We start from the raw sequence: 111,638 nt of genomic DNA on the forward strand, positions 1-111,638 counted from the left end.
TGGCAGGCGTCTTCATAGTCTGAGGGATCGATGCCGGGTGTGCGCTGCATGGTGCTTAATATCAGCGGCTTAAAGGTCATGAGCAGCAGCTCACAGGCGGCTTTGCCCTCTGCCCGCTCTGGGCTGTTTCTGGGGCTTTTCTGCCCTGTCTGGTAGCACTGTACGTATGCATCAATGGCTTTGTAATCGCTCAAATAAACCTCCTACGCGTCCTCATAGACGTCTGTAATCTCAAGCACAATGCCGGGAAACTGATCTTCCACCACGGCGCTGAATTCGTTAAATTCATCTTCGGCTTCTTCGGCGCTGCGGGCGTAAAAGCCCACCTGCGCCCGGCACTCGGCCTCGACCAGGTAGGCTCTGGAGCGGCACACAATGCCGGGTCCCTTTCCGTATCGGTTCATAATGTCTCTCCTTTCTGCTTTTTCTCTCTGGCGGCCCACATGGCCTCGAAGGCGGCCACCTCGTCATCTGGGTACAGGGCCTGAATGGCGGCTTTCTCGGTATCGGTGAGGGGCGGCAGCAGGTTGAAGCCGTGGATATTGGGCGGCGACTCCTGATTACAATACAATAGAGAAGCTTGTTTATGATTTAGATTATTTATTAACGGTGCGGCCATGTGTGCGGCCGGCGTGCCGGACTGCGTCCATACCTGCGTGCGGTATCCGGTTTCGGCCTGGGTTATCCACAGGGTGCAAAGGCCGGTATCATAGGGGATGAGCTCGTACTCGCCGGCCCGGTTTCCACCGTGCGGATGATAGTGCAGGCGTCCGTGACGCACCAGGTGCGCCCTTGCGCGCGCCACCTGGAACCGGTTTTCAAGCTCCAGGGCCACACACACGCGGCTGTTGGCGATCTTAAAGCGGATGGGCCAGTACCACCGGCCGTCGTCGGCCAGAACGGCGGCCTTGTTGTTGGTGTACATAAGCAGCTGCCAGTAGGCCTGAAGCACCGGGCTGAGGGGGTTGGCCTCCAGCCATTTGTAAAAGGCCAGCAGCTCGGTCAGGTAGTTCATCGGGCCAGATCGGCCAGACTTTTACCACCGCGGCTCATAGGCGCGCCGCTTTGGGGGGCCGTGCCCTTTTCCTGAAGGAGCATTTTACTGAGCTGAAGCTGGCCGCAGAGCGTGATGCTAATGTGATCCTCCTCAACCATGAGCTTTTCTTCCAGCGCTTTCCTTGTGGGCACCTGGGCGTACTTCCGGTTATTCTGGTAGCGGATATATCCCCTCTCCCGCAGCCAGGCGTACAGCCGGTGCAGGCCAATGTCCAGCCCCTGAGCCCGGAGCATTTGAGCCAGCTGCTCCACAGTGCATTCTGGATTGCCGCCCTCTGGCTTCTCCTCTGGCTGGCGCGGCGGCTCGGTCTTTTTCAGATAGCAGAAAGCCGCCGCCTCATACTTCTGCCACAGGGTCTCCAGCTGCTTTTCCAGAAAGCACAGCTCAATGCGCTGATCGATGTCGGGCAGGGTCTCGAAGCCGCCTAAAATACGATCCTCCTGTTTCAGGGCGCACGAACCACACCATGGGTTAAATGCTTTTGGGGCCGTTTGGGTTTTTGGGGTTGTCTGTTTACGATTCATTGTAAACCTCCTGTAAAATTTAGTATGATTTTGTCTTACAGGTAACAGGATACAATAATATTTCCGCTTTTACCAATCGAAAAAGTTTCGGTTAATGGTTATTTTTTTAATAATTTTACTTTTCGCTATTCCCGGCGTATTTTTTCTTCAAACCAATCCCTGAAGCGCCTGCGCCAGCGATAGACGGTGTTGTTCTCGCCGTAAAAGCCCAGCGTGTGCCATGGCCGGTTCTGCTTTCGGCGCAGCCGGCCTGTGCGCAGAAGCTCATCGTTTTCAAACAAATGCGTGAGCACATGCACCACAACGGTCAAGGCGTACCGCACCCAGCCCAGCACACTGGGCGGAAACACCCGCTGGTTCTTTTCGCAGGCTTCACACTGGCGGCTGCACAGCCACAGCAGGATCAGCCTTCCGCCCTCCACCTCCACGGGCTTGGGGCGGCCGTTGACCACGTGCAGCCGGCCCCCGCGGCGCACAACGCTGAGCTTTTTGGGCTTGAGCGCGCCGCCGCAGTGCCTGCAGGTATTGCGGGCTGCCTGTCCGTGAAAAATATATTCGCCGATGAGCTCCCGCCCCTCCTTATCCTCATAGCCGGTGTCCACAGGCTCATAATCTTCGGGGTGGTTCTGTATGCTTATGAGCAGTGAAAGGTACTCAAGCCCGTCTTTTGGTATTTTCATTTTCGCGCCTCTTTCTTAAACAAAAAACCCTGAAGGCCGTATACGCGTGCACGTATACGGCCTTCAGGGTTTTGATGGGTGACAGCCAGTGTCCCATTTTATATTTTTAATAGAATAATTTTTGCTTAATTTTAGTATTTATTTCTATTATAGACTATGTCAAACTAAAGCACAAGGTGTAATATGAAACAATTGACAGACATAAAAACCCCCGGTTCCGATAACCGGGGGCGCTTGAAAGGAAAAGTATTGGGGGAGATTAGGTATTTTGCTTAATCTAAGTAAGAGGTATGTGTGTTCAGAAGTATTTATACCCGCGACGGGGTACTTTAATCATCCTGCTTTATTTTTTTCGCTGCCAGTTTTTTCGTACTTTAAATTGAGTTCAAAAGGCGGTACGCCTCATATAGTGGCCGCAGTATGGACAATAGCGTTCGTCCTTCAAGAGGCGCTCACCACATTCGATACAAATCCGGTCGTCAAAATGATCGTTATGCATTTTTTCTGGCAGCGTATAGCCTGAAATATGCTTTACACTTTTGCCAATCTCATAATAGGAGCGTAAATCCAGACTGGAATATCCGACAAACACATATTTTTTTCTGAAAAGTCCCCATTGAATCGTAAAAAAATGATAGGCTCTCTTTTTACCATACTTGTCCATAAAAACTTCTCTTTTTAATTCTAAAAGTTTACCCTTAAAGCTAAAATCATGTGGAATATATTTTTTTCTGTTGATGTACTTCATCGGATTTATTGTTCCTTTTGTTTGAAAATTCTTTTTTGCTAAGCGGCCACGACTCATGGAGCAGGGGCCTGTTTCATAAAAGAAGAGTACCAGTCTTCCAGCATTATAATCCAAGGAGGACAAATGTGCCGGAAGGGCTGGTACCCTGTGTATATTTAGAGAGAAAGTGTCTTAATATCTTTATTTTCGACTAAAATTCGATTGCTTTAAGGCTTAATACCGTTGCCTCTGTCTCCAGAGCTTCACTTGTCTGAGAACATGTCAGCGGGGGCCTGTGCATCGTCTGGCTGTTTTTCTTCATAAGCGGCTACGGTATCATAGCTGTACTTATTCTGATCCAGTGTTTCTCCTTTCTTAACCAAAATGATCTGGATGGCTTTAATGCCGCGTCCGAGATCCTTACTGCCTGCTTTTTCGCCGTTTTTAGCCCAGCTCATCCAACCGGTATTTTCGCTGTTGACACGATAATACAGGTCGTACGCATCTGCCTTATGGCCTGCCAGGTTCATTGCAACGGCTTCTGTTTTTTCGATTCCTTCTTTTTCAAGGGTAACTTCTAAATCAGCCTTTGCCGGGTCTGTACTGACGGTAACATCGCCCAGAAGCGCATCACTGTCGGGATCGCCCAGGACTTCGCCGTCCTTTGCTGCTGTGCCGTCTGCACTGTAATTAACCTGTCCATAGCCTGGCGCTACCAGGTATGCGTCTTGGGCTTCACTGCCGTCGGCCGGTGCGCTTTCATAATTTCCAACCAGCGCTGTCTGCACGGCGGTAATGGCCTTGCCATAGCCGTGGCTTCCGGCGAGTTCGCCGTTTCTTGCCCAATTGGTCCACCCTTCGCCCTGCACATAAGCGCGGTAGCAGATGTCACTCTGATCATCTTCGCCCTTAAGATTATGCAGCGCAAACGCTTCAATGGCTTCCTGTCTGTTTTCATCGCCTGCGACTTCTCCGGACGCGGTGGTCATCATTTCCTGTCCGCTGGTCATTTCGGTGGTACAGGCAATATCCACCAGATCTGGATTTTGGGAATTAATCTGAATCGCATTGATGGCGGGCGCGCCTTCTTCGGTTGACCCGAGGATTACGCCGTCTTTTGCTGTTTCACTCCAGGGGGTGGCGGCTTCTGCCATCGGTTCTGCGGTTTGGGTTAAAGCCTTCAGATCATAGAGTGTGGCGCTGGCCTTCCGGCTGCTATTGACTTTTATCCGGTAGGATGCCGTGGACTCCAGTTCGCTGTTTTTGGCAAATTTCATATGATCTTCGGCACTGTTATAGCAATCCTCGTCGATCACATATTTAATTTCTGCGGTGCCTTCCTTGAGCCCGGTCAAAATCTGATTTTTCTGGCTGTCGGTCTCAATTTTCACCCGATCACCGCCACTGACGATTTCCCAGTGGCCCTGTCTCGCGTTAAATGTAGCATATTTTGCAGTGCCGCCCTTGCCGTCTGAGTACTGCTTATTCAGATATCCGGCAAGCTCAATATCTCTCAGATAAATCTGGCTGCCCTTTTTAATTTCTGTTTCATGGCTGTTTTTTACGGTATCCACACTCTTTAAGGGATGAAGCGGGATAAAGCCGCAGGTTTCCATAATGGTATCCTTGATGGATCCATTGCTTTCTGTTTCTTCTGCTGTAAAATAGGGCACAAACCGAGCCACACGGTTAACGGTGTCTTCTGCATTATACGCGTACTGGTTTTTACCAGCTTTATCTGTTAAATAGCGTAAGCCCTGGTTTTCTTTGCCATTATAAACACGCTGGAACAGATCTGACTGAGCGTCTGTGCTGCCGCGGTATCGATTTCCCTCATAGGTTGCCAAAACTTTGGGGACGCTTGTTCCTGTTTTATCGTTTCCGTAGTAAACCAGCTTGACATCATAGGAAAGTGCCAGAGGCGTATCCATACCGATTTTATAGGTGCCGTCAGTGTTGCTCTGTTTCATTGTGACGCCGGTATAGCCGGGCAGCGTTACGGACTGTGTGGTATTTTTGGCTTCTGAATAGGTTGTACTATTACTTTCACTCCATCCGCTTGAGAATGCCTGCGTCGCAGTGAATCCCAATTCTGACGTTATTTTTAACCAATCATCAAACCCTGCTTCAACACTAACCTTTGTGCTCTCTGTATATGAATGGGAAAAGCTTCCATTGTCCTCTTTTGTGTGGCTTTGAGCCTTCTGGATTTGTACCCATTGGTCATTTCGGACCTCAATGGGGGTATGGTTTACAGCGCCAGTGGACGTTTTCTGGTCCTCCTTGATATTATTGGTAAATACCGCTTTATCATGGTCTCTGGCCCATCCAATATAGTCATCATTAAGGACTGGTGTCACTCTGAAATTATACAGATAGACACCTAAAACACTGCGTCTTTTTTCAGGCCCATCAATTGGCTCATAATTGTAAATTGCGCCAATTGAGTGCTGTCTTTTTGTCTCATTTTCCAGCGCTTTCTTTTCAACCTTAAGTACGGGATGGCCGTTTATGCATTCTACTGCTTTATTTTCTAAATCTCTTAAACTTTCTCCTGAAAGACCTTCGGCATAAATGATGCCATATCCTTTTGAAGGTTCTACATCCTTATGGTCGATTCCTGAATTTTCCATAGCAGCAATGCCAACATCCGCCCATTGAGAAATCACTGAAGGACTTCCCCGTCCCATAGCCTCTCCGTCATAACCCTTAAAACATGACAAGGTTTTTATCAATTCGTTATAGATCCCTTTTGCATCACTAATATTTTTTTTAATGAGATTCGCATCATAATAGTAAACGCCATCCTTATACTCGAACAGGTGCACATTCGATTTATACCTGTCACCATGTATTTCAATTGACGTTGGCATCCTGAAACTAGCTTCTAGTCCGGCTTCACCTGCTTCCTCTGCCATGACTGGCATCATCGTTCCGGCCATCAAGGCAATGGCCATCACCAAACTGATTAACCGATTCGTCTTTTTCATCTCGACTGCCTCCTTTTCTTCTGTGGTTTGTTCAGTCTATCCTTCAGCCTATCACACAAAAACTTATGAAAAATTTCACCTCCCTTCGTTTTTTTTGGTGTAATGCCTATAGATTCCTTGATACGGTTATTATAACGCCCTCCTCGTGACTAAGACGTTACCGCCAAGCGTGTCTTAAGGCACCGCGCTGAAAAATTAAAATACAGTCTTTGGCAGGCTTTCCATCACAGTGACAAAGCCTCTTTATCTCAACCGCTCCGCTGCTTTTTTATCCTGGATTTTTTCAATAAAATTTTGAATGCTGACATTGGTATTTTCAGCCCACTCATATTCTTCCATATAGATTCCGCTGTATTTTTGTATTTTATCTTCTGCCCCTTTCATAAGCTCGTAATAATCACATTGAAAGGCGTCGGCATCGACCGCCTTTAATGCGGGGTCTTCCTGCAGAATAAAACGAATTTTCTTTTCCGCCAAAAAATCATACAGCCGCTTGAGCGTGGTCCGAAACAGATTTTTGGTTTTCTGGTCCTCTGGCCGGTCCTCCCAAAGCGCTGCGATGGCGTCGCCGGCCGTGAGGGTAGCGCCCTTGCGGTCGACCAGAACGGCCAGGAGCTCTTTTACTTTTTTTCGTGTGAATTTGAGTGGTATTCCGTCTATAAACACCTCGAATCTGGGCATCGTCTGAATATAAACACTGTTTTCCCGAATATTCTGCATACGTGACGCCTTCCCGATTTCTTTTTTCAGCTCTTCATAGCCATAAGGCTTTACCAGATAGCCGATCGCGTCGATTTCAAAGGCCTCCAGGGCATAGTCGCCATAGCCGGTTGTATAAATAAGCCGTATGTTTTGATCCATTTTCTTTAATTGCCGTCCAAGCTCTATCCCGCCAATTTCAGGCATTTCAATGTCCAATACCGCCAGATCCACCTTATGCCGCCGGGCGTACTGAAGCGCTTCCGCTGAATCATAAAAAAGCGCCGCCTGATTGTAAATGCCCGCTCTTTTGGCATAGCTCTTAAATTTAACATGCGCCATTGTTTCATCATCGACAAAGATTACCTTCATTTTTTTCTCCTTCCTCTTCTGCTTTTCCAATGGGTATCCACACGGTTACACAGGTGCCTGCTCCCGGTGCGCTCTCAACCGTCACCCGGGCCTTGCTGGAAATATGAAGCCGGGCTTCAATGTTCCGCAGCCCTACAGAGCCCTGCTTTTGGCCCGTTTTGTTCACATCATAGCCGACACCGTCATCTTTAATGGTAATGACGGCAAAGCCGTTTTCTCTTTTGCTTTTTAATGTCACCTCTCCCCCTTCTCTTTTTTTAGAGAGTCCATGCTTAATCGCATTTTCAACAATTGGCTGAATGGAAAGCATCGGAACCTGAAAATCTGTGAATTCAAGCGCGTATTTTATTGAAATTTTTCCCTGAAAACGCATCTGCTCAATGGAAACATAATTTTTAATCAGCTCGACTTCTTTCTCAAAGCAGATTCGCTTCTGCTTTTCCAGAACGGCAATGTTTGCTCTCAAATATTTTGAAAACGTCACGATGGCCTCATCTGCTTTCTGTGGGTCTTCCAGACACAGGGCTGAAATGGCGTTCAGGGTATTAAAAACAAAATGGGGCCGGATCTGTGAGATCATCATCTGCACCTTTGCTTCGGACAGCTCAAGACGTACGGCCTCTGTCTGTTCGGCCTCTTTAAATTTCTGCCGGATGTAGCTTACAATGAAAAGCATCTGCATCAACGCAAAAATCCCAATTCCAATGTCACACCATTTATCATTCTGCTGCATCGCCAATAAAAATTCTGAGATACCAATCAGGAAATAGAGCGCCAGTATAGCGCCCGATGACAGCATGTACATTAAGCTCAGCCGCTTATAACGCATGCACTCAATCAAAAGGCATATAAAGGCGGTCAGCACCATCATAAACAGAAACAGAAAGATTTTTATTTGAAATGTGTATCCGTCCATAATGCCTGCTATCTGAAAAAACATATAGAGTACCAGTATCAGCAGGGCGGTATACTCCAAAAGCCGTATGACAAGCTTCAGGCGGCTTTCAATCATCGTGCCCATATACCGGAAAATCAAGGCGCTCATCAGAAACAACAGAATACAATCCGCAGACAGTATGACGCCGTTATAAGCCGTCAGCACTGATAAATAACGCCCTCCGACCAGCATCCATAACCCCATCACCACAAAAAGATAAGCGCCATTGAAAATGATCTGCTTGACATTCACCTTTGTGCATTTTAAAATCATGGCGCCGATCCAGAGCGCAATGCCGTTTGCAATAAGAAAAAACGACAGCAGCAGATGGGGCCAGTTATCTGTAATGACCGCACGGATCATCTGACCCAGGCTGCCGCTGTAGATATTGTCTAAAAAGTAATTATAATCCTCTGCCGCCCGGTATTTTTCCAGGCCGGCCGGGTGCGTAAGCTTAAGCTCAATGGTGTCCTCCGGTGATATGCTTTGACGCAGGGCATAGTCATCCCATAAATCGCCTAAGGCGTCATATACCTCCGGGTATTTTCCTTCTTTTCCGTGGGAATAAACCTCTGTGCCGTTTTGAAGCATTTTTACACGAATGTGATAAATTCGAAAAAAAAGGATGGTATCCGCTTCAATTTTCTGCTTAAAGTGCCCCCGGAGCGTTACCTCGTTTCCGATATGCTCTGCGTCTATCTGCCCGTCCTTTATTTGCCCGGCCTGTCCTTCGGTTTGGTAAACCCCCTCAAATTCAATTTTCTGAGGCCGGATCTCGATGGCATTCACCGCATAAGGCTGATATTGTAAAACACTCACCAAAAGAAACACACTGCACAGAGCCGCAAGAATACCATAAATTATTTTGTTGTAAAAATTGATATTCCTGTTCATTCTTTCCTCCTGTTCTCTTGATATAAGGTGCCGTCCCCCTATTTTACAGATTTTTTGAATTCAATCGTATCCGCCTTTGTTTTTATTCCTGTTCATCCCGGTCTTTATAAATCTGTGCACACAGCGCGCAGCCGGTTGGCGTTGCGGCCATCCCTCCAAGGGCTGTCTCCCGCAGCTCTGGCGGCGCTCAGGCACATCTGGGGGGTGCCGCCAAAGAGCTCGGTCAATGCCCTGCTTCTCTGGCATATTTGAAGGAATCCCGGATACGGTAGTCCTCGGTGCCAAAGCCCAGAATTCCGGCTACCAGGGCTTTGTCTGTGCCGTGGCCGCGGTAGGTCTGGGCAAAGGAGCCGTAGAGCTCAAACACCACCTTCTGGATGGTTCCCCTGACCATTTTCCGGGCCAGCAGCGCGATTCTTAAGGCGCCTGCGGTATGTGAACTGGAGGGCCCAATCATGTTTGGACCGATAATGTCAAATACGGATAGTTCTTTCAATTCCTTCCCCCTGTATCCATTTTTTTATTTTTTCTTTTGATACTTAGACCATACCGAGGTGGTATCCTCAAGCTTCAGCAACGCCGGGTCGAAAACGGGTTCTTCAATGCCATTTCTCTTTTGAAGCTCGTAATCCTTCATGATTTTAGCCACCTGCTTGGAGAGCAGTAAAATCACAACAATATTGATCCAGGCCATGCAGGCCACACCGATGTCCATCACATTCCACAGCATGGAGGAATCCGCGATCCCGCCAATGAAGATCGCTGCCAGAAAGGCCACGCGCAGGACTGCGCGTCCCAGTGTGCCTACGTTTCTGAACAGGTAGCGAACATTGCTTTCAATCTGGTAGTAATACCCCAGCAGGGTTGTCAGGGCAAACAGCGCGATGATGACGCTCAGGATTTTACCTTCCCACAGGAGTGTGTCCGGTGTTAAATTGTTGAGCGCGGTTTGTACCCAGAGGGCTCCCTGCTCAATATTTTGGGCATTGTTAACCAGCATCGCGCCGGTTCTTTCATTCATCACATTGTAGATTCCAGACAAAAGGATGACAAAGCCGGAGATGGTGCAGACGATAAAAATACTCAGGTAAATCGACAGCGCCTGAATCAGGCCCTGCTTTGCAGGATGTGTCGCTTCCGCTGCCGCGGCCATGATTCCTCCGGAGCCGTAGCCCGCGTCCGTCGAAAAAATCCCGCGGCGCACCCCCCAGGATACCGCCGATCCCAGAATACCGCCAAAAATAGCGTTTATGCCAAAGGCAGAGCTGAAGATCATCCCAAGGACATCCGGAACCTTTGTGATATTCTGAATAATGACCGCGATGCCGAACAACAAGTAAATGGCACACATAAACGGCGCCAGCCCCTCCGCCACACGGCCGATCCGTTTAATGCCGCCCCAGATAACAATTCCAATAAGCCCTGTTCCGATAACAGCTGTCACGAGTGTATTGACTGCATAAGCGTTCTCTAAGGTCGATACAATGGCATTCATCTGGATTCCAGGCATTAAAATACCGATCCCAAGGATCAGGATCACCGCAAATATCTGAGCCAGCGGCTTACACCTCAGTCCGCGTTCAATATAAAAGGCTGGTCCGCCCAAATATTCATTGCCGGCCTTTATTTTATAGGCCTGCCCGAGCGTGGCCTCCGCCAGTGCCGTGCAGGTTGCAAAAAAGCCAAAGGCCCATATCCAGAACAGCGCGCCGGGCCCTCCGAAAAAGATCGCCGTTGCGACTCCCGCGATATTGCCAACCCCCACGCGCGCGCCGAGGGCTGTGGCAAAGGCCTGGAACGGCGTGATCCCATCATCCGTACCGCCTTTACTTTTTAACACTCTGAACATCTCCTTGAAAAAACGCAGCTGCGGAAATTTGAGCCGGATTGAAAAATAAATGCCTGCCCCCATTAACAGCGCGACAAGCACATTGCTCCATACCAGGTTCTTCACAGCTTCGGTTATTGTCATAAAAGCTTCCATACATTCTCCTCCTGATTAAAATATTCGTATCAGGAGTAATCATGCCACACCAAGTACACCAATAGTACACCAAACGAACCGCTGGCCCTGCGCCATCGTCACTGCCGCACATACAAAAAGAAAAAAGCATCAGATATTTACCTTCTGATGCTTTTGAGCCTTTGTTTTAAAAAACGCTTCTTTCTTTAAACACATTCACGCTTTTTAAATCGATCAACCATAAAAAAACACTGTCAGAAATAGAATTCTGACAGTGTTTGAAATGACTGTATATGGCGTGCCACGAGGGATTCGAACCCCCGACCTTTCGGTTCGTAGCCGAACGCTCTATCCAGCTGAGCTAGTGGCACGCATTGTGAGCACCTGTCGTGCTTACCTTTCATATTATAACAGCTTTCCAAAAGATTGCAAGTCTTTTTTTCAAAAAGTTTTAAAAAATTTCATGCGGCGGGCCTTTTGCCGCCAAAGTTCCCTATGGCCGTCTTTCGTCCTTCTCCTCCTGCATTTTCAGCTTGAGGGTGGTGGCCTTGGCCACAGCCTTTACGCGGGTCTCGATGTAACGCTGCCGCCAGCCGATTTTTTCCACGATGTCGTCGCAGAACACCTGGACGCTGATATCCGGCGCACCCTGTGCCCTTGCGGCGGCTGCTGCCCGTTCCCCGGCTTCCTTTTTTACAAAGGCCACGGCCTCGTCTTTATCCTGGAAGCTTCTGCACTGGCCGGCCACATGGGCCACGTAGCCGTCGTTTTCCTCATCGGGGCGCACCAAGGCGGTGACGCGCTCCTCCACGGCGGCCATGGCCGCGCCCACAGCATTGGCGACCTCGTAATGCTCTGGAACAATTACGGTGCAGCCGGTCTCCTCCTGAATTTTCTCGTACCAGGTTTTGGCCGGCGCGCCAATGGCGATGACGGGAACCTCGTGCGCCGCATACTGGCTGAGCACGCCGGTTTTGATGGTCTCAAGAACCAGCTGTCCGGCCTCGTCTGCGTAGGCCTCGGCGCTGCCGTCTGTCTGGGCGGCCACAGCCTGCCGGGCCAGCTCCCGGTCCCAGCCTTCAAAATCGCCGGTATAGTGCAGCAGGTCGGTGGGGGTCAGGCCCTCGCGGCCGCCGCGGCAGGCGGGCAGAATCCGGTGCCCTGTCAGGCTTGGACGGCCGTCCACCGGGAGGATCTGGGTGTCGCCGCCCAGGCCGCAGGTATTGATCTGGGCGGAGTCGATCTGGGTCTGCCAGTCGCCAACTCTTGCGCCGATGGGCGCCAGGGTCAGGGTATTGTCCAAAACGATGCCGCTGTCGGTGGTGGTGCCGCCCATGTCCACGACCACGCCATCGCCGCAGCCGGCCAGGCTCAGCGCGCCGATAACGCTGGCTGCCGGGCCGGACAGGATGGACTCGATGGGCTTTTCCCGAATAAAGGAGAGGCTGGCCAGATTGCCGTCACCCTTTACCATATATACGGACGCGTCAATGCCCTGGTCGGCCAGCGTCACCTCCACGGCGCGGATAAAATCCTCGAGGATGGGGATCAGGCTGGCGTTGAGGACGGTGGTGACCGTCCGGTCATGGAAGCCCAGCTGGCTGCTGAGCTCGTGGCCGCAGACCACGGGCAGGGCGCACTGCCTTTTAATGATATCCCGGACGGCCAGCTCCTGGCTGGCGTTGCGCACGCTCATCATACCGGACACGGCAAAGGCCTGTACCTGGGGCGCGATGGCCTTGCAGGCCTCGATCACCTGCGCCTCGTCCAGCGGGATAACCTCTTTCCCCTTGATGTTGACCTTTCCCTGAACCTGGGCCCGGTGCGCGTCGGGCAGCTCGCCCTTTGGCAGCTCGCCGATGATGATGAGCCCGGTGGGGCGGCCCTCGCCCTCGACGATGGCGTTGGTGGCCAGCGTAGTGGACAGAACCACCTTTTCAATGGTGTCTGCCGGGTCCAGGCCAAGGCCCCGGATGCTCTTTCCAATGCCGGCGGCCAGCTGGTCTCTGGTGGTCGGTGATTTGGCTTTTTTCAGCACTTTTTTTGTTTTCTGTTCCAGTAAAACGGCGTCAGTATACGTTCCGCCGGTATCAATTCCTAATACTGTCTGCATCAAAAATCCCTTCCTGTCTTTAAAAACTGTCTGTAATGTCCCCATTATAACAAATATTTGCCTGAAAGTCTCTCCTGTTTCGCGTTCTTTCCACACGGCTGCCTCTGGTTTTACCAGTGGTCTCCATTTCCTTTCTGTGTTAAAATAATCTAAAACCAAACGAAAATCAAGGAGCGCTTATGTATCCCACCATTCAAAATATTTTTCTGCTGCAAACCGGCGGCACCATCGGCAGCGCCATCCACGACGGCTGTATTGACGTGGACCCGGAAAAGGGCGATGTCCTGATCCAGACTTACCTGAAAACAGCGTCCCGGCGGGTCGATTTTGAGGTCTGCCGCCCCTTTACCATTCTGAGTGAAAATCTGGTGCCTGCCCACTGGTCCCAGATCATCGATGCCCTGAAAACCGTCGATTTTGACCGTTACAGGGGCATTATCGTGACGCACGGCTCCGATACCCTGCCCTACACAGCGGCGGCCTTAAGCTACTTTTTTGACACCACGCCCATTCCCATTGTACTGGTGTGCTCGAACCATCCGCTGGGTCACCCTGACAGCAACGCCCTGCCCAATTTCAGCGGCGCGGTGGATTTCATCTTAACCACTGGCCTGCCGGGCGTTTTTACCGTCTACGAAAACAAGGACGGCAAAACCCAGATTCATCTGGGCACACGGCTGCTGGAGGCCGACTGGATCAATGACAATTTCCTGAGCTTTGGCGGACGCCCCTTTGCCGTCAATGACCACCACTGCCTTTCCCACGGAAACGCAAGGCTGAGCCCGTCCATTGACGCCCTGAAAAACCGCGGACACCACACCGGCTGGGCCGAAACGCCGGCGTTCACCGAAAAGGTGCTGGCGCTGCGGGCCTATCCGGGCATGGATTACCGCTATATCGACCTGGGCGCCACGCCGCCGGCCGCAGTGCTGCACACCCTCTACCACTCCGCCACCGGCAACGCACAAGGCCCTGACGGGGCATCGCTGGCGGATTTCATCGCCGGCCACCCGGAGACCGACCATTACCTGATCTCCTTTAAAAACGCACAGGGCGACCTCTACGCCACCGGCCACGACCTCATCGGTCAGGGCGGTATCCCGCTGGAGAACATCTCCTTTGAGGCCGCGGTCACCAAGCTCTATTTTGCCTATAACCAGAAAAAAACCGATCCGGCTGACTACATGCGCGCTGAGCGGTTCTTTGAATTTGTGTAAATTAAAATAATTCGTATTTAGCAAAAATTTGCATTTATCTTTTCTGTTTTTCGTTATAAAATAAGGATATATATTAAGGTAACGAATCTAGGAGGTAATATCAATGTACGATGTTGTAATAATTGGCGCTGGGATCATCGGCACGAGCATTGCCCGTGAGCTCTCCCGTTATGATCTTAAAATCGCCCTGCTTGAAAAGGATAACGATGTTTCCATGGGCTCCACAAAGGCAAACTCTGCCATTGTTCACGGCGGCTACGCCGAAGCCCACGCCAAGCTCAAGGGCCGCGTGTGCTACCAGGGCCGCAGGCAGTTTGAAAAGCTGAACGAAGAGCTGAATTTTGGCTTTGCGCCCATTGGCTCGCTGGTGCTGGCCTTTGAAGAGGAACAGAAAAAGGGTCTGGAGGACCTGCTGGAAAACGGACGCCTCAACGGCCTGCCGGACCTCGAGATTCTGGACCACGACGCCATTATGGAAATCGAGCCCAATGTGAACCCTGAGGTCAAGTACGCGCTGTACTGCAAGGGCGCTGGCGTCTGCTCACCCTATGAAATGGCCATTGCTCTGGCCGAAAACGCCGTAACCAACGGTGTCGAACTCTATCTTGAAACCGCGGTGAAGGCCATCGAACGGACCGAAACCGGCTTTGACGTCATCGCCGGCGACGATCAGATTTTTTCCACCCGCTACGTGGTCAACGCGGCCGGACTGTACTCAGACAAAATCTCGGCCATGGTGGGCGTGGAGGATTTCCAGATCCTGCCCCGCTCCGGCGAATACCTGCTCATGGTACGCGGCTCCGGCTCTGCCATCAACCAGGTGCTGTTCCAGATGCCCACCAAGATGGGCAAGGGCATACTCGTCACGCCGACCTATCACAACAACCTGCTCATCGGCCCGGACGCAGTCAACGAGGAAAGCGTCGACCGTGACACCCACGCCGAACGCCTTTTAAAGATTTTCAAGGAAGCGACCCTGACCACCGACAAGCTGAACATCAAACAGTTTATCCGCAGCTTTACCGGCGTGCGGTCCGTCAGCACCACCGACGACTTTATCGTCGAGGAAAGCCGTGTGCCGCATTTCATCAACGTTGCCGGTATCCAGTCACCGGGTATTACCTCCTCACCGGCCATCGCCCAGATGGTCGCCGGGATTCTGAAGGACGCGGGCCTTGACCTCCGTGAGGACCCTGACTTCAACCCGCACCGCGATCCCATCATCACCAAGAAGGACTTAAAACCCATGAAGGAAATCCTGCCGCTCTTAGACCTGCCGCTGGGCGATCCTGAGCGCATGGTCTGCCGCTGCGAGCAGGTCTCCGAGGCCACCATTCTGGACGCCATGCGCCGCGGCATTCCCGTTACCACCATCGATGGGATCAAGCGCCGCACCCGCGCCGGCATGGGCTGGTGCCAGGGCACCTTCTGCCGCCCACGCGTGGCAGAGGTCATGTCCAAAGAGCTGGGCTACGAGATCGACCCTGGCTTTGACATTGAGCACAGCGGCGTCAACCGCATCGGCAAAAATGAAATTGTCGCCTACATCGAGGAACATATGAAGGATGAATAAGCCTGCGCTCAGATACAAACCCTGCGGATAAGTCTTTTCCTGCATGGTCTGTATCCTAAAGCGCAGAAAAAGCGGCAGTGCCTGAAGCAGACGCTGCCGTTTTAAATGTCAACAAATCCGAGAGACGAAGCCTTTTACCTAAGAAAGAAAAAAATGTCCTGCAGGCACCACTCTCTAGCCTGTATCGTCCTCACTAAAGCTGCTGCTTTATCTCGCCTGTGTCCGGCTGTTCTGCTGAAGCAGCACAATTCCTGGCCGTTTACCACAATGCCTGGACTTTTTTTCTTATCTGGATAAAAGGCGCAGTCTCGGACTGCGACGCCTCTTTGATCATATGAACGGCAGTGCCTGAAGCAGGTACTGCCGTTTTATTTTTCCTATACCATCAGGCTCATGACAAACTGAAAAACAGAATCCTCGTTTTCATCCCAGAAGGACTGCATGATTTCGGTATTTTCTTCTTTTTCAATGCCCTTTTGAACCTGGCCTTCCCAGGATTTGATTGCTTCTGATTTGATTTCCATGATTTTCCTCCTATTTATAAATGCCGTATTCGTGCACAAACTCGTTGACCGCGCGGAAATTCTCCGGCTTCACATCCTTAACGGTGAGCAGGGATTTATCCGTAGTAAACAGGTAGCCGCCGTCCGGGGCTGCCTTGTCGATGATTTCCTTAGCCGTGTCGATACACTGCTGCACGGTGCCGGTTCTCAGGATGCTGAGGGGCATGTTGCCCATGATACACATCTTTTTACCCAGCTTTTCCTTGACCACGCCCAGATCGTCCTCCTCAAAATAGCCGATAACGCCCTTTGGCAGCTCCTGAAGGAACTCATAATAGCGGGTCCAGTTCTTCTCAAAGAACACCTGAATGGTGTAGCCCTCGCCGGTCAGCTCGTCCACCAGCGCCTTAAAGCTTGGCCAGTAGAGCTTCTCAAAGTCCTTGGTGCGCATGTAGGAGGGCATGTGCAGCGGCATGAAGATGGATGCGCTGCCGCCCGGTGTGGGGTTGCTCAGACGGGCCAGCTTGGCCATGAGCGGCGTAGAGACCTCTGCCGCCTGACGGATCTGTTCGGAGTGGCGGCGGATATCCATGGACGCGCCGCTAAAGCCGCGCAGCTGGTCTGCCACAAAGTCAAAGGGGGCTTCGGTGATGCCGCGGCGCAGGTTGGGCACCCCGTACTTTTCTGCCACCAGGTTATTGCCGGCCGCGATTTTGCCCATGATGCGGTTGTTGGCGTTGATGGCCCGCGCCCAGTTCAGGCCGCCCTCCATGCCCTCTGCCGCCAGCGCCGGGTATAGTCTCGGCACTACCTTGTTGACAATGGTTTTGTAAGGGTCTGCGATGTACTCATCGTATTCGTCGGCGTTTAAGCCGGACACCTCCGGATGCTGTACGTAGCCGTTGCTGTCGTTGGGCACAAAGGATTTGGACTGCATGACCTTGTAGAATAGCGGGAAACGGCCCATGTAGCCGCCGCCGTCAAAATAGAAGTCCTCGTAAACCTTAGAGTAGGCCTCCGCGATGCGGTCCACATTCCAGAGGGCTTCCTTCATGTCAAAACCCGCGTATTCGATGGCAAAGGTCGGATCGACCTTACAGATAACCGGAATGCGGTCCGGTTGTTCAAGATTGACTGCCTTCTGGCATCTTTCCAAGCTTTCCTGATATTTACTCATTTTACACCTCGTAATGTTTAAAATTATGATTGATTTTTTCCAAAATTGTACGCTTATTTAAATTAATCCACATCCATAATGCTTGTCCTTTTCCCGGAAATGTGATATTCTAATGAAATATCTAATGAAAAGGAGCCGCTTTATGTACGAAAAAGGGGTTCAGACCCGCAACATGATCTATCAAACCGCCAAGCAGCTGTTTTACGATAAGGGCTACGAAAAGACCAAGATCAAGGAGATCGCCGACACGGCCGATGTCCCCATCGGTCTTTTTACCTACTATTTCAAGACCAAGGACAAGATCGTCCAGCACATTTACTCCGAGTTTTTCACCCAGATCAGCCTTCGTATTACCGACCAGACAAGGGAGGGGCTGGATAACTCCATCCTGCGCCACGCCATCCTGTCCTGGATTTACTATGAGATTATCTTCAGCGACGCGAACAACCGCCGGTTTTACTATGAAAACCTCAAGAAAACCTCAAATTACCGGATCATGAACAAGACCGCGACCCAGACCTACCGCCGCTACGTGGAGGACTTTAACGTCGTGATCTCCGACCATGACTTTGAGAACATCCTCTATCTCGACTTTGGCGCCCGACGGGAATATTTTCTGAATTTCTTCGAGAAGCCCCTCAACGACTCCACCGACGATGTGATCTTCCTGATCAACGGCATTCTTCCCAGACTGCTGGGCATTGACCAGAACACCATCACCACCATGCTTTACAAGGGCATCAACACTGCCAAAACCATCCGCTGCGATGATATTCACTTCCTTGTATAAAGGAGAGCGGTCAACGTCGCAAAGCTTTAAAAGGCGCAGTCTCGCGCTATGCCACTTCTTTGATCGTCCGCAGCCCGCTTCCAGAAAAGCAGGGCTGTTTTTTTATTCCTCCGCTTTTTTGGCGTTTTTAGCTGCCAGCAGAACCAGAATCCCCAGAAGCGGACCTGCCGCCATGGCGGTCCAGACCGAGGAAAAGCTGCCGGTGCTGTCAGACATAAAGCCAAATACCAGCGGCCCGATGAGCGACGCCAGCTGGAACATGACATTGGTAAAGCCTGTGGCCGTGGCCGAAAAGGCCGCTCCGGAATAATCAATGACAATGGCGTTGAGATGCGGGTTGGCCGTGTAGGAGAAGAAGCCAAACAGGAAGCCTGTCACCATCAGCGCGCCCACGCTGGTCTGCAGGCCAAAGACAACCGTGATCACCACCAGAACCAGGTAACAGCCCATGATGAACTTACGGCGGTCCAGATGGAATTTGTCAACGATAAAGCCGGATATCACCGAAGCGATGATGCCGCCGGCGCTGTAAAGCATCATGACCTGTCCGGCCACAGCGCTCTCAATCCCGAGAGAGCCCATATAGGCGTTGGCCCAGGTCGCGGTGCCCAGAGACACCCACATCAGGCCAAAGCCGGCCAGCCCTACGAGCACCACGCCCTTGTTTTTCAGGACATCACCCAGGCTTGAGAAAAAGCCAACCCTGGCGATCTGGCTTTTATCCACCTTTTCGCCCTTAACCAGTATAAAAACTAGAACCGCGATGACCATGGCGATGATGCCGATCACTCTGAAAGCGCCCTGCCAGCCCATGCTGTTCAGCAGAACCGGTCCCATGTAATTGCTTAAGAGCAGCCCGGCTGTGGGGCCGACAAGCAGAATCCCAAAGGCCATGCTTCTCTCGTTCGGCTTGAAGTATTTACTGATCATCTTTCCGCAGCAGGCCATGATACAGCCTGCGCCCAGACCGGTGGCCACTCTCAGGGCAAAGCCCATCTCGTAGCTTGTCATCATGGACAAGAAGAAGGTGGCCACGCCGCCGATCAGCAGCGAGATAGACATAACAAACTTGACGCCGAAGCGGTCGGCCAGCATGCCGCCCGGAATCTGAGTGATCAGATAGCCGGTGTAAAAGGCCGACATATAAGCCCCCGCCTCGGTGGCAGACAGGCCGAATTCCTTACTCATGGTAGGAATGAGCGGCGACCAGATAAACCGTGTCATAAAGGTGACGGTAAAGCTGGCCAACAGAATAAATAACATAAACCAACGGAAACCAGAGCTTTCTTTTGCTGCTTTTTCCATTTTCCCCTCCAAATTTTCTCACAATCAATTTTTATAAACCTCATGAAATTTACAATATTATTGTATGCGTTATCCGCCAATTTGTCAACTAAAATTTTGTATTTTTTAATTATTTTATAATTTTTATCGATTAAGTTTCAATGTTGTTTTCGATTTTTTGGCTTTTTTAGGTTGTTTTAAAGTTATCTCACACAAAATCTCAATCGGATAATCCTTTCAAATTTTATAATTTACTTTATTTTTATAATATTATATTTTCTATTCAAAACATAAAAAAAGAAGCCGAAATCAAAAGATTTCAGCTTCCATCCATTACAGCCGCCACCCTACCAGCCCATGAAACCGCCGGCAATGGGCACCCACACAGCCACCAGGCCTGCCAGAGCCAGCTGGATAAAGGCCGTCGATTTCGGCATGTCCATCATGGTGTAGTATTTGGTGGAATAGGTGATGAGCGGCACCGTATCCAGCGGGAACAGGTAGCAGTTGCTGGCGCAGATGCCCATCGCCACCAGCAGGATAATCGCGCTGACACCGGTGGTGCCCGCAAAGCTGACCATGGCCGGTGCCAGAACCGCGATGAGCGCCGGCGCCACCGGTATGACCAGCAGCATCAGAAAGACCAGGATGCTCACCGTAAACACCACGCCGGCGGTTGGCAGGCTCAGGGTAGCGGGCAGCACCGTGTCGATGAACCAGGCACTTACACCGTTGGCCACAATGCAGTTGGCAATGCAGAGCACTGTCCCCACCAGGAAAAAGGCTTCCCAGCTCACGCTTTTCACAAAGCCCTTCCAGGTCAATACCTCCACACCCGGCAGAAAATAGCAGACAAAGCCAAACAGGGCAATGACCGTCACATCCAGAAACGGCAGCCAGGAGCTGGCGATCCAGAAGGCCAGCATGCCCAGCGTGATGATGATAACCATCGCCTCCTTTTTCTCGATTTTATCCGGCACAGCGATGGTCTCCAGATAGGCCTGGATTTTATCGTGCCCGACCTCCGCGGGCTTGTAGGCCTTGATGATGGCAAACCAGGCGATGGGCAGGAGCACCACGGCGATGGGGATGCCCACAAACATCCACTGGACAAAGGTGATGTTCATATCGGTCAGCTGGTTCAGTAAATCCATGGTCAGCAGGTTCAGCGAGGTGCCCGCAGGCGTCATGATGCCGCCGATCATGCTGGACACCGGAATGGCGATCATGATGGCCTTGCCGGTGCGCTTCCGGTCGGCCTCCGACTCAAAGATTTCCAGAAAGCCCAGACCGATGCCCATAAAAATAGCCGTGGTGGGCACATTGGACACCAGCGACGAGATGGCCGCCGCGCAGATCATAATGGCCAGCAGGATGGTCTTGACATTTTTTCCAAAGACCCACATGAGGCCGATCAAAATCCGGCGGGACAACGGTACTCTGGCCACCGCCTCCGAAATACCGAAGGACACCAGCACAAAGTACAGGATCGGGGTGGTGTAACCGCTGAGCGCGGTTTTCAGGCTGTCCGCGGCGTCCAGCGTGGGCAGCAGCGCGATACAAAGAATGCAGATAACACCGATGGGAAGGGCCTCTGTTACCAGAAGCATCAGAAACGCCAGCAGAATACCAATGGTCGTAAAACCTTCACTGGTAAGCCCCTGAGGGGCCGGCAAAACGAAAACGGCCGCTAAAAGAACAACACTCACGATCAAGCCCAAAAGCTGTCTTTTTTTCATCTTATTCCTCATTCTTATTTAATTCGTGGTATAAAAAAGGAGCTCCCGAAAAAAGAGAGCTCCTATGTACTTTTCTATGAAGGTTTTATACGGCGGTCTGGTCATCCGCTTCAGCCTTTTCGATGGCAGCTTTTTTGCGCAGGGCAATCTCGCCGTCCATTTCCATGACTTCCTTGTCACTGAGCTTGTAGAACAGCAGCGGAATGATGGCAACCGCGATAAAGATCGCCGGAATGATAAAGCACATGACGGTCGCGCCGCTGACTAAGCTGTCGGTAATGGCCGCTTCGGCAGAATAACCGATGATGCCAAGGCCAGTGGTGATAACCAGACCTCTGAGCACGATGGACATCTTGATGGAGAAGGAACACAGCCCCATGATAAAGCCCTTGGTGTTCTTGCCGGTTTTGTATTCGCTGTAGGTGGCGCAGTTGGTGTAAAGGCTGGTGGTGAGCCCGTAAGCCACACCAAAGAATACCTGGCTCACAAAGATGAGCACAATAACCGCAATCTGGCTGCCCGCAAAGAAGTAGGCAATGGCCGTAAAGACCACACAGCCTGCCATGCCGATGATGGTGGACATTTTTGTCCCGAATTTGGCGACCGCGTGCTTGGAGAGCAGCGAGCCGACCAGTGTGCCGAGGTTAAACGCTAAGAGCACATTTCCGGTTACAGCCGCTGAGCTTTCCGGGAACATTACCTTTGAGTAGTAAGCGACAAAGGCCATAAGGGCATAGTAGCCGATCAGGCGGATAAAGTCGCAGAAGACCGTGGCGACCAGCGGCGGGTTGGCGAACACGCCCTTGAGCATATCCAGAACCGATACCTTTTCCACAGTAGCGAGCTCTGTTCCCTTTTCAGCCTTTGGCTCTGGCAGGTCGTAGCCCTTTGTAATAAAGTAGTGCACATAATAACCAACCAGCATCAGTGCCGCGCCGACAAGGGCTGTGCAGGTATAGCCCCAGACAGCGCCGCCGCCGCCAAACAGGCCGGCAAAGGCAACCGCCATGAGCGGAACAAGCTTCGATGCAAACAGTTTACCAATGCTGGAGCCTGCTGAGATACGGCCGGATAAGTGGGCGCGCTCGGTGGGCTCGTCGGTCAGAGCGCCGACCAGTGAGCGGTTGGCGGTCCATGCGATATTCCAGATAAAATGACTGATGATAAATCCTAAACAAATGACAATCGCAGCGGTGAGGTCTGTGCCCACCTTGGTAAACTGGAGTGCGAAAAAGACAATGACAAAGGGCGGTCCGTAGAGCAGCCAGGAACGGTACTTGCCGTGCTTCAGGTTGCATTTGTCCACGATGGCGCCGGCCACAATGGCGGAAACCGTATCGCAGACACCGGTTAAGGTTGAAATAATGGCCGCCCAGGCCAGTGGCAGGTGCGCAACGTCTGTTAAAAAGATGAGGAAGAATGACGTTTCGACCGTGGTCATGAAAGAAAATCCGGCGTCCCCCAGGCCAAAGAAATTCTTGATCTTACTGTTAATACGCTTCATAATTTTATTCCTCTTTCCCCTGTTTTGAAGCTGGAGCCGGTCTTACCCGGCCCCGTAACATCTCCATGCGTGAATTTTATAAAAACAACTGGAACACAAAGCGGTAAATGGCTTCCTCGTAGGACTGCACCACTTCCGCGTCCGCGATTTCCTCTAACTGAGGGCGTTCCTTAACGTATTCTTCCCAGGTTGTGTAATATTCGCTGTTCATGATTTTTTCTCCTTTAAATTCTTAGTAGACGCCGTAAGTTCTAACGGTTTCAATCACGGCCTTCAGGTTGTCAGCAATCGGTCCTGCCAGTGAGTACAGGCTCTTGTCCGTGTTGAAGATGAAGCCGCCGCCCGGCGCCAGAATGTCGATCAGCTCTTTGGCCTTGTCCACACATTCTTTCTCGGTCGCGGTCTGGAGCATGGTGATCGGGAAGAAACCGGAAATAATATGGTCCTTGCCCACCTTTTCCTTGGCAAGCTTTGGATCGCCGAATTCAAACTGCATTTCGACACGGTCCTTCAGCGATGCCAGATAATCAATCTTCTTCATCCAGTCCTGCTCTACAAACAGCTTGACGCCTGCGCCGTGGTCGGACAGGTACTGCATGAGCGCTTCAAAGGTCGGCCACCAGAATTTGGCAAAGTCCTTTTCCTTCATGAAGGGCGCCATGTGCAGCGGGATAAAGGTTCTCGCATAGCGTGAGGAGCCTGGTACAATCCCGATTTTTTCCATGTGCGGCAGAATGGCCTCAACCGCTGCGACCACCTGTTCCTTGTTCCGCCGCATATCCTTGATGATGCCGGTGAAAGAGCGGATAAAGTCGGCCATGAAGTCCAACGGCGCTTCGGTCATGCCGCCCTTTGGCAGTGCTGCAAAGCCGTATTTGTTCGTCATCGCAACGGCAACGCCGCCCATGGCCGCGTCGATGTCGCATTTTGCCTTGTAGCCCTTGGCAAAGTTAAGGGCCGCCCGCATGGGCTCAGTGTCCAGTGCGGCGAACAGGCGCGGCATCAGCTTTTCAACCATACATTTGTAAGGGTCGGCGATGAATTCGTCGTATTCCTCCACCTCCAGGCAATGGACCTCAGGGTGCTGCATGGTGCCGGTGTTGCTCATGATAATGCCCTTGGCGCCTAAGATTTCGTAAAATCCCGGCGGCCGCAGGGTGGGCGCGATGGGCGCTTTATCGGTTGGAAACTCAGAACAGACCTTGTCAAAGAAAGTCTCAAAGGTTTCAGGATTCCACTGGGCTGTTTTCATGTCCATGCCCGCGTACGGAATGGCTGCATCCCATGTGATCGACAGCTCAATGGGTACGCGCTTTGGCTGTACGCCATCATAAACATCCTTGAACAGCTGGGTTCTTTCCGCTTGCAGTTGTTTTACATCACTCATTTTAATTCCCTCTCTTAAAAACCAACGCATTGCTCCGGATCAGTGCGTTTTTAGTATAATCTTTTTGCTTACTGTTTTTTCAGTAAATTTCTTTTTGTTTACTGAAATGATAAACCTTTTCAGGATTTTTGTCAAGGATTTTTTTATTAAACTTTTTATTTTTTACTGTTTTAACAGTAAAAAATAACACTTTTTCTGGAATCTAGGCCCTTTGAAGCCTTTTCCAAAAAAAGTGTCTTTTTGATTATATTAAGCTATTGCAGCAGTCCGATGACAAAATTCATGAACGCCGCCTCATCACCCTCCCAGATTTCGCGCACCAGTGCTTCCCGTTCCGGGTCCAGCGCCATGGTTTCTTTGACATCCTCAAAGGGGAACAATCCTGTTTTTACGTTTGTATCCATGCTCAGCCTCCTAATATTTTCCATGCTCGCGGACATAGGCGTTGACCGCGGTGATGTTTTCCATGTTGATATCCCGCACCGATGTGGTGATCTTGTCAAAGCCAAAGGCGTAGCCGCCGCCCGGCGCCAGAATATCCATCAGCTCCTTGGTCTTGTCAAGGCAGGCCTCCTTTGTTCCCTGAGCGATGGTCGTCACAGGGAAAAAGCCCGTCACGCTCATGACCTTTCCGAGACGGTCCTTGATGATCCTGGGGTCTGCGTACTCAAAGCGGCCCAGAATCCGGCCGGCCGGCAGCTCTTCCAGATAATCGTAATAGCGGGTCCAGTCGCCCTCAAAGAAAATATAAAGGTAATGGCCCTTTTCCACCAGCGCTTCTACCATCTGCTTAAAAGTCGGCCACCACAGCTCGCCAAAGACCTTTTCGCTGAGGTAGGGCGGCATGTGCAGCGGCATAAAGACCATCTGGTGGGCGGCCGGCGGCGCCACGCAGGCTTTCTGGATCATCAGCGGCAGCAAGGCTTCACAGGCCTCCTTTACCTGGCTCTTATGGCGGCGGATGTCCTTTGAAATGCCTGTAAAGCTTCGGAGCAGGTCGGCCAGAAAGTCAAAGGGCGCTTCCGCCGAAGCCGTCGTGACAAGCGGCAGGCTGTTATCCTCAAGAACCTGGCCTACCGCCGCGTTAAAAGGCCCAAAGGTCCGGTTAAAGGTCATCATGCCTCTGGCCAATGCCATGGACCGGCAGGGTTCGGGCTTATCAAAAACCCCGTAGAGCCGCGGCAGGCAGGTGCCCGCCAGAAAAGCGGCCGGATCGTCGATGAGCGCGGCGTATTCAGTGTCCTCCATGGCGTGCACCTCCGGATGCTGAACGTAGCCGTCCCTGCTCTGCACAAAGGATCTGGCCTCCAGAGTGCTGTAATACCGCGGTGAACGGTAAAAGGTGCTCCGGATAAAATCGCCGTCATAGGCCGGCATGGCCTTTCCCATGGCGTCGATGATGAGACGGGTGTCCCAAAGCCCCTCAAACATGGGATACCCCGCGTACTCGATGGCCAGTTCCGGCGTGACCACATGCTCGATGGGCACATAGTCCGGCGCCTCCAGCGCCACAACTCTGCGGATATTCTCAATCCGCTCCTGTTTTTGATTCATTTGATTACCCCTTTCCCAATACATAATTTACATAACCGTAGAATCCTCACATTATTTTCGGCTTTTTTAAAAATAGCCGATTTATAACTTGCATTATAGGGCCTATTTCAGGCTTTGTCAAACATTTTTATTAAAATCTTTTATTTTTACTGTTATTTTTTCACTGAAAACCCTGTTAAATCCACGTCTTTCAGGTTTTTTAATTTTTTTCAGAACAAAGTTATGCTATACTGTTAAAAACAACAGCAGGGAGCGCACCATGGCAAAAGCAGTATCCGACAAGGGATTGAAAACTAAAAACCGAATTCTTGAGATCGCCCGGGCCGATTTTCACAGCAAAGGCTTCGCAAAAGCGTCGGTCAAGGAGATCTGCGCCCAGGCCGGAATCCGCACCGGCACCTTTGCCTATTATTTTAAGACAAAGGAAGACCTGATCAAGGCCATCTACTCCGAGCTCCACCTCCAGACCTACGCCTTTGTGGAAAACCACCGCCCGGAGCAGGGCCTCAACAGCATCGAGAAGAACACCTACACGGCCTTTCTGTACTACGCCGCTGTCTTTAAGGATGACGCCACTACCCGCTTCCACGCCGACACCCTCCGGCGGGAATCCATCCAGACCTTTCTGGGTCAGAATTTCCGCCACGTTTACCGTCAGTTCATCAACGACTGCGGCTATACCCTGAGCGACGCCGAGCTCTACACCCTCAGTCTGGCCGACCTCGGCATGCGGCGTGAGATCGTCCTTGATTTCATCGAAAATCCAAGGCCTGGACACACCGTCCGGGGTCTCATCGCCCACCTTTACCTTTACCGGAGCCGGCTTTTTAAAATTGATGAGGAGCAAATGCAGGCTTACCTGCTGCGGGGCGAAGAATTTGAACAAAAATATGACCATTCAAAAATAAAGCTTCTGGTCTGAAGCCATCGCTAATATTTACATTGACACGTCAAAATTCTGCCCGGTTCAGGCGCTTTATGCCTTGTCCTCCCCAAAAATTCATGTTAAAATTTGGTGTAGTATTTCTAAAAAGGAGCCCATCTATGCATAAAATGACAAAAGGCGAAATGACGAAGGAGCGAATCCTCGCGAGCGCCAAGGAACTGTTTTACGAACAGGGCTATGACGCAACCACCATTCAACAGATCGCTGACCGTTCGGGGACAACGCTTGGCTCTATGACCTACCATTTTGCGACCAAAGCCACCTTTGTCAGCCGTCTTTTTGACGACTACTTTACCAATCTTGACACGGCCATCCGCCAAAAGCAGTACGAGCCGTGGAATTCCTTTGAAAGCCATTTCCGGCTCACCATGATCTATTACCACAACCTGCTGTCCGACCCACACACCCGTAATTTCTATTATGAGGTCTTTAAAAACGATACGCTGTTCAGCTCTCTCCACGGGAACATCAGCCAGATTTACCATGATTTTATAAGAGACTACAGCCTGCGGATCCGGCCCATTGAGTTTGACGCCATCGTCACCGCCGACTTCGGCGCAAGGCGTGAATGTCTGCTCTCCTACTGCGAGGAACGCCTGAAGATGCCCATCGAGGATTTCGGCATTTTCCTTTTGACCAATACCGCCCGCTGCATCGGCATTCCCGAGGCCGCCATCTACAAGACCAGCTACCAGTCTCTGGTTTTTTACCGGAGCCATGATTTTTCAAACGTCCAGCTCTTAAAATGACCGCGCTGGCCTGAATAAGGGTACAAAAAATGCGAAAAAGTCCAAAACCACGGCGATTTTAGACTTTTCCGCATTTTTTGTACCCTATTTTCGTGTAATACTGCTTAAAAATTCCCTGGTCCGTTCGTTTTTCGGATGCTCGAAAATGTCCTCAGGCGTGCCCTCCTCCAGAATAATACCATCGTTCATAAAGAGGATTTTGTTGGCGACCTCACGGGCAAAGCCCATCTCATGGGTAACGACAATCATGGTCATGTGGGCCTCGGCCAGCTGCTGCATAACGCCCAGCACCTCGCCGGTGAGCTCCGGGTCCAAGGCGGAGGTGGGCTCATCAAAGAGCAGAATGTCCGGGTTCATCATGAGCGCCCTCGCGATGGCCACCCGCTGCTTCTCGCCGCCGGACAGGGTGGAGGGCATGGCGTCGATTTTGTCGAGCAGGCCGACCTGGGCCAGGTGCTTCTCGCACCGCAGGTCCATAGCTTCGCCCTTTTCCTTTTTAACCACCTTTGGGGCAAGCTCCAGATTCTGGCGGACCGTGAGGTGCGGAAAGAGATTGAAATGCTGGAACACCATGCCCATTTTCATGATAATGGCCCGGATTTCGTTCTGGGAGGCGTAGAGACCGTCCTTCATCAGGTCTCTGCCCTCCATGGTGACCGTGCCGCTGTCGGCCTTTTCAAGGTCGATCAAACAGCGCAAAAGTGTCGATTTTCCAGAGCCGGAGGAGCCGATCACGGCCACGACATCGCCCCGGTTGACCTGAAAGGAGATGCCCTTCAGCACATGATTGGTGTCGAAGCTCTTGTTCAGATTGGATACATTGATGATTTCTTCCATGACATTCTCCTAAAATTCGTATTTCTTTTCCAGTTTTTTAAAGATAAAGGTGAGCACAAAGTTGATGACCAGGTAGATGGCCGCTGCCACAACAAAGGCGAAAGGATTGGCGTCCCGGTTAACCGCGGTCTTGGCATAGTGGATAATTTCCGCCACGCCAATGGTGGTGACCAGCGCCGTGTCCTTAAGCAGGGTGATGGTCTCATTGCTGATGGAGGGCAGGCAGACTCGGATCATCTGCGGAATGACCACGCGGACCATGGTCTCAAAGCGGGTCAGGCCCAGCACCTTTGAGGCCTCGTACTGTCCCTTGTCGATGGCCAGAAGCCCGCCCCTGAAAATCTCGGCAAAATAGGCGGCGTAGTTGAGCCCAAAGGCGATGCAGGCAGCCACAAACCGGTCAAAGACCAGAAACTTGCCCACGCCCGGCAGCAGCGGCAGCCCAAAGTAGACAAACATGAGCTGGAGCAGCAGAGGTGTCCCTCTTAAAATATAAATATAAACCTCCGCAAAGCCGCGGAGCACCACAATCCTGCTCCTGGACATCAGGGTGAACAGAAAGCCCAGCGGCAGCGATGAAACAATCGTGACCGCAAAAACAGCCAATGTCACCAGGCCGCCCTGGAGCATTGGCGTAAGCACATTCATAAAATAGGTTGAATCCATAATCTCTCCCGTTTTTAGGTGGAGAATTGAGAATGCAGAATGGAGAATTAAAAGGAAAAAACATGGTGCGTTTTCAGAGTATCAAAAAACCTCAAGAGACGAAGCCTTTTACCTAAGGAAGAAAAAAGTGTCCTGCGGGTACTGCACCCACCCCGGCAGCTTCTTCACTAAAGTTAATGCTTTATCTCGCCAGTGTCCGGCTGCTCCGATAGGTCGGCTCGGTTTCCGGCCGTTATCCGCAGCGCCTGGTCCTTTTTTCTTATCTGGATAAAAGGCGCAGTCTCGGCCTATGGCACTTCTTTGATAATCTGTCAGATGTACATAGCACATCCGGTCCTTTAATTCTCCATTTTCAATTCTCAATTCTCAATTCATTTAGTTTCCTGTATAGAAAATGTCCTCGCCGAACCATTTCTTGGAAATTTCAGCGGCAGTGCCGTCAGCGACCATGTCGTCGATGGCTTTCTGAATTTTTTCCTGTAATTCGGTGTTGCCTTTCTTGACCGCAACCGCGTAGGTTTCCGGTGACAGGCTTTCGTCTAAGATCACATAATCGGCGTTTTCACTTGAGATGTAGTAGCGCGCGACCACAGAGTCCACGATGACGGCGTCGATACGGCCAATGCCCAGGTCCTGGAGGGCCGATACATTTTCAGGGTATTCGTTCATGGCCGCAACCTTGGTGTGGATGTCGTCGGCTTCAAAGGCATCGTAAGCCGAAGAACCCTTCTGGAGACCCACATTCTTGCCCTCGAGGTCGGCTTTTTTAGTGATGCCGGAATCCTTCTTGACCACGATCACCTGATCGTTTTTCAGGTAAGGCTTGGTCATGAGCATGGCTTCCTCGCGTTCCGGTGTGACGGACAGGCCGTTCCAGATGGCGTCGATATTGCCGCTGTCCAGCTCAAGCTCCTTGGTATCCCAGTTGACAACCTGCATCTTGGGTTCCATACCCATGCGTTTGGCCGCTTCGGTGGCCAGGTCGATGTCAAAGCCGACGATGTTGTTCTGGTCGTCGCGGAAGCCCATGGGCGGGAAGGAATCGTCCAGACCGACCACAAAGGTCTGGTCGTCATTGGCACTGTTTCCGGCTGACTGGTTGTCGTTTCCGTTGCTGCTGCTGCAGCCTGACAGCATCGCTACGGCCAGAAGCGCAACAAACAGCAGGGTAATCATACTTTTCTTTTTCATTTCTCTCTCCTTTAAAATGACAGTATTCATATACCTGTATTATACACTTCATTACAGTAAAATGCTACTACAAAATGTATATTTTTTTATTATTTATTTGTTGTACTTATTTATTGTCCATTAGCAGAAGCGTGCCTTTTCCTCATAATCAATCCTCGCCGTCCAGGGGCGAAAAGGCCGATGCCGCCTCGTACAGCCGCTTTTCACCACATTCCGGGCAGGCGCAGTCCGCCAGGTCCAGCGCCTCAGAATCGACGGGCTCAAGCGTTTCGCCGCATTCACAAATATATTCCGGCATGGTTTTCTGTCCATCAGTCTGTTCCACCGCGTAGGCGAAGCCCTTGTAAAAAGCGCCGCAGGCCGGGCAGCGGTACACGCCGTAGCGGTAATCGGTGATAAGGACGCTGCCCTCCTCTTCCACCATGCGCCGGATCCAGGCCAGCGCCTCCGGATCTCTTACCAGCCGCGGCAGCACCGCGTATTCGGAATCAAAATCCGGCGGCCCGGTATGCAGCAGTCCGACCCCCAGGTAAAAGTCCTTTTCATAGCCGCATTTCCGGCAGCGGATCGCAAACGTATTTTTCATGTGTTGTTCCTCCCGTGGTTTTTCTCTGCCTTTTAGGTACAAACAATGCCGAAAAGAGGCCTTCTGGCCTTTACCGGCATTGTTTATAGCTCAAAGCCTTATAAAAAAACAGGTGCGTCCTGTTTCGCGACGCACCTGTTTTCAGGATCACTTTATTTACGGCATATGGTTGTAGAATACTTCCAGAATTTCTGCGGAGGATGCAGCGCCCGGGTCCAGATGGCCGATGGCGCGTTCGCCGAGACGCATGGCTCTGCCCTTGGTCGCAACGATGTTGCGGGTAGATTCCAGGCCGTCCTTGCCGGCTTCCACAGCCTTCGCCATGGCTTCCTTCGGAGCTGCGCCGCCTTCATAGGCGGATTTTAAGGTTTCAACCGCGGGCACTAAGGTATCCAGCATGGTTTTTTCGCCAGTGGTGGATTTACCGCGTTTTTTGATGATGTTGACGCCGGTTTCCATCATTTCGATGAATTCGTCAAAGGTGACGCCGTCGTCCGGGCCCTTTGTCTTGACCGGCAGGCCAAATTTCATGAAAAAGCTGCCGTACAGCGGTCCAGAGGATCCGCCAACCTTGTCGAGCAGCGCGGTACCGACTTTTTTATAAAAGCCGTTAACGCTTTCCTGCTGCCATTCGTCCAGATTTTTGTCCACTTCTCTGAAGCCGATGGACAGGTTCATGCCGTGGTCGCCGTCGCCGATGGCAGAGTCCAGCTCGGTAAAGTAATCCTTGCGGTCTTCTGCCAGCTTGATCAGATCTTTTACGACGTCTACAAAATACTGTTTATCTAAAACATATTCGCTCATTTTTTGGTCTCCTTTTTGTTCTTATTTCACCAAATGCGCCCTGTCCTATTGATAGGGACATAGGACAGGACGTACTTTGTGAAGTAAAGAATCCCGGACCCCCAGAGGGGCCCGAGACACATTTAAAATTTATTCTCTCTTAACGGGTCTGGGCTGAAGGCTTATACCTGTGTGAAGTAAGGTGTGTCACATGGGTAGTCTAATAATTCCTTCAGTTCGTCGTCCAGCTTACATAAGGTTACGGACATACCAGCCATATCCATGGAGCAGGCGAAAGGACCAACTAAGGCTCTGTGAACCTTGATGCCTTTTTCTTCCAGGATCTGGGCAACACGTCTGTAGCAGATGTGTAAGTCAAGAACTGGTGTTGCACCCAGGCTGTTTACCAGCACGTAAACTTCATCGCCAGCTTCGTATGGCAGGTCTTTCAGGATTGGGTCCATGATTTCGTCGATTACTGCGTCAGCCGGTTCGATCTTGCCTCTTCTGACACCAGGTTCGCCGTGGATCCCCATACCGATTTCCATGTCGCCGTCTTCCATGTCGAAGATCGGGCCGCCCTTAGACGGTAAGGTAGCGGAAGACATGGCAACGCCCATGCTGCGGGTATTGTCATTACATTTTGAAGCGGCAGCGACAACAGCATCCAGGTCTGCGCCCATGGCAGCTTTCGCGCCGGCAGCCTTGAATACGAAGAAGTCACCTGCGATACCACGGCGGTCCGGGATATTTTCTGAGGAAACAACATCGTCTGTTACCAGAACGGTTTCAACACGGATATCGTCTTCTTCATCGGCTTTTTCCGCGCCCATGTCAAAGTTCATCACGTCGCCTGCGTAGTTACCATATAAGTAGATAACGCCCTTGCCGTTGTCAACTGCCTTAGCGGCTGCGTAGCATGGGTCCGGAGAAGGAGAGGTATTGATGTTACCAATTACAACGCCATCTGCAAAATTTTCACCGACATAACCGATGAACAGCGGTTCATGACCGGAGCCACCGCCGATAACAACGCCAACCTTGTCTTTTGTTCCAGCATCCTTTGTCACAACGACACGGCCCTGTGCTTCCTCAAGGTCGCACATTTTTACATAGCGGTCATGTGCTTTGACATATCCTTCCACCATTTCTTCCACTACGTCATAGGGATCGTTGATCAAACGTTTCATTGTCATGATAAATTTCCTCCTGAAATTCTTTATTTTAACGGGTGACTCCCGTTATTAACATTTACACAGCTCTTTGGCTGATTTGGACACATTCATGATTTCTTCCGGGTCGTCGGTAATGGTCGCCTGCACCACGCCGGCGAAAGCACCCTCCACAATCGGGCAGTCCACCATGTGAACTTTTTCCTGCAGATCGTCGTCGAGTAAATCGATGGCGGTTTCCGCACTGATAATTGAGCTGCCCATATCGGCATAAATTAAAATATTACTGCAGTCCTCCAGCGATTCGATGGCATCCTGAATACGGATCGCGCTGGTTCCGATTCTTCCGCCGTCTGCGCCGCCTGCCGCTTTGATTTTTACACTACCATCGTTCATTTCTTCGACAATTTCTGCCAGACCTTCTGCCAGCTTTGCACTGTGAGAAACGATTACAACACCTGTACCTGCCATAAATATCCTCCTAAAATTTGATTCACTGAACTGTGAAGCTTCTTTTGCCTCCGGCGGCTGCCAGAGGGCACGCTGGTTATATAACGCAAGATGCGTGCCAAAACCTGAGCCGTGATCTTTTTTATGTTAACCCATATTTCTTAGCTTTGGCTGAAACCGTCTTGTGGTCAAGGCCCAGGGCCTCACCGGCTTTTCTGAAGCTTTTGTATTTTGACAGGGCTGAAGCGATGAGATCCCGCTCCATTTCCGCAAAGGTGGGTATTTTTTCCCCGTTATTGTCCAGCACGCCTGAAAACCCGGGGATATTTTCCCCAATCGCTCGGACGTAGGACGGCAGGTCGTCTATACCGATCCACTCGCCAGTGCTCAGGGTGACCCCGCGCTCAATGATGTTCTCCAGCTCGCGGACATTTCCAGGAAAGACATAGTCCTCCAGACACTGAAGCGCAGGCTTTGTGATACGCTTGAGCGGTAATTGGTATCGCATACATATTTTATCAATAAATGCTTCCACAAGCAAGGGAATATCGCCTTTTCTTTGTCGTAAAGGCGGTAAAATGACCGAAATAACGTTCAAACGGTAATACAGGTCCTTGCGGAAGCTGTTATTTTCCATTAATTTCTCAAGGGGCGCGTTGGTGGCCGCGATGACCCGCACATTGATCTTGACAGGTGCGAGGCCGCCGACCCGCTCCACTTCCTGCTCCTGGAGCACCCGCAGCAGCTTGGCCTGCATGGCGCGGTCCATATCCCCGATCTCGTCCAGGAAAATGGTGCCGCCGTCGGCCAGCTCAAATTTACCCGGCTTCATGCGCACCGCCCCGGTGAAGGCGCCCTTCTCATAGCCGAAAAGCTCAGCCTCCAGAAGGTCGGCCGGAATGGCCGCACAGTTCATGCTCACAAAGGCCGCGTCCTTCCGGGTGCTGGCATTGTGAATGGCCTTGGCCACCAGCTCCTTGCCGGTACCGCTCTCACCGCGGATGAGCACCGTGGCGTCAGTTTTCGACGCCTTGGAGGCCAGAGACAGGGCTTCTAAAAGCACCCCGCTCTTGCCGATGATCTTCTCAAAGGAGGAGCCGATGTCCTCCCGTTTTTCAAGCTCCTTTTCCAGCATGTCCGTCTTTCTGGAGAGCTCCTCCACCTTGGCCGCCAGCTTGGTAATCTCCGTGAGCTCCCGGGCCACAATGGCGTTGCCGCTCACTGCGCCGTCCACCGCGATGGGCCGCACATCCAGCATAAATTCCCGGCCGTCGGCATTGGTGATGACTGTGCCGCTCTGGCCGTCAAAAAAGCCATTGGGGATTTTTTCCCCAGGAAACAAAATGCCGATGCTCTGCTCGGTGAGCTCGGACACCCGCTTTTTCAGGATACCGGTAAAGGCGTCGTTGGCGTAGGTGATCCGGTGGTCCTTGTCCACCAGGCAGATGCCGTCGTACACTGCCTCCAGGATGCTGATGAGCTTGCCCTCCAGCTCCTTCACGCTGTTCAACTCCCAGGACAACGCCTCGATCTGGGAGATATCCTGAAGCACTGCTACCGCGCCCACGGTACTGTTCTCCACCACCACCGGGCTCTTGTCGCTGATAACCCAGTTGCCGCCCACGGTCTCCTTCACGCCCAGCTTTTCCCGGCCGGTCTGGATGAGCTCCACCGCGCCGAAGCCAGGGATCAGGTCGTCCACCAGGCGGCCGATGGCGGTCTCTGCCTCGATACCGGTCATCTCCTCGGCCGCAGCGTTAAAGATGGTGATCCGGCCCGCACCGTCCATGACAATGAGGCCGTTGTGAATGCTCTCAAAAATTTTTTCGCTGGTCAGGGTATTCTTCTGGATGATGTTGTCCACCTCATCCTGATCCACGACGCCCGCGCCATCCATAAAGGCGGCCAGCGCCGAGACAGCCTGCTCGCTCCTGGTACCGTCGCCGAACAGCTCGATCTGCTCGCCCTTTTTCAGCTTCATGCCCACCAACGGCAGCACGGAATTGCAGGGCACGATCAGGGCGCGGTCAACCCGCTTGATATACAGGCGGCATCCAAAACGCTCCTCCAGCTCAGTTGTCTTCTGGACCACCATGGCGGCCACCCGGGTATGAATGCCCTTCTCGTAGCCAATGGTCACGGTTTTTTGTGTTCGCAAGCTGCACCCCTCCTCTTGTTCGATTTCATTTATTCTATCCTGTTTTACTGTTTTTTTAAAGTGTTTATTTTGTCGTGTTCCTGTAACCTTAATAAAACGTGGGCTTTTCTTTTGAAATTAATTTCTGCTATGCAAATAATTAAAAATATGGCATAATAGACATAAAGAAACAAATAAAATTCCAGGAGGATTTACAAATGAGAATTGCTATTGATTGTGATGATGCTGCTTTTGATTTCAAGGATGCGATCTACGAACATTTAAAAAGCGAAGGTTACGACATTACGGACTTAAAATATTCTGCTGACCACGACTGCGATTACCCGGACATTGCTTTTAATCTGGCTGAAAAGGTAGCAGACAAAACCTATGACAGAGGGATCATCATCTGCGGCACCGGCCTTGGCGTTGCCATGATGGCCAACAAGGTACCAGGCGCTTTCGCAGGCACCTGCCATGATACCTTTGCCGCTGAACGTCTGGCAAAATCCAACGATGCCAACATCATTACCATGGGCGCGCGCTGCATCGGTGTTGAGCTCGGCAAAATGATCGTTGACGCTTACATGAAGAGTGAATTTGCCGGCGGCGGCTCAACCAAAAAGGTTGAACGCATGCGCGAGCTTGAAAAAACCTACATGAAATAATCCAGGTTCCAGCATGAAAAAGATGTTTTTAGGAACAAACTGGAAAATGAATAAGACAACCGCTGAGGGGTTGGCTTATACGGACGCGCTGACGGACATCATCGCCAGATACCCGGAATTTGAATTTTTCATTATTCCGCCCTATGTACAGCTCTGGAAAATCCGTGAGCTCATCGACTCTAAAAAATCAACTTTAAAACTGGGCGCCCAAAACGTGCACTACGAGGACGCCGGACAGTTTACCGGAGAGATCTCTCCAACCCAGCTAAAGGAAATCGGCGTGGACATCCTGGAAATCGGCCACAGCGAACGCCGCCAGTACTTTAACGAGACCGACTATACCGTCAATCTCAAAACCCTTGCCGCCTTAAAGCACGGCTTTACCCCGCTTGTCTGCATCGGCGACAGCCTGCAGGACAAGAAATACGGTGTGTCCAAGGAGGTGCTGGCCCGCCAGCTCAAGATCGCCCTGCACGATGTACCCGCAGAGGCCATCGGCAAATTCTGGGTCGCCTACGAACCGGTCTGGGCCATTGGCGTGAACGGGATTCCCGCAGAAGCACCTTTGGTGAACGACATCCACAACCACTTGCGGGACGTCACGGTTGAGCTCTATGGCGAAGCCGGGCGTGAAATTCCGCTGCTGTTCGGCGGCAGCGTCAACATTGACAACGCAAAACAGTACGCGCCTTTTGAAAATGTCAACGGCCTGTTCATCGGCAGAAGCGCCTGGCAGCCGGACACCTTCGAGGCGATCATGAAATCTTTACATGAAACTCTGGCATAAACCAAAAGCCCTCCGGGGCTTTTTTTAGTGGTCTGGCGTCCATATTCGCTCCCCTTAAAAAAACATGTCAGCCTTGACAGCCGAAGCGCCAACTGATAAGATGCCAATAATTTACCGGGTGCCTGTGCATCTGGTATTAACCGCAAAGGAGCACAAATGAAAACACAGCACTACGACGGCAGCCGCCTCTGCCTCTACGCAGGCCAGCTTTCGGTCGATGAGACCGTAAAGCGGCTGGAGGCCATCCTCCGGGAAAAGCATATTCCAGTGTTCGCCAAATTTGACCACGCCCTCAACGCAAAAAAGGTGGGGCTTGATCTGCACCCTACCACGGTGCTGGTCTTTGGGTCGCCACAGGTGGGCACCGGGCTCATGCAGGAGAACCAGAGCATTTCCCTTGATCTGCCGCTGCGCATCGCTGTCTGGGAGGACGAGGCTGGAAGCACCTGGCTGGCTTTTCCAAAAACCGCAAAGATAGCTGAGGCCTACGGCCTGGAGGACCATCCGGCAGTGCCCAAAATGGAAGCCCTGATGGAAAACCTGGTTCAAGCGGCCGCCAGGCCCTAGACGCCCGCGTGGGTTTTGCGTCAGGCAGTAGTACAAACAATACGCATAAATCCCATTTTGACTTTTCATCATTGTTTGTACTTTTTTTATGTCACGCTTTTGTGATATAATCCCTTTAATCAGCTTTAAGGGGGCGCGGGCATGAAAAAAATCACCATGCGGCAGGTCATGATGACCTTTATCGGCATCTATCTCGGGGCAAGCTTTGTCTCGGGCCAGGAAATTTACCAGTTTTTCGGGGTGTTCGGCGGCTATGGCATTGCCGGTATAGCCGTGGCTGTATTTATTTTTTTCATTTTTGGCTGTATGATCATGCGCATCTCCCACCGCACGGGCATCCGGGATTTTGAGAAGCTGGTGGTCCAGGGCTGCCATCCGGTTCTGCGTCTGGTCTTTGGCGGCTTTACCCTGCTCTTTATGTTCACGGTGGTCATGGTAGTGGTGGCCGGCGCAGGGGCGCTGCTCCAGCAGCTCTGGGGCTTTCCGGCCTTTATCGGCAGTCTTTTCATGGGTGTTCTGCTCACTGCCGCCGGCACCACCGGCGCCCGGGGTATGGTATCGGCCTTTGGCTTTGTGGTGCCCTTTATGGTAGCGGTCGGGCTTCTGGCAGGGGTTCTGTCTTTTTTTAAACTGGACCTCTCGCCTTTGGCCGCCTCGCCCGTCTCAGGCAGCAACCCGCTGGTGGGCAACTGGCTCATCGCCGCCCTGACCTTTGTCTCCTATAATCTGCTGGTGGCCATCTCGGTGTTGACGCCCATCGCGCCCCATGTAGATTCGGACCGTTCGATTATCCGGGGAATACTCTGGGGCTCTGTTCTGCTGTTCGTCATCGCCCTGTGCGTGCTGGTGCCCATCGCCCTGCATTTACCGCTGGTCCAGACCTCCAGTCTGCCCATGCTCACCCTGGCTTCGGCTATTCATCCGGCCATTGGCATTGTCTACGCCCTGCTGCTGCTCTGCGGTATGTTCGCCTCTGGACTCTCCTGCCTCTACGCAGTATCCACCCGGGTGCGCCGGATCGGCCCTGTCCGTGGAAAGGGCCTGCTGATCACCATCATGGCAGCCGCTACCCTGGGCAGCATCGCCGGGTTCAAAAACCTCATTGCCACCCTCTTCCCCCTGTTCGGCTACTTCGGTCTGCTGGCGCTGGCGAGTGTGGCGTGGCACTACCACCAGATCACACGCAAAAAGCCGGAGTGATTTTCCGGCGGCTGAACTTTTCAAATGCGCCTGTATCCCAAAAATGCGGAAAAGTCCATTTTTGACTTTTCCGCATTCTTTGCATGGGTCTGGCATCATACCGGGATGCGCAGCACGGTTTTCAGCCGTTCGGGTTTGGTCCGGCGCGGATCGGAGAGGTAGATTTCATGATGCTTCTGCTCCCAGCCCGGACGGCGGGCCAGGCCCTCGGCTTCCATAAAGGCGGCCAGCTCGTCAAAGGAGCGTCCCTCGTCCGCGTAAGGGCCGGCGTGCATGATCTGGACGCAGTCTCCCTCGTCAAAGGTCCGAAACCGGACGCTTTCGAAATCAATCTCCGGCTTTTTCTCCCTGCTCTCTGAAAGCACGGCTTCGTACAGCTCAGGCGTCACAAATTCCGGCTGGCGGATCATGGACGTCCACTGCCAGTCGTTCCGGTCGTCCGATACGCCCCACCACAGGCCCTCCAGAGGCGGCACAACGTATTCAAAATAGCCCGCTGGCAGCTCGCCCTTCATCTTGCGCATCTTAATGCCAAAGCTGAGGGCGTACAGGGCGCTCAGCGCGTTCTGATAGCATGGGCTCTCCGGCGCGCCCATGCCGTCCACCAGGATAAAGGCAATCTCCGGCACGGCGATGTGGACAGGCTTCTTTCCAGGCATGTATAAATTCTTGTATTCTTTTTTATAATCCATCTTGTTTGCAGTCATCGGTGTATCCTCCTGTTCTTTTCTTATCCTTATGATAACACCTCCCGCGCAGGGGAAGGTCAAGCTTTTTAAAACGCCTTTTGGCTTCCGTCTGCTCTTTGTGCTATAATTTAGGAAAAGCATTGTCATAAGAAGGAGGCTTTTAAAATGATTTGTCATTCTCAGGATGCTGAGACATCCGGTATTCTTCACGTGGCCCAGGGCATGTGTGTGGCGGCCCGCACGGCGCCTAAGGCAAGGGGGATCGACCATATCGACGCCTGTTACCTGACCGGCGGCGAAAAGGAGACGCTGGCGGCTGAAATGGACCGTCTGGGCAAGGCGCAGGAGCTCGCCTTTTTTATCCGCGACGCGCAGAATGTGCGTGACAGCGCCGCCGTGGTGCTCATCGGCGCCAGCCTTGGCCAGCGCGGCCTGAACGAGGCCTGCCGGTACTGCCATTATCAGAACTGCGCCGAGTGCGCCAGCCAGAACGGCGTCTGTGCCTTTGACCCCATGGATCTGGGCATCGCCCTGGGCTCAGCCGTGAGCGTGGCTGCGGCAGCCCATGTGGACAACCGCATCATGTTCTCGGTGGGCAAGGCGGCCATCTCCTTAGGCTGTCTGGGCGAAGAAATGTCCATGGTGCTGGGGATTCCCCTTTCCGCCAAAGGCAAATCGCCCTATTTTGACCGCGGCTGAGCCTGAAGCCCAAAGTCCTTACCCGCGTCAGGCAGAAGCCCAAAGCGCGCAGGACAGCCCATCGAAGCGGTGGGCTGTTTTTTTACGGTATCTGAATATCAAAAACAGCGATCTCCGGCACAGCGCCCAGGCGGGCCGGGATCTGGGTACAGCCGATGCCCTGGCTGACGTACAGGGCCGTGCTGTTTTCGGGGTCGATGGTGTAAAAGCCGCGGATATACTTTTTTCCGAGGTCGGTGGTGACGGTCGGCAGCAGGGGCAGGCGGATCTGGCCGCCGTGGGTGTGCCCGGAGAGGATCAGGTCCACCCCGGTCCCTTTCAGGCGGTCTGCGCCGTCGGGCTCGTGCATGAGAATGATTCTGTAATCACTGCCCGCTGTGCCTCGGGCGGTTTGTTGAACATCGGGCTCGCCGTAAAGCAGATCATCGGTGCCGCCGATGGCCAGAGTCCGGCCCTGCCCGGCCGGCAGGATCACGGCCTCATTTTCCAGCAGGGTAAAGCCTGCCCGCTCCAGCACCGGCGCGTACCATCTTGCCATCTTGGTACAGTCGTGGTTGCCCCAGACCGCAAATTTGCCCAGAGGCGCCTGAAGCCCGGCCAGAGGCTCGGCTGCGTCCTCCCGCCGGTAGCGGATGAAGCGGTCATACAGGTCACCGGTAAACACCACCACGTCGGGCGAGAGCCGGTTGACACGGCGCACCAGGCGGGCCACCCTGCGCCTGGAATAAAAAGGGCCGATGTGGATATCGGTCAGCTGGACCACCCGCAGGCGTTTCTGCCCGCTGCCCACGGCATGCCTGCGGACCGCCAGGCGGTTCGGTTCCACCAGTACGCTGTAGGCCGCCAGCAGGCCAAGGCCGCCCAGCACTGTCACGATTGCTTTTTTCATTACTTATCAAATCCTTTCAGGTCATCATTTCTCACAGATAAGGTACAAAAAATGCCGAAAAGCCTTTTTTAGGACTTTTTGGCATTTTTGGTATGTCATATGAAGCTTATTGTAACGGATGATGCTTAAATTATTCAAAAGACCGGCGGACGGGGCTGCATGATTTTCAGCCCTGTTTCACGTCCTTTTCTCCGGACGCTTCCCGCACAATATAAACCGGGCGCTCCTTGACCTCCAGGTAGGTTTTGGCCAGGTACTGGCCCAGAATGCCTACGCAGAGCAGCTGGATGCCGCCGATGAAGATGACGATGCAGGCCAGGGAGGGCCAGCCAAAGGCGGAGCCGCCGTAGAGCAGCTGGCGGATAATGATGAACAGAATGGCGATAACAGCCACGCCGCACAGGGCCATTCCTCCGAAGGAGGCCAGGGCCAGAGGGGCCACGGAAAAAGCGGTGATGCCCTCCACCGAGTATTTGAACAGCTTCCAGACCGACCACTTGGTCTCTCCGGCGGCGCGCTCGATGTTTTCGTACTCCAGCCATTTGGTCTTAAAGCCCACCCAGCTGAAGATGCCCTTTGAAAACCGGTTGTACTCGGTCACGCTGAGGATGGCGTCGACGACCGGCCTTGTCATCATGCGGTAATCCCGGGCGCCGTCCACAATATCGGCGCTCCCGATTTTGTGCATGATCCCGTAGAAGCGTCTGGCCAGAAAGGAGCGGATTTTCGGCTCGCCCTTGCGGCTCACCCGCCTGGCCGCCGCACAGTCATAGCCCTCTGCTGCAATGGCGCGGTACATCCTGAGCAGATAATCCGGCGGGTCCTGCAGATCGGCGTCCATCAGGGCCACCAGGCTTCCACGGGCGTGTTGAAGCCCCGCGTAGATGGCGGCCTCCTTGCCAAAATTGCGGGAGAAGGACAGGTAGCGCACCCGGCTGTCCTGCTCTGCGAAGCCGCGGATCAGGGACAGGGTGCGGTCGGCGGAGCCGTCGTCCACAAACAGAAGCTCAAAGGTCTCGGACGCCGGAAAGGACGCAAGGGCCTGACAGACGGCTGAATAAAAGGCCGGAAGTACTGCTTCCTCATTATAACAGGGGACCACGATGGTGATTAAACCCATGACATTCTTCCTTTCCAAGTTACTTTTTATTCATTATAACATGAACATCCCCTCAAATGGCTTTAATTTTTGACCAAAAAAAATGCGGAAAAGGCGCATTTCCTGACTTTTCCGCATTTTCTGTATCTTATTATTTTAAAAGAACACTGCCGCAGTAAGGGCAGATGCTCCGCTGACAGCTGATCAGCTCACCGCACACGATACAGACCACCTCCGACTCCTCGGACTTGTCGTACTTTTCGGGAATCTCATGGCCGTAATGGTGCCGGACCCGCTCGCCCTCCTGATAATAGCCGGTCAGGTCGATCTCCTTCACGCCTTTAAAGACATAGGTCCGGGTTTTCGCGCCTTTTTGGATCACAAAGGTATGAAAGCTGTAGAGCCGCTTGGAGTCCGGCACGCCGGGGTCACGGGCCACGCGGCGCTCAACGCGCACCAGGCGGCCATCAAAGGTTTTATCTTCGTCAAAAAAACTTCCCCTGGCATAATATTTTTCTCCCTTGCGGGAAAAACCCGGGGATCGGTCTTTTTTCATTTACTGGCACCTCCCATCCTTATCATCCAGCAATGATAAATAAGCAGACAGCGGAAAAGGCCTGCTTTCCCGCTGTTCTCAGAAAGTCCAAATAAAAAAGCTGTGCAGGGCAGACGTCCCCCATACACAGCTAAAAAGATTCTTCTTCTTAAAAATGCTAACACAAACAAAAGCCTACTTAAATAGTTGGTCGAATCCCTTGTTTTTGGAACTCAGATCATCTATAATAAGTAATGCGGTACGTGCCTCCTTGGGCCGTTGTGTACGGTGGGTCTTCACCTTGCGCAAGCCGGATTAGTGGTGCGAACACTTTTCCGGATGCCGCATTTTCTATTCAGTTTTCTACCCTTTATTATAAACTGCTTTCGCCTTTTGCGCAATCTCTTTATTTAAAATACTAAATTTTATACTGCCGGTAAAGCTGACTCCTGTGTTCTCCGGACTTTTCTGCATTCTTTGTACCGCTGCTCACGCTATTCCCTGCGCCGGCTCTGGAATTTCCCCGAGAGGGTGGCCTTTTGCAGAATGTGCCCCTCCATGACAGCCAGCAGCTCTGCCCGGTGGCTTTCCGGCGGCAGGCTGACCTCACAATCCAGCACATAGGCGGTAAAGGTATAGGTGTGGATGGCTTTAAACGGAGGCTTCGGCCCCTTGTAGGCATGCCTTCCGTAGGCCATGCCCTGCACCGCGCCGCCCAGGCTGTCCACGATGCTGCCCGCTGGTATGCCGCCCGGAATCTCGGCCTGCACGGGCAGGTTCCAGATGACCCAGTGGTTGTAGTTCTTAAACAGCGGATGGGATGCGTCGTCCAGGGTGATGGCCAGCGACCTGGCCCCGGGCGCGATCCCCTCCAGGGTCAGGGAGGGGGAGCGGTCCTCGCCTCTGGCCGAATTTTTTTGGGGAATCCAGCCTCCGGCCTCGAAATCTCTGCTGCTCAGCTTTAGTGCTTCCATTTTTCTGTCCTCCAATCCTTTGATGCCCCTATTATACGCCGCATTGCTTTTTATTTTCTTTTATAAACCTGAATTTACTTTTCTTTGCCCCGGTTCTGGGGTACACTAATACTAATCCCAAAGGAGGCCATCATGAAAAAGAAAGCACCCATTCCCGATAATTTCACAGAAGAATACATTGCGGTCGGCGGTATTGAGGAGTACACCCTCCACTACACCGCCCCGCCCGAGCTGCCAGTTCTGCTCTTTGTCCACGGCGGACCCGGCTCCTCCGAGGCCTATTTTGCCTACGTGATGGAGGCCATCTTCTCCGATCTCTGCACCGTGGTCCACTACGACCAGCGCGGAACCGGCAAGACCTTTATGCGCAATCCCGGCGCTGCGCCCGACCTCGAAAACCTCAAGGCCGACCTGCACGAAACAGTCGAAGCCCTGAAGCGGCAGTACCACAAGGAAAAGCTCTTTATCCTCGGACATTCCTGGGGTACGGTGCTCGGCGCCCTGTACGCCCTGGAGCATCCCGAAAACGTCGCCGCCTATATCGGCGTGGGCCAGCTGGTGGACGTGGTCGAAAACGAACAGGCTGGCTATGACGCGCTCAAGCGCGTCGTGATCCGCTCCGGCAACAGCCGGGACATCCAGAAACTGCGCCGCATCGGCCCTTACCCCGAACGCCCCTTTGACGAGGCCATGCTCCGCAAAATGACCAAAATCAGCGCCTTAAAGCAGAAATACTTCCCGGACACCAAGGGCGCTACCGTAGTGGGCACGGTGCTCAAAAGCCCGGTTTTCAAGCCCTCCGACGTGCTCGGTATGCTCCAGAGCAATAAAATCAACACCGCGCTGCTGATCTCTGTGGCCAATTTTTCCCTGTACGATTACAGCCTCCATTACAACGTGCCTGTCTATCTGATCACCGGTGACCGGGACCTGACCACCCCGGCGGACGCGTCCCGCAAATACCTGGACGCCCTCACGGCCCCGGCCAAAAAGGAATTTCTCATCAAGGACGCCGGCCACAGCCCCATGCTCGACGATCCCCAGGCTTTCAAAGCCGCCATGACCGCCATCCTTAAAAATTAAGCGGCCCCCGGCTCCAGATACAAAAAATACCGAAAAGTCACAGCTCAAGACTTTTCGGTATTTTTTGTATCCTCCGTCATGTTCGTTTTACACGGCGGCGATGACCTTATTCTTAATGGTGAGCTCCCGGCCCAGCACACGCTTAAATTTCTTGCCGCACTCGGAGATGATCATATCCGCAAAGACGGAATGGGTGGTGGTCAAAACCATCATTTCCACCACGTCCTCCTTGATGTTGCAGTCAAGGTCCTTCACAATGCCGTCCATGCTGCGGTCCAGATACTCGGCGATCTGGAGAAAGAGGCTGAGCTTGTCGATGAGACGTTTGTCCGCCTCGCACAGCAGGGTCGTGTACTCCGCCTCGACCTTGACCTTCTTGTTGGTCCGGTGGTTCAGGGCGATAAAGGCGCTCATGAGCAGCTCCTTCTGCAGAAGCCCCTCGAGGCCGGAGTTCAGAATCAGGTAAAAGCTGTGCTCGTGGTGGTTGCTGTACTGAATCTTGATGCCCACGTCATGGAGCATGGCGCTGGTCTTCATCATCCGGGACACATCCTCCTCAATGCCGTGCAGAGGCGCGAGCTGCTCAAACAGCTTGACGGACAGGCCGTACACGTGGTAGGCGTGGGGAATGTTGACGTCGTAGTTGAGCATGGTGTTGACCAGGGAATTGTCAAAAATATTGTGAACCAGGTCCTCCGGGCCATTGCCAAAATGCTGGAAGATCAGGCCGTCCCGCAGGCCGGCGTCAGAGATGATCAGCTCGGGTGAGAAAATGGTCTGCATAACTTTGTAAACCGCCTGGCTGGCGCCCACAAAAATGTCGGTGCGGCCCTTGGACAGGCCCTTGAGGTTTTTGCGTTCCTCCAGGTTCATCTTAGCGGTCATGTGGCAGATCTTCGCGACCTCGTCCTCGCACATGCGGTAATTGTGAGCGATCTCCAGCGGATAATCGACTACCCGCCGGTGGATACGGCCAATGTTTCTTATGGTGCCGCCCACGCCCAGCACAGGCAGCCCCCGGGCCTTTTCAAACAGCGCGACCTTTGAGAAGGCGTCCTCTAAAAAGGCGTGCAACCGCTCCAGCTTGCCCGGGGTGGCCACATCCTCCAGCCCGAATTTTTCCGTCAGGTCGATGGAGCCAAAGGGCAGGCTCACCGCGTCCGCCATCTTCCGGTCACGGATCAGCACAAACTCTACGCTGCCCCCGCCGATATCCATGAGCAGGGCGTCGCGGATGTCAATGGTGTTGATGGCGCCCAGATAGTCCATGGCCGCCTCGGTCTCGCCGGGGATAATCTCAATGGCGATGCCCGTGGTTTTTTTGATGAGGTCGACGAACACCTGCCCGTTTTTGGCCTTGCGCACCGCTGCGGTGGCCACGGCGATCACCTTGTCCAGCTTGTAGGTATCGCACATATTTTTAAACATCATGAGGGTCTGTTCCCCCAGCGCCATGCGGTCCTCCCGCAGGCAGCCGGTTTCCGACAGGCCCTCGCACAGACGCACGTTCACCTTGACATCGTCAATAATGTGAAAATACTCGTTGTTATGGTATTCCCCCACCACCAGATGCACACTGTTTGAGCCAATATCAATGACTCCGATACTTTTATCCATCGCTCTCCCTCTTCTCTTTTTATCTTTTGTCTCAGCTTTAAAATGGCCGCTACTCGGCCTTCAGCCGCAGCGCGAGCCTGGCCTTCTCAAACTGCTGCTCGGCCTCCTCGCAGAAGTACTGCTGACAGCTTAACAGTTCCTTGCCCCGTTTGTCAACCCGGATATATTCGCCGGTCTCGGTCATCACACGGGTTTTGATGGTATCGCGCAGGGTGATGTCCAGAATATGCTTCAGCTCAGCCTTCAAATCCGGATCCTCCACCGGGAACAGGGTCTCGATGCGGCGGTTCAGGTTCCGCTGCATCCAGTCCGCGCTGGAGAGGTAGATATCCTCCTTGCCCTGATTATAGAAATAGTAGATACGGCTGTGCTCCAGGAAGGTGCCCACAATGCTGTGGACGGTGATGTTCTCGCTCACGCCCCGTATCCCCGGAATCAGAGAGCACATGCCCCGGACGACCAGTTTGATCTCCACACCAGCCTGGGAGGCCTCATACAGCTTTTCCACGATCTGGTCGTCGATGAGGGAGTTCATCTTGGCGATGATCAGCCCTCTTACCCCCAGCTTCACGTTCTCGATTTCCCGGTCAATGTAACGGTTAAAGGCGTCCCGCATGGTGGTGGGCGCTACCTCCAGCTTTTTCCACAGGGTATAATGGCTGTAGCCGGACAGCACGTTAAACAGGGTGGACACGTCCGAGCCGTAGCTCTCCTTGGCGGTGAGCATACCAATGTCGGTGTAGAGCCGGGCGGTCACGTCGTTGTAGTTGCCGGTGCCCAGGTGCACGTAGCGGCGGATGCCGTCCTCCTCCTTGCGCACCACCAGAATCATCTTGCAGTGGATCTTGAGGCCCACCAGACCGTAGATGACATGGCAGCCTGCGCGCTCCAGCTTCTTGGCCCAGACGATGTTGTTGGCCTCGTCGAACCGGGCCTTCAGCTCAACCAGCACCGTGACCTGCTTGCCGTTCTGGGCCGCCTCGATAAGGGCCGCGATAATGGGCGAGTCCCCGCTCACGCGGTAAAGGGTCTGCTTGATGGCCAGCACGTCCGGGTCGGCCGCCGCCCTTCTTACAAAATCGACCACGGTGTCAAAGGACTGGTAGGGATGGTGCAGCAGACGGTCCTTTGCCCGGATCACCTCAAAAATATCCTCCTGGCCGTAAAAATCTCTGGACGGCAGAGGCTTATAGACCGGCTCGCGCAGCTCGTCAAATTCCGGACGTCCCTGGAATTTCATAAAGCAGGTGAGGTCCAGCTGGCCCTTGAGCTCATAGACGTCCGTATCTGAGACTTCCAGCTCCTCGATGAGCTTTTTCCGGGCCTTTTTGCTCATGGCCTTTGTGATCTCCAGCTTGATACAGGCGCCCCATTTGCGCTGTTGAATGGATTTTTCGATCTCGATGAGCAAATCCTCGGCCTCGTCCTCGTCGATGGCGAGGTCGCCGTTCCGGGTGATGCGGAACTCGGACACATGCTTGACGTCATAGCCGGTAAAAAGCTGTCCGGCGTTGTGGATGATGATGTTCTCGATAAAGATATAGCGGTAGGGCGCCTCCCGGTCGGTCCGGGGCAGGGCGATGATGCGGTCCAGCACCTTGGGGATCTCCAGAATCGCCATGTATTCCTCGTCCTCCCTGCTGTCCTTCTTCTTTTTCTTTTTGTCCTCCAGGGTGTCTGAAAGCTGAACACAGAGGTAGACCTGGTTGTTCTTGACCAAAGGGAAGGGCCGGCTGTTGTCAATGGCCTGGGGGGTGAGCACTGGGTAACAGGTTTCCCTGAAATAGTCGTCGGCGTATTCCCGCTCCTCGTTCGTCAGGTTCTCATATTCTACAAAAAAGATGCGGTTCTGGTTTAACTCCGGCACCAGGGATTTCAGCAGGCAGTTGTACTGGCGCTTCATCATCTCCTGGGTGATGGTGTTGATCTCTGCCAACTGCTCGGTGGGGGTTTTGCCGTCCAGGCCTTTTTTGTTGTAGCCAACGTTGACCTGGTCCATGAGGCCCGCGATCCGCACCATGAAAAACTCGTCCAGGTTGGAGGCGGTAATGGCCAGAAATTTCAACCGGTCCATGATCATGTTGGTCTTGTCATAGGCCTCCTCCAAAACCCGGTAATTGAAATCCAGCCAGCTCCGCTCTCGGTTGATGTATAAATTTTCTTTCATATTTTTTCCCTCTTGATTTTTAACACCGGCTTCAGGCCAAAAACCTTGCGCATGGCCAGCTTGCTGCTGTTAAAGAAATAGCTCTCCAGCTGTACGTTCTTGCTGGTAACCGCAGTGATAATAAACTCCCGCTCCTCGATCCGGCACTGTATTTTGCTGATCTTCTGCTTGTGGCTCTTGTCTAAGGCCGTGGCCAGCTTGAGAATGGCCGTGAGGCAGGAGACTGTCAGCTGCTCCGCGGCCGACATGGTGCTGTCCAGCAGGGACTCGTCAAAGGGGATGGTCCGGACACAGTCCGCCACAGCGCCGATGAGCCGCCGTTCAGCGGCGCTCACCCCGATGATGTCAGCCTTCTCGATGATCACGCGGTTCATGGGCACGCTGTTCTGCCCGCCCACGTAACGGCCCACATCCAGAAGCTCAGCCGTCAGGCGTAGCAGCCGGCGCGCGTTTTTATCCAGCTGGTAACGCTTTTTCAGAAAGTCAAAGAGCTTAAGCGCCAGCTTCTCAACCGTCTCGGCGTGCCGGCTGTCCACATGGTACTTTTTCCCCAGCATCCGGGCCGAGCTGTAGCTGCTCTCCTCGATCCACTCCCGAAGGCGCTGGTCCTTGGTCAGGTTGAATTTAAAATCGACCATGGCGTCGCAGAGACTCAGCTGCACCAGGACGATCTCGTCCATTTTGGTATCGTCCAGCAGCTTCAGATAAAACATCAGGGTATGCCGCATGGTCTCGGCCTCAAACAGGTTCAGTTCAGGATATTTCCGCTGCAGCTGTCCGGAGGTCAGGCCCTTAAGGCTGCTGTGCAGCTCCACAAAACGCTCCCGGCTGATCCGGTAATAGTCGCTCCCAGCCTCCATGCCGCAGAAGCGGGCGATGATCTCGGCGTCATGGGAGGTGACCACCAGGTTTTTGATCTTCCGCTTGTGGATGTTATCGGTCACGGTGTGCAGGTTGATGGCGAAAAAATCCGAGAGCAGGTTTTCAAAATTCCCGGTTTCCTCCTCAATGGCCCGCAGCACCTCGCGGATCTTCAGATACCCCATTTCCAGGGTCTGGTAATAGTCGATAAGGCCGCCATTCATCAGGGCCAGGGCAATGTTGCCGCTGGAGATGGAGCAGAGCATGGTCTCCTCCTGCACCCGCTCCTCGGTCAGAAAATCCTCGCATTTGAGCAGCATGTAGCGGTAGATCAGCTCAATCTCGTCTTCCTTTTCCAGCAGATGCACCCGGTAGCCGCCGGTGTAGGTTCTTATCTGCTCCAGCAGGTAGATGCGGTTCTCCGCCTCCCGCAGCGCAGCGGTGGCTACGATTTCAATCTCCTCGGCGGCAGAAGCCTTCGCAATCTCTATGTATTCGCCGATGATCCGGCACAGGGCGTAGACCGAGCTGAAGGATATTTTACCGCTGGCAAAGCTCTGCTCGCCAAAGTCAATGGGGTAGACCGCGCGGTCCAGAATATTGATGGTTCCCTTGCCGCGCTGGCCGACCACCAGCTCACATTTGCTGGAACCGATATAAATCGCTGCAAATCGTTTAATCAAGGAGGTTTCACCTCTTTCGTTTTTATTTAATATTATAGCATACGAAGCTTTTTCGAATGTTAAATCTTTGAAAAAATTTCTTTTTTCGTTTCGCTGGTTATGATAGAATTTATAGAACAAACGCTTTAAAGCATTCTTGTAAAGGAGGGCATGTCTGTGCTCGGTACCATCATCAACGTCACCGCCATCTTAGTGGGCGGTTTTTTAGGACTTCTTTTCAGAAAGGGACTGCCTGACCGCATCAGCACCACCATCACCCACGGGCTCAGCCTGGGCATCATGATGCTGGGCATCTCCATGGGCATTCAGACTGAAAATTTTCTGATCGTTCTGATCTCCCTGGCCCTCGGAGCTGTGATCGGCGAAATTTTAAACATCGAGGGCCACCTCAACAGCCTTGGCGGCCGGCTCGAACAGCGGTTTGAGGGCGGCGAAAACAGCAGCTTCGCCCAGGGCTTTGTCACCGCGTCCCTCTTGTACTGCACCGGCTCCATGGCGATCATGGGCGCCATCGAGGGCGGGATTTCCGGCACCTACACCATTCTTGTCACCAAGGCGCTGCTGGACGGCATCTTCGCCATTATCTTCGCCTCCACCATGGGCGTCGGCGTCCTGTTCGCCGCGGTCCCGGTGCTCATCTACCAGGGCGCCATCACCCTGGCCGCCGGTTACATCAAGGTCTTTTTGACCGAGCCTATGATCACAGAGATGAACGCAGTGGGCGGCGTGCTCATCATGGGCATTGGCATCAACCTGCTGGAAATCAAGTCCCTCAGGCTCGGCAATCTGATCCCTGCTATCTTTATACCCATTTTGCTGCTCTGGCTCATGGGCTGCTTTGGGATTTCACTGTAAAAAAACAAAAAAAGCAAAACGGACAGGTCATATTAAGGGGGGGGATTGCCTGTCCGCTTTGCTCTTTAGATATGTTTATGAGTCTATTGATATGAGGGATGAGGAGTCGGATTAGTGACTTCTTCTGAGTTTTACGGTTATTGCTGTTGTCTATTTATCAGTGCTGCAGCAGAACCCGCAGGGTGCTCCCACACTGTGTTTATTTTCCTTGCCAAATACAAACATTTTATATACCTCCTGATGTCCTTTAATGACACGCTGTTATTCAGCGGATTCTTCTAATTCAGAGTATAATTTTCTTAATGGATTATAGTACATCATTTTGAGTACCTCCCTTTTCTTTTTTAGTTTTATGCTTAGCGGTGATGCCGGTTATTTTGCGGATTTTTCCGCCAGCTCGATTTCTTCTAATAATTTACGGATTGGATTGTAATACATCATAATTTTTACCTCTTTCTTTACTCTTTATTTTATGTAAAGCGAATCATTCGCCAGTTTATCTTGATTAACGGGATGCTTTTTCTAATAATTTACGGATTGGGTTGTAATACATCATTTTGCTGACCTCCTTTTTACTTTATTGTATTTTCTGTATGTTCTTTATTTGGAAGCTTTTGCTCCGCGTTCTAATTTTTCAAGTAATTTTTTCATTGGATTGTAGTACATCATCGTTTTGACCTCTTTCTTCAATTTTTTATTTTCTTATATCAATCTAACAAGTTACCAAAAACGGACTAATTTGATTCTTCTACAACTTTTTTAAGTTCTAACAGCAATGCTCTTCTTGGATTGTAGTACATCATTGTTATGACCTTCTTTCTTGTTTGTCTTGGGTGTTTCCCTTAACTTGGTTATAATTTTAGACCCTAGAGCATACTCTAGGTCAATACCTTTTTATGGTTTTATTTTTATTTATCATCCCGGTAAAACCCACACAGGTTGTGGTGAATTTAACCATTTTCTGACAGGTCGTTTACATCAGCTAAATACAGTGCTTTCCAATGTTCTGATTCTCGAACAATTTTTATGGACCGTAAATTAGAACGATTCTTTTTTACTAAGAATTTTTTAAGGTTTTGCATTGTATTTCCGAAAGGACAATTTTTTAAACGAAAACACTAGAGTTTACTCTAGTGTTTTCGGGAGAAATTATTGACTTCAGCGTCTTTTTAGGGTATACCTATAAGGAGAAAACAGCTGTTTGATGGAAAGGAGAGGCGTTTATGAACACCTATACGATCAAAGAAGTGTCTGAAAAAACCGGGCTCAGCATCTATACCCTCCGTTATTATGACAAGGAAGGCCTGCTCCCCTTTGTGGAGCGCAGCGAGACGGGAATCCGCCAGTTTACCGACGCCGACCTGGAATGGCTGTCGACCATCTGCTGTCTGAAGGATACCGGCATGCCGCTGAAGGAAATCAAGGAATACATCGACCTGTTTCTGGAGGGCACCTCCACCCTTGAAACCAGGCGGCAGATCTTCATCGACCACCGGGTCCGCCTGCTTAAAAAGATTGAGGAGCTGGAAAAAAACCTGGAGATGGTTGAGCACCGTATCCAGTTCTATGACGAGGCCTGCGCCATCTATGAGGCCCGCAGCCGTGAAAATGAAGCGGACCGTAAGGAAAGAGTGGGCTCCTCTGCGGCGGAGAACGCCAAAAAATAAAAAATGCCGGATCACCGGCATGCTTTTGACCATCATCACTGGGCTCTCCAAACAGAGCCCTTTTTTCTTTTTCTGCATTCTTTGTACTTATTTTGCCGCTGGTTTAAAAGCATCCTTATCCACACCACAGGTGGGACAAAACCAGTCATCCGGCAGATTTTCGAACGGGGTGCCTGGAGCAACGCCGTTTTCCGGATCACCTAATTCCGGATCATAGACATACTCACAAATTTCACATTCATACTTCTGCATGATCGTGCCTCCTTGACGGTCCTTCTTATTTTAACAGCGCATTAACACTTTTTTAACTTATTATTATATTAATAAGAAGGAAAATTTTAAATTCACTTCCCCTATCATAATCAACTCCATCCTATTTTGCAAGCTTTTTCTTTAATTGCAAGGTCTTTTCTTAATCGTACAAATATTCCTTAATGCAGGAGGCCCCCACCAGGCCCGCGTCATTCTGTAAGGTGGCCAGGACAATCTCCGGCTTCACCAGGCTTTTATAGGTGATCTTTTCCGCGGTGGATTTCTGCACCGCCTCCAGCAGAAAAGAACCCGCGTGGGCCACACCGCCGCCCAGAACACAGAGCTCAGGATCCAGAACGTCGACGAGGTTGGAGATGGCAATGGCCAGGTGGTCCACCAGTGAGTCAAAGCATTCAAGCCCCACTGCGTCGCCGTTTTTGGCCGCGTCGATGACCATCTCCGCGTTCACAGCCTCCGGGTCGCCCCCGGCCAGGGACAAAATCTCCGTTTCACGCCCCTGCTCAATGCGCTTTTTCGCCAACCAGATCACCGCCGTGGCGGAAGAATAGGTCTCCAGGCAGCCCATCTTGCCGCAGTTGCAGCGGTAAAGCCCCTCGCCAACGATCATATGCCCAAACTCTGAAGCCACGCCGTGGGCGCCGCTGATGATTCTGCCGCCCGCAATCACACTGCCGCCCACGCCGGTGCCCAGGGTGAACATAACCGCGTCCCGGCAGCCCCGGCTGCTGCCAAAGCGGTTCTCCGCGATCCCGGCCACGGTGGCGTCGTTGGCCAAATAAACCGGCAGTCCTGTTTTTTCCTCTAAATCGCCTTTTAAAGGCTTGTTTTCCCAGAACAGGTTTGGGCAGGACACCACGGTTTTTCCGTCCGCAGAGACGATTCCAGGCACACCAATGCCCACATTCGCGGGGGACTCCCCCTTCATCTCTGCCTTCACCTGCCCAATCAATGCCTCAATCCGCCCGAGAACCGCCTCATAGCCGTCCCTTGCCCCTGTGGGCTGTTTTTTCTTGACCAGCACCTCGCCGCTGCCGCCAATCAGGCCGGCTACCAGATTGGTGCCGCCGACATCTATTCCGATATTCATGCTCTGTCGCTCCTCCATTTTTTATTCTTATTATAGCATTTTATACCCTTAAGTTCATCACGCTTTACATTCCACAGTTTCTGCGTTATAATAACTTCCGCAATTCATTTATCTTAATGCAACCGGAGGACCTCATGAAGAATCAACTGAACACGAAAACCCTTGTTTTTACCGCACTGCTCATCGCCTTATCCTATTTAGGCTCCCTTGTCAAAATATTCGGCAGTGTCGCCTTAGACGCCCTGCCAGCCTATTTCGGCGCGCTGATGCTCGGCGGCCCCATCGGCGCCTTAATCGGCGCGCTGGGACATCTTTTTTCCGCCGCCCTTTCCGGCTTCCCCATGGGGCTGCCCATGCACCTGCTGGTGGCGGTCTGCATGGCCGGCGCCTGCTACGCCTATGCCTGGATCAACAAAAAGACCAACCTGGTTGTGGCTTCGGTCACCGCCATTCTGATCAACGGTGTGGTCATGACCTTCCTGTCCGGCGTTCTGGCCGTGCTCCTCGGCATCTCTCCCTCTGTCATGGGCTTTGTGATTCCCATGCTGCTGCCCCTGCTCATCGCCTCCACCGTCAACGTGGTCATCGCCGCGCTGCTGTACCTGGCCTTTGAGAAGGCGCTGAAGGGCCGATTTACGCAGGAATAAAAAAAGCCCCAGATTGGGGGCTTTTTTTATTCCTGCAGAAAATCGCGGATCACCGCGGCCATCATGGGGTTATGCTCCACATAGCTTTCGTGGGTTTCGCCCTCGTAAATCTGAAGGCGGCTGTCTGAAATGGAGTCCGCGATATAGCGGGTATGGTCGTCTTCGATCATATCGTCGCTTCCGGCCGTCACCAGAACGGGGATCCTGATTTTGGCCAGGTCCGCCTTGGAAAGATTGGGCTGCTCCAGCATCATTTTAATGCTGTCCCTGCCGGTGCGCTCGTAGGCGCGGCGGAATTTATCCAGCCAGACCTGCTTCAGCCCATCCGGCGTGGTGTTGGCCCCGCTGATCACCAGCGCAGAGAGCAGCTCCGGGTACTTACAGGCCAGCATCAGGCCGATGATTCCGCCGTCGCTGAAGCCGTAGACCGCAGGCTTCTCAAGCCCCAGCGCCTGGATAAAGCCGCGGACGTCCTCCGCCATTTCACGGTAGTCAAAAGTATCCACCGGGGTGCTGCTCCCGTGTCCTCTGGAATCCAGGGCATAGACGGTAAAATCCGCGCTCAGCGGCCCCACAATTTTATCAAAAATCCCATGATCCTCGCCGTTGCCGTGAATCAGGATCAGGGGCTGGCCCTCCCCTTCTTTTTCGTAGTAGAGCTCAATGTCTCCAATTCGCTGTTTCATTTTCTACCTCCGGTCATTTTATCCCTTATTTTATACGATTTCGGGACAAAAGAAAAGCGCCTGTTCTCGTTTTAAGAAAACCAGGCGCTCCCGCTATTCATGTTCGGTTTTTTCCTGCCCGTAGGGGTTGACATGGATCATACAGTGCTTGAGGGCCGGGTAGGCCGCCTCCAGCACATCGTGCACATTCTCGGCGATGGCGTGGGCCTCGACCAGCTTCAGCTCCCCGTCAACGGCAATTTCCAGATCCACATAAAATTTAGACGCGAAGGTCCGGGATTTAAGGTCGTCGATCCGCTTGACGCCATCCTGCTCCATGATCAGCCCGCGGATTTCCCTTTCGGTTTTCTCGTCGATGGAGCTGTCCAGCATTTTGCTGATGCTGTCCTTTCCGATATCATAGGCTGCCTTGATGACCAGCAGGGCGATGACTACCGCCGCGATGGGGTCCAGAATCGGGAAGCCCATGCGCGCGCCGGCAATCCCGATCAAGCTGCCGATGGAGGACAGCGCGTCGGAACGGTGGTGCCAGGCGTCTGCCTTCAGGGCGCTGGAGTTAATCTTGTTGGCTGCGGCGCGGGTAAACCAGTACATCCACTCCTTGACCACAATGGAGACCAGGGCCGCCACCAGGGCCAGTATACCCGGTATCTCCAGGGCGTGGCTCTCAGCGTCCATGATCTTTTCGATCCCGGTCCAGCCGATGCCCACGCCGGTGGCAAAGAGGATTGCCGCCAGCAGGATCGCCGCCACACACTCCAGCCGGTCATGCCCGTACTGATGCTCGTGGTCGGCCTTCTGGCCTGAGATATTGACCCCGATAATGACCACAAAGGTGCTGAGCACATCTGACGCCGAGTGCACCGCGTCGGAAATCATGGCGCCGGAATTGGCTAAAATCCCGGCGATGAATTTAAAAACCGATAAACCGAGGTTAACAAAAATCGAGATGACAGACACGCGCATGGCGATTTTTTTGTTGCTGTTCTCGGTATATTCCATTTCTTCAATATTTCTCACAGATGCCCCTTCTTTCACTTGCATGACAAAGTTAATACCCCTTAACTAAAATAGATTCATTCTATATTACATGTTTTTAGTATAAATAAAAACCGGACCCGCGTCAAGGATGTTTTGAATTTAAGGCAAGAAAAGACCTGAAATACACGGTTTTGTACTTCAGGCCTTTTTTAAGCTTTACACATTTTGGAGCAGCTCAATCTCCTTGGCGTAATCTGCGAATTTTTCCTGGGGTGTCTCCAGGAAAAAGGGCTTATCCCGGAGCAGCGGATGCTTCACAATGGCGATAAAGGTGTCCACCCCTATGCTGCCAAAGCCGATTTTCTCGTGGCGGTCCTTATGGCTGGCAAAGGGCGTCAGGCTGTCGTTCAGGTGCATGGCCTTAAGATAATCCAGGCCCACCACCCGGTCAAATTCCCCGATGACGCCGTCCAGGTCATTGACAATGTCATACCCGGCTGAATAGATGTGGCAGGTGTCAATGCAGACCCCGATTTTATCCTTGAGCTCCACGCCGTCGATGATGGCCCGTAGCTGCTCAAAGTCGCGGCCGACCTCGCTGCCTTTACCCGACATGGCCTCCAGCAGCACAATGGTCTTCTGGTCCGGCTTCATATTGCGGTTGAGAATATCCAGAATCAGCTCAATGCCCTTTTCCGGTCCCTGGCCCACATGGCTACCGGGATGAAAATTATAGAGCTGGCAGGGCAGCTGGTCCAGACGCTCCAAATCCTCCCGGAAGGCGCGCTCCGCGAAATCCCGGGTCGCCTGTGTGGCAGAGGCCATGTTGAGCGTATAGGGCGCGTGGGCCAGCAGTGGCCCGAAATCGTTGGCCTCCATGATCTGCCGAAGGCCGTCCGCGTCACTGGGGTCAATGGCCTTGGCGTTGCCTCCCCTCGGATTCCTGGTAAAAAACTGAAAGGTATCTGCCCCGATGGATACCGCGTCCTTTCCGGCGGCGGTAAACCCCTTGGCAATTGAAATATGCGGTCCTATATGAATCATCACTGTGTCCTTTCTCAGCCCAGGGCTACGTCCATGAGCATCATGACCGCAAAGCCGACCATCACACCAATGGTGGCGACATCGCCCTCGCCGTCATGACCCAGCTGGGATTCGGGAATCAATTCCTCTGCCACTACGTAAATCATCGCACCCGCGGCAAAGGCCAGCGCGTAAGGCAGGATCGGGTTGATAAAGACCACCGCTGCCGCGCCGATAACCGCAGAGACCGGCTCCACCAGCCCGGAGGCCTGGCCGTACATAAAGGATTTGAACCGGCTCATATTCTCCCGGCGGAGCGGGATGGACACCGCCGCCCCTTCCGGGAAGTTCTGGAGCCCGATCCCCAGAGCCAGCGAGATGGCCCCGGCCAGGGTCATGTATTCATTGCCCGAGGCCAGGCCGCCAAAGGCCACCCCGACCGCCAGCCCTTCAGGAATATTGTGGAAGGTGATGGCTAAGACCAGCAGCACGCTGCGCTGCCAGGAGGTGTGAATACCCTCCTGATGGCCGGTTCCCTGGTGAATATGCGGCAGAAGCTTATCCACACACCATAAAAACGCGCCGCCGCCCAGAAAGCCAACTACCGCCGGCACATAGGGCGGTACCGGGCCGCCCTCCGCCATCTCGATGGACGGCGCCAGCAGCGACCAGAAGCTGGCCGCGATCATAACGCCCGCGGCAAAACCCAGCATGGCGTTTAATACCTTTTTGTTAATCTCCTTAAAGAAAAAGACCATCGCAGCGCCCAGGGCCGTTAAACCCCAGGTGAAAATCCCGGCGACCAGAGCCTGGCCCACCGGAGGAATACTGTTCAAAATTTCCATATTCTCCTCCTGTCTTTACATCATTTATAGTCATTATAATTTACTAAATCATAACACATCCCACACACCATTTCAAAACATTTTAATCATTTATACCCCATTTGCTTTAAATAGCACTGCCAAAAAAATAAAACCGGCAGGCAGCAATCCAGCCGCCTGCCGGTAAAACGTTTATGATCTCAATCAGCGGGTTCTGACCCAGACCGATACCGATCCGGGCGCCACATGGAAAACGCCGTCGCCGTTTTCATTGACTGTCACTGTGCCGTCCACATTTCCGGTAATGTCATAAAAATCCTTTCCGGCAAAATGATGGCCCATATACATCTGCTTTGAGCCGCCGTCACCGTTTGTCATCAGCACCGCCAAGCCGGACTCCGGCTCTGCCGGATCGCCCTCACGCACCCAGCCGATGATATGAAAATCGTCAAAATAATCCCGCTGCATGCCATAGGCCGATTCACGCCTTGCGCAGAGCAGCTTGTCCAGAATATCCCGCATGGGCGCGATATCCTGGGCGGGAATACCGAAATAGTCGCCGTAAAAGACGCAGGGATAGCCGTCGGCCCGGAGCAGAATAAAGGCATAGGCCAGCGGCTTAAACCACGGCTGCACCCAGGATTCCAGCGACTGGCCGGGCTGGGTATCATGATTGTCCACAAAGGTGACCGACCGGGTGGGGTCGTGAGCTGTCAGGGTATTGTTCAGCAGCTGCCGCATATCATAGCCGCCGCCGCTGTTTCCGGCGTCAAAAAAATGGTAGTGGAGCGGCACGTCAAACAGGCACATGGCCCGGTCGGTGGTCTCCATATAGCGCTTGAGATCCTCCAGGTCGCCAGACCAGTACTCGCCCACGGCAAACAGCTCCTGGTCCCAGTCGCGCCGGACCGCGTCCAGCCATTCGTTGAAAAAATTAAAATCAATGTGCTTGACCGCGTCCATCCGAAAGCCGTTGACCCGGGTTTTGGCCAGATACCACTTGCCCCAGCGGATCAGCTCCTCGACCACCTCGCGGTTGTTTAAATCCACATCCGCGCCCATCAGGTAGTCAAAATTGCCGTTTTCACGGTCCACATCCCTGGCCCAGCGCTTGCCCTGAAACTGAAATACCGCGCTGTCCTCCTGTTTTTCATCCCAGTCGATGCCGGCAAAATGTGTCCAGTTCCATTTAAAATCCGAATAGGTATCGCCCCGCCCCGGAAAGTCAAACTGCGTCCAGGCCTTGATCGGGCGGATCGGCTCAATCTGTTCATTCCGGTTTTCATCATTTTCCTTGCAGGCGTAGACATTTTCCGTATCATCCGCGCCCAGGCGGTGGTCCAGCACAATATCTGCGTAAACCTCTATTCCGTTATCCTGAAGGGCATGGATGGCGTCACAATATTCATTGACCGTTCCGTATTTTGTGGCGACGCTGTTTTTCTGGTCAAACTCACCCAGATCATAAAGGTCATAGGGCGCGTAGCCCACATCGCTCTTTCCCGCAGCACCCTTATAGGCCGGGGGCAGCCAGACCGCAGTGATCCCGAGCGCCTTCAGGCGGCTGACATCCTCTGCCACCTGCCGCCACAGAGACTGGTCCTCGGGCAGGTACCACTCAAAATACTGCATCATCGTTCCATTCATAAAAAATCAACTCTTTCTATTTTAGAATAAGCGTTAATTAAAGCATTACGCAGTTTAATAAATACCCAGAGTTATAAAAATTATAGATTTTCTCCATATTATTTCGCCAAGACTTAAAAAAGCCTGTATCCTTATTCAACGGATACAGGCTTTTTATCTATTGCGTCATGGCCTGGCTGACAATGCTTTCCATCATGCTGGAAGTCAGCATTCCCGGCACATAGCCCGCCACATAACCCTCCTTGTCGATCATAAAGGTCGTGGGGAAAGAACGGATACCGTAGGTCTGAAAAACCGCGCCCGTCCGGTCCATGAGCGCCGGATAGGTAAAGCCGTTGTCCGACATGAACTCCGCGATTTTTTCAGGCGACATGTCATTATTATTCGGCCCTTCCTCCGTATGCGGATTGGCCACGCTCAGCACCACCAAGTCCCCGGAGTTATCGCCGTATTTCTTATACAGCGTCTCAATATCCGGCATTTCCTTCTGGCATGGGCCGCACCAGGTGGCAAAGAAATTGAGGAAAACCGTTTTGCCGCGGTATTCCGACAGCGTGTGCGCCACCCCATACTGGTCCGTGAGCGTGAAATCTGGCGCCAGAGTCTTTTTGGCGCTTTCCTCCAGCGTATTTTCCGGCGTGGGTGTGGGCGCAGGTTCCGCGGTTACCGTGGGGCTTGGCTGCGGCGCGCTGCTGCCAGCCCCGGCCTGAGAGAGATAACCGGTGATCCCGTTCATCCAACCCGTAAACATCATAATCCCCATCACGATCATGAGCACGCCCCCGGCCTTAACCGTGTAGCGGACCGCCTTCTGGTGCCGCTTGAAAAAGTCCAGCAGCGTGCTGGTAAATAAGCCCACCGCCATGAACGGCAGCACAAAGCCCAGCGTATAAACCCCGATGAGGATAAAGCCCGACGAAAAGGACGACGAGGACGACGCCATGAGCAGCACACTGGCCAGAACCGGCCCCACACAGGGCGTCCAGGCAAAGCTGAAGGTAAAGCCCAGCACAAACGCCAGCAGCGGATTCATGGCCAGCTTGTCCAGATTAAAGGGCAGGCGGTGCTCACGGTTCAAAAAGTCAAAATTGAAAACCCCCAGCTGCACCAGGCCAAACAAGATAATGATCACCCCGCCGATGCGCGCGAACAGCATCCGGTTCCCCGTAAAAAACTGCCCCGCCGCGGTAAAGCCAACGCCCAGAATAAAGAACGTAGCGCTGATGCCAATGACAAAAAAGAGCGTGTTGATGAGCACCGTCCGCTTTTTGTAATGAACCGTGCCGTCCGCGTCCACCGTCTTTGTTCCGCCCGCCAGATAGCCGATGTACAAAGGCACCAGCGGCAGCACACAGGGCGAGAAAAAACTGAGAATCCCCTGTAAAAATACCATAATGGCCGGAACCCCGGCCCCCGAAGCAAATCCCATATCAAAACCTCTTTTCTGTGATGATTCTATTTATTTTCCCATAAAGTGTAATTTTAAACATTACAGTTTCTATTTTGTAATCATAAATGTTACAGATGGATTTGTCAAGGGGTTTAAGGAAAGTTGGTTTTGAATAAAAAAGCTAAGTGTCGCGTTTTTTCGAAAAAAGTTAGAAATGGTGAAAAAGGCTCTGAGCAATAAAAACGTTAAAGATCAACACAGGTACTGCCTGTTACTGCTGAGCGGCTAATCAAGACCCAGAAATGGGGTGATATACCATGGACACGAACCCGTTAATTCTCATATTAACTTTAATATTGTTCATAATTGCGTATACCAAAAAATTAAATAGCCGTCTCCCCTGAGAAAGTAGACGACTATAAATCAATGCTGAATTGAGGTATGCTGTTTTCAGCAGTACCTGTATTACATGTATTATAACACCTTTATTAAAACTGAACAAGTGTACAAAAGGCCGAAATACCTCAACCAATTGATATGAATTTTTTATAGCTTTAACACGCCTCTGTGGGCACAACGGGTCAATTTCCAAAAACCTTAAAATAATCACAAACCTTTCGAAACTGATCCTGTGCCAATAAACATGTATCCCTCAGATATCCTTTTTCTTTTCTGTATTCGCCCAGCCCGCGATAATAATATAATTTATACTCATCCAAAATGATAAATGGAAGGATTCCATTTATCAGGCACTCTTTAAACAAAATCAGCCGCCCAACTCTGCCGTTCCCGTCCTGGAACGGGTGAATGGTTTCAAACTGCGCATGAAAGTCAATCAAATCATCAAAGCTTTTTTCGGGAATAGCATTGTATTTTTCAAGCAGCACTTTCATTGCCGACTGCACTTTATCCGGCGGTGTTGTCTCTGTGATTCCTCCGATAACATTGGGGTAAATTTTATACTTACCGGTGGAAAACCCTTCGCGCTCATAGGCGGTGCCGCGCTTTAACAAATAGTGAAGTTTTTTTATGATATCTTCTGACAGGGGCTCTTTGGCGAGATCAAGAATATAATCGAAAGCCTCGAAATGGTTAGTTGTCTCGACGATGTCATCAATTTTTACAGGGCTGTCCCCTTCTGGTAAAATGGTATTGGTCGAAAAAATGCTTCGTGTCTGTTCTTCTGAGAGCATGCTTCCCTCAATTCGGTTGGAATTATAGGCCATTTTAATTTGTGTATGGTGGTAGATACCATCAGACAATTTTGCTTTCTTCCCGCTTATAAAACGACTGTGTAATGCGTCTATTTTCATAACAAACTCCTGTCTATAATGATCTATTATAACATTTTCCCCAGACTAAAGGAAATTATAGAACGACAAAAAGAGACCCTGAATTTTAAGTTCAGGGCCTGCTTCATAAACCGCGGTGCTGCAATACAGGGTCTTTTATTTTTAACTTTTATAACCGTTGCCACCCTTTTGCCAAATCCCAATGGGCCCTCTTAGTAGTCAGCCGGCGGCTCCGGCTTTTGTTTTCCCCTTAACCAGCGTACCGGGGTATTTTTCAAGCGCGCGCTTTTCTCAAAAAATACACGGTCTGTGTTCCTGTTTCAAAGGGGATTGCGGGCGCCGGTTCTTAAATGAACCGACATTTTAATGTGTAAATCACTGGGAAACAACGGCTTCAGATCGCTGCCTTTTAACACCATTCTTTTTTCCATCGTTTTAACGGGATTGGCTGAAATCAGCGTTTTCGTTTTGGGATTGGGTTATTGAGTCTGGCGTTTTGGGGCTGGGATGTCTGATTGGTTATTTCTTGATTGATCTGCTTTAATCATACCGCACCGGTTCTTTGCTGGCAAGTTCATTAAGAGTGTAATTTTGATGGTAGGCGATGTATGGTCGGACAGATATTTATTAGAAAAAATCTTAGAAAAATGCGAAATAAAAAAACGGCTGATTAAGCCGTATGACGTCATATAATGGTGATCCCGATTGGGCTTGAACCAACGACCTCTACCAAATAGCCGGAGGTTTTATTTTAGGCGTTTTATTGTTATTTAGCGATTTTCAAAACACACTACAAGCACCTATAAGCACAGATTAGCGTTAAAAATGGCGAAAAAACATGCCTTTCCTTACACAAACATTTTATAACCAAAAACTATAATTCATTGTTTCATTTCATTAGCTTGCACAAAATTTGTAGATATGCTATAATTTGAATATAAAGATGGTACCGTCAGGAGCGACAGGTGCCCGGATTAGTTATTCTTTACGAAAACCGCTGTTTCCTAGGCTAGCGGTTTTTTTTATTTCCCTTACTTCTTTTCATCCGCCGATTCAATCGAATTGATAAATACACACTAATGCATATTCCAACAATTTCAATTAAAACCTCTGGTGGAATGTAAATTGTAATCTCCATAAAGGCTCCCTTCTAGGGGCGCCGCCGCTATTTTACCTGACGGGATACCTCCTGCGGTACCAAAGTTATTATACCATGCCCTATCATAAATGTCATTAATATTATAAATAATATCTTTTTATCACACTTGACATTATAATAAAATAGTATATAATAATAATGGGGAAGTATGTCTATATAAATATAGACCACTCATAGCCCTTAAAAGGATCAATTGCTTCGCGATTGTCCTATTTTTATTTTTTGATCAAATTGCAAGGCGGGGACGCTGTGCTCCCCGCCGCACTACTTCTCAATTAAACGGTGCTGCGCTATGCCCCTAGCTATTTTGGTTGAGATTTTCGCTTTGCTCAAATCTCCTATGAAATGGGGCGCTCCTGCCACCCCCATGAAACCAACGTTCGTTGGTTTTCCCCCGGCCATGCCTGTGCTTCGGTCGAAGTCCGCTCCTTCACCCTACGGGTTCAGTCGCCAAGCTTCGATCCGATGCTCGGCAGATTATCTATCTTCCAACTCATGGACCATAATCCCGCCGCATTTCTTCTTTAATCCTCTCTGCCGTATGAGTCCTTCCCGCTTCAACATCTGCCATTCCCTTGGCAATTTCGGCCTCAAATTCTTCTTTTGTCAATGAATCATAGGAAAGCAGAACGCTTTTTGTTAATTTCATTTCAAAAGGAATCCCTCTTTGAAGAGCGACCTGTTTTAAACGGATATAAATATTTGATGTTCTAGCCATTGCTATCACCTCCAATTACAATATACGCGTTTGTATCGCGAATCGTAATCATAATTTTGAGCTATGCTAAAATCAATAAATTTCGATGCAAATTTCTGTCCGGTGCTGACTATTTTTTATTTTCTTCTATATTCTGGTATCTTTCTTAATAATACCATCAAATCCAGTGCCTTTTTTTGACCATCTTCATTCAAATCTGACATAAAATTGAGTATATTCAAATAGTTATCTGACCCTCTTGCTGGCATCTTTAGCTCTACATAATCATATTTAGAATCCGAATCATTAAAATAATCATATTCAAATCCCTTCAAGCTAAGCTGTTCATGGACTATTTCAGCATCTTTAAATGCCTTTACTAATTCAACATCCTTAGACATCAAAAGATTTAAATCTACTCCAAATATTTCAGAAATGTCAATCATTACTTTAAAAGTCGGTGATCGAATTCCTTTTTCATAAGCACTTATCGTTGCCTGAACCAGACCTAACTTTTCGGCAAATTCTTTTTGAGTTAAACCTTCTTTTTTTCTTATTTCTTTTATAAATTCTCCAATATTCATAACAATATCTCCTTCTAAGTACAATAACATGCAATTTTAAAAAAAACAATATAAAAATATTTGATTAAATTACGATTTGATTCTCTTTAACACATGTTGACAAACAACTTTTTATGTTGTATTATATCAAAAAACAACTATAGTTGTTTTTTTGATATAACGTCACACCAAAAGGAGTTATTATGCAAAAAATGTACAAAAAATACCAAGACCAAATTCAAAAAAGCCTAGAAAAAGCCGAAAAGATCGAGCAGGAAATGGATCGTTACATTGCAATGGGAATGACGGCAGAATCCGCCTTTAATCTGGAGAAAAATTCAAACGATGATCTAGAAAAAATACTGGGAGCGATCATTGTGTTTTTCAAGGATAATAGCCTGCAAATCGCTCAAAAAGATGGCGAATGCACCATCATTAAAAAGACTGCCGTACCGTCCGCAGCACAAGATTAACACCTCTTTGCTATCCCCCTTTTTTTCTTTTTGATCAAACATGCCCAGCATGTTTAATCAAAAATCCGTCCGTCTGCTAAATGGCGGCGGGGGATAGGCAAGCTTAGTGTTTGGATAGCCATTCTGGCTACCAACACCGCTTGCGAGGGGACTCTGTCCCCTTCGATCCCCTTGAGTTTAGCGTTAAAATTTAATATTAAATTGGGAAGGTTCCATAAACGGAGGTGAAATCATGGCACGGACAAGGCGGCGAAAAAATCAAATACTATTTCGCTTGAACGATCAAGAAAAAAAGATTTTTTTAGGCAGAGTAAAACGTTCAGAATTAACCCAACAGGAGTATATCCGCCGAGCGGTTTTGAATAAAAAAATAAATGTTTTTGAAGGACTTTCTGAAGTGATTTTGCAGCAAAAACGTATCGGCAACAATCTAAACCAGCTCGCCTATAACAGCAACGTTGGACTTCCAGTTGACAGGGCAGCGCTTGAGGCATTACAGAAAGAGGAGAAACAGGTATGGCAATTATTAAAGCAGTTGCAAGTCACGGAGGCCTGAATCAAATGGTGGATTATGTCCTCCAAGATGAAAAAATAAAAGGAAAATATGTCTCTGGTATTAATTGTAACCCAGCAACCGCAGCGGAAGAAATGCAGGTGACAAAAAAATACTATCACAAAGAAAACGGCGTCCAGTATTACCATTATATTCAATCTTTCCCAGTAGACGAAAGGATCACACCGTGGAAAGCCAACCAGATTGCCAGAGAACTGGCTGAACATATTTTTCGAGGGTATGAAATTTTAATTGCAACCCATGCCGATCAGGCGCATCTTCACAGCCATATTCTTGTGAATTCTGTCAGCCTGGAAACGGGACTAAAGTTACAGTTTGGCCCGCCGGATTTAAAGAACATGAAAGCGACAAGTGATCAGCTCTGCCTTGAAAATGGCCTCAGCATTTGTGAAAAAAACGAGGCGGTGACCACCTATCGGCTGTCAAAGTATAAACAGCTTGAAAAAGCTGATGCAGGAAAAGGAAAAAGCTACCTGATGGACTGCGCTAACACTGTGATGAACGCATTGGAAACGGCAGCGACCCGGGAAGAATTCATGAACCTGATGCTGCACGCCGGATATGAAACCCTCTGGAAAGACACCCGCAAAGCCATCACTTTTATCTGTCCAAACGGAAAGAAGGTGCGCAACACCAATTTAGAAAAAACTTTTAAACTGCCTGTAGGAAAGGAGGCGATGGAACATGCAATTCAAACGAACGCCGAACAGCATCGGCAGCTCGCCCGTGCCTTTATCATTGAACCAGCTGCTGGAGCAGGCCAAACAGACCATCGAGCGTCTAGCATCGGAGAATCAGGAGCTGAAGCAAGAGAATCAACAATTGATTTCGACAAATTCAAAACTGAACTCGGAGATCTGCGAGCGGAATCAGATAATCGGCGAACAAAAACAGCTGTTACAAGAACAGAACTTGCAGCTGGTCGAAGACGGGAAACTGATCGACGAACTGAAGCCCCTGGCCTTGAGCGTGTCGGGTATGGAGGCGAAGATCGAGAAAGAGAAGAAGTCGCGGATGAGTGCCATCAAGAGAGCGGAATCAGCCGAGGCTTCTCTCGATGAAAGCCGGCGCATTACACTGAAAAAACAGAAAGAGGCCGAGGAAGAAAGGAAAAAAGCCCAAAGAGAAGCGGAAAGCTATCAAAAGGCCCAGAAACTTTTAACGAGCGGCTTTTCAGCAGCGGCCATCATCTGCGCGGTCTGGGTGATTCGTGAGCTGTCCCAAAATAGGAGTGTTCTGGCCGAAATGGGCGGGTGGTTCGTCAGCCGCTGGGAAAATATCCTGTGGATCCTGGCCACAGTAAAATCTTTTTTCTTTATCGTCAAAAATGGTTTAGTGCAGCACATAAATGACCGGGCAGCTGCTTTATTGACGATTTGCGTCTTTCTCCTGATATTGGGATTGTTGCTGTTTTTGGCGATTATTGGCATTAAAAAAGGGCTTGAAACCATCCGGACCCTTTTGGGCTGCTATGACGAAAACGGTGGTTTGAAAGCGGTTTTAAGCGTGGCTTTCAGCCTTGCAGCATTACTTATCTGTATTTATCTGCCCGAAACCGTCCGCATGAAGCTTCCCGTCAATATCTTTACCGTCTGGCTTATTTTGTCTCTGATATCAACCGTTTTGGTCAATTTAAAAGAAATCATGAAAGCCTGGAAGGGCGATAGGAGATACTATTAGATGAAAAATGAAGTTTTACCCCCAAAGAGCAGCGATTTGATGCAGACCATTTTATCTTATGTATGGAATGATGCCGACTTGTTTAAAAGCACATTTAAAACGCCAGAACCGGCCATTGAACATGTGCTTTATGATGGGGTAACCGTTCTTGGCGGCGCGCCTAAATCTGGGAAAAGCATCCTTGTTGAGCAGATGGCCTATGCCATCGCAACCGGAACAGACTTGTTTGGCTGCCGTGCCCGGCAGAAGGAAGTGCTCTATCTGAATCTTGAGAGTGACCCAGCCAATGCGCTTGGCCGCCGGAAAGCCATGCAGCTGCCAGAGACCGGACATATCAATTATTATTTTAACAATGATGTGGATCTCAATTCCATCGGCAGCGTAGCCGAAAAAGCGGCTGCCAAAGACCTTGGCCTTATTATCATTGACACCCTCCAGAAAGTGCGGGGCTGCAATAAATCTGCCGATGAGTATTCGTACCAGGATGCCGTCCGGGACATTGATATTCTTCAACATATCTCTAAAAATATCAATGTGCCCATTCTGGTTGTCCATCATACGAAAAAGGACAGCAACGATCTTTTAGGCAGCCAGGGAATTTTTGCCACAGTCTCCAGCAAGCTGATCATGCTCAAGGAAGAAACGGCGAAAACAGGGCAGCTTTCCATTGTATCACGCTTTCACCCGTCCCATGTGATTGATCTAAAATTCAACGAAAATCCGCTCAGATGGGAATTGGATGAAGAAGATCACGGAGAGATTACCATTGATCCGATTATCTCAGCGATCATGGCTTTTTTAGCAAAACAGAAAAAGAAAGCTTGGGAAGGTTCCATGAATGAGTTATGGCAAGCCGCAGGACTAGCATCTTATGCTGCTGACCCAACAAGATTGAGTCGTCATTTATCCAATCATCTAGAGGACTTCGACCGCAACGGAATCATAATAAAGAAAAAGAGAACAAAAAACAAACGTCTTATTAGTCTTATGTGGAAAAACTTTTAAAACATGCAGTTATAGCGTCACCTTTATAGGATGCTGATTCTAGCGTCACCAGCGTCACCCCTGCTGTCAAAACCGCTAAAAACCTGACTTTCAAGGGTGACGCTAGAGGTGACGCTAAGGGTGACGCTAGCCTAAAAGGTGTAGCTACAGCGTCATCTTAAAAAGTTAAAAACTTTAATTTTAAAAAAGGAGTCCTACAAATGAAGAAAAAACATCATCACTACTTGACCATTAAAAATATTGAAGTGGCAGAGCTTTATAAACAGTATCTGGCTGATTTCAAAGATGAAGATATCACGTTTAAAGAATACCTTGCAGCACTATACGTTCATATTCTCGAAAACATCTGTATACTGCTTGGAACAATAAAATGATTAATAACTGGAGGTTTAAAATGATCAACTCAATGTCTGGATTTACAATTATCACACCAAAAGAAGCAGCACAGGAGCTAAGAATCAGTATAAGAAAAATGTATGAAATAATAAAAACTGATCCCGAATTTCCCGCAGTTCCCAACGGCCGAAAATGGCTTATCATTAAGGATGAAATACCGGAATGGTTAGAGAAAAAGCTGATTGCCAGATCAAATGCACTTGTAAGCGACCAAAAGACAATGCTAAAATAAAAACGTAAGGAAAGGTCTTTTTAAGGAGGAAAGACAAAAATGCAAGAATACAGAAAAAGAACGGTAACCGCCCCGAACGGTGAAAAATACATCTATTATTATTACAAATATCATGACATTTATGGAAGACGGCGTGAAATCACTGCAAAATCCATTGAAATCTTGAATAAAAAGCGAAAAGAAATTGAAGCTCAACTAGCTTCAGGTGTGAACCTCAGTGAAAAAACGCTTGCCGACTATTGTGAAATCTATTTGCGAACAGTCCATTTTAATACAGTTAAGGAAAAAACGAAAGAACGCTATTTATCAATCCTCAACAACCATCTGCGCAGAACGCCCCTAGGTGAAATGAAAATGTGCGATTTAACCCTTGATACTGTCCAAAGCTATTATAATACACTGTCAGCCATAAATGCCAAGACACTTCATAAAATTGTCAACCCAACTCTGCGCTATGCCGGAGTAAAAAAGGAAATTAATTTTATGATTGTCCCAAAGATCTTCACACTTCCACAGGAAGATTCAGCAGAAAAACAGAGAAAAGCATCCCGAAACACCGCAAGACCGCTTTCACGGGCAGAACATATAGCTTTCAAGGATGCCATTGCAAACCACAAATACGGCTGTCTTTTCCGGACAGCGCTCGATACTGGAATGCGTCAGGGTGAGCTTTTCGCCTTAACCTGGGCCGATATTGACTTCCAAAATCGCCGTATTACGATTAATAAATCTGGCGGTATCACAAAGGGGGATCAGAAAAAAAGCCGGTGGATCGTGGGCCTTCCCAAAAATGGCCAAACCAGAATAAACAGATTGCCAGAAGTTCTGCATACTATTTTAAATGAGCATCGAGACAAACAGAAAAAAGAGCTGGCCAAACTTGGAATCATTCAAACACCGCAAACGCTGGTGTTCTGCACACCGCTCGGCACACATCTTGATTCCTCAAACGTCCTTGCTGCATTAAAAAAGGTCTATATTTCTTTAGGTATCAGTTCAGAAAAAACATTTCATGATCTTCGACATACCTATGCAACCCGTCAATTCGAGGCTGGCGCGGAGCCGCTGGTGATATCAAAACTCCTCGGGCACTCCGATCTATCCGTTACTTTAAAAACCTATATTCATATTTTAAATTCCCTGAAAGACGCCACCGCAGACAAAACCGACAGTTTTTACGCCTCCATTGCTGATGAAACTGGCGAAAATCTGGCGAAAAACGTCATTTCCATGCATTAAAAAAGAGACCCGGAGGTCCCTATCTAAGCGAAATTTCTGGTGATCCCGATTGGGCTTGAACCAACGACCTCTACCCAATAGTTTGCTTATTTTTTGGGAATCTAAAAAGCTTGGAAAAGTGTTTGAATTCGCGGTCTTCAAGAGAAACAGCAGGATAATCTCGAGAAACAAATATTAAAAATTTGCAGGACAATTTTCGGGCACAAAAACAAAAAGCTCCCGGTCTTTGGATCAGGAGCTTTCAAAGGAAAAGTATTGGGGGGGGGAGATTAATTCTGTTATTCTGTCAAGTAAGAGGTATGATTGTTCGATAATATTTATACCCGGCAATAAAAATTTAAAACAAAAAATAAAGCCGTCCTGAAGGCGGCCCTTTATTATTTAATCGCCAACGCTATCCCGTGGCCACAGCTGCACATGTACAAATTGGCTGGAATAATACCGGATCACGCCTGGGATTCCAACGGCTAATGCTGCGTTTGCCACTTCATCCACTGAATGGCCGGAGCAATACAAGTCGCAGGCATCTCCGTCCATATGCAGGCTGTCTGGAACGCCGCCGTCCTTTGTGTTCTGGTATGCACAGCGGAAACCAGAGGTAATGGTCACTGGATCGCCCAGGTAGTCCCGAAGCTTCTGGATCAGGACTTTTAATTCTGGTTTAATGTCCCCGCCGCACCCGCACTCGCACTTAAACTCATCGGGTCCGAAGTTTGGCAGATCGGTCGCATCTATAACAGGCTGGGCCTCTACATCCATCAGATGAAGGAATACTTCCCGGCCTGCGATCCGATCCACACACAGGCCATTGTCCCCCTGGTAGCTTTCCACGCAGTTCCCCAGGCCGCCGCCAAAGACTCCCGGACACTCGACACCGCCCGGATCATACCCCTTAAGCAGCAGTAGAATTTCCAGAGCGGTGACCATGTACTGGGTTTCGCCTTCCCGGACGTTGTGGCTGCCAAAGGCGGTATTGCTGGCGCTGCCCCAGGTGCCATCCACCTCCAGGCCTGCGCCGTAATCCAGGTTCATGGCGTGCTGGACCAGGCGAACGCCCTGTTTTTGTGTTTCGGCACCTCTCAGGCCGTCTGCTGCGATCTTGTTTTCAACAAAGTTATTGCTGTGTTCCTGTCCTAATCGGATTAATTCATTACTCATTTTTTATTTTCCTCCTTGTTTTCATCTTCGATAATTTCCAATAATTCATATAATTTCTTTGTTGCAAGCCCCTTTATGGCCGTTTTAAGGTTATCGGCAGCCACTGCCGGGGCGGTAAAGCTATTGTTTTTCCAATAGCACCAGAATACGGATATAAGCGTCAGTGCGCCTGTTATAAAATCGTTGATGGCTTCATTTTCGATTGGAATAATCGGATAACCGGCCATTGTGCAAAACTGGTTTATTAAGGTTAAAACCAAAATAAACAGGCGGGCCAATGGCTTGGCGTATCGGCTTAAATTTTCTGGGTTTATTTTCATTTTTTCTCCTCTCTATGGATTCATCCGGCTTTTTGTTTTGTGGGCCTGCTCGGCCAAAAACTCGTTAATCTCGTCGATGGATTCGTCCACGTTTCCATTGTTCCTTTTCCCGGATACGGCTTCAAGACAAGAGCGCATAGAACGCATGAGAATATAGCGTTCCACGGCGCTCACGTCGATGTCGTGCTGCTGCTTGCGCTGCCAGCTCTCCACGTCCCCGATCCGGTCGTTTAATACCTCGATCTGCTTGTCCTGCTGCTCGTCTGGGTGGATAAGCTTGTTATACAGCCATTGCCGTGCTGGTTTATAGAAAAACATAAAGCAAGCACCTATCCCCATCACCCACCCGGCATACTGCGAAAGTATTTCGATTGTCATTTTTCCTGTTGTCCTCCTGAAATTTGCATACTAAAAGGGCCTCCCGGCCCTGTTCTGTCCACCTATAACACCTCTTTTCTATGCAACGCTTAACCGCTGCTCCAGCTGCCAAATTTTGCTTTTAAGCTCACCTATTTCGCGCTGTAAATGTTCGATTTTGGCATCGCGCAGGTCGTTTTCCTGAATGATTTCTTTGGTTGCCTGCCAGTTTATCCCGGCCATTGAATACAGATTAATCGCGATATTATCATGGTCGGTTACCTGTTCGGGGGTTTCCCGTTCGATAATGAAACCATAATTTTTATTAACAATGCCTCGTTCAAGATCTGTTTTAAGGTTGTATTCATAAATCCTACTATGACGCATGATTGAGAGAACTCCCGTATATTCACGAATATTTGTCTTGTATCTTTCTTGTGAAACAGAAGAAAAATTTGAAGCCCTTACCTCTGTCCATCCACTGTTTCCATAATTATTAATTGACACCCCGCTGTTGCAGCATATATGCAGATTGTTTGAATTTCGGATAAAGAAATCACTTGTTCCAACATTATACAGATCACAGGCAGCCCCGATATGCATAATACTGGAATGGTCATTCATAAAAATATTTCGGAACATTCGGACTTCATCATTATTTGCCCTTAGGAGTAACGTATTGGAAGTTTTTGTCCCCAAAGAAATATAACCGTCTGACCTCAGTAACAGGTTTCCGATACAGTTAAAGTTCCCATATCCAGGTGTGTTCATTATTATATACTCTGATGCATTGCAAGAGATTTTTGTTCCATTTTGTACGTAAAGGGAATCTTCAATGTGCAGCCCTTTTGTCCAGCCGCTTACATCTTCTTTTGCATAGAGCATACCTACCGCAGCAGATCCCGGCGTTGCACTGTTCTCAAAAGACCATGAAAAATATTTTCCTTCGTTGGACGTGTAAAACCGGATTCCTTTATTACTAGTATTTGTGCCCATATATGTCGCACCCATATTCGATATAAAGGTACCGTTGGTATCATAAAAATTCACAGCGCTGTTTGTCATGGAAGCTCTCAGTTTTCCGGCGCTGTCATAGTTGTAGAAATCGCCGCGCTGCTGTAAATTCCCGTTGGTGTCTGCCCATAACACATTGGTGCCCGCATTGTTTTGAATCCGCAGGCCGCCGCCCTTAATGGTCAGCCCGGTATTGTCCATTGTAAATTTTGTGGTGGTAAACTTGGTGCCGCCGTTAATCCCGGTGGTGATGGTCGTAATCAGGCTGGTGGCCGTTAATTTCTGTTCGGCTGTCGATACCCTTGTTTCAATTAAGCCCTGGCTATTTTCTGCATCCATGATAAACGGGTGCGCAAAATACATTGTGCTTGATGTCCCGCTGTTGTAGTAATTCAAAAACCGGATGCGTACATACTTTGTTGTGGGGTGCATCACCGCACAGAGTGACACATTTTTTCCAGCTGGCAGCTTTGCCCGGTCGATGTTGCTGGCCATTAAATAGCCCTCTAAATTCAGCCACCCGCCAATGACGGCGCTGGTAGCATAATAGTAAAAGTTGGTATTCAGCGTTGTGGATGTTCCGGTGTACACGCCTACTGCCTGTTTACTGGCGTTGTAGCAGGTAATCCCAAAATAGATTTGTCCTGTCGCTGCTGGCTTATTGATGGTAAGGCCCAGCTTATAAGACTTATTGGCATCCACTTCGTAAAAATCAGAATAGATTTCTACGTTTCCGCTGGTCGTAACAGCGCCGACCCAATTATAGGTGCTGTTAGTCTGTAGCTTAACCCCGTTAAGGCCGGATGCGTTGGCCGCCGGTGACCAGCCGGTTAAATTTCCGGTTCTGGAAAAGTTATTAAACTGCTTAACCGCGCTGTTATTAAATTCTGTCTTGGTGGTGTAGGTCTGACTGACACTCAAGGTTATCTGGTTGGCTTTCTGGTCGATAGCGCTGTTCATGGCCGTGGTGGTGCTGTAGTTGGCAAGGACATAGTTCTTTACCGTATCGGCCTTATTCTGCGCCCCCGCGGTGTCTTCTACCTGCTTCCATGCGCTCCACGCACTGTCGGACGTCCCAATGCGTTCAAAGGTGCCGTCGCTGCTTTTAAACACTTGTGTCGGATACCCGCCTGATTTATCCCCCCATGAAATGTGGGTGGTCAAAGTGCCGTAGGTCGCGCCACCCGGCGCACCCAGTATTGAGCGGTTTTTAAACTCTGTCGCAGTTTGCCGCGGATAATTGGCAAAATACCACGATGGCGGCTGGTTGGTGTTTCGGGTGTCTGGTATATTCTTTGTCTGGTAGGTGCTGGATACGGTCGTCTTAAACCCATCCAGATTCGTTTCCATAGCGGTAATCCGATTGCTAAGGGTATTGACGGTGCTGCCGTCAGCTTTGCTGTTTACCGCGGTCTGTAAACTGCTGACCGTTGTGGAAAAGCCGTTAAGGGTCTGCTGGAAAGTGGCCTGCTGGGTTTTTACCTCGGTGATCTGGCCTTGCGCATCTTCTGGCGCGGGTGTCCAGTCGGTCGGCTTTGTTCCCTTTTCAAATTTCAAACTGCTGTTTTGGAATAACAGTCCTCTTTCTGTCCCATTTGCAGACCAACATATAACAATATAATATTTTCCAGCTTTTGGTACGTTTAAAACTGTTTTTTGACGGGTGTATGCTGTGGTGCTAATGGAATATGTTTGTGCGTCATAGTATTCTGTTAACTGCTCATTATAAAGAGCCATCGAACCGCCTGCCTGACCGATGCCTTTACCAATAAATGAGAGCAAATATTTCCCACCTTCTTCTAAAGTAATGGAAAATCTGATTCCCGGGGTACTGCTCCCTTGGCTGGAAACTACCTTTAAGACATCTTTTTCCCCTTCCTTTATGATGCTTAGCGCAACACTTTGATTCGGTAAAAAACCTGTTGTCCCTTCCAAAAACGCGGTGTTTAAAATGTAGTTCCGCCCGCCAATGGACAGGTTATTTAAGTCGTTGGTCAAGTTGGCAATGGTGGTCTGCTGGTTTCCGATGGTGGTCTGGATGCCGCCCACGGTGGCCACAGTCTTGTTATATTCGTCTTTGAGCTTAACGGTCTGGCCGTCTTTTATGATGGTCGTATCCTGAATAAGCGTGTCGATTTTGCCGTTGATGGCATTGATCTGGGTGGTGTGGGTTTCGGTGGTGCTTTTGGCCGTTTCTGCGGTGGTTTTAAGGGTGTTAAAGGCCAGGTTGAGGGTTTGGCCGCTGCTGTCCATTTTAATCACGGTGCTGTCAATTTTCGTGGTATTGCCGTTAATACTGGTGATTAAGCTTACAATGTCGATCTTGGTGCCTGCGATCCCGGCGTTGTCGGCCACCATGTCATTTCTTATAATGCCGGATTTTATTCCGGGGGCGTGCAGCCCGGCCGCGTCAAACATTAATGCGCCGTTTGCGTCCCATACATACATGGAATAATCCCCGGCGGCATCTTTGCCGATCTGTACCCGCACGCGGCTGGCGTCCTTGATCTGGATGGTGTTATCTTTGATGGCCATACGGCCGTCGGCTCCCTGTACGGTGACCAGACTGGTATTTAAAATACCCGTGGTGATCTTCCCGGCCTCGACACTGCCGATCATGGCGTTGGTGATGAAGCCGTTACGGATGGTCAGGCTATCTGAGGTGATCCCGCCTGCCTGAATGTTCACAGATGTCAGATTCCCATTAACCAGCGTCTTGATGTCGGCCACGTCTGAAACAAGGGTGTCCACGTAGCCTACTTTGATCTCAGCTACCTCTACCCGGGCCGTTAAGGCGTTGAGGTCTAAAATGGTGGCTTTCCCGGCCAGCAGTTCCTCGATCTTGGCCGTATTGATAATGGCCTCGGTGGCTTTCAGGGTGGTGGTCTCCAGCTCGCCAATTCGGGCTTTTACCGCGTTGAGCTCCTGGGCGTAAATGTTTTGAACATGAATGGTGATCGCGTCCAGATCAAGGGCCGATGGGGAAATGGTGCCATCGTCGGCGGTGATGTTATTAACCGTACTGTTGACCTCGTTCTGCTCCTGCTGGAGTTCCTCGAAGGAGGCGGTGCGGTTGGCAAACTCACATGTATTCTTTTCGGGTTCGTCGGGATATTCCACTATCTTGACAATCCGCTGCTTTTCTTTGGTGCCGGTGGTGCTGTCCACCAGCTCCACGGTATCCCCCAGGCCATAGTCTAAAATCCTGTAGGTTTTTGGACGGGCTTTTGCAAGGTCGAGAATATCCCCAGAGTAGGCCACCACGGGCTTGCTGAGTTCGTTAAGCTTTGCTTCGGCGTCCTCCTTGAGGCTTTCGGCCACCGTATAGCGTTCGTCTTTCCAGTAGATTTCCAGGTTCTTGTCACTGTACTGGTGGTTTTCCACGTAGTTCTTGCCGCCGTTGATGTCTGCGAAGGTCAGGCCGTCCTTGCCCTCGGCGCGGATACGGGTACAAAAATCGTAGCTGGTGCTTTGGATGGCCAGGCGTTTGAGGTTCAGGTTGTCGGTAAAATAGGCTCCCTTATCCTGTCCCCGCTTTTCGGCAATGTGTATTTTCTTTTCCAGGCTGTCAAACCAGATGTCACAGTTGTAGGTTTTCCGGGCCTGGCTGATGATCTCCCAGGTGCTGCACCCGGTTTTCCGGATGGTCCGCCGTTTGGTGACCGTGCAGCTGCCAATGGTCCACCCGGTTCCGGCAATGGCCAGTGTCAGGCTGTCGTCTATTTTCTGCTCCACGCTCTCAAACTTCGGCCAGCATTGTCCCTGGAGGGTTTCCACGTTCAGGACGGCCTTGACGCTCACCCAGGCGTTGCTGCTATCGGGCAGCACCTCCTTGATCACAAACTCATCGGTTTCGGTCCTTAAATAGGCCTCATTGACCAGCCCGGCGGCCTGGTTAAGGGGATATGAAAAAGAGAGCGTTTTATCGCCCGTGGATAAAACGCTCTCGATCTGGGCGGCTCCCCCGACGGCCAGCCCAGCCACCTTTTCGTGGCTCCTGTTATAGAGCTGTAAAAACATCGGCTCCAGCTCCTTTCATTCTCTTTACTCCGGTTCGCCAGTTAACATGATCTGGAGACCATACAGGTCGTTCCCGGTAAGATCTTCGCGGCTTGCGATGTCCTTAAATTCGATTAAGCGGAAGTTGACGGTTACTTTTTCGTCCAGAAGCTGGTCCAGCTCTTCCAGGTATTCCTGCATCCTGCCGTCCTGGATGGCCGCATTGCCCTGGGGATCCTGGATAATCTGTCCCTTATCATCCCGCTTGGCGTATTTCTTGCCCAGGGCGGCCTTGGTTTCGGCGTAGTCCTGGTATTCGGCCTTAAGCACCTTTAAATTCTTCCCGATGGCAAAAGCTACGCGGACCGGATAGGTCTTTTCCGCAGCGGCCTGTAAGGCGTTGGTGATGTCAATTAATTCTCTGTTGGTTAATTCCATTATGCTTGTCCTCCGTTATTGTCCGCTCCGGTTAAAAGGGCGGTGATTTTTGTTAAAAACTCGACGGTTTCGGCGTTTACGGTGTCGGCATTTGCCTTAATCGCTTCCTGGTTTAATTCGTACGTGTTATAGGTCAGACCGCCTGTATCGGTTATTTTGGCTTCCCGGTTCATGATCTGAACGGCTCCGGTATTTTTTCCCAGTTCCACTTCGGTTGCTCCGGTTAATTCGATGGTTCTTTTTTCGTTTATTTTCAGCATTTTGTTTTTCTCCTTTTTTAAATGAATCGCGGACAGTACCGCAATGTAATATCCACGTTGTTCCGGGATACGGTGATGGTGTTGGCTCCCGGCCGCAGCCTGGGGAACAGCCACAGTTCGGTGTCCCCATATTTGTTGCTGCCGTCTGCCAGGGTGACCAGGCCTTTTTCACCGTCAACAATGACTTTCTGGCCGCCCTTTTGAATCTTGGTAAAGCTGATGGGCTGGTCTGCATCTTTCTGCGGGTCATAGCCCAGGCCCGTAATGGTCAAGTCTGGTATGTCGGCCGCCGGGGTGATCTCCACGACACAGGGGGTCAGGGCGTTTCCGGAGACGTTGATAGTCTTGGTGGCTGCCCGGTTGAGGGTCTCGGTCTGCTGGTCTCCGTATTCGTAGCCGATGAATTGCAGTTCAAAAGTCGGCACCATTTTGGCGTACTCAACGGCGTAGGTTTTTTGAGGCGTCCCGCTTAGCGCGCACTTAAAGCGGTGCGGCTGTCCTGGAATCTCAATGTCCACACTTCCCAGAAGTTTGCTTGCCAGATTGCTGATGGCGTGATCGGCAGCCGCTTCAGTGCTGTGCCGCATAAACACCAGACTAACCGAAAGTGTCTTGAATGCTGTTTCAAAGCTGTCCATCCCAACGGGCAACAGGCTTCCGGGCGGCCACTCGCTTTTTTTTGTTATCTCGCAGGGCTGGATGACATAGTGCTTCAGCACTGCGCCAAAGGTTTTGATATCCACTCCGTTCAGTTTCATTATCTTACCCCTTTCATTATCAACGCCTGGCTATTGGAAACTAGTTTCACCAACCCGGCTTCATCCAGCTGTAGGTTGTACTTTTGCGCAAATTCGGGAAAATAAAGATTCAGCATGGCCAAAATGGCCTGCAAAGTCGCTGCCATTTCGGCGTTGCTTCTGTTAACCGCGTCCTGGACATAACCCTGCAAAACAGAGATGGGGGCGACCGCTTCTTTTCCTTTCTCGCCGCCGCCCAGCAGTTTATTTCCGTTGGCGCCAAAGATGGTCGGCTTTGTTAAAATCCCGCCTTTGGCAAACCAGTCCACACTAAAATGTGGGATAGATGGTGGATTCAGACTAAAGTTCCCCGATACATTGAAATGGGGGAGTTTAATGTGCGGAAAGGGCAAGTTACCACTTAAGATCCCGCGAATGGTGTCAAAGAAGCCTCTTACGCGATCTACAACGTTCTGCACCGGGCTGATCACCGCGTCCTTGATGGCGTTAAATTTATCTCGCACCACATTGTACGCGTTGACCAGCTTTTCCTGAATGCCGCCAGGCAGCATGTTCCAAATATTCATAAGGTTGTTTTTCATGCCTTCGGTATCGCCTTTCATAAAGGAGGTCAGCGCGCCCCAGAGGCTGCTGTTCACTTCCTTGGCCGTACTGGTGATATTTTGGACGCCCTGACACATTTCCGACCACTTGTTTTGAACACTTTCTTTGACGCCCTGTGCCCAAGAGCTGATGTTTTCTCCCCAGCCTTGAAAAGTACTCTGGACGCCGCTGACCAGTCCGCCAGCAGCATCAGAAATGCCTTGACACACGCCGCTCCACCATTCTCCGAGCTGCCCAAGCTTTTCACTGATCCAATCGGTGATAGCGCCCCAGTTTTGAATGATCAGGATGACCGCTGTAATAGCCGCAACGATCCCGGCGATTATTGCAATAATAGGAAGCAAAGGGGCCATCATTGCTGTAAAACTAAGACCCGTGGCTGCCATTGCCCCTTGAACCATCATAAACACTGGCATTAATGCCGAAAACGCCACGACAAGTAAGCCGAGAACAACAATGATTGTCTGAACTGGGCCTGGTAGCTGACTAAAGCCTTTTGAAATTGCCTGAAGAATCGGAATTAAAACATTCGCCAATGGCTGAAGCGCTTCTGCGATGGCGGCGCCAAATTCTGCCATCGCTGCGCGTGCATTTTTTAAAGCAAGATCTTGCCGGTCAATGGGATCAAGGGTATCTTCAAAGGTTTGTCCGACGACACCCGCGCTATTTGTCGCGGAATTTGCCAGTTCATCAAGGTTAAGTGTTCCCCTTTGGATAGCATCAACCATTCGTGTTGCCCCTTTAGTACCAAATACTTCGCTGGCAATTGTAAGAGCTTCTGTTTCATCTTTTGCCCCTAAGATGGCTGCTTGTGTTTCTGAAAGTCCCTGAGATAGAGATTTCCCATTTTTGGCATAATTCACACTTGCTTTTGATAAACTGGATAGGGCTGCATCACTGTCAACCCCGGCCTTTTCAAACTGGCCTAGGAGTTCAACGCCTTGTGAAAACTCTAATCCAAGAGCCTTGATCTGCGGTGCGCCCTTTACTGCGCTTTCAAAGAGACTATCAACGCTTTGACCCGTTCCCTGGGCAGTTGATGTCACAGAATCTAATACCATACTTAAATCGCTGCTTGAAAGCCCGTAAGCTTCAATCGCCTGTTTGGCCTGTATGGTCGAGTTGGTAACATCCGCTCCGTTAATCTCTGCAAATTTAAGCATATACGCTGATGCCTTTTCAAGTTCCGGGCCTGTGTATCCAAACTGGGTATTCAGTTCACCGACGGCCTCACCAATATTTTCAAATCCGTCAATGGGCAGATTTTTATAAAGATTTTGGTAAATACCTTCAAACTCTCCGATAGCATCACCTGTAGCACCCGTTTTTGTGATGATAATATCCATACCGCTGTCAACATCCCTGAAAGCATCTTGTGAGGCTTTACCAAAATCTTTTAACTTTTGGCCTGCCTCCGCGACAATTTCACCGGCCTGCATTAAGTTTCCAGCGTCAAGCTTTCCGCCAATTTTTTCAAGCTCATCAGCGGTTGTATTGGCCTGCACAGACATCTCTTTCAGATCATTTTTTACATTGTCAAGAGACTGCCCATCATCCACCTGGTCCAGTGCTGCTTTCATTTTGCTCAGATCCGCATCGGATCCCAGGGCAGCCTTACCGATCTTGTTGATGGCAGCGTCCAGCTGGTCCGCGCTGGCGGTTCCGTTTCGGATGGCGTTCACAGTTCGGGTACCCAGCACATCCGCAAAATCCTCTACGCTGGAATCCGTTGCCTTAAACAGGGTTTCCAGACGTTTTGTGTTGGTGGCCAGGCGCTCCTGTTCGGAGACCATACTGGTCACCTGGTTAATATAACCGTTTAGCGCGCCTTCGGTCGCCTCGATTTCCCGCTTAAATCCGCGGTACTGTTCCGCGCCGATTTCACCGCTTTTAAACTGGGCTTCAACCTGACTCTCAGCACTCTTAAGCTGGCTGAGCTTTTCCGTGGTAATGGCAATCTGATCGCTCAACAGCTTTTGTTTTTGGGCGATCAATTCTGTGTTCCCTGGGTCAAATTTCAGCAGCCGTTCAACATCTTTCAGCTCACTGCCGACCTTGGCAGCCCGATCGTTGACACTCTTCAGTGCCTTGTCAAGGCCTTTGGTCTCGCCGTTAAATTCAATGCTGATCCCTTTTATCCGGCTTCCTGCCATGGCTGTCCCTCCCTTCTAAAACCGGTCAAAATCGGCCTGTGTCGCTTTGCGCACTTTTTTCTTTTTCTCTTTTTCCGGCTTGTTGTTTTCAATGAATTCATAAACATAGTCCATGCACATGCCGATGGTCATGCCTTCCATGTCCTCGGCGTCAATGCCGACCTGCTTGCACAGGTATAAAAAAGACTCAGTGGTTAATGGTTCTTCACCAGCGCTGGCATCGTCGATTTTTTTTTAGATTCAATGCTGTGGCCGATGAGCTCCACCGCGTCGGTGAGGATGTCCATGAGCGGGAAGGTGTCAAAGCCTTCCAGCCAGGTTTCCGGATCCGACAGGCTTTTATCCGCTGTTTTGGCTAAGGTCCAGACAATGTTATAAAGCGGCTCAAAGTCCAGCCGGTCCAGGGATTCCCAGGACATGGCCCCAATGTCAAGTGTTTCGACGACTTTTATCCCCTCTGCGTCGGCGGCTTGCTCTGCCGACGGATCCTCGTTGCTGTTGATATCCGGTGTTTCCGGCATGTTTGCGCCAATAGATTTCACCAGTTTAAACAGTTCGGCAAAGTAGTCTTTCCCGAACTGCTTTTTGTATTTTATGGGCGTGGCGGCATTGGATTCCAGCAACACCTGTTTTCCGTCAATCTCTACAATCTTCTGCATGGCCTACTCCCTAGGATCCTGACGGCGGCGTAACCGCCTTTTCATAAACTTTTTCGTACCAGGCATCGTAAATATCGGCCGGCGTTCCCTGGGTGGTTTTGGTCTTCACATTCCGGTCAGACGGGCGGGCGCTGGCCACAAAGCTCAGCTCGCTGGTGCCAGGTTCGACGGAATCGGTGCTGGTGCTGGAAGAAACGGTTGGCCGGCTGGCTTTGCAGTTATAGAGCACGTGCCGGGTCGCTTTGATGTCATTATCGAACTCAAACAGCAGGGCAAAGCCTTTCGGCTTGGCACCCTGGACTTCGGTAACCACCTGGTCGGTTTCGTCGATCACTTCACCCAGGCACTCAGTCGCAAAAGCGGTGGGAATATTGGCTACTGTAAAGGTGCCATCATACCCCTGGTTATTCGGCGCGCTGAAATACAGCATGTCATCTGCGTAAAATTCAATCATATCGCCTCGGGGCTCCAGGGTCAGCTCAACGGATCCAGGAAGCCGGATCGGGGTACCATAGGTGAAGGCGCCGTCCTCGGCTTCGGTGATGGTGGCAAAATAGGCGTTTTTAAGCCCATAGTTGACTTTCTGTTCTTTGGGTGTGTTTGGCATAATCATTCACTCCTTTTCAAAATTTCAAATTCATAGCCGTGCAGATACATCTGCTCGGACTCCAGATAGCTTTCATAGGTGGTGTAGGCGATGTCGTTGTGATCCATGACCGTTTCCAGTTTTTCCTCAATGGCCGGATCTTTCCGGTCCGTGTAGAGTTCAACCGTCACGCCAATCACTTGCTGGTAAACGCGGTTGTCCGCATAGAAAGAATCGCTGCTGTCCTCGTAGTAAATCAGATAAGGCAGCGGCGGCACCTCGCCCACTTCCCAATGATGGTACGCCACGGGCATGCCCGTCGTTTTTAAAAGAACTTCTAATGCTTGTAATGTCATTTTTGAAACCTCTTAATAATGCCGTCTTCAAAAGTTCGGACGTATTTTTCTTCAATGGGCGCGATATGCACCTTTGGCGGCACGCGACCTCCGTCTCGTCTGGCGTGGCCTTTCTCAAGCAGGTGGGTAAGTTGATAGTTCGTCCGGTTGTGCACGTACCATCCAGCTCCCTCCTTTGTTTTGGTCCATCCCTTGTTGTAATCACCGGTTTTCTTAGGGCTGGATGCTTTGAGTTCCTTAACCGCTTGGGTGGCGTTATCTTCTTTCAGGTCCTCTAAGTCCTCTTCAATTTCAGAGGTATAGTCCTTTAAGGCCTTAACAAGCGCCGATGCAAAGTCTTCAGCGCGTACTTTTGTCATAGCGATGCCTCTCTTTCGTCCACCTTTGGCGGTATCTGCCGCTCGATGGTAGCGTCATAACTTAAAGGGGCCGTATCCTTACGCTGCAGCAGCACGATCCGGTATTGAATCCCGTCCATGATCAGGATGTCATCCTGGGACAGCTCCGGGTGCCTGGGCAGCCTGAGTACGCGGTCAATATTGATATCAGCGGCTTTCGCACCAAAGAAGCGGTTGAAGCCCACGGTTTTTTCACCGTACCGGAGCCCGTCAATCTTTATCCGGGTGATCCGGTTTTTTACCACAGCACAGACCGTCAGCACGCCGTCGTTAAACAGCGCTTCATTCTGCGGGCGTTTGCTGATCGGCATAGCGTTCCACCTTCCTGTCCATCTGCAGGGCCAGCAGCTCTGACAGATAGTTTTTAGCATATTCGTCCAGGGCGCCTGCCCGGACGTATCTTACATAATCAAAAAGCAGCTCACGGGGCTTTGCCTCTTCAGTAAAGTCCTGCTCGCTGCCGGCGATTCGATTGATATAGGCCATGCCCCGGGCGATGATCCCGGAAAGCTTTTTTTCGCTTTCCGGGTCCTCCCAGGTCATGTCCACATAATTCTTTACAGCTTCCAAAAGACCTTCAGGTAATGCCATCACATCACCTCATTAGGCGTTTTTCGTTACGGTAACCGTATAGGTTTTTGTCGCTTCACCATCTTTTACGGTGATGGTTACTGTATTCGATCCCTCGCTCCAAGTCGCTGCTGTATTGTTGGCAATTTCATCTTCCCCAACTTTAATGACGATTTCTGCAGACGCTTTGGCCGGTACCGCTGAAATAACATTTGTCGCATTGCTGGTGGTCGCTGTATAGGTGGTCGTTTCCGTTGAAAAATCAGGTGTCAGGGTCAGAGCCCCAATTTTTAAATCCGATAATTCTGCGTTATCTGCCACAGCCGCTGGTGTGATGTTTTCGACTTTATAAACCGCTGGCTGAAGCTCTGAAATATCCAGATATAAGAAAGAATTGTTGTCCTTTGGAAATCCATTCCCATATCCTTTGATTTTGTAAACACGCTGATCCTGCAGGAAGCGGACTTCGTCGGAATACTCCAGTTTTCCCTGCTCAGAAAGCCCTAATCCCATGAAATACCTCGGTGCCATCCCGTAAATCGCTTTTCCTTTTTTCATGAGTGGGCTCGGAATAATTTCAATCGCATAAGGTAAGGTGTTGGCATAGACCCCTGCATTGGTTAAAAACTGGGTCGCAGGTAATACTTTCGCATAATAATCACCCGGATTTACGATCATAATCAGGCCACTTACCATGCGATCCATACCTTTTTCATTGGTCGCTAAAATCGCGGTTAGTGCGCCCAGCTGAACATTATCCATACGGGTTAGTTTAACGAGTTCCTTATCCGGATATACACCACCCTTGACGGTGACCGTTTCACCAACCTGCTTGATCATCCCGATCGGTTGATTTTTGCCAGTGCCGTTGATAATGCCGTTTTCTAAACCAAAAGCAAACGCCTCCATCATAACCATACGGATATACCGATCTAAAAATTCAGGGCCTAAATCCAGCATGGCCAAAGAAATCGGCAGATAGGCCGAAAGCTTATTCTGGGTCATATCGGTTTCTTTGAAACCGCTTGAGAGTTCTTTTGTGATCTCATCGGTCAGCTCGCCCCAGATCGCCATCTGCAGGCCATTCGTATTGGTCAGCCACTTGGTCAGTGCGGTTGCCGCTACAAAATCAATCTTAGAAAGTAAAGGATGATTGGCCTGGAGCTCTTCAAAGACGGCGTTCACAATGGTCTCAGGCATCACAACATCCAGATTGGCGATCGCCTGGCGCGGATCCTTATCATGCATCGCCACGGCCACCTTCTGATAGTAATTTCTTTCATCGCTGGTCAGCATCCGGATGCCACGCTGTGCCAATACCGCGCGGTCTGTTTCGCCAATCAGCTCTTTCGCGTCTGCCAGCACCGATTGCTCAATATTCCCTGCCAGATCATTAAACGCCTGAACAAAGCCTTCCTGATCATTATCAGCTGCTGCCTTTTGTAAGTTCTGTAAAATCGCAATTTTATCTTGTTTCAATGCATCTAAATTTGTCATTTTTATTCCTCCTCAACTAAATGTGAAAATAACTGCAGGAGTGTGGACTCCTTTTGTTCCGGTTCCTGTTTTTCATGCTTGGGTTCTGTCAGGCTGCGAAGCTGTTTGGCCATCGACTGCTGAATCATCAACCGCTGCTCAAGCTGCAGGTTTACTTTCTGCAGCATCTCTTCCATTTTTGTGATATCGGCATCCTGATCCGCGTATGTATCGGCAAAGCCGTATTCAATACACTCTTCAGCGGTCAGCCATTTCTCTTCATCGAGCATGGCGACCAGCTGCTCCTCTGTCAGCCGATCTCCAACTTTCTGTAAATAGGCCTGCCGGTTGCCGCGATTAATGGTATCAAGATCATCGGCTGCTTTGCGAAGCTCTGCGGCATTTCCGCAGACATAGGACCACGCATTGTGAATCATCATCATGGCGTTTTTAGGCATGATCACCCGATCCCCGGCCATCGCAATGACAGATGCAACGGAACAGGCAAACCCGTCCACGTAAACCACTTTCTCTGCCGGATGTCTCTTTAACTGGTTGTAAATTGCGGTGCCTTCAAAAACACTTCCGCCATAGCTGTTAATGTAAATATGGATGGCTTTCGCGTTTGGGTACGCGGCCAGTGTTTCTCTGAAATAGTTGGCGGACGTTTCCGATTCAATCACCTGTCCGGTCCACCAGTCACGGTCATCGCCCTCGACATCGCCATAGATATAAAGTTCAAGCACATCCCTGTCTTTTGCAGACTGCTCAAGCTTCCACATCTGTTTTGTTTTCGGCATTCTCTTCACCTCCTAATGCCTTTAAAATATCCTGAATGGTACTGTAATTCTTCGTAATAAAATGCTGATCGGCCCAGGGTTCCGGTATAATCGGCTGCCCGGTCAGCTTGCGAATATCATTAATGCTCTCTGCGCCGGAGCTGATCAGTTTGTCAATGCTGCCGCCGGCATCCAGAAGATCAATATGTTTGACGGCTTTTGTATCAATTTCAAGGCGGTTTCCGGCGATAACACCCTTTCGGTATACTTTCCGGTTGATTTCCTCCTGAAGCATCACCACCAGCGGATCAATGCAAAAGGTTAAAAGCTCATCAACGGCTTTCCCTGTATCCTGAACATCTCCTCTGGCCAGTGCCGGCGGGATTCCCAAAGCCCTGGCTGTCATATTGACAACAATGTCAATCATTTCGATCATGGCTTTATAGTCATCTTTATTGCCCGCTTTACCAGTCAGATCGTCATAGGTGTAGCCTTTAAACAACGGAAGCATACCATTGCTGCTTTTCGCAAAATTTTTAAACTGGGGCAAAACAATGTTTTCAAAATTATCCTGGAAGTCTGGGGCGCCACTTGCCAAAGCGTCAATCACCATAATCCCTTTAACACCGCCTGCGGTTTCATAGGAAGCCTTTGCATGGCTGATCATACTCTTTAACAGTTCAAAAATACCATTCGATAAACGCCGCATATCTTTAGAGTTCAGTTCAAAGTACAGCACCTCTGATGCTTTAAAGGTCCTCAAAAACGTAAAATCTTTTACCTGGACCTGCGAAAAAACATTGTCATAAAGTGCATACTCGGTCATTAAATAACTATCTGCGACTAAAAGCTGTTTATCCTGAGTTTCAATGACCAGGGCTGCATTGTCCTCATATAGCTTTGTGATCCATTTCTGTACAAAAGCACTGGCGCTTTGATTTTTATTCGGCTCAATGTTCCATCGGTACCATTCATCCCCTTTCATTTCCTGGCCAGCCGCAAAGGTCTTAAACTCACATTTGCTGACCGCGTTGGCCACACGGTTGACACCGCTGTAAAAGGCCAAATCCCGGACATATAACTCTCCGCCCATGCGCACAAAGGCTTCATCCTCAAAAAAATTAATATGGTGGACAACATTGTTTTGTGTTGTCTGGTTGATGGCAAGCTCTTTCGCTTTGCCCATTGTCCGCCGGCTTCCAAATCCATAACCCATAAACACCTCCTAAAATGTATAAGCTTTCATCTTTTGCAGCATTCCCAGATCAGCCTGTTGGCCTCCCAGCTCTTCCTCCAGAACCATACAGTTCACAAACGCCATAAATGTGTCGGTCTTTCTGTAATGCGGGTCCTGTTTGTCGTACCGGACATTCCCACCATCAATGACCTTTTTAACGTTATTGGTCATCCAGGCCATGATTGGTGTCTTTCCCCAGGCAATCTTCTGGTTGATGAAAGCAGAATTGATGAGCGGTGCCGCCTGCATAATATCCGACGGCCTGACAATACGGATATTCTTGATTTCAAAAGCATCGTACCCGATGGCTTTAAAAGCTTTATTCAGATAGCCGTACCGGAATTTATCAATCCCGATTTTTTTCAGTCTTAAATTGTAACGCCGGATCTGTTCCGCGAACCAGCTCGCCACAGTTTCTGCCGGGATCTCAACATCGTCGATAAAGGTCAGATCGCCTTTTCCTTCCCATTCTGCCAATGGTGCCACAATCCCCCGAAGATCTCTGCTCTGTCGGCAGACAAAAGTGTGATGCAGCACCACATAACCTTCCCCCTGTTTGAACAAGAGACAGACGCCCGTGAAGTCATTGGTCATGGAATAGTCCACGCCGCCAACACATTCCCGGCCAGTGAAGGAAAAATCATAATCTTTCGTGGCCGCCTGAATATCTTCCCAGGTTGCCACCTCTACTTCCTGATTCCCCACGGGGTAGTTGCACCGTTTGGCCATAAACGTCTGATAATAGTCTGGCGTGTAGGGCATTTCCCGTATTTCTTTTAAAATGGTCGTTCGCAGGGATTTAAAATCGTTGAGACTTGGAATTGCCTTGACCAGTTTGTCAATTTGATTCCATTCACTTTCCGCTTCAATGCGGCACCAAAAGACCAGGGTACGATTGTCCAGATTGTACTCGGACAGGATTTTTTTGTTCTGTTCCTTTTCCCGGTCCAGTACACCGCCACGCACATGCCCATCGGTGGTGATCGTAATCTCTCGGGCGTGTGGCACCTTTCCCAAACCAGACTTTAAGGTTCCGATATTGGTATCATCCAGATATTCGTGCTTTTCATCATAAATAACACAGCCGGTGCGTTTTGAATCCTTCCCGCGTTTGGATGAGGTATTGAAGCGCAGCACCGACTTTGTCTCAATGCCTTTGATGATTTCTTTTGTATGGTAGTAATTTGCTTTTAATGCTTTGCGGTATTCCGGCTCAACCGGATCATCAATAATTTCATAGACATCGTTAAAGCTCGTTTTTGCCTGGTTCTCGCTATTGGCAAGCAGATCCACGTTATATCCTGTGATTCCATGGTAAGGTGATAAAAAATAAAAACAAAGAAAGGAAATGAACCCATTTTTACCGGATCCACGGCCAATAATAATCCGTATATCACTGAAAAAAATATCGCCATCGGTCGTTAAGACGCCAACAATTAACGCAAAAAGAAAAATTTCCCATTCAATCAGCTTGTATGGGAAATACTTTTGGAGCGATAAACCCTCCTCAATTCTTTCGTTGTTAATGATGACATCGTCACGATCCAGGACAGGGATCACAATATTTTGAATCATCTGTTCCTGTTCTTTACAATGCTCTACTTCATTTTTCAGTATTCTATTGATATAAGGGTCGATATACGGGCTATAGCGCAACTTTACCACCGCCCTTATCTTCCGGTGGCTTTAAACCTAAAAAGGTTAAGATATTGCGCATTTCTGAAGAAATCCTCCTTTTCTCGGCGGTCGCATCGGTGACAGCCCGAAGCCCAGAATTATCATCGGATTTTACTTCCATTATGGCTTTATTTATGAACTTTAAATCCTCATAAAAATCCATGTACTGGTCCACGTAATCTTTATAAACGCGTTCTTCCAAACCGCGCTCTTTTAGCATATTTTCAATACTTTCGCGGGTTCGCTCTTTTAACGTTTCTTCACTTGGCGGCCTCGCCATTTACCTCACCTCCCTGCGGTCCCCGGATTTTTATACTCTCCCTGCTTGCATACCCACCCACCGGTCTCCCGTTTGCTTTATCATAGTGAATTTTTTTTGAGGGGGGGCCATTACCATCGTTCTGCGGTTACCGGCTTCTTTTTCTTTCGATAATTATGCTCTTTTTCGTGGCAATCATGGCACAGGCTCACAAGGTTACGCCGCCGCTTTCCTTCGCAGTCTTCATACCAAAGTGACAAGGCCAGCTCTGGATGCTGCTTGACGTGGTTCACATGATGCACGGTGGTTGCCTTGGTATATTTGCCTTTGGCTTTGCAGTGCTGGCACTCGAACTTGTCCAGCTTCAACGCGTCCAGGCGTACCTTCTCCCACGGTGTCCAGGTGTAAAAGGCATGCATATCTCTGTTGGCGATGCAGTCTCTTACAAAGTCAATCTGATGTTTGGTCATCTGGCAAATCGCTGTTCATGAACTAACCGCGCCTGGTATCTATCCGTCATCAACTGCTTCAGCGTGTCCTCCTGTTCCTTTGATGTGCCAAGCATAAGAACGCTGAGCGTGAAGGTATTCACGATGATATCATCATCCTGACGGTACTCCATCTCATCATAGATTTCAAAATCAATAGCATCTTCACCATAATCCAAGCTCTGGATCATTCGCTCAATATCACGCCGGTACTGATCTGCGAATCCTCCGGTCACTTTGAAATAATATTTCAGTTCAGTCCGATTTAGTGCCTGGTTCATTGGCTCCCTCTCTTTCAATGTATAAATCCAAGGTTTCCTCACCGCAAAAGTTTATGGCATGCCTTATATCGGTTGTGTGTTTACAGTGTTCTGCGTTGATACCGCATTGCTTACAGGCCTTGCGGTCACATAAATAAAGAATCTCCATTATCTTTCCTCCAATGAAAAAGACCTCAGCGCCAGAGCTTACCGAGGTCATAGTCCACGAATTAAAAATGATTTTTGACATACGCCAGACAATCCTCCCGGCTGGAGGTGGACGTCTGGGTAATTCGCCTTGTGCTGACTTCAAAGTCCTGGAATCCAAATATCTTAAGGACTTCGATCACATCACGCTCGATCATATTGAAAAAGATAAAATCCACCTGCATTTCCTTAACCATTTGCAGCATCTGCAAGGTTGCACTTAAGCCAAAGAAATACCGGTTATCATAGGCTTTCTGTGTGCTGTTCATGTAGGGTGGATCCAGTATGATCATCGTGGTGTCATCGAAGTCTTTAAAATACTGCTTTAAAAATGCTTTGTAGTCCATGGATACGCGTTCCATCTGCTGTACCGTTTGTAAGTATTCCCGCTGCTTATCCGTGGTAATATCATTGTGAAAATAGGTGAAGTCCAAAAGCTTCAGGCTCCCGGTCTGTTTTCCTGAAAAAACGAAATTATTCGCCAATAGCCGCCAATACTTTTCGTCGATACCTTCGATCATTTCTTGAAGGTATGCCCGCTGGGTAGCATTAAGACGCTTATTACTCTTTATAAAACCTGCTTCAAGGCACTTCTGAATCAAGGTGTCCTTAATGTCCAGATAGGCCGGATATAAATCAAACAGCCGGTCATAATCGTTTATGACCGCACGCTCGACAAGGCCCTCTCTGAATAGGTTGACGCTGAGGACGGCACTGCCCCCAAAGGCTTCATAGACTTTTTTATATCCGTTATCCTGTATGATCTGTTTGACTTCTTTGTACCGGTTCCGCTTGCTGCCTGAAAATGGAATACTGATCATTTGCTCTCCTCCTTGCAATAAAAAAAGCACCAGAAATCTGGTGCTAAAAAGATAAAAACTTTCTGCATATCCGCTTGACTAGCACAATATATTGTGCTATAATATAAGTATCTTAAGAGAAAGGAGTGAGACACATTAATCAAAGGGACTGGATTGATATTATCTTGAGTATCTGGACGAACATCATCGCCACGATTGCCCTGATAATATCCATCAAAAAAACCGCTAAACGCAAGCAGAACCGTCCAAGGAAACGCAAACGAAAGCGGTAAAGACAAGGGGAAAAGGGTGAAAGCCCTTAGTACCCTACCTTTCCTTTAGTATAATGTAAAACCATGAAAAAATCAACTTTAATCAGTCTTGTTTTGACAGCTGGTTTTTTAACCACCGGCAATCTTTTTAGTGGATTTGCTAAAACAGCATTTACCTTTGCAGCCTTCATTTCAGCGGTATCTGCTCTGATTTCAGCCGTACAAAAAGACAAAAAGGAGTAAAGACCATGAACCTGAAAGCCATACGGTTAAGCCAAGGTCTTTCCGTCCCCAAACTCGTTGAGCGTTCCGGTGTTTCCCGCCGGACCATCCAGGAAATCGAAAAGCGTGGCGATTGTCTCGTATCCAATGCCATTAAACTGGCCGACGCCCTGGAAGTGACTCTCGATGAACTTTGTAGGACAAAAGACGAAAAAGCCGGGGAATAATCCTCGGCTTTTTTGCATACTTCCTATTTGTCTACCCTAATGATACTACAGACCATTGTTTCATGTCAATGGCATGTTTGTCGCATCACTTCTTGTTAATCCCGTCAATTCCGAAAAAAAGGGCTGATAAAATCTCTGTACCGGAGTTGATTGCCCGATATATGGTTGAACGATCCACATTAAATCGTTCTGCAATTTCCTCGATTGTCAGCCGTTCATCACTGACGTAGAAATGCCAGATAATCCAGTAATTTCTTTGATCTTCTTTTCGGTCACTCTGTTCAGAAATGACTTTGTAAATATCCATCATCTTTTCAATATGCTGCATGATCAGCTGGGTCCGCGCAGCACTTTTTCCAATACTCTCAACAAAGACTTTATCGCTATATCCTGGATCTTCCATCATTACCATAAAATCAATGATGCTTTCATCCTCTACCTGCTCATCGGTATATACAGCGCCCTCACAATGCTCCTTCAGCAAGCGGTAGTTTTTTAATAGCAGCTTGGTATTTCTTAACCTTCTGTCTTTTCGGCCTCTTCTGGCCTTTTGCTTCTCTTTTTCCACGGTTGCCAGGGCCACTCTTGCCCCTTCTGCTGCTGCCAGCTTCACCAGCTCCTTAACGTCAATATCCTTAGCCATTTCAGCCTCCTTTTCTTCTGCTTATCCTTTTACCGTCTCATAAATGCCTTTTTTATGATTATGAATCACCGGCACCGGCATCCCGCATTCAATGCAGGGTATATCAAACATTTCTTCGGTCATGTTCGTCCAATAGGTAAACCGGCGGCCGCATTCGCAGTTAAGGTATAGACGTTTTAAAGGCTCCTCGAAGGGCGTTACAATGCCGCATTCCTCACAGATAAATGAACGTGATTCCTTTTTCGCGTTAAATCCTCTAATTTCCCCACATTTTGGGCAACGGATATACATAAAGCCTTTATAACCTTTTTCAAAGCATTCCTGTTCCCAGGTGTTTTTCGTTTCATTGACCACCTCTTGGTGGCGTATCGCCTCGTGGATCGGCGCGCTTATCCGCTGATCGATCACAATTTCCGGCAACTTCTGCTCAACCGCCGCTGTATCAGCGGTACAATGGTCCCTGCAAAGTACAATATCGGACACGATTTCTGCGACCGGTGTTCCTTCCTCAAGCCCCAAAAGCTTCAGGGCAAAAACGTTGAAGAGCTGCTCGGCCTTTTGGCTTTCCAAGTCAACGGTCAGATTTTTCTTTTCCATAATCAATTTAATCTTCATGTTACTTCTCTCCTTGTATCACGCCGTCCTCATCGACCGCCAGATCCCGGTAATCCACCTGCCCATCGATCCGATTCTCGGTGATGGCTGGCCGCTCCTCACCATTTTCCAGCAGCTCCACTTGAATCGCGCCGCCCTGGATCTGGGCCAGATCGGATTTTATGGAATAGCTGATGGTGACAAAGTCCCGGTCACTTGAGGGTTCGTAAACCAGCTCGATCTTTACTTTCCGTTTATCGACGGCGTTTGTGCGCCGATCTTTGATGTTTTTCCTTACTTTTTCATCCTCGATATCAAAGATATGCTGCAGGCCTTTTTCGGCCTTTTCTAATCCGATTTCGCTTAAATACATGCTTTGGCTCCTTTCATAGTTCATACTGACATTCGGTGCATTTATACACGCGGTCATGCCCTCTGACATACCGTTTCTTAAGCAGCTTTTTGTACCGGGTACAAAAGAAGCGGTCTTTTTTGGCTTCCTCTACCGGGAAGATTCTGAAATGCTTAAACCGGCAGCCAGGTGGGCAGGTCTTATCTTCAAAGTCCGGCTTCATGGATGCCCTCCAGAAATTTCAGGGTATTGTCAAAGCGGATCCGGAAGGGCTCCAGCTCCTCTAAGGTCATATACATCCGGCCATAGCGCTTTTTCATGTTCCGCCATATTCGCCAGGGCACCCGGTAGTAATCCATGCGGTTCATGCACAGCAGCACAAAGGTTACCGCGCCTAGATCGGCATGGTCGTTCAGGGCTTCTTTCTGTTCCTGGGTAACGGCTGTCTGGTTGGCCCGATCCCCTTCCTTGCTTTTGGCTTCAAAACAGACCGCCCGGCCGCCGGACAGGGTGCCTTTAAAGTCGGGCTGCGCTTTTTTCTCAAAGATCGCGGTAAACTGGCCTTTCTGCCCTCGACCGATGACGCGCATGGGTTCGGGTGTTTTATCGATATAGGCAGTGCGTTCTACGCGGTATGCCCGGCAGGCGGCCGCGATGATGGCTTCAAATGCCTGGCCTTTTTTCTTACTGGTGTAGCCCTGGAGCTGCCGACGCGGGTCTTTTCCGATTGCCCCACTCATAAGAGCACCGTATAACCGAACTGCTTGTTGATCCGGTTTTTTACGCTTGTCAGGCTGAAGTGCCAGTTTTGTTCGGGTGGTACGAAGAGCTTTAATTTCGCTGGTTTCCCTCTCTGCTTATCCAGGACAATGATTTTAATGGCTGGCACCCCGGCGATCTCATCTGGCCAGACGGCGGTTTCCACGTATGGATAATAATTCTTCAGGTACTCGTGAACGTATTTGACATAATCGTTGGTTGTTTTGTTTGCTTCCATTCTTTTCTCCTTTACTCTGCCCTTTTATAAAGGTTCTCCTGCTCGATGATGGGCAGGATTCCCCGCTGCTTTAAAACCTCATACAGAAACCGGCGGCCTTTCTGGGTCCACTTGGTATGCATCCGGCTGCCGATGGTTCCGTCCTGGTGGTAATAACTGGCGGTGGCGCTGGCCGCGTATCCTTTATTCTGATATTTGTAGGTCAGGACCCATTGGTTGCCGTTGTAGGTCTGGATCCCCAGGTCTTTTAACAGCAGGTTCATGGTCTTGGCGCCCATGCCGTAGTCCTTCGCGATCTGTGTCATGTTGACCAGGTCTTTGCTGGCCAGGATGGTATCCGTATAATCGGCCTTTGGGGCCAGCTCTTTTATCTGTGCTTCCTGGTGCTGTATGGTCTGGTCTTTGGCTTCCAGCAGCTTCTGGGCTTCCAGTACGGCCATGGCCAGAAGGTTTTCTCCGGTCGGCAGCTCCTGCCGCTGTTCTTTTGCTCTGAAATAATGATTGACCAGGCTGCGCTGAACTTCCCAGGCCAAAGCATCGGTGAAACTTTTAACTAACATCAGATATCCGTATTCTGTTACCAGGATCAGTCCATTCGGTGCCATGGTATTAAAGTGTTTTCTGGCTTCGTCCGTATTTAGGACGAAGTAGTCCAGGCCCTCTGTGAAGTGTTCGCGGTGAAAATTGAACCGCTTTCTGGCGGTTCCCGGCGGCCGCTTATGGACCCGGTCAATATCGGCCAGGGTGACCACACGGGTGCCCTGGTATTCCTTGACCTGGATCTGTTCATCGTTGATGGTCATGGTAAGGTGATTCATGTTTCTTCCTCCTCTTCTGCGGATTTCTTTTGCATTGCTTCTTTCAGGCAGAAGCCGTCCACGTCAACGAGACAATAAGGATTGATGGCACAGTCATTACATTCCATAAAGGTCCCTTTATTGGACTTTTCTGTCGCGCCGGCATCTGAAAAGTCCAGGGCCCAGTTTGTGTCCTTGCCTCTGGTGGACTTTGTCTCGAGATCGATTTTTCCCTCGGCACCCTCATAAGTGACGGTGACCACTGCGGTTTTAAAACCATCTGGGACGGTTATTACAAGTGCTTTCATTACCACATCTCCTATACTGCCACCGAATGCAGCGATTTCTTTCCTGTCTGCATGGCTTTGATGGCCTTTGGCACTTTGATTTTCTGCCACATATCAATAAAATACTGTTCCTGCCTGCTTGGCTTCCTGTTTCCGGCGCCAGTGCATTGCACGATCTCTCCGTTATTGTTCAGTTCCAGGGTCAAATAAGGTTTATTCGGCTCCTCTACTCTGCGGATAAAGAAAATATTAGTAATCCCTGCCGCATGTTTGGAGTAATACAAGCTTACGCAGTTGCCATTTGCCGGTCCTTCTTTTTTAAATTCCTCGCTGTCTTTTGGCGCACGAATGACCATGTTGAAACGCTCAAAGCGGAAAAGCGTATCTAACTTTTCAGCCCGTGCAATAATTATTTTTTCTTTTTCCGCTTCCTCTATTTTTTTCATTGCTTCCAATCGCTCATTTTTAATATTAACCAGCCGGTCATGAGCGTCGTCCAGATCTTTTGGTTTCCATATCCGTTCATTGGTAATGTCATATCCCTCATTTTGGGCCATTGTTAAATAATCCCTATAGACTAAACCCAGAAGGTCTCCGGCATTGTATCCTCGCTGAATCCATTTTTCTTTCTGGCATTCTCTGTAAAGATAGTTGACCAGTTTCCTGATCCTGATGCCCTCTGGAAGATCTGTCATCCGGCTAATTCGAATCCCTTCCCGCCTATAGAACAGAACGTCCTGTTCGGTTATTTTTACCTGTTTTTTTCGCAATGTTCTCAAACCTTCAACGTCCTGGATTCCAAAATTATTTTTTCTGATCATGTCCAGATCCTGCCGGTCGATATCAAACATCGCGCAGAGGTCTTTTCCTCTATCGTGGTACTTTTTGCTCTCCCAATAGCCAAAATCTGCCATGTCTTTGGCCATTTCCCAGAGACTGCCCTTTGTAAGGTACTCAATTTCCGGAAAGCTTTGATAAGCTTTGAGATATCCCGCAACATCTGCTTTTTTAAAATGTGCACAAAATTCCTTGACCGCTGAATACTGGAATGGTGTTCCCTGCAGCACTGCATCCACATTGTCTGGAAAAAGCTCGAACTGCATGTTCCTCTGCCCCATTCCCTCGGATTCATACCAGTCTGTTCGCCCTGTTCGCCAATAAGCGGCCTCTGTGGGAAACTCATACTTTTTCACTTTTCTTTTCTCGGTGTCAAAGATGAACCGCATTAACTCATCGTAATAATTTTCAGGTCTTCTCTGCTTTGGTTCTGGCGTATTTGAAAAAGCGTGTTCGACCTTAAAGTAACGGACGGCAATGTCTTTTTCTCCATGTCTTTGGATAACCGCGATGTTTTTTTGCTGTATGGCGCTTCTGGCCCGACCATTTTGTTTATAGGTTACGGCATGGCCGCAGAGGGGACAGCTGCCCAGTTCGTTATGAACAGCCTTTTCTAATTGGACGGTTTGACGACAGGCAGTGCAATAGCCTTTAATTTTTCTGCCTTTCCGCTTGAAAAAGATGATCTGTCCAAAAGCATGATTATTGATCCATGCCTCTAATTCTTTTGGCCGATCCCCGATCATTTCCATTTGATTTTTAACGCGCTGTTCTTTGGCCTCTTTTCGCTGAAGATAGCGGTCATTGGCAATCCTTTCCATGTACCAGCTTAAAATATGTGTTGCCTTCCAGCAATTCTGCTTTATGGCATTCGGGGTATCTTCACTAAAAAACTGATTTATTTTCTGTTTGTCGGATTCAGAAAAGTAAGTTTTATCATAAAAGTTATATCCCAAATCCTCGGCATCGCCTTGAAATTGCAGATTTTCAAGTGTTGCCTGTGACCACCGGTATCCCTCTTCTTTACAACTGGTCATGACCTGATGAATAAAATCCATTTTCTCCATGTCTAAGAAAGTGCGGATTTTCCGGGTTCCTTCTCCTGAAAAGATGGTCATGATCAAGAGACTTCCCTCAACTTCGATGATTCCCTGGTTTTCGTCTTCGACCCTATATCCCGGGAATGCCGGCCAGGGCCTGGCTTCAAACTGTTTTATTCTCATTGCTGGCCTTCCTTTAAAAAGTCCAGCATGCTGTACTGGATATATCCCGGCGTTTCTTCTTTGACTGATGGCCTTTTTTTGGGTTTGTTCACAGATTGTTTCTTTGTTTCAGCCTTTTTCCGTTTGCTTGCCTGGCTTCCATCATGCTGGGTAATCATAGCACTGTCACCGATCCGGATGATCATCTTAAAATCAACATCGGATCCCGGAAGATAATATTCCGCAGCGCGCTTGTAAGCTTCCAGATCGCTGATCCCGTTCCCCGTACCTTTGACGATGTTTTCGAGACATTTATCCAGAGTTTTGTCCGGCATCATGACCGCCTCTGCGAATTGTTCACTGCTGCAGAAATACTTTAGTGTCTTGACAACGCTTGCCTTGATGACCTGTGCTTTCCGATCAGTTATATTTTTGTTTTTGCTTTCTTCTTTAATTTTTTCGATGGCTTGTTCAATGATTTCTGTCATTTTCAGCACTTCCTTACTTTTCTTTTTTCGTTTGGATTGACCGGATTCAGCCGGATCATTCTGTAAAATTGGTAGGGTGTTCCATTGAATGGATTCTTCCCCATATAAACGGATTCTTTGTCGATGTAGTAGCCTTTTTGGGGTTTGGGTTCGCGGATCCACCGCTCGGCTTTTACGGCTTGTATTTTGGGTTCTGGCCGGATCAGGTTGTGGCTGGTATTGAACCGGCGCTTTCCTTTCCGGTCCTCATAGTGGTCAAATTCATAATCGGTATACTTGATAAGATAGTGTGCCAGCTTTTTATGATCGGCCCGGTTATCCAGGTGATTAAACTGTACGGTTCCGTATGGCCATAGCTTTGCGATGACGGCGGTGTCCATTTTGTTGAGCACGATGTGATGATGAAACGCGCCCCGTTTTCCGACTTCGGTCACAGCGATGTATTTATAGTCGATCTCGGCTTTTTTACAGTGCCGGCGTAAATCTTTATGAAACTTCGCCAAATGCGCCCTGGCCACTGCTCTTTCTTTTGGTCTTTCCGAGATCCGGTACGGCAGCACAATGTGAAGGTCACCTTCCCAGAAATTCTCATTTATGTATGCCCTGATCTGGGCTTCCTGCTTGTTTCGGTTTACTTTCTTCTGGGCTTCGCTTGTTGGCCGGCTCTTCCTGGCTCTTGGTTTTCCTTTCTGCCACTCCCGGTAGGCGTATGTCTTTTTAACTTCAATTGTGTTCCCTGCTTCTACTGTCCACTTTTCATACATGCTTTACCACCTTCAGTATCCTTAAGTGTCTAAATGTTAATATGCTAAACGGGCTTCAAAGGCCCGATTTTAAGCCGTTTTTTGAATTTTTTCCATTGCCTTTACTGTATGAAAAATGGTATAATAACAGTAAGACAACTTCTTAAAACAACCGGCGGCTTCCAGGCTACAAAACCGGTTGTTTTTTATTTATTTTTTTAACCGCTGCCCGCACCATGGGCAGTAATTGCCAATATAGCCGATCTGGGATAAAGGCGCATCCTTATACTCAATGGCGATGATCTTTTCACAGGTCGGACACGCCCAGGCGACGTCTTGATCTTTTACCTTCGCCCTGACCTGTTTGGGCTGCTGAAGCTCTAAGACCTGGATGGATAAATCCAGATCGTTTAATCCGAAGTCAACAGCGTTTCTGAGGGCCCGGCGTTTTCCGCGAAGGGTGTTCCGAGCCTCCCGGCATCTTCCGGGGTCCATCCATGGCTTTTTCATGCTTCGTCTCCCAACATTTTGTGACGCGCACGCTTCAAAACCCGCTGCGCCTTGGTAAGGTTATGGAGCGGATCGCAGTGCCGGCAGACAAAGTACCGGGGATCCTCCCACTGGTAAGCTGGTATGGTGGCGATGAAGCCACACTGGTTGCACTGCATGTCGATGGTGCGTTCTAAATCTCCCATTTTCTGCCTCCTGCTTCTAAAAAGGGTAAAAAAAATTAGGACACAGCTTCTCTGTGTAACCTTTTAAAATGGCGGCGGTACGATCCCCGCCGCTGGATATTTCTTCCTTTTTTCGATTGTTGTGCTATAATAAATGTGTAAACTAATCTTTGCCCTTTTCAGCCTCCACGCTGTCTAGGGCTTTTTTCGTGGGTCTGTTTGTACCCTTGCGCTTTTCTGCGCCAAACCCACAGCCTTTCTTTTTAATTTTGTTTTATGAAGGGGTCAGAGCTCTAATGCTTAAGGCGGGCGCTCCGCGCTGGCTTTTACCCACTTTGTTACTAAGGGCATTGGAGCGGCTTTTGTTTTGGCGATCCACGGCGGTGCGGGTGGGCCGGGTGGCAAATCTGCTGCCTTTTCAAAAAGCGCTTCAAAAGCTTCAAGTTGTTCAAATAAAAGTGCCGCAAGTTGTTCACACGCTGCTTCGATCTGTTTTCTTATTTCTTCCATTATTCACACTCCAGTGCGGATAATACCTCGTTGAAAGTAGAAAATTGCTCAAATGTTATCAGGTTTAGTAAAAATAGTTCTCCAAGACTGGACATATAGGCATCGCGTATATAGGTTGTTACTTTTCGTTTGCCGTCAATGGTATCCTGGATCTCCTTCATGTGTATCTTGGCCTTTTCCTTGATCTGGTTGAGTTCTTCCAGATACCCGTCTTTTTCAACGGTCAGATCGCCTACCTGATTCGTGAGTTCTTCCTTTTCGGCTTCCAGATCCGCGATTCGGACCATGGCTTCGGTCAGGTTCATGTTCGGCCTCCTTGTCTCTTTTTTGAATTTATGGTAAACTATGGTTGTTAACGTACATGGTCCCTTTTAGCGGTGCAACGCTATGGGGGCTTTTTCTTTTTTCATAAACAGAAGCTGATTGTCTTGGCGCCACCACTTTGAATACTTTCGGGCATGCTCTGCGTTTTTAACAGCAATCTCATAGTGCTTTTGACAAAGCTTTTTTCCCGGAAGGGCTGGCGTTTCACAACGATAACAAAGGCCCTTTTTCCTTCGGATTTCCGGGATAGAACCGCCATTTTCACGCCTTCTTTTTTCTACTTTTTCAATCCCCCGTTTCCGTTCTTTGACATAGCATTCTAAGCAAAAGACTCCTTTAATGGCCGCTTTCTTCCCGCATCGGACGCAAAGCCCTGCTGCCTTCCGCTTTGCATAAGTTTCATTTTTTCTTTTTTTATCCTTTTTCAGGATATTCGCTTTATTCCTGATATAATATTCCCGGTTCTCTTTTTGCTCTTTTTCAATACATTCCGGGCACTTTGTTTTGTTATAAAAGGCGTCTCTTTTTCCGCACCGGACGCAGATATGGTGTTCTTTCAAGAATTCTCGCCGTGCTCGATTTTCTTCTTTATTGCTCATTTTTATTACACTCCTTTAAGCCGACCATCCACCGGCGGTAATCACAGTTCTTTTTAAAATTTCTCACTGCTTTATTGTGCTCTTTTCGTTTATAGGCGGCATATTTCCGCACCCTGGGTGAGTTGATGGAATAAGCGATAGCGTTCATAAAGTCACCTCCTCGGCCAGCATCCGGTGGATACCAGTACGATAAACAAAAGGGTGATTGTCGCGGCAACCGTGTTACACATCACGCCGATCATGCAGATATAAAACGTAAAAATAAATAGTACAAATTCGGCCATGTCTCACTCTTCCTTATAACGCTGCATCCTCAGAGCCCGCTTTTGCAGTTGCCTGTCCTCCTGGATCCGGAAGCGCACCAGCAGAATGAAACTGCCGCCGGCAACGAATAGGGCTGCCAACCACCCCGCACCGCAGGTAAATATGCCTTTTTCAGCCCAGCCATACAGGCCAAAAAGCCCGCATAGGATACAAAATTCAAAGAAGCATTTCACAGCGTCGTTGACGATGGCGCGTTTGGTTCGTGGTGTCATAACGCTTCCTCCCATGCCCCTGAACAGGCAATTTCAATATCCCCAAACATTTGAGTTGCCTCTGCCTTCGTGATTAGCTCCAGCTCGAATAAGATCATCACTTCACCCCTTAAAAAATCGTGGTATGCACCGCAGATCAATTTGCCTCTGGTTCCTTTGTCTTTTAGACTGCCTGATTTCTTCCCGCAAATCGCTGATTACTTTTTGCTTTTTTTCTTCGTTCATCTTTCTCCCTCCCGGCTGCCAATATAGGCAAAGTTGACGTCGTTCAGCAGCTTGATGCCTTCTGCCTCCGTAATCAGTTCCAGGCGTTTCAGTGTTGCGACTTCGCCAAACAAGGTGCCGTAGTCAATCTCATTGAGCAATTGTCCACGTTCGGCATTCCCTCGGGCTTCATCAACCTTCTCAATAATCATGTTGATGACGATCTGTTTTGTTAGTCCGTTCATTTTTTAGCCTCTTTCATATTTTTTCTGGTCTCTTTAAACAAGTCGGCCAGCTGGTCTTCTACTTCATTTCTTTTGTCAACTTCTCGCCTTATTTCCTCATCCAGATATAGCATTCGGTTCATGAGTTCGGTTTCTAGTTCAGAAAAAGGCTCTTCTTTTAATACCTTATACAGTACTTTTTGTTCGATTTCTGTTAGCATATGGTTCACCTCATACTTATCCAGGCATTTGTAGCAAATTGCCGTTTTCCTGCCGTTCACTTTTCCCGCTTCTATGATGCCTCATAACCCAGGCTTTCAGCGCGGCATCCACAAAATAAAGCTTACATCCTGGCGCCTCCTGAAACGCCGGGAAATCAGGCTCATTTTCCATATACTTGTAGATCGTGGATCTGGAGCAGTTCATATATTCACAAGCTTCTTTTAGTGTTAGAATTTCTCTTCTCATCTGCTTCCTCCTAATTCAAATTTTTCTGTTTAAGCTGATCCTTCAGTTTCTTTTGCTCCTGAAGTACATTGGCGTATGCTTGCACAAACGCGATGGCGACCGGATCCTTCTTGACATAATCGATCTGATTGTCCACTTCATTCAGGAGTTTTTCTTTTTTATTCTGGTTTTCAACCCTCATAGTTTCTCACCTCCTTTGAAAAAGTCTCATTTCTCTATAGGCTGAAGACTGATTTGTTTTCTTTTTGTCGTCTATGATTACATTATAGTCGTCATAGATAACAACGTCAAGGCTTTTTTGTTATTTTTTGTTTGCATTGAAAACATATTTGTGCTACTATATGTACAGGAGGTAATAAAATGAACGAAAGACTTAAAATTTTGCGTGAAACACTCAATCTTTCACAAGAAGAATTTGGTAACAGAGTTGGAATAAAATCCCGCGCTCATATTTCCTCCATGGAAAAAGGACGTAGAGATATTATTGACAGAACTATTCGAGATATATGTAGAGAATATAATGTTAATGAACATTGGTTTCGTACTGGCGAAGGACCAATGTTTAAAGAATCTTCTGATTCTGTTGATACCTTGCATGAACTCATCCGCTCTTTTGATATCGAGCAACTTGAACTCATGAAAGAATGCCTAGATATGATTATCAAAGAAAAAGAATCAGACAAGGGTAGTATCCTTAATTTTCAGCGAACAGTTACTCGTCCAGTCTATGATCTTCCGGCTTCCGCCGGTACCGGTCAATTTTTGGATGGTTACAGTTATACAAATATAGAATTTCCAGAAATCGCTGTTCCTCTAAGCTCTACCTTTGGTGTTCGCATTGCCGGCGATTCCATGGAGCCAGAATACTTTGATCAGGATATCGTCTTTGTAAGGCAGCAACCCACGCTTGTAGACGGTGATATTGGAATTTTCGTGCTGAATGGTGAAGGCTTTTTAAAGAAATTTGAAGTAACGGATAATGGCTATTGTTTAGTCTCTTTGAACGATAGCTATCCCGATATGCGGATTACAGAAGGTTGCGACTTCCGGATTGTTGGAAAAGTACTAGGAAAATATTCTTTTTCTTAATACTATTTGAAGTGTTTATAATGCATCTCCATTGTTGTATAATTATTTATAACAACCTAAAAGAAGGTGCATTATGAAACCCAAAAAAATCAATAGATTATTTGTTTATGAATTGTTTATGTCAATACTTGCAATTATTGCTGTCATCTTAGCAGTTTTAGACATTACTGAGGTAATGACTCTGTCTGAACATCTATATTTAGCTATTACAGATTTTATTATTTTAATCATTTTTTGGATTGATTACATTGTTCGCCTCATCACTTCAGATAGCAAAAAACAATTCTTCAAAGAAAATATTTTTGATTTAATCGCTATTTTGCCTTTTTCTTCTTTATTGAGGGCTTTTAGATTTGCAAGATTATTTCGCATCATGAAGCTTTCAAAAGCTTTAAAGGCAACGCGATTGCTGAAGTTCTCTCTTTTTTTTAAACGAATAGAAAGAACTTTTAACCAATTTTTTAAGACGAATGCTTTTGGATACATGATGCTTGTTACTTTGTTTTTGCTCATCTTTTCTTCATGCACCATTTATATTTTCGAGCATGGCAACAGTATAAATAACTTTGGTGATGCACTTTGGTTTTCACTTGTAACAATGACTACTGTAGGTTATGGTGACATCTCACCAATAACAAATACCGGTCGGGTTGTTGCTTCATTACTCATGATTTTTGGAATAGGATTAATTGGTTTTGTTACTAGTACAGTTACTCAGTTCATTGTTGAACGACAATCCAAACATAATCAGAAAGAAAGCAAAGTAATTGTCGAACAAATTCTTGATCTTAGCACTTTAGATTACCAAGATTTTGAGAAAGTCAAAAGCTATGCAGATTTCCTCATTGAAAAGTCAAAGGAAAAGCTATAAAAGCCTGTATCTTTAGAGACAATATTATACAGGATTCTATTGGTGGAAAGGAGTAAGAACTATGCCTTTACTCAAAGAAAAAGAAACGTTTAAAAAAATGACATTGGAAGAGTTCGACGCGTTGCCAGCCGATGAACGCACCACCTATGAGCTGGTTGATCATATGGTCTTGATGTCGCCAAGGCCATCGCTGCCTCATCAACGCGCTCAATTTAAACTACTGGCCATGTTAGACACCTTTTTATCTGGCCACAAATGCCAGGCATACGGTGAAATTGAAGTTAAAATGCGCGATGATATTTTTATTCCAGATATCAGCGTTGTCTGTGATCCGAGTCAATATAAAAAAAATCGCTATGATGGTGCCCCGGCAATTGTAGTTGAAATTCTCAGCCCTGGTACAGCACGCATTGATCTTTTTACGAAGCTGAATAAATATCAGATGTCCGGTGTCAAGGAATACTGGATCATCAGCCTTAAAGGGAAACTGGTCACGGTCCATAATTTTGAAAAAGAAACGGTTACAGAATATACGCTGGAAGATATTTTAAACTCTGAAACCTTTGAAGGTTTAAAAATTCCACTTACTAAAATTTTTGAATAACTTACTGAAATAAAAAAGCGCCCCACCGTTTGTGACGGCAGGACGCATGATAGTTAGCAAACCGGGTATGGCCTGATATAACTATCCCTAAGCAAGATCATTATATCAGACCTGCCCTGATTTTACAATAAATCAGGGCTCTTTTGTGTCCAAAATTGTCCTACACAACGAAAGGAATGATATGAATGAAATATGATAAAGTAAAAAGAAACGGACGGGAGTATTTTAGGTATCGCCATTGGGATGGTGTTATGCGAAAATATGATAAAACAATCTACGCTTTGAAGTATAAGGATCTAAAAGAAAAGGTTGAAGCATACGAAAATCAAATATCTTTAGGTGTCGCTGATAACAATACTCTATTTTCTGATTTTTGCTATGATTGGCTGATGAATGTGCACCTTGTGGATAAAAAGCCCACCACTGCAAGCCGGTATGTATCCATCCACAAAAATTATATTAAACCGGCACGCGTTGGAAAAATCAAATTAAAGGATCTGAAACCTGCTGACCTGCAAAAATGGTACAACATACTTTATGAAGAAAAGTCTATTGAAAAAGATCCAAACAAGGCTTTCAACATCGTTCACAATCTACATAAGGTTGTTTCCCCATGCATCCGATATGCCTTTAAAAGCGGCTGTATCGTGCGAAATATTGCGGAACTTGTCATTATCCCTAAAAGCCGAAAAAAAGCCGATAATACCCCAAAGCACAGCAAAGTTCACCCTCTCACCTTTGATGAACAAAAAAGCTTTATTGCTGCTTGTGCAGGTAATTATTATGAAGCGCTTTTTAATACTGCTTTAGATACTGGCGCCCGTCAAGGTGAGCTTTTTGCACTAACTTGGGGGGATATCAACTTTGAACAAAATTTTATTGACATCAACAAAACATACAGCTATGTTCAAAATCCGCAAACGGGTATTTTTGAAGGTCAGACGACCGATCCCAAAACAGAAACCTCCGCAAGAACCATTCCCATCCCAATGCGCACACGTGAAATTCTTCTCAAACACAAAACTGCTCAAAAGAAAGCGCTCCTTCCGACGGGCCTTATCCAAGATAATGAAACTCTTGTTTTTTGCACACCAGTCGGCACACATCTGGACAGTTCCAATGTGCTTAAGCGGCTGAAAGTTGTCTATGAAAAAGCCGGCATTAAGGATAAAGTATTCCATGATCTGCGTCATACTTACGCCACACGCTTATTTGAATTAGGTGAAGCCCCAAAGACGGTGCAAGTGCTTTTAGGTCACTCTGATGTCAATGTTACTCTTGGAACTTATACCCATGTTCTGGAAGTTATAAAGAAAAAAACAGCTTCAAAGATTGATGATCTTTATAAAAAAATGCCTGAAGAAAATACTTCTGAAATTCCTGATTTAAACTCTATCGGACAACTTTCGGACAATCTTGTAATATTCCCAAAAGCATCCCATTTCTAAACAATAAAAAAACGGCTGATTAAGCCGTTCGATGTCAATTAATGGTGATCCCGATTGGGCTTGAACCAACGACCTCTACCATGTCAAGGTAGCGCTCTTCCAGCTGAGCTACGGGATCACTTTTTGAATGCTTGTCTATTATAACGAATTCCCGAGGATTTGTAAAGTCTTTTTTTACTCTGCGGCTGAATTTTCCGGCGGAGCTGGGGTTTCGGGTGATTCCGGGGTGGGATCGGGGGTAGGTGTCGGGGTGACGGTCTGGTCCTCTGACCCGGTGGATTCCGGAGTGGGCTCAGGTTCCGGGTCTGGGGTCGCTTCGGCGGCAGGCGTGGCGGCCGGGGTATCGGACGGCTGGGCCTCGGCAGAAGCGGCGGCGGGCTGGGCCTCGTTGGCTGCTGGTGTTGGTGTTGGATTCCAGACGCCTGTCTGGGCGGTGAAGGTGACCTCGGCAGTGAGGGTATCCCAGGCGCCGTAGGCAGGCTGAATCAGGCTGAAGAAAATCAGCCATGCGATCAAGCTGTTTATGATTTTCCATTTTCTGGTCATGTGAAGCACCACCCTTTTTCAAGTGGAAGGTTGAAGGTGGAAGGTGACGATGCAAACGGCGCTTTGCTGGTTTGCCCGGTCAGGGCACCTCCTGTTCAATCTTCGATTTTTATTATAACACTTTTTCCTTTTTCCCGCTTTAATTTCTTAATTTAAAATAGTATCTTAGCCCTTTATTTCGTCCATAGACGGCCGTTTAAGGGGCGGGGCCGACGCAGATCTATGTCTTGGGGTTTCCCCCCGCAGATAGCGGCCTTTCGGCGGTTTGACATCCCTGGTTTTAACCCGGTGCCTGGGCTTCATGAGATCCTGCTCATCCTCGGGATACTTACCCGACAGCCATTTTTTGACCATGTGCTCCAGCATAAGGATAAAGCCCCAGAGCAGAAACATGGTGACCGCAGCCGGGCTTTGGAGAAACAGGGCGATACGGCCAAGATACGGGATATGAAAAGCATAAGTGCCAACAATGTCCTCCCGATGGATTTCAAATTCATCGTACTGGCCTTCCTGATAGCCCTCCCCTTGGGTCATATAACGGTCATAACCGTCGCTGGTATCAATGTAACGGAAATAGTGAGTGACAAAGACCTGCTGACCCTGAAGCTCCGCCTTAAAGGTGATGGGCGTGTTTTCCGGGATCGGGTCATCCTCATCGATGGCATGGTCGATGACCAGCGAGCCGACCGGCAAGGTGGGGACCATGCTGTTGGTTAGGATAACGTAGGGTTTGTAGCCGAAGAATTTAGGGGCGTCATGAGGATTTATTTTCGTAAACACAACATAGAATAAGGCGAAAATGAAAAACAAACACAAAATAATACTCCATAAAATTCTTACGCTCTTTATAAAAATATATGTCTTTTTTTTACAATTTAGATTTCTTCTCATGATTTTCTTTTTTATGTTAATGTTCTTGAAAGACAAAAATAGCGGTGAACTACAAATATCCACCGCTAACTAAACACATAATCCAAACAATCACTTGTTTTTATTATTCAAGAATCACGAAACAGTGTCATTTACAGTTTCTAATTCAACTTTTACATTTCTTGTTAAGCCTTCTTCATCAGCATTCGCAATACCATCATTGTTATCTAGAAATTCAACAAACACATGGTAAGTAGCTGGCGTATCACTTAATGTCAGTTCACCATTAACAACGATAGGATCTCCAGTAGCACTTCCACTGCTATCAGCCTTTAAATATACTTTATACACATTATTTGCAGTAGAAAATGTATCTTCATTATACACACCAGCTGTATTTACTTTCGTTTTTAATGTTAAATTTGGTTTATCAGTTGCTCCAGCCAAACTCGCCGTAAAAGTGCCAACTTCTAAACTATCTGTTTCTGTTCCAGTATCTTTTAATGCATTTTTAGGAACTAACTTTAACGGATTTGTAGCCTTCGTTGCATCATTCACAGTTAATGTAACTGCTTTACCTGCTTCCACAGTTAATCCATTTCCAACATCTCCCTTTAACGTATCCCATGCCGCAAACGATCCAACAGCCACAGCCAACATTGCCACTGTCGTAATTCCACTAATCCATAACGAAGCTTTCTTTTTCATCTTGTAAATCCTCCTGTATTATCCATACATCTAAATTTTTTAATCATTGCTGCCTCTTAACAATGACCTGTTCTTAACGATGGATTAATTATACAATTGGAAACGCTACACTTCCGCTACTCCTTAAGTTAGTTGACAGTGGATAGTTGATAGTGGATAGTTTTGGTGCAAATTTTTCTTTGAAAAACTTGATTGAAGATTGCAGCCATTGGCCGCAATACGAACGACAATCGCTTAAAAAATAAAATTAAGGAACGAGCGCAGCGATGTTCCGTCACACCGGCTCTGTTTCGACGTCGGATCAAACAACAACCTGAGCTGTCCGCGGATTAAAGAACGCCTGGGTCGATTTCAAAATGCACACCGCAGGTGTCGCATTTTGCATGAGAGAAGGCGTTTTTAATCCGCGGACAGCGCCAATTCTCCTCTACCTCTCCCCCTCGTCCCTCTACTCTTTCCCCTGCTTTTCCACCATCTCCTGGATCTCCCAGATCTCGGGCACGCGCTCCTCGGCCCAGGAATACTCAAACAGGTACTCGCCGGTAAAAGGGGATTTCGGCAGGATTTCGCCCTCAAGCAGCTTGTAGTAGTCGCAGTAAACCTTATCCCGCTCGATATAGCACAAGCCGCGCCGCGTCTGGAAAATACCCGGCGCGCCCGCCTCCTCAAAGGTGTGGGTGGCAATCATGACCGCCTTGCGGTAAAGCTTTTTGGTCTTTTCGTCATAGAGCCGGTCCTCCCACAGCTTGTCGATGGCCTCCTCCATGGTGACCACACCGCCCCGGTGATCCACGCACAGAGCCACCAGCTCCTTGGCCTTCTGGCTCTTAAAGATGAGCAGCTCCCCCTTGACAAAGACGTCGAACCGGCCAAAGGTGCGGAAAACCACATCATTCTGGGGCTTTTGAGACTTGGTCCGGCTGACCTTGTCGATGACCGCCTGCACCCGCTCAGCCGTAAAGGGCTTGAGGATGTAGCCCGACGCCTCCACGTCAAAGGCCTGCTGGGCGTAATTGTTGTAGCCCGTCACAAAAACCGTGCGGATGTCGGGCGCGGCGTCTTTCAGGTAACCGGCCAGCTCGATGCCTGTGAAGCCGGGCATCTCAATGTCCAGAAACGCCAGGTCCACCTGATTGCATCTGACAAAATTCAGGGCGTCGGCCGTGTTCTCAAAGGTGCCCACAACCTCCACCCCCGCCATGTCCTCCAATACATATTCCAGCGCCTCGATGGCAAAGCTCTCGTCGTCTACGATGATCACTTTCATGTCTGTCTCCTATTCTTTCCTGGGAATCCTCACACGCTGTACAGTGCCCTGGCCGGGCACGCTTTCAATCATCAGCTCCGCGCCCAGCATATGCGTCAGCTGGAAACGGGCGTTGTAAATGCCGCCGTCCTTTTTATCCCGCAGGCTTTCAGGATCAAAGCCCACGCCGTCGTCGGTGATGGTGACCTCATAGCAATCTGGCAGCTCCCGGGTGGACAGGGTGACTGTGCCGCCCTCGGGCTTCCGGCATACACCGTGCTTGACCGCATTCTCCACCAGGGGCTGGATGCATAAGGGCGGCACCGTGAAATCCGAGGCCTCGATGTCGTATACGGCGTCAAAACGGTTTTTAAACCGGATTTTTTCAATGTCCACATAGCACTGGACCGGCACCAGGGCTTTGTCGAAGGGGACGGGCTGGTTGATCTTGACAAAGTCGAGGTTTGAGCGCAGATAGTTGGAAAAGGTAAAGATCACTTTGTCGGCCAGCCGGGTATCCCGCCGGGCCAGCACCTGGATGGCCTGGAGGGTGTTGAACATAAAATGGGGCTGGAGCTGGCTCACCATCATGTCGGCGCTTTTCTGCTCCATCTCCTTGTACAGGTTGGCCAGACGGGTGGCCTCCTGCTGGCGGACCTCGATAACCCGCTGATAGTAGATATAAATCATACACATGAGTAACAGGCACAGGGTGGCCGGGTACAGCATGTACATGTCAGCCGTGGCCCAGCCGGACAGGTACATGGTGTCGGCAAACAGGCCGGTGAAGATGGCCGCGTAGCCCACGAGGGCAGGCCGGATATGCGGGGTTTTCGCCTTGACCAGACGGTACAGCCGGTAGTACATGTAGGCCAGAGGATAATAAAGCCCCAGGCGGATGTGCTGCTCCAGGTACAGGGTCTGGCTGTTTTTGGACACGATGGCAATGGCGGCCAGCACAGCGGCGTAATAGGCGGCCAGAATGGCCACGCGCGCTGGCCGGATCCGGCCAGCGGTCTGTTCCTCGACGGTCAGGCACAGCAGAAAACAGGCGTCCAGGGTCGCGCCGTAAAAGATGATGGCCAGGGTGGTGTTAAAAGGGCCGCCGAACAGGGCCTCGACGGTGACAGCGATATCCACGCTGAACATGCGCACGATCAGGAACACCACGGCCCCCAGTATCAGGTTTGAATAATTTTTGACCCGGCTGATCAAAATCACCAGCAGATAAACCAGGCTGAATACCAGCACGCCTGTGCTGAGAACGGAGATGGAAAAAATCTGCAGCGGTGAATAGCTGACATTGTTCTTGAGATTGGTAAAAACAGAGGTAATGTAAACGCCGGAGGGCAGAGCGTCCACGCTCTGGTCCCCGAGACTCATGGAGAGCTCGGTATGGATCCGGGCGTTCTGTACCTGACCGCTGACCAGGCCATGCAGGCCCATGCCGGCGATCAGGATGAGCACGACGGCCAGGCAGGCAAAATAAACGGTCTTTTCGCTTGGTTTTCGGATGGGTTTTGATGACATATCATTTCTCCGCCGCTTCTTTGACAAGGGCTGTGAATGCTGCTTCGGGCAGTGGTCTTGAAAAATAATAGCCCTGGATAAAATCGCAGTCCATCTCCCGCAGGATCTCGACCTCCTCGGCCACCTCGACGCCCTCGGCGATGACGCGCATCTTCATGCGGTGGATCAGGTTGATAATAGCTTCCACGGCCATTTTGGTTCGGGACTCGCCGGCCAGGCGGCTGGTCAGGCTCTTGTCCAGCTTGATAATCTTGAAGGGCAGGTGAAGCATGTTGGTGACGCCGGAATAGCCAATGCCGAAATCGTCCAGGGCAAAGGCGCAGCCATAGCGGATGAGGCGGTCCATGGTGTTTTTAAGGGTGGCCATGGAGGCGGCGGCTACGGTCTCGGTGATCTCAAACTTGAAGCGTTGAGGCGGCAGCCGGTAGCGCTCCATGATGGCGATGAGGTCATCGGCCAGGCTCTCCTGCATACACTGTACCACGGAAAGGTTCACGCCGATGGTTTCAAATCCCGCTTCGGTATAGGGATGGGCAGAGACAAACTGACACACCTTCTCGAACACGATGAGGCCAATGGACACGATCATACCGTTTTCCTCGGTC

Annotated in this window: 127 protein-coding genes, 2 tRNA genes and 2 pseudogenes (1 of these 131 running past the window's edge); 29 read left to right on the forward strand and 102 right to left on the reverse strand. The window is 49.4% G+C overall.

Features of this window, described 5'->3' with window-relative positions; genetic code table 11:
• The 14 genes and pseudogenes from I2B62_RS17095 to I2B62_RS17155 form a co-directional block, all read right to left on the reverse strand.
• Positions 1–194 (reverse strand): annotated as a pseudogene (locus I2B62_RS17095) (sigma-70 family RNA polymerase sigma factor); the annotation flags it as partial.
• A gap of 9 nt (positions 195–203) precedes the next feature.
• Complete coding sequence (locus I2B62_RS17100) at positions 204–404, reverse strand: hypothetical protein (protein ID WP_195270254.1); 201 nt, start codon at positions 402–404, stop codon at positions 204–206.
• Positions 401–1,015, reverse strand: coding sequence for a restriction endonuclease subunit S (locus tag I2B62_RS17105; protein WP_195270255.1), 615 nt, complete (start codon positions 1,013–1,015; stop codon positions 401–403). The genes I2B62_RS17100 and I2B62_RS17105 overlap by 4 nt, the downstream gene beginning before the upstream one ends.
• Entirely contained in the window at positions 1,012–1,581 is a 570-nt protein-coding gene (locus tag I2B62_RS17110; protein ID WP_195270256.1) for a phage antirepressor KilAC domain-containing protein, read from the reverse strand. The genes I2B62_RS17105 and I2B62_RS17110 overlap by 4 nt, the downstream gene beginning before the upstream one ends.
• 125 nt (positions 1,582–1,706) lie before the next feature.
• Positions 1,707–2,261, reverse strand: coding sequence for a hypothetical protein (locus I2B62_RS17115; protein WP_195270257.1), 555 nt, complete (start codon positions 2,259–2,261; stop codon positions 1,707–1,709).
• Between the two features lie 385 nt (positions 2,262–2,646).
• Entirely contained in the window at positions 2,647–2,925 is a 279-nt protein-coding gene (locus I2B62_RS17120) for a zinc ribbon domain-containing protein (RefSeq protein WP_195270258.1), read from the reverse strand.
• A 326-nt stretch (positions 2,926–3,251) separates the two neighbouring features.
• A complete protein-coding gene (locus tag I2B62_RS17125) occupies positions 3,252–5,978 on the reverse strand; it encodes a hypothetical protein (RefSeq protein ID WP_195270259.1) in 2,727 nt (908 codons plus the stop codon).
• Between the two features lie 243 nt (positions 5,979–6,221).
• Positions 6,222–7,049, reverse strand: coding sequence for a response regulator (locus I2B62_RS17130; protein ID WP_195270260.1), 828 nt, complete (start codon positions 7,047–7,049; stop codon positions 6,222–6,224).
• Complete coding sequence (locus tag I2B62_RS17135) at positions 7,027–8,880, reverse strand: histidine kinase (protein WP_195270261.1); 1,854 nt, start codon at positions 8,878–8,880, stop codon at positions 7,027–7,029. Before I2B62_RS17135 ends, I2B62_RS17130 begins: the two co-directional genes overlap by 23 nt.
• Before the next feature lie 104 nt (positions 8,881–8,984).
• A complete protein-coding gene (locus I2B62_RS20715) occupies positions 8,985–9,107 on the reverse strand; it encodes a hypothetical protein (RefSeq protein WP_279354804.1) in 123 nt (40 codons plus the stop codon).
• Positions 9,108–9,109: 2 nt separating this feature from the next.
• Positions 9,110–9,376, reverse strand: a pseudogene (locus tag I2B62_RS17140) (serine dehydratase beta chain); the annotation flags it as partial.
• A gap of 24 nt (positions 9,377–9,400) precedes the next feature.
• Positions 9,401–10,864 carry an alanine/glycine:cation symporter family protein gene (locus I2B62_RS17145; RefSeq protein ID WP_195270262.1) on the reverse strand — a complete coding sequence of 488 codons (1,464 nt, stop codon included), beginning with the start codon at positions 10,862–10,864 and terminating at the stop codon, positions 9,401–9,403.
• A gap of 273 nt (positions 10,865–11,137) precedes the next feature.
• Positions 11,138–11,214: transfer RNA gene (locus I2B62_RS17150), tRNA-Arg, on the reverse strand.
• A 122-nt stretch (positions 11,215–11,336) separates the two neighbouring features.
• Positions 11,337–12,956: a hydantoinase/oxoprolinase family protein gene (locus I2B62_RS17155; protein ID WP_195270263.1), complete on the reverse strand. Its 1,620-nt coding sequence runs from the start codon at positions 12,954–12,956 to the stop codon at positions 11,337–11,339.
• A gap of 179 nt (positions 12,957–13,135) precedes the next feature.
• Here I2B62_RS17155 and I2B62_RS17160 point away from each other — a divergent pair, with 179 nt between their 5' ends.
• Both I2B62_RS17160 and I2B62_RS17165 read left to right on the forward strand, forming a co-directional pair.
• Positions 13,136–14,173 carry an asparaginase domain-containing protein gene (locus I2B62_RS17160; protein WP_195270264.1) on the forward strand — a complete coding sequence of 346 codons (1,038 nt, stop codon included), beginning with the start codon at positions 13,136–13,138 and terminating at the stop codon, positions 14,171–14,173.
• A 103-nt stretch (positions 14,174–14,276) separates the two neighbouring features.
• A complete protein-coding gene (locus tag I2B62_RS17165) occupies positions 14,277–15,746 on the forward strand; it encodes an NAD(P)/FAD-dependent oxidoreductase (protein WP_195270265.1) in 1,470 nt (489 codons plus the stop codon).
• 377 nt (positions 15,747–16,123) lie between these two features.
• Here the strand turns inward: I2B62_RS17165 and I2B62_RS17170 are convergent, their stop codons facing one another.
• Together I2B62_RS17170 and I2B62_RS17175 are read right to left on the reverse strand one after the other, a co-directional pair.
• A complete protein-coding gene (locus I2B62_RS17170) occupies positions 16,124–16,270 on the reverse strand; it encodes a hypothetical protein (protein ID WP_195270266.1) in 147 nt (48 codons plus the stop codon).
• A 10-nt stretch (positions 16,271–16,280) separates the two neighbouring features.
• A complete protein-coding gene (locus tag I2B62_RS17175) occupies positions 16,281–17,426 on the reverse strand; it encodes a uroporphyrinogen decarboxylase family protein (protein ID WP_195270267.1) in 1,146 nt (381 codons plus the stop codon).
• Between the two features lie 142 nt (positions 17,427–17,568).
• Here I2B62_RS17175 and I2B62_RS17180 point away from each other — a divergent pair, with 142 nt between their 5' ends.
• Complete coding sequence (locus I2B62_RS17180; RefSeq protein WP_195270268.1) at positions 17,569–18,216, forward strand: TetR/AcrR family transcriptional regulator; 648 nt, start codon at positions 17,569–17,571, stop codon at positions 18,214–18,216.
• A 102-nt stretch (positions 18,217–18,318) separates the two neighbouring features.
• On the opposite strand, the gene I2B62_RS17185 is transcribed toward I2B62_RS17180, so the two are convergent.
• The 7 genes from I2B62_RS17185 to I2B62_RS17210 all read right to left on the reverse strand — a co-directional run bounded on the left by I2B62_RS17185 (position 18,319) and on the right by I2B62_RS17210 (position 25,684).
• Complete coding sequence (locus I2B62_RS17185) at positions 18,319–19,521, reverse strand: MFS transporter (RefSeq protein WP_195270269.1); 1,203 nt, start codon at positions 19,519–19,521, stop codon at positions 18,319–18,321.
• Between the two features lie 326 nt (positions 19,522–19,847).
• Positions 19,848–21,239, reverse strand: a complete 1,392-nt coding sequence (locus I2B62_RS17190; RefSeq protein ID WP_195270270.1) for an SLC13 family permease — start codon at positions 21,237–21,239, stop codon at positions 19,848–19,850.
• Between the two features lie 85 nt (positions 21,240–21,324).
• Positions 21,325–22,743, reverse strand: coding sequence for an MFS transporter (locus I2B62_RS17195; protein WP_195270271.1), 1,419 nt, complete (start codon positions 22,741–22,743; stop codon positions 21,325–21,327).
• A 76-nt stretch (positions 22,744–22,819) separates the two neighbouring features.
• Entirely contained in the window at positions 22,820–22,954 is a 135-nt protein-coding gene (locus I2B62_RS20720) for a hypothetical protein (RefSeq protein WP_263422116.1), read from the reverse strand.
• A 21-nt stretch (positions 22,955–22,975) separates the two neighbouring features.
• Positions 22,976–24,130, reverse strand: a complete 1,155-nt coding sequence (locus tag I2B62_RS17200) for a uroporphyrinogen decarboxylase (protein WP_243259587.1) — start codon at positions 24,128–24,130, stop codon at positions 22,976–22,978.
• A gap of 254 nt (positions 24,131–24,384) precedes the next feature.
• The gene (locus I2B62_RS17205; RefSeq protein ID WP_195270273.1) at positions 24,385–24,534 is read right to left on the reverse strand and encodes a hypothetical protein; all 150 of its coding nucleotides are present in this window, start codon (positions 24,532–24,534) and stop codon (positions 24,385–24,387) included.
• A gap of 10 nt (positions 24,535–24,544) precedes the next feature.
• Positions 24,545–25,684 (reverse strand): uroporphyrinogen decarboxylase family protein, encoded by a 1,140-nt coding sequence (locus tag I2B62_RS17210; protein ID WP_195270274.1) that lies wholly within the window; start codon positions 25,682–25,684, stop codon positions 24,545–24,547.
• A 259-nt stretch (positions 25,685–25,943) separates the two neighbouring features.
• Here I2B62_RS17210 and I2B62_RS17215 point away from each other — a divergent pair, with 259 nt between their 5' ends.
• Together I2B62_RS17215 and I2B62_RS17220 are read left to right on the forward strand one after the other, a co-directional pair.
• A complete protein-coding gene (locus I2B62_RS17215; protein WP_195270275.1) occupies positions 25,944–26,606 on the forward strand; it encodes a TetR/AcrR family transcriptional regulator in 663 nt (220 codons plus the stop codon).
• Between the two features lie 122 nt (positions 26,607–26,728).
• Positions 26,729–27,379, forward strand: coding sequence for a TetR/AcrR family transcriptional regulator (locus I2B62_RS17220; RefSeq protein WP_195270276.1), 651 nt, complete (start codon positions 26,729–26,731; stop codon positions 27,377–27,379).
• Between the two features lie 84 nt (positions 27,380–27,463).
• Here the strand turns inward: I2B62_RS17220 and I2B62_RS17225 are convergent, their stop codons facing one another.
• From I2B62_RS17225 to I2B62_RS17260, 8 genes are all read right to left on the reverse strand, one after another.
• The gene (locus I2B62_RS17225) at positions 27,464–28,216 is read right to left on the reverse strand and encodes an amino acid ABC transporter ATP-binding protein (protein WP_207736061.1); all 753 of its coding nucleotides are present in this window, start codon (positions 28,214–28,216) and stop codon (positions 27,464–27,466) included.
• Positions 28,217–28,225: 9 nt separating this feature from the next.
• Positions 28,226–28,882, reverse strand: a complete 657-nt coding sequence (locus I2B62_RS17230; protein WP_195270277.1) for an amino acid ABC transporter permease — start codon at positions 28,880–28,882, stop codon at positions 28,226–28,228.
• Between the two features lie 375 nt (positions 28,883–29,257).
• Positions 29,258–30,073, reverse strand: coding sequence for an amino acid ABC transporter substrate-binding protein (locus I2B62_RS17235; RefSeq protein WP_195270278.1), 816 nt, complete (start codon positions 30,071–30,073; stop codon positions 29,258–29,260).
• Positions 30,074–30,221: 148 nt separating this feature from the next.
• Positions 30,222–30,659 (reverse strand): hypothetical protein, encoded by a 438-nt coding sequence (locus I2B62_RS17240; protein ID WP_195270279.1) that lies wholly within the window; start codon positions 30,657–30,659, stop codon positions 30,222–30,224.
• Between the two features lie 156 nt (positions 30,660–30,815).
• Positions 30,816–31,463 (reverse strand): dihydroxyacetone kinase subunit DhaL, encoded by a 648-nt coding sequence (dhaL, locus tag I2B62_RS17245; protein ID WP_195270280.1) that lies wholly within the window; start codon positions 31,461–31,463, stop codon positions 30,816–30,818.
• Between the two features lie 161 nt (positions 31,464–31,624).
• A complete protein-coding gene (locus I2B62_RS17250; RefSeq protein ID WP_347403165.1) occupies positions 31,625–32,638 on the reverse strand; it encodes a dihydroxyacetone kinase subunit DhaK in 1,014 nt (337 codons plus the stop codon).
• A gap of 48 nt (positions 32,639–32,686) precedes the next feature.
• A complete protein-coding gene (dhaM, locus tag I2B62_RS17255) occupies positions 32,687–33,085 on the reverse strand; it encodes a dihydroxyacetone kinase phosphoryl donor subunit DhaM (RefSeq protein WP_195270281.1) in 399 nt (132 codons plus the stop codon).
• A 121-nt stretch (positions 33,086–33,206) separates the two neighbouring features.
• Positions 33,207–35,222, reverse strand: coding sequence for a sigma 54-interacting transcriptional regulator (locus I2B62_RS17260; RefSeq protein ID WP_195270282.1), 2,016 nt, complete (start codon positions 35,220–35,222; stop codon positions 33,207–33,209).
• Between the two features lie 197 nt (positions 35,223–35,419).
• Here I2B62_RS17260 and I2B62_RS17265 point away from each other — a divergent pair, with 197 nt between their 5' ends.
• From I2B62_RS17265 to I2B62_RS17280, 4 genes are all read left to right on the forward strand, one after another.
• Positions 35,420–35,869 (forward strand): RpiB/LacA/LacB family sugar-phosphate isomerase, encoded by a 450-nt coding sequence (locus I2B62_RS17265; RefSeq protein WP_013382542.1) that lies wholly within the window; start codon positions 35,420–35,422, stop codon positions 35,867–35,869.
• Between the two features lie 22 nt (positions 35,870–35,891).
• Entirely contained in the window at positions 35,892–36,656 is a 765-nt protein-coding gene (locus I2B62_RS17270; protein WP_279354807.1) for a triose-phosphate isomerase, read from the forward strand.
• A 156-nt stretch (positions 36,657–36,812) separates the two neighbouring features.
• Positions 36,813–37,223, forward strand: coding sequence for a DUF302 domain-containing protein (locus tag I2B62_RS17275; RefSeq protein ID WP_195270284.1), 411 nt, complete (start codon positions 36,813–36,815; stop codon positions 37,221–37,223).
• A gap of 141 nt (positions 37,224–37,364) precedes the next feature.
• Positions 37,365–38,423, forward strand: a complete 1,059-nt coding sequence (locus I2B62_RS17280; RefSeq protein ID WP_195270285.1) for a hypothetical protein — start codon at positions 37,365–37,367, stop codon at positions 38,421–38,423.
• Between the two features lie 95 nt (positions 38,424–38,518).
• On the opposite strand, the gene I2B62_RS17285 is transcribed toward I2B62_RS17280, so the two are convergent.
• The gene (locus I2B62_RS17285; RefSeq protein ID WP_195270286.1) at positions 38,519–39,130 is read right to left on the reverse strand and encodes a GyrI-like domain-containing protein; all 612 of its coding nucleotides are present in this window, start codon (positions 39,128–39,130) and stop codon (positions 38,519–38,521) included.
• Between the two features lie 147 nt (positions 39,131–39,277).
• Between I2B62_RS17285 and I2B62_RS17290 the strand changes: the two genes are divergently transcribed.
• A complete protein-coding gene (locus I2B62_RS17290; RefSeq protein WP_195270287.1) occupies positions 39,278–39,811 on the forward strand; it encodes a DUF2148 domain-containing protein in 534 nt (177 codons plus the stop codon).
• A gap of 82 nt (positions 39,812–39,893) precedes the next feature.
• Here the strand turns inward: I2B62_RS17290 and I2B62_RS17295 are convergent, their stop codons facing one another.
• From I2B62_RS17295 to I2B62_RS17310, 4 genes are all read right to left on the reverse strand, one after another.
• Positions 39,894–40,700 (reverse strand): metallophosphoesterase, encoded by an 807-nt coding sequence (locus tag I2B62_RS17295; protein WP_195270288.1) that lies wholly within the window; start codon positions 40,698–40,700, stop codon positions 39,894–39,896.
• A gap of 166 nt (positions 40,701–40,866) precedes the next feature.
• On the reverse strand, positions 40,867–41,820 hold the full coding sequence (locus I2B62_RS17300; protein WP_195270289.1) for a glycosyltransferase family 2 protein: 954 nt from the start codon (positions 41,818–41,820) through the stop codon (positions 40,867–40,869).
• 130 nt (positions 41,821–41,950) lie between these two features.
• Complete coding sequence (locus I2B62_RS17305; protein WP_195270290.1) at positions 41,951–42,355, reverse strand: hypothetical protein; 405 nt, start codon at positions 42,353–42,355, stop codon at positions 41,951–41,953.
• A 473-nt stretch (positions 42,356–42,828) separates the two neighbouring features.
• The gene (locus tag I2B62_RS17310; RefSeq protein WP_195270291.1) at positions 42,829–43,308 is read right to left on the reverse strand and encodes a YbhB/YbcL family Raf kinase inhibitor-like protein; all 480 of its coding nucleotides are present in this window, start codon (positions 43,306–43,308) and stop codon (positions 42,829–42,831) included.
• 132 nt (positions 43,309–43,440) lie between these two features.
• Here I2B62_RS17310 and I2B62_RS17315 point away from each other — a divergent pair, with 132 nt between their 5' ends.
• Entirely contained in the window at positions 43,441–44,391 is a 951-nt protein-coding gene (locus I2B62_RS17315; RefSeq protein WP_195270292.1) for an alpha/beta hydrolase, read from the forward strand.
• An 87-nt stretch (positions 44,392–44,478) separates the two neighbouring features.
• Here I2B62_RS17315 and I2B62_RS17320 read toward each other — a convergent pair whose 3' ends face one another.
• The 3 genes from I2B62_RS17320 to I2B62_RS17330 are packed head-to-tail and all read right to left on the reverse strand — an operon-like array spanning position 44,479 to position 49,719.
• On the reverse strand, positions 44,479–46,008 hold the full coding sequence (locus I2B62_RS17320; RefSeq protein ID WP_195270293.1) for a Ppx/GppA phosphatase family protein: 1,530 nt from the start codon (positions 46,006–46,008) through the stop codon (positions 44,479–44,481).
• Positions 46,009–46,057: 49 nt separating this feature from the next.
• Complete coding sequence (locus I2B62_RS17325) at positions 46,058–48,175, reverse strand: RNA degradosome polyphosphate kinase (protein ID WP_195270294.1); 2,118 nt, start codon at positions 48,173–48,175, stop codon at positions 46,058–46,060.
• Entirely contained in the window at positions 48,172–49,719 is a 1,548-nt protein-coding gene (locus I2B62_RS17330) for an exopolyphosphatase (RefSeq protein WP_243259591.1), read from the reverse strand. The genes I2B62_RS17325 and I2B62_RS17330 overlap by 4 nt, the downstream gene beginning before the upstream one ends.
• A 150-nt stretch (positions 49,720–49,869) precedes the next feature.
• On the opposite strand from I2B62_RS17330, the gene I2B62_RS17335 reads away from it, so the two are divergent.
• Positions 49,870–50,574, forward strand: a complete 705-nt coding sequence (locus I2B62_RS17335) for a DUF554 domain-containing protein (protein WP_207736063.1) — start codon at positions 49,870–49,872, stop codon at positions 50,572–50,574.
• A gap of 1,223 nt (positions 50,575–51,797) precedes the next feature.
• Positions 51,798–52,241, forward strand: coding sequence for a MerR family transcriptional regulator (locus I2B62_RS17340; protein ID WP_195270296.1), 444 nt, complete (start codon positions 51,798–51,800; stop codon positions 52,239–52,241).
• 87 nt (positions 52,242–52,328) lie between these two features.
• Here I2B62_RS17340 and rd read toward each other — a convergent pair whose 3' ends face one another.
• A complete protein-coding gene (gene rd / locus I2B62_RS17345; protein WP_195270297.1) occupies positions 52,329–52,493 on the reverse strand; it encodes a rubredoxin in 165 nt (54 codons plus the stop codon).
• Positions 52,494–52,653: 160 nt separating this feature from the next.
• Positions 52,654–53,601, reverse strand: a complete 948-nt coding sequence (locus I2B62_RS17350) for an ROK family protein (protein WP_195270298.1) — start codon at positions 53,599–53,601, stop codon at positions 52,654–52,656.
• Positions 53,602–53,735: 134 nt separating this feature from the next.
• Between I2B62_RS17350 and I2B62_RS17355 the strand changes: the two genes are divergently transcribed.
• The gene (locus I2B62_RS17355) at positions 53,736–54,248 is read left to right on the forward strand and encodes an ECF transporter S component (RefSeq protein ID WP_195270299.1); all 513 of its coding nucleotides are present in this window, start codon (positions 53,736–53,738) and stop codon (positions 54,246–54,248) included.
• A 26-nt stretch (positions 54,249–54,274) separates the two neighbouring features.
• On the opposite strand, the gene I2B62_RS17360 is transcribed toward I2B62_RS17355, so the two are convergent.
• The 9 genes from I2B62_RS17360 to I2B62_RS17400 form a co-directional block, all read right to left on the reverse strand.
• On the reverse strand, positions 54,275–54,934 hold the full coding sequence (locus I2B62_RS17360; protein ID WP_195270300.1) for an alpha/beta hydrolase: 660 nt from the start codon (positions 54,932–54,934) through the stop codon (positions 54,275–54,277).
• A gap of 93 nt (positions 54,935–55,027) precedes the next feature.
• Positions 55,028–55,936, reverse strand: a complete 909-nt coding sequence (locus I2B62_RS17365; RefSeq protein ID WP_195270395.1) for a cation diffusion facilitator family transporter — start codon at positions 55,934–55,936, stop codon at positions 55,028–55,030.
• A 195-nt stretch (positions 55,937–56,131) separates the two neighbouring features.
• Complete coding sequence (locus tag I2B62_RS17370) at positions 56,132–56,959, reverse strand: deoxyribonuclease IV (RefSeq protein WP_195270301.1); 828 nt, start codon at positions 56,957–56,959, stop codon at positions 56,132–56,134.
• Between the two features lie 14 nt (positions 56,960–56,973).
• Positions 56,974–57,783: a ZIP family metal transporter gene (locus I2B62_RS17375; protein ID WP_195270302.1), complete on the reverse strand. Its 810-nt coding sequence runs from the start codon at positions 57,781–57,783 to the stop codon at positions 56,974–56,976.
• Between the two features lie 183 nt (positions 57,784–57,966).
• Entirely contained in the window at positions 57,967–59,409 is a 1,443-nt protein-coding gene (locus tag I2B62_RS17380) for an alpha-amylase (protein WP_195270303.1), read from the reverse strand.
• A 157-nt stretch (positions 59,410–59,566) separates the two neighbouring features.
• Positions 59,567–60,838, reverse strand: a complete 1,272-nt coding sequence (locus tag I2B62_RS17385) for a cytochrome c biogenesis protein CcdA (RefSeq protein ID WP_195270304.1) — start codon at positions 60,836–60,838, stop codon at positions 59,567–59,569.
• Positions 60,839–61,380: 542 nt separating this feature from the next.
• On the reverse strand, positions 61,381–62,112 hold the full coding sequence (locus I2B62_RS17390; protein WP_195270305.1) for a Fic family protein: 732 nt from the start codon (positions 62,110–62,112) through the stop codon (positions 61,381–61,383).
• 1,631 nt (positions 62,113–63,743) lie between these two features.
• On the reverse strand, positions 63,744–63,968 hold the full coding sequence (locus I2B62_RS17395) for a type II toxin-antitoxin system antitoxin, RelB/DinJ family (protein WP_195270306.1): 225 nt from the start codon (positions 63,966–63,968) through the stop codon (positions 63,744–63,746).
• Positions 63,969–64,084: 116 nt separating this feature from the next.
• Positions 64,085–64,531, reverse strand: a complete 447-nt coding sequence (locus tag I2B62_RS17400; protein WP_195270307.1) for a helix-turn-helix transcriptional regulator — start codon at positions 64,529–64,531, stop codon at positions 64,085–64,087.
• Between the two features lie 182 nt (positions 64,532–64,713).
• Here I2B62_RS17400 and I2B62_RS17405 point away from each other — a divergent pair, with 182 nt between their 5' ends.
• The 8 genes from I2B62_RS17405 to I2B62_RS17440 all read left to right on the forward strand — a co-directional run bounded on the left by I2B62_RS17405 (position 64,714) and on the right by I2B62_RS17440 (position 70,109).
• Entirely contained in the window at positions 64,714–64,983 is a 270-nt protein-coding gene (locus tag I2B62_RS17405; RefSeq protein WP_195270308.1) for a hypothetical protein, read from the forward strand.
• A 232-nt stretch (positions 64,984–65,215) separates the two neighbouring features.
• Positions 65,216–65,539, forward strand: a complete 324-nt coding sequence (gene mobC, locus I2B62_RS17410) for a plasmid mobilization relaxosome protein MobC (protein ID WP_195270309.1) — start codon at positions 65,216–65,218, stop codon at positions 65,537–65,539.
• A complete protein-coding gene (locus I2B62_RS17415) occupies positions 65,500–66,618 on the forward strand; it encodes a relaxase/mobilization nuclease domain-containing protein (RefSeq protein ID WP_195270310.1) in 1,119 nt (372 codons plus the stop codon). The genes mobC and I2B62_RS17415 overlap by 40 nt, the downstream gene beginning before the upstream one ends.
• On the forward strand, positions 66,572–67,237 hold the full coding sequence (locus tag I2B62_RS17420) for a hypothetical protein (RefSeq protein WP_195270311.1): 666 nt from the start codon (positions 66,572–66,574) through the stop codon (positions 67,235–67,237). Before I2B62_RS17415 ends, I2B62_RS17420 begins: the two co-directional genes overlap by 47 nt.
• Entirely contained in the window at positions 67,238–68,242 is a 1,005-nt protein-coding gene (locus tag I2B62_RS17425; protein ID WP_195270312.1) for an AAA family ATPase, read from the forward strand.
• A 200-nt stretch (positions 68,243–68,442) separates the two neighbouring features.
• A complete protein-coding gene (locus tag I2B62_RS17430) occupies positions 68,443–68,616 on the forward strand; it encodes a hypothetical protein (RefSeq protein ID WP_195270313.1) in 174 nt (57 codons plus the stop codon).
• Positions 68,617–68,636: 20 nt separating this feature from the next.
• Positions 68,637–68,870 carry a helix-turn-helix domain-containing protein gene (locus tag I2B62_RS17435; RefSeq protein ID WP_195270314.1) on the forward strand — a complete coding sequence of 78 codons (234 nt, stop codon included), beginning with the start codon at positions 68,637–68,639 and terminating at the stop codon, positions 68,868–68,870.
• A gap of 39 nt (positions 68,871–68,909) precedes the next feature.
• Complete coding sequence (locus I2B62_RS17440; RefSeq protein WP_195270315.1) at positions 68,910–70,109, forward strand: site-specific integrase; 1,200 nt, start codon at positions 68,910–68,912, stop codon at positions 70,107–70,109.
• Positions 70,110–70,490: 381 nt separating this feature from the next.
• Here the strand turns inward: I2B62_RS17440 and I2B62_RS17445 are convergent, their stop codons facing one another.
• From I2B62_RS17445 to I2B62_RS17550, 22 genes are all read right to left on the reverse strand, one after another.
• Positions 70,491–71,267 (reverse strand): D-Ala-D-Ala carboxypeptidase family metallohydrolase, encoded by a 777-nt coding sequence (locus I2B62_RS17445; RefSeq protein WP_195270316.1) that lies wholly within the window; start codon positions 71,265–71,267, stop codon positions 70,491–70,493.
• Entirely contained in the window at positions 71,264–71,587 is a 324-nt protein-coding gene (locus tag I2B62_RS17450) for an SPP1 phage holin family protein (RefSeq protein ID WP_195270317.1), read from the reverse strand. Before I2B62_RS17450 ends, I2B62_RS17445 begins: the two co-directional genes overlap by 4 nt.
• Before the next feature lie 12 nt (positions 71,588–71,599).
• Entirely contained in the window at positions 71,600–71,965 is a 366-nt protein-coding gene (locus I2B62_RS17455) for a hypothetical protein (protein ID WP_195270318.1), read from the reverse strand.
• A 78-nt stretch (positions 71,966–72,043) separates the two neighbouring features.
• Positions 72,044–76,978: a phage tail spike protein gene (locus tag I2B62_RS17460; protein WP_195270319.1), complete on the reverse strand. Its 4,935-nt coding sequence runs from the start codon at positions 76,976–76,978 to the stop codon at positions 72,044–72,046.
• A gap of 24 nt (positions 76,979–77,002) precedes the next feature.
• Positions 77,003–77,395 (reverse strand): hypothetical protein, encoded by a 393-nt coding sequence (locus I2B62_RS17465; protein WP_195270320.1) that lies wholly within the window; start codon positions 77,393–77,395, stop codon positions 77,003–77,005.
• Entirely contained in the window at positions 77,395–77,655 is a 261-nt protein-coding gene (locus tag I2B62_RS17470; protein ID WP_195270321.1) for a hypothetical protein, read from the reverse strand. Before I2B62_RS17470 ends, I2B62_RS17465 begins: the two co-directional genes overlap by 1 nt.
• Before the next feature lie 17 nt (positions 77,656–77,672).
• The gene (locus tag I2B62_RS17475; protein ID WP_195270322.1) at positions 77,673–78,413 is read right to left on the reverse strand and encodes a phage tail family protein; all 741 of its coding nucleotides are present in this window, start codon (positions 78,411–78,413) and stop codon (positions 77,673–77,675) included.
• Positions 78,413–81,169, reverse strand: coding sequence for a phage tail tape measure protein (locus tag I2B62_RS17480; protein ID WP_195270323.1), 2,757 nt, complete (start codon positions 81,167–81,169; stop codon positions 78,413–78,415). Before I2B62_RS17480 ends, I2B62_RS17475 begins: the two co-directional genes overlap by 1 nt.
• Before the next feature lie 194 nt (positions 81,170–81,363).
• Positions 81,364–81,828 carry a hypothetical protein gene (locus tag I2B62_RS17485; protein WP_195270324.1) on the reverse strand — a complete coding sequence of 155 codons (465 nt, stop codon included), beginning with the start codon at positions 81,826–81,828 and terminating at the stop codon, positions 81,364–81,366.
• 10 nt (positions 81,829–81,838) lie between these two features.
• Positions 81,839–82,435 carry a major tail protein gene (locus tag I2B62_RS17490; RefSeq protein WP_195270325.1) on the reverse strand — a complete coding sequence of 199 codons (597 nt, stop codon included), beginning with the start codon at positions 82,433–82,435 and terminating at the stop codon, positions 81,839–81,841.
• A 2-nt stretch (positions 82,436–82,437) separates the two neighbouring features.
• A complete protein-coding gene (locus I2B62_RS17495) occupies positions 82,438–82,770 on the reverse strand; it encodes a hypothetical protein (protein ID WP_195270326.1) in 333 nt (110 codons plus the stop codon).
• Complete coding sequence (locus I2B62_RS17500; protein WP_096920278.1) at positions 82,767–83,129, reverse strand: HK97 gp10 family phage protein; 363 nt, start codon at positions 83,127–83,129, stop codon at positions 82,767–82,769. The genes I2B62_RS17495 and I2B62_RS17500 overlap by 4 nt, the downstream gene beginning before the upstream one ends.
• Positions 83,126–83,479, reverse strand: coding sequence for a hypothetical protein (locus I2B62_RS17505; protein ID WP_195270327.1), 354 nt, complete (start codon positions 83,477–83,479; stop codon positions 83,126–83,128). The genes I2B62_RS17500 and I2B62_RS17505 overlap by 4 nt, the downstream gene beginning before the upstream one ends.
• Entirely contained in the window at positions 83,451–83,759 is a 309-nt protein-coding gene (locus tag I2B62_RS17510; RefSeq protein ID WP_195270328.1) for a hypothetical protein, read from the reverse strand. Before I2B62_RS17510 ends, I2B62_RS17505 begins: the two co-directional genes overlap by 29 nt.
• A gap of 12 nt (positions 83,760–83,771) precedes the next feature.
• Complete coding sequence (locus tag I2B62_RS17515) at positions 83,772–85,235, reverse strand: phage major capsid protein (RefSeq protein WP_195270329.1); 1,464 nt, start codon at positions 85,233–85,235, stop codon at positions 83,772–83,774.
• A gap of 2 nt (positions 85,236–85,237) precedes the next feature.
• The gene (locus tag I2B62_RS17520; protein ID WP_195270330.1) at positions 85,238–86,014 is read right to left on the reverse strand and encodes a head maturation protease, ClpP-related; all 777 of its coding nucleotides are present in this window, start codon (positions 86,012–86,014) and stop codon (positions 85,238–85,240) included.
• The gene (locus I2B62_RS17525; protein ID WP_195270331.1) at positions 85,983–87,209 is read right to left on the reverse strand and encodes a phage portal protein; all 1,227 of its coding nucleotides are present in this window, start codon (positions 87,207–87,209) and stop codon (positions 85,983–85,985) included. Before I2B62_RS17525 ends, I2B62_RS17520 begins: the two co-directional genes overlap by 32 nt.
• Positions 87,210–87,218: 9 nt before the next feature.
• Positions 87,219–88,886, reverse strand: coding sequence for a terminase TerL endonuclease subunit (locus tag I2B62_RS17530; protein ID WP_195270332.1), 1,668 nt, complete (start codon positions 88,884–88,886; stop codon positions 87,219–87,221).
• Entirely contained in the window at positions 88,876–89,187 is a 312-nt protein-coding gene (locus I2B62_RS17535) for a hypothetical protein (RefSeq protein ID WP_195270333.1), read from the reverse strand. Before I2B62_RS17535 ends, I2B62_RS17530 begins: the two co-directional genes overlap by 11 nt.
• A gap of 110 nt (positions 89,188–89,297) precedes the next feature.
• Positions 89,298–89,636: an HNH endonuclease gene (locus I2B62_RS17540; RefSeq protein WP_195270334.1), complete on the reverse strand. Its 339-nt coding sequence runs from the start codon at positions 89,634–89,636 to the stop codon at positions 89,298–89,300.
• A complete protein-coding gene (locus tag I2B62_RS17545; protein WP_195270335.1) occupies positions 89,633–89,935 on the reverse strand; it encodes a hypothetical protein in 303 nt (100 codons plus the stop codon). Before I2B62_RS17545 ends, I2B62_RS17540 begins: the two co-directional genes overlap by 4 nt.
• A gap of 209 nt (positions 89,936–90,144) precedes the next feature.
• Positions 90,145–90,942: a DNA adenine methylase gene (locus I2B62_RS17550; RefSeq protein WP_195270336.1), complete on the reverse strand. Its 798-nt coding sequence runs from the start codon at positions 90,940–90,942 to the stop codon at positions 90,145–90,147.
• Positions 90,943–91,067: 125 nt separating this feature from the next.
• Between I2B62_RS17550 and I2B62_RS17555 the strand changes: the two genes are divergently transcribed.
• The 3 genes from I2B62_RS17555 to I2B62_RS17565 all read left to right on the forward strand — a co-directional run bounded on the left by I2B62_RS17555 (position 91,068) and on the right by I2B62_RS17565 (position 91,642).
• Positions 91,068–91,214: a hypothetical protein gene (locus tag I2B62_RS17555; protein ID WP_167495203.1), complete on the forward strand. Its 147-nt coding sequence runs from the start codon at positions 91,068–91,070 to the stop codon at positions 91,212–91,214.
• A 63-nt stretch (positions 91,215–91,277) separates the two neighbouring features.
• Positions 91,278–91,436 carry a hypothetical protein gene (locus I2B62_RS17560; protein WP_167495204.1) on the forward strand — a complete coding sequence of 53 codons (159 nt, stop codon included), beginning with the start codon at positions 91,278–91,280 and terminating at the stop codon, positions 91,434–91,436.
• Between the two features lie 5 nt (positions 91,437–91,441).
• A complete protein-coding gene (locus I2B62_RS17565) occupies positions 91,442–91,642 on the forward strand; it encodes a helix-turn-helix transcriptional regulator (RefSeq protein WP_096920289.1) in 201 nt (66 codons plus the stop codon).
• A gap of 85 nt (positions 91,643–91,727) precedes the next feature.
• Here the strand turns inward: I2B62_RS17565 and I2B62_RS17570 are convergent, their stop codons facing one another.
• The 23 genes from I2B62_RS17570 to I2B62_RS17670 all read right to left on the reverse strand — a co-directional run bounded on the left by I2B62_RS17570 (position 91,728) and on the right by I2B62_RS17670 (position 102,302).
• Positions 91,728–92,285 (reverse strand): helix-turn-helix domain-containing protein, encoded by a 558-nt coding sequence (locus I2B62_RS17570; RefSeq protein ID WP_195270337.1) that lies wholly within the window; start codon positions 92,283–92,285, stop codon positions 91,728–91,730.
• Between the two features lie 21 nt (positions 92,286–92,306).
• Positions 92,307–92,900, reverse strand: coding sequence for a hypothetical protein (locus I2B62_RS17575; protein ID WP_195270338.1), 594 nt, complete (start codon positions 92,898–92,900; stop codon positions 92,307–92,309).
• 1 nt (position 92,901) lies between these two features.
• Positions 92,902–93,252 (reverse strand): hypothetical protein, encoded by a 351-nt coding sequence (locus I2B62_RS17580; protein WP_195270339.1) that lies wholly within the window; start codon positions 93,250–93,252, stop codon positions 92,902–92,904.
• Between the two features lie 185 nt (positions 93,253–93,437).
• Positions 93,438–93,971 (reverse strand): Holliday junction resolvase RecU, encoded by a 534-nt coding sequence (locus tag I2B62_RS17585; RefSeq protein WP_195270340.1) that lies wholly within the window; start codon positions 93,969–93,971, stop codon positions 93,438–93,440.
• The gene (locus tag I2B62_RS17590) at positions 93,968–94,228 is read right to left on the reverse strand and encodes a hypothetical protein (RefSeq protein ID WP_195270341.1); all 261 of its coding nucleotides are present in this window, start codon (positions 94,226–94,228) and stop codon (positions 93,968–93,970) included. Before I2B62_RS17590 ends, I2B62_RS17585 begins: the two co-directional genes overlap by 4 nt.
• 11 nt (positions 94,229–94,239) lie before the next feature.
• Complete coding sequence (locus tag I2B62_RS17595; RefSeq protein ID WP_195270342.1) at positions 94,240–95,046, reverse strand: phage antirepressor KilAC domain-containing protein; 807 nt, start codon at positions 95,044–95,046, stop codon at positions 94,240–94,242.
• The gene (locus tag I2B62_RS17600; RefSeq protein ID WP_195270343.1) at positions 95,043–95,333 is read right to left on the reverse strand and encodes a hypothetical protein; all 291 of its coding nucleotides are present in this window, start codon (positions 95,331–95,333) and stop codon (positions 95,043–95,045) included. The genes I2B62_RS17595 and I2B62_RS17600 overlap by 4 nt, the downstream gene beginning before the upstream one ends.
• Positions 95,334–95,344: 11 nt before the next feature.
• Positions 95,345–97,372, reverse strand: a complete 2,028-nt coding sequence (locus I2B62_RS17605) for a PcfJ domain-containing protein (RefSeq protein ID WP_195270344.1) — start codon at positions 97,370–97,372, stop codon at positions 95,345–95,347.
• On the reverse strand, positions 97,369–97,839 hold the full coding sequence (locus I2B62_RS17610; protein ID WP_195270345.1) for a Cas9 inhibitor AcrIIA9 family protein: 471 nt from the start codon (positions 97,837–97,839) through the stop codon (positions 97,369–97,371). The genes I2B62_RS17605 and I2B62_RS17610 overlap by 4 nt, the downstream gene beginning before the upstream one ends.
• A 2-nt stretch (positions 97,840–97,841) precedes the next feature.
• Positions 97,842–98,603 carry a hypothetical protein gene (locus I2B62_RS17615; RefSeq protein ID WP_195270346.1) on the reverse strand — a complete coding sequence of 254 codons (762 nt, stop codon included), beginning with the start codon at positions 98,601–98,603 and terminating at the stop codon, positions 97,842–97,844.
• A gap of 189 nt (positions 98,604–98,792) precedes the next feature.
• Positions 98,793–99,092, reverse strand: a complete 300-nt coding sequence (locus I2B62_RS17620) for a hypothetical protein (protein ID WP_195270347.1) — start codon at positions 99,090–99,092, stop codon at positions 98,793–98,795.
• Complete coding sequence (locus I2B62_RS17625; protein WP_195270348.1) at positions 99,089–99,277, reverse strand: hypothetical protein; 189 nt, start codon at positions 99,275–99,277, stop codon at positions 99,089–99,091. The genes I2B62_RS17620 and I2B62_RS17625 overlap by 4 nt, the downstream gene beginning before the upstream one ends.
• Positions 99,278–99,556: 279 nt before the next feature.
• Positions 99,557–99,766: a hypothetical protein gene (locus I2B62_RS17630; RefSeq protein ID WP_195270349.1), complete on the reverse strand. Its 210-nt coding sequence runs from the start codon at positions 99,764–99,766 to the stop codon at positions 99,557–99,559.
• Positions 99,766–100,071 carry a hypothetical protein gene (locus tag I2B62_RS17635; protein ID WP_195270350.1) on the reverse strand — a complete coding sequence of 102 codons (306 nt, stop codon included), beginning with the start codon at positions 100,069–100,071 and terminating at the stop codon, positions 99,766–99,768. Before I2B62_RS17635 ends, I2B62_RS17630 begins: the two co-directional genes overlap by 1 nt.
• A 66-nt stretch (positions 100,072–100,137) precedes the next feature.
• On the reverse strand, positions 100,138–100,689 hold the full coding sequence (locus tag I2B62_RS17640; protein WP_195270351.1) for a hypothetical protein: 552 nt from the start codon (positions 100,687–100,689) through the stop codon (positions 100,138–100,140).
• Positions 100,679–100,837: a hypothetical protein gene (locus I2B62_RS17645; RefSeq protein ID WP_195270352.1), complete on the reverse strand. Its 159-nt coding sequence runs from the start codon at positions 100,835–100,837 to the stop codon at positions 100,679–100,681. The genes I2B62_RS17640 and I2B62_RS17645 overlap by 11 nt, the downstream gene beginning before the upstream one ends.
• A gap of 4 nt (positions 100,838–100,841) precedes the next feature.
• Positions 100,842–100,973, reverse strand: coding sequence for a hypothetical protein (locus tag I2B62_RS20725; protein ID WP_279354805.1), 132 nt, complete (start codon positions 100,971–100,973; stop codon positions 100,842–100,844).
• 3 nt (positions 100,974–100,976) lie between these two features.
• The gene (locus I2B62_RS17650; RefSeq protein ID WP_195270353.1) at positions 100,977–101,225 is read right to left on the reverse strand and encodes a hypothetical protein; all 249 of its coding nucleotides are present in this window, start codon (positions 101,223–101,225) and stop codon (positions 100,977–100,979) included.
• Between the two features lie 102 nt (positions 101,226–101,327).
• The gene (locus I2B62_RS20730; RefSeq protein WP_279354806.1) at positions 101,328–101,450 is read right to left on the reverse strand and encodes a hypothetical protein; all 123 of its coding nucleotides are present in this window, start codon (positions 101,448–101,450) and stop codon (positions 101,328–101,330) included.
• Positions 101,447–101,674 carry a hypothetical protein gene (locus tag I2B62_RS17655; protein WP_195270354.1) on the reverse strand — a complete coding sequence of 76 codons (228 nt, stop codon included), beginning with the start codon at positions 101,672–101,674 and terminating at the stop codon, positions 101,447–101,449. The genes I2B62_RS20730 and I2B62_RS17655 overlap by 4 nt, the downstream gene beginning before the upstream one ends.
• Positions 101,671–101,874, reverse strand: coding sequence for a hypothetical protein (locus tag I2B62_RS17660; protein ID WP_195270355.1), 204 nt, complete (start codon positions 101,872–101,874; stop codon positions 101,671–101,673). Before I2B62_RS17660 ends, I2B62_RS17655 begins: the two co-directional genes overlap by 4 nt.
• Before the next feature lie 16 nt (positions 101,875–101,890).
• On the reverse strand, positions 101,891–102,121 hold the full coding sequence (locus I2B62_RS17665; RefSeq protein WP_195270356.1) for a helix-turn-helix domain-containing protein: 231 nt from the start codon (positions 102,119–102,121) through the stop codon (positions 101,891–101,893).
• A 10-nt stretch (positions 102,122–102,131) separates the two neighbouring features.
• On the reverse strand, positions 102,132–102,302 hold the full coding sequence (locus I2B62_RS17670) for a hypothetical protein (RefSeq protein WP_195270357.1): 171 nt from the start codon (positions 102,300–102,302) through the stop codon (positions 102,132–102,134).
• 179 nt (positions 102,303–102,481) lie between these two features.
• Here I2B62_RS17670 and I2B62_RS17675 point away from each other — a divergent pair, with 179 nt between their 5' ends.
• From I2B62_RS17675 to I2B62_RS17690, 4 genes are all read left to right on the forward strand, one after another.
• The gene (locus I2B62_RS17675) at positions 102,482–103,210 is read left to right on the forward strand and encodes an XRE family transcriptional regulator (RefSeq protein WP_195270358.1); all 729 of its coding nucleotides are present in this window, start codon (positions 102,482–102,484) and stop codon (positions 103,208–103,210) included.
• Positions 103,211–103,283: 73 nt separating this feature from the next.
• A complete protein-coding gene (locus I2B62_RS17680) occupies positions 103,284–104,081 on the forward strand; it encodes a potassium channel family protein (protein WP_195270359.1) in 798 nt (265 codons plus the stop codon).
• Between the two features lie 61 nt (positions 104,082–104,142).
• Entirely contained in the window at positions 104,143–104,685 is a 543-nt protein-coding gene (locus I2B62_RS17685) for a Uma2 family endonuclease (RefSeq protein ID WP_195270360.1), read from the forward strand.
• A 185-nt stretch (positions 104,686–104,870) separates the two neighbouring features.
• Complete coding sequence (locus I2B62_RS17690) at positions 104,871–106,133, forward strand: site-specific integrase (RefSeq protein ID WP_195270361.1); 1,263 nt, start codon at positions 104,871–104,873, stop codon at positions 106,131–106,133.
• Positions 106,134–106,175: 42 nt separating this feature from the next.
• Here the strand turns inward: I2B62_RS17690 and I2B62_RS17695 are convergent.
• The 7 genes from I2B62_RS17695 to I2B62_RS17725 form a co-directional block, all read right to left on the reverse strand.
• Positions 106,176–106,251: transfer RNA gene (locus I2B62_RS17695), tRNA-Val, on the reverse strand.
• A 56-nt stretch (positions 106,252–106,307) separates the two neighbouring features.
• Entirely contained in the window at positions 106,308–106,679 is a 372-nt protein-coding gene (locus I2B62_RS17700; RefSeq protein WP_195270362.1) for a hypothetical protein, read from the reverse strand.
• 165 nt (positions 106,680–106,844) lie between these two features.
• Positions 106,845–107,489: a hypothetical protein gene (locus I2B62_RS17705; protein WP_195270363.1), complete on the reverse strand. Its 645-nt coding sequence runs from the start codon at positions 107,487–107,489 to the stop codon at positions 106,845–106,847.
• Positions 107,490–107,684: 195 nt separating this feature from the next.
• Positions 107,685–108,257, reverse strand: coding sequence for a hypothetical protein (locus tag I2B62_RS17710; protein WP_195270364.1), 573 nt, complete (start codon positions 108,255–108,257; stop codon positions 107,685–107,687).
• Between the two features lie 448 nt (positions 108,258–108,705).
• A complete protein-coding gene (locus I2B62_RS17715) occupies positions 108,706–109,524 on the reverse strand; it encodes a response regulator (RefSeq protein ID WP_195270365.1) in 819 nt (272 codons plus the stop codon).
• A gap of 9 nt (positions 109,525–109,533) precedes the next feature.
• Positions 109,534–111,033: a histidine kinase gene (locus tag I2B62_RS17720; protein WP_195270366.1), complete on the reverse strand. Its 1,500-nt coding sequence runs from the start codon at positions 111,031–111,033 to the stop codon at positions 109,534–109,536.
• A gap of 1 nt (position 111,034) precedes the next feature.
• On the reverse strand, positions 111,035–111,638 hold the 3' end of the coding sequence (locus tag I2B62_RS17725; RefSeq protein WP_195270367.1) for an EAL domain-containing protein. It continues 1,319 nt past the right edge of the window; the window shows 604 of its 1,923 coding nt (coding positions 1,320–1,923); the start codon falls outside the window, past its right edge; it ends in the stop codon at positions 111,035–111,037.

Origin of the sequence: Eubacterium sp. 1001713B170207_170306_E7 (assembly GCF_015547515.1) — a bacterium.
Taxonomy (GTDB): Bacteria; Bacillota; Clostridia; order Eubacteriales; family Eubacteriaceae; genus Eubacterium.

Coding starts and splice junctions, on each gene's coding strand:
- I2B62_RS17100 (WP_195270254.1), bottom strand. CDS start 404: ATGAACCGATACGGAAAGGGACCCGGCATTGTGTGCCGCTCCAGAGCC.
- I2B62_RS17105 (WP_195270255.1), bottom strand. CDS start 1,015: ATGAACTACCTGACCGAGCTGCTGGCCTTTTACAAATGGCTGGAGGCC.
- I2B62_RS17110 (WP_195270256.1), bottom strand. CDS start 1,581: ATGAATCGTAAACAGACAACCCCAAAAACCCAAACGGCCCCAAAAGCA.
- I2B62_RS17115 (WP_195270257.1), bottom strand. CDS start 2,261: ATGAAAATACCAAAAGACGGGCTTGAGTACCTTTCACTGCTCATAAGC.
- I2B62_RS17120 (WP_195270258.1), bottom strand. CDS start 2,925: ATGGACAAGTATGGTAAAAAGAGAGCCTATCATTTTTTTACGATTCAA.
- I2B62_RS17125 (WP_195270259.1), bottom strand. CDS start 5,978: ATGAAAAAGACGAATCGGTTAATCAGTTTGGTGATGGCCATTGCCTTG.
- I2B62_RS17130 (WP_195270260.1), bottom strand. CDS start 7,049: ATGAAGGTAATCTTTGTCGATGATGAAACAATGGCGCATGTTAAATTT.
- I2B62_RS17135 (WP_195270261.1), bottom strand. CDS start 8,880: ATGAACAGGAATATCAATTTTTACAACAAAATAATTTATGGTATTCTT.
- I2B62_RS17145 (WP_195270262.1), bottom strand. CDS start 10,864: ATGGAAGCTTTTATGACAATAACCGAAGCTGTGAAGAACCTGGTATGG.
- I2B62_RS17155 (WP_195270263.1), bottom strand. CDS start 12,956: ATGCAGACAGTATTAGGAATTGATACCGGCGGAACGTATACTGACGCC.
- I2B62_RS17160 (WP_195270264.1), top strand. CDS start 13,136: ATGTATCCCACCATTCAAAATATTTTTCTGCTGCAAACCGGCGGCACC.
- I2B62_RS17165 (WP_195270265.1), top strand. CDS start 14,277: ATGTACGATGTTGTAATAATTGGCGCTGGGATCATCGGCACGAGCATT.
- I2B62_RS17170 (WP_195270266.1), bottom strand. CDS start 16,270: ATGGAAATCAAATCAGAAGCAATCAAATCCTGGGAAGGCCAGGTTCAA.
- I2B62_RS17175 (WP_195270267.1), bottom strand. CDS start 17,426: ATGAGTAAATATCAGGAAAGCTTGGAAAGATGCCAGAAGGCAGTCAAT.
- I2B62_RS17180 (WP_195270268.1), top strand. CDS start 17,569: ATGTACGAAAAAGGGGTTCAGACCCGCAACATGATCTATCAAACCGCC.
- I2B62_RS17185 (WP_195270269.1), bottom strand. CDS start 19,521: ATGGAAAAAGCAGCAAAAGAAAGCTCTGGTTTCCGTTGGTTTATGTTA.
- I2B62_RS17190 (WP_195270270.1), bottom strand. CDS start 21,239: ATGAAAAAAAGACAGCTTTTGGGCTTGATCGTGAGTGTTGTTCTTTTA.
- I2B62_RS17195 (WP_195270271.1), bottom strand. CDS start 22,743: ATGAAGCGTATTAACAGTAAGATCAAGAATTTCTTTGGCCTGGGGGAC.
- I2B62_RS20720 (WP_263422116.1), bottom strand. CDS start 22,954: ATGAACAGCGAATATTACACAACCTGGGAAGAATACGTTAAGGAACGC.
- I2B62_RS17200 (WP_243259587.1), bottom strand. CDS start 24,130: ATGAGTGATGTAAAACAACTGCAAGCGGAAAGAACCCAGCTGTTCAAG.
- I2B62_RS17205 (WP_195270273.1), bottom strand. CDS start 24,534: ATGGATACAAACGTAAAAACAGGATTGTTCCCCTTTGAGGATGTCAAA.
- I2B62_RS17210 (WP_195270274.1), bottom strand. CDS start 25,684: ATGAATCAAAAACAGGAGCGGATTGAGAATATCCGCAGAGTTGTGGCG.
- I2B62_RS17215 (WP_195270275.1), top strand. CDS start 25,944: ATGGCAAAAGCAGTATCCGACAAGGGATTGAAAACTAAAAACCGAATT.
- I2B62_RS17220 (WP_195270276.1), top strand. CDS start 26,729: ATGCATAAAATGACAAAAGGCGAAATGACGAAGGAGCGAATCCTCGCG.
- I2B62_RS17225 (WP_207736061.1), bottom strand. CDS start 28,216: ATGGAAGAAATCATCAATGTATCCAATCTGAACAAGAGCTTCGACACC.
- I2B62_RS17230 (WP_195270277.1), bottom strand. CDS start 28,882: ATGGATTCAACCTATTTTATGAATGTGCTTACGCCAATGCTCCAGGGC.
- I2B62_RS17235 (WP_195270278.1), bottom strand. CDS start 30,073: ATGAAAAAGAAAAGTATGATTACCCTGCTGTTTGTTGCGCTTCTGGCC.
- I2B62_RS17240 (WP_195270279.1), bottom strand. CDS start 30,659: ATGAAAAATACGTTTGCGATCCGCTGCCGGAAATGCGGCTATGAAAAG.
- dhaL (WP_195270280.1), bottom strand. CDS start 31,463: ATGAGCGAATATGTTTTAGATAAACAGTATTTTGTAGACGTCGTAAAA.
- I2B62_RS17250 (WP_347403165.1), bottom strand. CDS start 32,638: ATGACAATGAAACGTTTGATCAACGATCCCTATGACGTAGTGGAAGAA.
- dhaM (WP_195270281.1), bottom strand. CDS start 33,085: ATGGCAGGTACAGGTGTTGTAATCGTTTCTCACAGTGCAAAGCTGGCA.
- I2B62_RS17265 (WP_013382542.1), top strand. CDS start 35,420: ATGAGAATTGCTATTGATTGTGATGATGCTGCTTTTGATTTCAAGGAT.
- I2B62_RS17270 (WP_279354807.1), top strand. CDS start 35,892: ATGTTTTTAGGAACAAACTGGAAAATGAATAAGACAACCGCTGAGGGG.
- I2B62_RS17275 (WP_195270284.1), top strand. CDS start 36,813: ATGAAAACACAGCACTACGACGGCAGCCGCCTCTGCCTCTACGCAGGC.
- I2B62_RS17280 (WP_195270285.1), top strand. CDS start 37,365: ATGAAAAAAATCACCATGCGGCAGGTCATGATGACCTTTATCGGCATC.
- I2B62_RS17285 (WP_195270286.1), bottom strand. CDS start 39,130: ATGACTGCAAACAAGATGGATTATAAAAAAGAATACAAGAATTTATAC.
- I2B62_RS17290 (WP_195270287.1), top strand. CDS start 39,278: ATGATTTGTCATTCTCAGGATGCTGAGACATCCGGTATTCTTCACGTG.
- I2B62_RS17295 (WP_195270288.1), bottom strand. CDS start 40,700: ATGAAAAAAGCAATCGTGACAGTGCTGGGCGGCCTTGGCCTGCTGGCG.
- I2B62_RS17300 (WP_195270289.1), bottom strand. CDS start 41,820: ATGGGTTTAATCACCATCGTGGTCCCCTGTTATAATGAGGAAGCAGTA.
- I2B62_RS17305 (WP_195270290.1), bottom strand. CDS start 42,355: ATGAAAAAAGACCGATCCCCGGGTTTTTCCCGCAAGGGAGAAAAATAT.
- I2B62_RS17310 (WP_195270291.1), bottom strand. CDS start 43,308: ATGGAAGCACTAAAGCTGAGCAGCAGAGATTTCGAGGCCGGAGGCTGG.
- I2B62_RS17315 (WP_195270292.1), top strand. CDS start 43,441: ATGAAAAAGAAAGCACCCATTCCCGATAATTTCACAGAAGAATACATT.
- I2B62_RS17320 (WP_195270293.1), bottom strand. CDS start 46,008: ATGGATAAAAGTATCGGAGTCATTGATATTGGCTCAAACAGTGTGCAT.
- I2B62_RS17325 (WP_195270294.1), bottom strand. CDS start 48,175: ATGAAAGAAAATTTATACATCAACCGAGAGCGGAGCTGGCTGGATTTC.
- I2B62_RS17335 (WP_207736063.1), top strand. CDS start 49,870: ATGTCTGTGCTCGGTACCATCATCAACGTCACCGCCATCTTAGTGGGC.
- I2B62_RS17340 (WP_195270296.1), top strand. CDS start 51,798: ATGAACACCTATACGATCAAAGAAGTGTCTGAAAAAACCGGGCTCAGC.
- rd (WP_195270297.1), bottom strand. CDS start 52,493: ATGCAGAAGTATGAATGTGAAATTTGTGAGTATGTCTATGATCCGGAA.
- I2B62_RS17350 (WP_195270298.1), bottom strand. CDS start 53,601: ATGAATATCGGAATAGATGTCGGCGGCACCAATCTGGTAGCCGGCCTG.
- I2B62_RS17355 (WP_195270299.1), top strand. CDS start 53,736: ATGAAGAATCAACTGAACACGAAAACCCTTGTTTTTACCGCACTGCTC.
- I2B62_RS17360 (WP_195270300.1), bottom strand. CDS start 54,934: ATGAAACAGCGAATTGGAGACATTGAGCTCTACTACGAAAAAGAAGGG.
- I2B62_RS17365 (WP_195270395.1), bottom strand. CDS start 55,936: ATGGAATATACCGAGAACAGCAACAAAAAAATCGCCATGCGCGTGTCT.
- I2B62_RS17370 (WP_195270301.1), bottom strand. CDS start 56,959: ATGATTCATATAGGACCGCATATTTCAATTGCCAAGGGGTTTACCGCC.
- I2B62_RS17375 (WP_195270302.1), bottom strand. CDS start 57,783: ATGGAAATTTTGAACAGTATTCCTCCGGTGGGCCAGGCTCTGGTCGCC.
- I2B62_RS17380 (WP_195270303.1), bottom strand. CDS start 59,409: ATGAATGGAACGATGATGCAGTATTTTGAGTGGTACCTGCCCGAGGAC.
- I2B62_RS17385 (WP_195270304.1), bottom strand. CDS start 60,838: ATGGGATTTGCTTCGGGGGCCGGGGTTCCGGCCATTATGGTATTTTTA.
- I2B62_RS17390 (WP_195270305.1), bottom strand. CDS start 62,112: ATGAAAATAGACGCATTACACAGTCGTTTTATAAGCGGGAAGAAAGCA.
- I2B62_RS17395 (WP_195270306.1), bottom strand. CDS start 63,968: ATGGCTAGAACATCAAATATTTATATCCGTTTAAAACAGGTCGCTCTT.
- I2B62_RS17400 (WP_195270307.1), bottom strand. CDS start 64,531: ATGAATATTGGAGAATTTATAAAAGAAATAAGAAAAAAAGAAGGTTTA.
- I2B62_RS17405 (WP_195270308.1), top strand. CDS start 64,714: ATGCAAAAAATGTACAAAAAATACCAAGACCAAATTCAAAAAAGCCTA.
- mobC (WP_195270309.1), top strand. CDS start 65,216: ATGGCACGGACAAGGCGGCGAAAAAATCAAATACTATTTCGCTTGAAC.
- I2B62_RS17415 (WP_195270310.1), top strand. CDS start 65,500: ATGGCAATTATTAAAGCAGTTGCAAGTCACGGAGGCCTGAATCAAATG.
- I2B62_RS17420 (WP_195270311.1), top strand. CDS start 66,572: ATGAGTGCCATCAAGAGAGCGGAATCAGCCGAGGCTTCTCTCGATGAA.
- I2B62_RS17425 (WP_195270312.1), top strand. CDS start 67,238: ATGAAAAATGAAGTTTTACCCCCAAAGAGCAGCGATTTGATGCAGACC.
- I2B62_RS17430 (WP_195270313.1), top strand. CDS start 68,443: ATGAAGAAAAAACATCATCACTACTTGACCATTAAAAATATTGAAGTG.
- I2B62_RS17435 (WP_195270314.1), top strand. CDS start 68,637: ATGATCAACTCAATGTCTGGATTTACAATTATCACACCAAAAGAAGCA.
- I2B62_RS17440 (WP_195270315.1), top strand. CDS start 68,910: ATGCAAGAATACAGAAAAAGAACGGTAACCGCCCCGAACGGTGAAAAA.
- I2B62_RS17445 (WP_195270316.1), bottom strand. CDS start 71,267: ATGAGTAATGAATTAATCCGATTAGGACAGGAACACAGCAATAACTTT.
- I2B62_RS17450 (WP_195270317.1), bottom strand. CDS start 71,587: ATGAAAATAAACCCAGAAAATTTAAGCCGATACGCCAAGCCATTGGCC.
- I2B62_RS17455 (WP_195270318.1), bottom strand. CDS start 71,965: ATGACAATCGAAATACTTTCGCAGTATGCCGGGTGGGTGATGGGGATA.
- I2B62_RS17460 (WP_195270319.1), bottom strand. CDS start 76,978: ATGTTTTTACAGCTCTATAACAGGAGCCACGAAAAGGTGGCTGGGCTG.
- I2B62_RS17465 (WP_195270320.1), bottom strand. CDS start 77,395: ATGGAATTAACCAACAGAGAATTAATTGACATCACCAACGCCTTACAG.
- I2B62_RS17470 (WP_195270321.1), bottom strand. CDS start 77,655: ATGCTGAAAATAAACGAAAAAAGAACCATCGAATTAACCGGAGCAACC.
- I2B62_RS17475 (WP_195270322.1), bottom strand. CDS start 78,413: ATGAAACTGAACGGAGTGGATATCAAAACCTTTGGCGCAGTGCTGAAG.
- I2B62_RS17480 (WP_195270323.1), bottom strand. CDS start 81,169: ATGGCAGGAAGCCGGATAAAAGGGATCAGCATTGAATTTAACGGCGAG.
- I2B62_RS17485 (WP_195270324.1), bottom strand. CDS start 81,828: ATGCAGAAGATTGTAGAGATTGACGGAAAACAGGTGTTGCTGGAATCC.
- I2B62_RS17490 (WP_195270325.1), bottom strand. CDS start 82,435: ATGCCAAACACACCCAAAGAACAGAAAGTCAACTATGGGCTTAAAAAC.
- I2B62_RS17495 (WP_195270326.1), bottom strand. CDS start 82,770: ATGACATTACAAGCATTAGAAGTTCTTTTAAAAACGACGGGCATGCCC.
- I2B62_RS17500 (WP_096920278.1), bottom strand. CDS start 83,129: ATGACAAAAGTACGCGCTGAAGACTTTGCATCGGCGCTTGTTAAGGCC.
- I2B62_RS17505 (WP_195270327.1), bottom strand. CDS start 83,479: ATGCCGATCAGCAAACGCCCGCAGAATGAAGCGCTGTTTAACGACGGC.
- I2B62_RS17510 (WP_195270328.1), bottom strand. CDS start 83,759: ATGGCATTACCTGAAGGTCTTTTGGAAGCTGTAAAGAATTATGTGGAC.
- I2B62_RS17515 (WP_195270329.1), bottom strand. CDS start 85,235: ATGACAAATTTAGATGCATTGAAACAAGATAAAATTGCGATTTTACAG.
- I2B62_RS17520 (WP_195270330.1), bottom strand. CDS start 86,014: ATGCCGAAAACAAAACAGATGTGGAAGCTTGAGCAGTCTGCAAAAGAC.
- I2B62_RS17525 (WP_195270331.1), bottom strand. CDS start 87,209: ATGGGTTATGGATTTGGAAGCCGGCGGACAATGGGCAAAGCGAAAGAG.
- I2B62_RS17535 (WP_195270333.1), bottom strand. CDS start 89,187: ATGGCGAGGCCGCCAAGTGAAGAAACGTTAAAAGAGCGAACCCGCGAA.
- I2B62_RS17540 (WP_195270334.1), bottom strand. CDS start 89,636: ATGACCAAACATCAGATTGACTTTGTAAGAGACTGCATCGCCAACAGA.
- I2B62_RS17545 (WP_195270335.1), bottom strand. CDS start 89,935: ATGAACCAGGCACTAAATCGGACTGAACTGAAATATTATTTCAAAGTG.
- I2B62_RS17550 (WP_195270336.1), bottom strand. CDS start 90,942: ATGATCAGTATTCCATTTTCAGGCAGCAAGCGGAACCGGTACAAAGAA.
- I2B62_RS17560 (WP_167495204.1), top strand. CDS start 91,278: ATGAAAAAATCAACTTTAATCAGTCTTGTTTTGACAGCTGGTTTTTTA.
- I2B62_RS17565 (WP_096920289.1), top strand. CDS start 91,442: ATGAACCTGAAAGCCATACGGTTAAGCCAAGGTCTTTCCGTCCCCAAA.
- I2B62_RS17570 (WP_195270337.1), bottom strand. CDS start 92,285: ATGGCTAAGGATATTGACGTTAAGGAGCTGGTGAAGCTGGCAGCAGCA.
- I2B62_RS17575 (WP_195270338.1), bottom strand. CDS start 92,900: ATGAAGATTAAATTGATTATGGAAAAGAAAAATCTGACCGTTGACTTG.
- I2B62_RS17580 (WP_195270339.1), bottom strand. CDS start 93,252: ATGTATTTAAGCGAAATCGGATTAGAAAAGGCCGAAAAAGGCCTGCAG.
- I2B62_RS17585 (WP_195270340.1), bottom strand. CDS start 93,971: ATGAGTGGGGCAATCGGAAAAGACCCGCGTCGGCAGCTCCAGGGCTAC.
- I2B62_RS17590 (WP_195270341.1), bottom strand. CDS start 94,228: ATGGAAGCAAACAAAACAACCAACGATTATGTCAAATACGTTCACGAG.
- I2B62_RS17595 (WP_195270342.1), bottom strand. CDS start 95,046: ATGAATCACCTTACCATGACCATCAACGATGAACAGATCCAGGTCAAG.
- I2B62_RS17600 (WP_195270343.1), bottom strand. CDS start 95,333: ATGAAAGCACTTGTAATAACCGTCCCAGATGGTTTTAAAACCGCAGTG.
- I2B62_RS17605 (WP_195270344.1), bottom strand. CDS start 97,372: ATGAGAATAAAACAGTTTGAAGCCAGGCCCTGGCCGGCATTCCCGGGA.
- I2B62_RS17610 (WP_195270345.1), bottom strand. CDS start 97,839: ATGACAGAAATCATTGAACAAGCCATCGAAAAAATTAAAGAAGAAAGC.
- I2B62_RS17615 (WP_195270346.1), bottom strand. CDS start 98,603: ATGTATGAAAAGTGGACAGTAGAAGCAGGGAACACAATTGAAGTTAAA.
- I2B62_RS17620 (WP_195270347.1), bottom strand. CDS start 99,092: ATGAAAAAGCCATGGATGGACCCCGGAAGATGCCGGGAGGCTCGGAAC.
- I2B62_RS17625 (WP_195270348.1), bottom strand. CDS start 99,277: ATGGGAGATTTAGAACGCACCATCGACATGCAGTGCAACCAGTGTGGC.
- I2B62_RS17630 (WP_195270349.1), bottom strand. CDS start 99,766: ATGGAAGAAATAAGAAAACAGATCGAAGCAGCGTGTGAACAACTTGCG.
- I2B62_RS17635 (WP_195270350.1), bottom strand. CDS start 100,071: ATGAACCTGACCGAAGCCATGGTCCGAATCGCGGATCTGGAAGCCGAA.
- I2B62_RS17640 (WP_195270351.1), bottom strand. CDS start 100,689: ATGAGCAATAAAGAAGAAAATCGAGCACGGCGAGAATTCTTGAAAGAA.
- I2B62_RS17645 (WP_195270352.1), bottom strand. CDS start 100,837: ATGAACGCTATCGCTTATTCCATCAACTCACCCAGGGTGCGGAAATAT.
- I2B62_RS20725 (WP_279354805.1), bottom strand. CDS start 100,973: ATGGCCGAATTTGTACTATTTATTTTTACGTTTTATATCTGCATGATC.
- I2B62_RS17650 (WP_195270353.1), bottom strand. CDS start 101,225: ATGACACCACGAACCAAACGCGCCATCGTCAACGACGCTGTGAAATGC.
- I2B62_RS20730 (WP_279354806.1), bottom strand. CDS start 101,450: ATGAACGAAGAAAAAAAGCAAAAAGTAATCAGCGATTTGCGGGAAGAA.
- I2B62_RS17655 (WP_195270354.1), bottom strand. CDS start 101,674: ATGAACGGACTAACAAAACAGATCGTCATCAACATGATTATTGAGAAG.
- I2B62_RS17660 (WP_195270355.1), bottom strand. CDS start 101,874: ATGCTAACAGAAATCGAACAAAAAGTACTGTATAAGGTATTAAAAGAA.
- I2B62_RS17665 (WP_195270356.1), bottom strand. CDS start 102,121: ATGAGAAGAGAAATTCTAACACTAAAAGAAGCTTGTGAATATATGAAC.
- I2B62_RS17670 (WP_195270357.1), bottom strand. CDS start 102,302: ATGAGGGTTGAAAACCAGAATAAAAAAGAAAAACTCCTGAATGAAGTG.
- I2B62_RS17675 (WP_195270358.1), top strand. CDS start 102,482: ATGAACGAAAGACTTAAAATTTTGCGTGAAACACTCAATCTTTCACAA.
- I2B62_RS17680 (WP_195270359.1), top strand. CDS start 103,284: ATGAAACCCAAAAAAATCAATAGATTATTTGTTTATGAATTGTTTATG.
- I2B62_RS17685 (WP_195270360.1), top strand. CDS start 104,143: ATGCCTTTACTCAAAGAAAAAGAAACGTTTAAAAAAATGACATTGGAA.
- I2B62_RS17690 (WP_195270361.1), top strand. CDS start 104,871: ATGAAATATGATAAAGTAAAAAGAAACGGACGGGAGTATTTTAGGTAT.
- I2B62_RS17700 (WP_195270362.1), bottom strand. CDS start 106,679: ATGACCAGAAAATGGAAAATCATAAACAGCTTGATCGCATGGCTGATT.
- I2B62_RS17710 (WP_195270364.1), bottom strand. CDS start 108,257: ATGAAAAAGAAAGCTTCGTTATGGATTAGTGGAATTACGACAGTGGCA.
- I2B62_RS17715 (WP_195270365.1), bottom strand. CDS start 109,524: ATGAAAGTGATCATCGTAGACGACGAGAGCTTTGCCATCGAGGCGCTG.
- I2B62_RS17720 (WP_195270366.1), bottom strand. CDS start 111,033: ATGTCATCAAAACCCATCCGAAAACCAAGCGAAAAGACCGTTTATTTT.